Raw genomic sequence first — 114,065 nt, 5'->3', positions numbered from 1 at the left:
GATCTCCTGACCCGACTGGAACATGAACAGGCAGTAGCGGAAGCATTCGGATATTACTTCGACCGAGACGGGAACATCGTGCACCGGGTCAAGACGGTTGGTCTCCAACTGGATGACTTGAAGCAAGTCGAACACGTCATCGTCGTCGCAGGTGGTCATTCGAAGGCAGAAGCGATCAACGCCTATGTCAAACAGTCGCCGGACATCATCCTGATCACGGATGAAGGCGCAGCAGCTTCGATTTTGAAAGGGTAACCCCCTTTTGAATAATAGATAACTCGCTTTACATTAAAAGGAGGAAAATTATCATGGCAGTAAAAGTTGGTATTAACGGATTTGGACGTATCGGACGTTTGGCACTTCGTCAAATTCTTCAATTCGATGGAATCGAAGTAGTCGCGATCAACGACCTTACAGACACTAAAATGCTTGCACACCTTCTCAAATATGATACGACTCAAGGTCGTTTCGACGGCGAAGTTGAAGTACACGACGGTTACTTCCTCGTCAACGGTAAAGAAATCAAAACACTTGCTAACCGCAACCCAGAAGAACTCCCATGGGGCGAGCTCGGTGTTGACATCGTTCTCGAATGTACTGGTTTCTTCACAGACAAAGAAAAAGCTGAGCTTCACTTGAAAGCTGGCGCTAAAAAAGTCGTTATCTCTGCACCTGCAACTGGCGACATGAAAACAGTCGTCTTCAACACGAACCACGAAATCCTTGACGGAACTGAAACAGTTATCTCTGGTGCTTCATGTACTACAAACTGTCTCGCGCCAATGGCTAAAGTTCTCCAAGATCAGTTCGGAATCGTTGAAGGTCTCATGACTACGATCCACGCTTACACTGGTGACCAAAACACACTCGACGCTCCACACCCTAAAGGTGACTTCCGTCGTGCACGTGCGGCAGCAGCTAACATCGTTCCTAACTCAACTGGTGCTGCAAAAGCAATCGGTCTCGTTCTTCCAGAACTTCAAGGTAAACTTGACGGATCTGCACAACGTGTACCAGTCGCTACAGGTTCACTCACTGAGCTCGTAACTGTACTTGACAAAAAAGTTTCTGTAGAAGAAGTCAACGCAGCAATGAAAGCAGCTGCTAACGAGTCTTACGGTTACACTGAAGACGAAATCGTTTCTTCTGACATCGTTGGTATCTCTTACGGATCACTCTTCGATGCAACACAAACTAAAGTCATGACAGTCGGCGACAAACAACTCGTTAAAACAGTTGCTTGGTATGACAACGAAATGTCTTACACTAGCCAACTCGTTCGTACACTCAAACACTTCGCAGAAATCGCTAAGTAATTCGAGCAATTAAATAGCAATTGAATAAGAGCGGAAACGATATCAGTCTCCGCTCTTATTGCGGAAAAAAGCGGGAGGGGCATTCGCCCCTCACTATACGTAAGAGACGGAGGACGAATGTATGAATAAGAAATCGATTCGCGACATCGATGTACAAGGAAAACGCGTATTTACACGCGTGGATTTCAACGTACCGTTGGAAGACGGTAAAATCACGGATGACACACGGATCCGTGCTGCACTCCCAACGATCAAACACTTGATCGACGGCGGAGCAAAAGTCATTCTCGCTAGCCACATGGGTCGTCCAAAAGGCGAAAAGAACCCCGAGTTCTCACTTGCACCAGTCGTAGCACGCCTCAGCGAATTGCTTGGTAAAGACATCAAGCTCGTTGAAGAAGCATACGGTCCAGTTGCAGAAGAAGCAGTCAGCAAACTCGAAAACGGCGATGTCGTCGTCTTAGAGAACGTTCGCTTCTACCCTGGTGAAACGAAAAACGACGAAGAGCTCGCTAAAGGATTCGCGAAACTCGCTGACGTCTTCGTCAACGACGCGTTCGGCGCAGCACACCGTGCACACGCATCGACAGAAGGTATCGCACACCATGTCGACACAGCAGTTGCCGGTCTTCTCATCGAAAAAGAACTTCAAGTTCTCGGTAAAGCTCTTTCTAACCCAGATCGCCCGTTCACGGCAATCATCGGTGGTTCGAAAGTAGCGGACAAAATCGGTGTCATCGATCACTTACTCGACATCGTCGATACGTTGATCATCGGTGGCGGCTTATCGTACACGTTCCTCACAGCTCGTGGTATCGAAGTCGGTACTTCACTTCTTGAGGTCGACAAAATCGACCAAGCGAAGGAATTCATGAAGAAAGCAGAAGAAAAAGGCGTTAAGTTCCTCATGCCAATCGACTGCGTCATCACGAAGGAATTCGGAGAAGAAACATATGTCGGACCACGTGACATCACAGAGATCCCAGCCGATCACATGTCACTTGATATCGGTCCAAAAACGGTTGAACTCTATGCAGAGGCAATCAAGAACTCGAAACTCGTCGTCTGGAACGGACCGATGGGCGTATTCGAACTCGATAAATACGCAAACGGTACAAAAGGTGTCGCGCAAGCTCTTGCGGACAGCGATGCGTACTCAATCATCGGCGGTGGCGACTCAGCTGCTGCGGCAGAGAAATTCGGTCTTGCTGACAAAATGAGTCACATCTCTACAGGTGGTGGAGCAAGTCTCGAATTCATGGAAGGGAAAGCTCTTCCTGGTGTCGAAGCGCTAAACGACAAGTAATCTAAGTTCACAAGGGAGTGTTTCTCAATGCGTAAACCAATTATCGCAGGTAACTGGAAGATGAATCTGACGCTCAAGGATGCAGTCGCATTCGTTGAGGAAGTCAAAGGAGCTGTACCTGCTTCGACGACAGTCGACGCAGCCGTCTGTGCGCCAGCAGTATTCTTGGCACACTTGACAGAAGCAGCAGCTGGTACGGATCTTAAGATCGGTGCTCAAAACATGTACGACAAAGAGAGCGGTGCGTTCACTGGTGAAATCAGCCCGCTCATGCTCAAAGAACTCGACGTGACTTACGTCATCCTCGGTCACTCTGAGCGTCGTGAGTACTTCGGCGAAACAGATGCGTTCATCAACAGCAAAGCGAAAAAAGCGTTCGAGCACGGTCTCGTTCCAATCGTTTGTGTAGGTGAAACACTGGAAGAGCGTGAAGGCGGCAAGTTCGAAGACGTCATCCGCGAACAGACAGCAAACAGCCTTAAAGGTCTTACTGTCGACCAAGTGAAAAATCTCGTCGTCGCTTACGAGCCTGTCTGGGCAATCGGAACAGGTAAATCAGCGACAGAACAAGATGCACAAGATTCTTGTAAATTCGTCCGTGACGTCGTTGCAGCTGAATTCGGTGCTGAAGCAGCAGAAGCTGTCCGCATCCAATACGGTGGTAGCGTCAAACCGGAAAACATCAAAGAATATATGGCTCAACCAGACATCGACGGCGCGCTCGTCGGTGGTGCAAGTCTTGAGACAGGATCGTTCCTCAAACTGTTGGAGGCGATTTAAATGAAAAAACGTCCAGTCGCACTGATCATCCTTGATGGTTTTGGTATGCGTGACGAGGAGTTCGGAAATGCCGTTACGGCGGCAAACAAACCGAACTTCGACCGTTACTGGGGTCAATACCCGCATACGTTGTTGAATGCGAAAGGCGAATACGTCGGTTTGCCTGAAGGTCAAATGGGGAACTCAGAAGTGGGTCACCTCAACATCGGTGCAGGTCGCGTCGTCTATCAATCGCTATCCCGAATCAACAACGCGGTCAAGGATCGCTCGTTCTTCTCGCGTCAAGCGATGAACGATGCGGCAGGTCACGTGAAGAAATACGGTTCAGCGCTTCATATCTTCGGTTTGGTCTCTGACGGTGGAATCCACAGTCACATCAACCACTTATATGCAGTGCTCGAATTCGCGAAACTTCACGAAATCGAAAAAGTCTACCTCCATGCTTTCACGGACGGTCGTGACTGCGACCCACAATCGGGCGCTGGTTTCCTCCGTGACGCGCAAGCGAAGATGGATGAATTGAATGTTGGACAATTCGCGAGTATCTCTGGTCGCTACTATGCGATGGATCGCGATAACCGTTGGGAACGCGTCAAGAAAGTCTATGACGCCATCACTTTTGGTGAAGGTCCAACGACGAAGGATCCAATCGGCATGGTTGAAGCTTCGTACAAACAAGACGTAACGGATGAGTTCATCGAACCAACTGTTGTCGTGCAGGAAGACGGTACGCCAGTCGCACCGATCCACGATAACGATGCGATCGTGTTCTTCAACTATCGTCCTGACCGTGCGATTCAGCTTTCGAAAGTCTACAAAGAAAAGGGTGGCTTCGACGGATTCGAGATTCCAGACAACGCACCGAAGAACCTGCTACTCGTCTCGATGACGAAGTACTCGGATGCGATTGATACGGACATCGTCTTCCCGCCTGAAGACATCAAGAACACGCTTGGGGAGACATTGTCAAAACAAGGTCTCAAACAGCTACGCATCGCGGAAACGGAAAAGTATCCGCACGTCACGTTCTTCTTCAACGGACAACGTGAAGAACCATACGAAGGGGAAGATCGGATCTTGATCCCTTCACCAAAAGTCGCGACATACGACTTGAAACCGGAGATGAGCGTCTATGAAGTCACAGATGCCCTCGTCGACGCAATCAACTCGGACAAACACGACGCTATCATCCTCAACTTCGCAAACCCGGATATGGTCGGTCACTCGGGTATGCTCGAGCCGACGAAAAAGGCGATCGAAGCTGTCGATGAGTGTCTTGGGAAAGTCGTTGACTTGATTCTCAGCAAAGGCGGCGCGGCAGTCATCACGGCTGACCACGGGAACGCGGATAAAGTCCTCAATGCGGACGGCAGTAAGATGACGGCGCATACGACAGAACCAGTTCCATGTATCGTGACGGTCGAGGACGTTGAACTCCTTGAACCACTCACAGGTGCACTCGCTGACCTCGCACCAACGGTCCTTGATCTTCTCGGAGCGGACCAACCAGCAGAGATGACTGGTAAATCGATCGTATTGAAGAAATAATCCCGTCGATCGAAAGAATTACAGCACATATTTCTTACACACAAAAGGAGCGAATTTAAATGTCAATGATTACAGAGATTTACGCACGCGAGATTCTTGATTCACGCGGTAACCCAACAGTAGAAGTAGAAGTTTATACAGAAGATGGCGGTTTCGGTCGCGCACTCGTACCATCAGGTGCATCAACTGGTGAGCACGAAGCAGTTGAACTCCGTGATGGCGACAAAGCACGTTACCTCGGAAAAGGTGTTTTGAAAGCTGTTGACAACGTCAACGAAAAAATCGCACCAGAAATCATCGGTTACGATGTCTTCGACCAAGCTGGAATCGACAAAAAGATGATCGATCTCGACGGTACGAAAAACAAAGGTAACTTCGGCGCTAACGCAATCCTTGGTGTTTCTATGGCTGCTGCACGTGCTGCTGCTGATGAGCTTGGTCTTCCACTTTACACATACCTCGGTGGATTCAACGCGAAAACATTACCAACACCAATGATGAACATCATCAACGGTGGATCACACGCAGACAACAACGTGGACTTCCAAGAGTTCATGATCATGCCTGTCGGTGCTCCAACATTCAAAGAAGCACTTCGTATGGGTGCTGAAATCTTCCACGCGTTGAAATCAGTTCTTAGCGGAATGGGTCTTAACACAGCAGTTGGTGACGAGGGTGGCTTCGCTCCAAACTTGAAATCAAACGAAGAAGCAATCACAGTTATCCTTGAAGCAATAGAAAAAGCTGGCTACAAAGCAGGCGAAGATGTTTACCTTGCAATGGACGTCGCTTCTTCTGAGTTCTACGATAAAGCAGCTGGAACATACAACCTCGCTGGCGAAGGCAAAGTCCTCTCAACAGAAGAGCTTGTTGAATTCTACGCACAACTCGTTGACAAATACCCAATCATCTCAATCGAAGATGGCTGTGACGAAAACGACTGGGATGGTCACAAACTTCTTACAGATCGTATCGGACACAAAGTCCAACTCGTTGGGGATGACTTGTTCGTAACGAACACTGAGAAACTTGCTGAAGGTATCGAAAAAGGCATCGCTAACTCGATCCTCATCAAAGTTAACCAAATCGGTACGTTGACTGAAACATTCGACGCAATCGAAATGGCTAAAAAAGCTGGTTACACAGCTGTCGTTTCTCACCGTTCTGGTGAAACTGAAGATTCAACGATCGCTGACATCGCTGTTGCGACAAACGCTGGTCAAATCAAAACTGGTTCACTTTCACGTACAGACCGTATCGCGAAATACAACCAACTTCTCCGCATCGAAGACATGCTTTCAGACGTTGCTGTCTACGACGGAATCAAATCATTCTACAACCTCAAGAAGTAATTTCAGGTTGATCGTTTGAACAAGCTATAAGGAAAACCTCCTATTCGTGTGATACGTACACGCGGATAGGAGGTTTTTTGCGTTTTTTATTGATGTTTTAAACGAGTCTAAATTAGATCTAAAAAAAATAGAAAGTAAAAACCCTTTTTTTATTTACAATTATTATATTATTCAGCCTGTGAATTTATTTGAAATATCAATCTCAAACAACTGATATTAAAGATACTTCTTATTTGCAAAAAATGAGCGACATTATTAAATATAGACGAAACAAAGTACGAAATATTAATACGTTTTATAAGAAAAATATCTGTGATACATGCTTTTTATTAAGGAAATAGATTAATTAATTTAAAGAAGAAAAATAAAAAATGGGAATGAAATATTAAAAAAATGAATAAAATTAATGTTGCAACTAAAATAGACCATATTTAAAGAATATTTCTAGAAGTGAGAATTATCGTTTATTTAATTAAACGCATTAATTTTTTGGAACAAATTTTGTATGTGAGTTTCCTATCCAGACACTTGCATGATCGATTGTCTATTTTAGAAAGTATGTAATTTAGTTCTGTAAAGTTAATTATTTTGAAGTTCGTTCCCTATGGAAAGAACTCACAGAGAGACGTTTAGTATTTTTATTATTTCCCTAATTGGAAACTAGAGAATGTTAGGGTACCAAGTTCCATCGGTGAGAAGAACAATTATTACGGTGTAACATCGATTTTTTAATTCGATGAAGATTGTGGCACGTGATTTCGCCTTTCCTCGACCTGATAGGACAGAATCCAACAATTCCTAGTTTTCGAAAGTCTCTCTACCCTGGACGTTCAACGAACGTTTACAGAACGGAAGACGTACGCAGAAGCGCCATCTTATCTCAAATATTTTTTGTTGCAAACCGTCTAAACCGCTATTGATGAATTCTTTACATATTCATCAATAAATTATACTATACTATGGTCATTTTTCATGAAAGAGTCGTTCAGCGATTTGTTCAGGAGAGCATGTGATCATGTCTTCATAGTTTCGCAAGTATGCGTAATCCAAGCGAAACGCTAAAACGCGCGTACATAACAGTTTTTGATTGCATCTCACGCCATCTGGTGTTGATTGCATTGTAAGAAGAATTCCATTTTAGTTCACGTGAAATCACAGACGGTTTTCGTTCTAGGTGCTAAGCAATCTTTCGTATTGAAAACCAAAGCTCTAGAGAAGTTTTTATTTTAACTCTTTCCGATGTGGTAAATCTTTTCTACACGGAATTATTATGGTGTTTTTGTATTTTCATCTAAATGTTTCGCTTAATATTAAAATTGTCGAATAATAAACATCCTAGAAAAATACAGTAATCAAAAAAAATAAGTTCTATCAAATTTTGCAGGATAAATCCAAGATACTCCCTTAAGATTTATACTATATAAAATTTCATTGTTACTTTTTCCATCTTGGCTGATGAGAATGTGTTGTTCATTCATATTCTCTACATCGTAAACATATCGAATTTTTTCACCTTTTATAGTACGATAACTAATATTAACTTCTTTTGGATGTATAAAAGTAAAATCTTTATTTGTTATAGGGATAAAAATTTCTATATTTTTTTCAATCACACCCAAGTGAGATTGAATTAAATAGGATGACATCTGAGTGCTATCATCTTTTCCTCCTGTTAAGCATATTTCTATTTCACAATCTAAAATGATTTCAGGTAACCCATTATGATGTACTTTAAAAAAAGGAATTTGTTTTCTTTCTTTAATGTAGTCCTCTTTAATAGCTTCATAAAATTCATTGCTTAGAATTTTGCTATTAAAATTAGTATTTATATTCTTTAAATCAATAGAAGCCATAATTTCTTCTAAAATTATGTAAGAACGACTATTTTCTATTTCATTCTTATTATTCTCATCATTTTGAGCTTTAATTTGTCTAGATGCTATTATAAATGCTACAAAACCACCAATTATACCCCCAGAGTAATTACTGAAAAAGCCAAGCCAACCTTCTGTGTTGACTGCAGCTAAACCAAAAGATGGAATAAACATTAATAAATTTATAAATATTGGAGCAAAAAATGTAATGAAAAGTATAATGATGGTTGTTTTTATATCTAGCTTCATATGTTCTCCTCTAATCTTGAAAATATATATTTAATTAAGTTATACATATACAATTACTTAATGAAAAGTTCAGACTAAAAAAATCAAAAAATACGGAAAGTGAGAATAAAATATGTATAAAACTAAAATTAATATTTTATTAAACTTGATAGGGTGTGTTTTTTTTGCTCTAACGGCTAGTGTAATCTATATTTTTATAAATTCGGAAACAAAACTATTTGAACGTATTATATTATTATTTTTTATATACTTGTTTACTTTGTGCAGTTTAAATTATTTAAATAAAGTTTTTAACTCTGAAATAATGTATAAATTTATTGATATTTTGTATATTCCTTTATATATTATCTTCTCAATAAACGAATTATTATCTTTTATTTTACCTATACTAGTATTTTTAGCTATATATTTTTTACCTACTATGATTTTTGGGATAATAGGTGAACATAATGATTTAAATTCTTCTAATTATGCTGGTTTTTTATATTTAATTAACATAGTAACTGTTCTATTTTACGCTTATTTTGGAGACTCCATAATGAATAAGTTATTTATACTTTTACATGTTAGGTCTTTTAAAAATAAAATAGTAAATGAATTTATGACAAAAAAAATGATAAGAGTCTATACTTATTTAATAATGATAACAATTTATATTATTTACAACGTCAATGTTTTTAATGATCTAAAAAATATTTTTGGGTTTTCGATAAATGGTTTCAATATTGTAAAAGAAGTATTCGTAACATTTGTAGCAATAGATACGGTTATTCAAATTATTAAAACTAATAAATAACATGAGAGTTAAAGTAAAAATGATGAACAATGATATATTCCCTAAAAAGTAATCGGTTTTGGTCATTTCAACTGTATACTTTTTAGGGAGAGCATATCAATATCGTCGTGTCTTCTCTTGATAAATTCATGAATAAATTTTGTTTATAGATAGTTCAATGTGAACTTTTCTCAAAATTATGCGGGAGATAATAAGATGGAAAATAAGATTATTAAACTAACAGAATTACAAGAATTACAAGGGGATTTTACTCAAAATAGAATAGAAATAATTAATCAAGAACAGGATGATCTAAGCCTATCTAATGTAAAATTGTTTAAAAGCAAATTGTACAACTTAGGCCTGAAAAATCTTTTTCTATCAGCTTGTGTAATTACACAGACTGAAATTGAAAAGTGTTATTTAAGATATGCTATATTTAAAAATGTCGATTTTACAGGTTCTAATTTTATTGGTTGCAATTTAGAAAATGCTAAGTTTAATTCATGTAATTTACGTTATGTAACATTTAAAGACTGTAGATTGAATCTAAAGGAAATCTTAGGTTGTTTACCGTCGGAACCAAATTTAAAGATAGCTTTACTTAAAGAATTAAGAATAAATCAACTAGGATTAAACGATAAAAAATCAGCAGATGAATTGTTAATTAGAATACATGATACAGAAAAAGAATTACTATTAGAAAGAGTAAAGTGTAGTACCAGCTACCATAAAGAAAAAGAAGACTTAATATCGCGTGCTGTGGCTTTATATGATTATGTTATATTGCAATTAAATGACTTCATTTGGGGATACGGATTAAAACTAACGCGACTGTTTAGAACAGCACTATTAATACTACTTGTATTTGGTTTTTTAATTTATTATTTTACAGACGAAGAATACATATCTACTACAATAAATGGTAACAGAATGATTAAATTAAATTTATGGCAATCTATATATGCTAGTTATACCAATTTTACAACTGTTGGCTATGGTCATTATACACCTACTCAAATTACAAGTACGTTACTTTTTGTAACAGAGAATTTCTTAGGTTTAATATTTATAGGTTTTCTAGTTTCAGGTGTTTATAGGAGGATAGCAAAATGACAGTGGTAGATTTTAGCGAAGTGAAGGATCTGTTGAGTGTAGTACTTTTTGGATCTGCAGCTAGAGAAGATTCAGATGAATTTTCAGATGTTGATATTTTCCTATTGTTAGAGGATACGGACGAATCTAGAATAACTGAAATTATTAATATTGTAAAAAGTCAGTTGGATTATAAAGAAATTGGTATCTCAATTTATACACAAACTCTTTATAATCAGTTACTACAAGATGGATCTATGTTCTTATGGCATTTAAAACTTGAGGGGAAAATTATTTATTCTAAAGCGAATGTGCTTTTATTTAAAGACTTACAACCCTTTACTAATTTCCATAAAAATTTGACAACGTATGAAAACCTGTTCAAACAAATAAATATCAGTCTTAAATTGAATGGTGTAAACGCCTTTGATCTTTCTCAGTTATTCTTTATTTGTAGGAATATTTGTTTATTAACCTGCTTTAAATTAGGCTTCCCAACATTCGGGAGATTATCTGTATTTACAAAATTAGTTGAATGTATTAATTTTTCTCCACTAGAATGGAATCATTATATTTATTTGTCTAAATGGAGATTAAATTATACTCGTGGAGTTGGATATGAAATTGATTATCCAACGGAAGAGAGATTATTGAACATACTAAATCAAATAGATAGCTTAATATATGTTAGTAGAAAAATTATCAAAACTGGAGGTATCTATGAATAGATTAATAGAATTAGAGAAATTTTTAGAAGAAACAAAGAAAGATACATCTATTTTTTTTGATTTTGAAAAAATAAGTATTTTTGAAAGATCGTTATTCTTATCGATTCGCGGTATTCTTTATGAGAATTATAATTACGATTTAGGTGGATTAACGGAAATCCATTTAACAAAACTTAAGGACAATCTAAACAAAAGATTTGTTGTTTTAGATAATAATACTAGTAATTTATTGAATTTAGGGTTTCTTTTATACGAAATTTTAAGTAATAGAAATATAATTTTAGGTTATGTTGCTCTTGAATCTGGAATTAAATTTGAAAATGAGAACACAAATAAATTTATTGAAATTCTAGAATCTTATATTTTAAATTATAAAAAAATATTATCAGAATAAAGAGTAATTCTTATTTGAATAAAGACTTCTATATTTAAGAAATATGAACTGAACCCTGAATGGTGGACACTTGACAAAAGACCCATTCAGTTTTTTTGTGTTTAAAGATATCGATATACTGTACCTTTGCAATTTAGACAGGAGAACTATTCATCAATAGACGCATTCTCAATCCAGATCAAATCAGACAACTTGAAGCGAATCTTCAAGTAGCCTCGTATCAAATCGTACGAATTAATATTCACGCTGTACGTGAGAATTTAGCAGGTAAGCGACCGATACGAATCTTTAAGAAAAGTGGCTTTGAATTAGGTATGATTGGTAATTAAACGTCGAACGAAACGTTAAAACGGTGGTGGAAGACATATCGCATTTATGGAGAAGAAAGACTCTTGAATGAGAAACGTGGAAAATCAAATCTTGGAGGTTGATTGAAAAAGATGATTCTGTCAAACGATGTCTTGCGAAAGCTGAAGTAAGCCGCAGTAGGTATTACGCCTGGCTCGTACGTACGGATAGTATTTCTCTTCGGGAAGAACGCGACTGTGCGGACTACTTACTTCTGAAACATGTTCATGATTGTCATAACGGAAAAATCGGCTATCGTACTCTTTACATGGAGATGCTTGATCTTATTAGAGAACCGATGAATCATAAACATATTTTGCGTATCATGAGAAAGTTTGGAATCGTTCTTTGGGCACTTGAAAGATTATATTGATTATAAATTAGCATCTGACCTCGATGAGGTCTGTATTATGGTCGATGCTTACATTGATTATTACAACAGCGAACGAAGACAATGGAAACTATAAAAGATGACTCCGGTACAATATCACAGTCATCTCATAGCAGCTTAAAACCTTAAGGGTGCTTTTATTAAACTGTCCAAACTGTAGGGCGCAGTTCAATACTTACACGCGGATAGGAGGTTTTTTTGTCTATCAAGCAATGTCAAACATGAAAACCATTTTTGTCATTAAAACTATACTGAACTGTCAAAAAATTGATTCATCCTAGTAGATGACTAAAATGTTATACTCATAAATAAGTGCAAATTAAATAGTTATAGGCATTAATTACATCTTGCTCGATGAAGATGACAAATACGTCTAAAGGAGATACGATCATGTTAAATTCAGATTTAGATATCCGTTTAGAACCACGCATTCAAGAGTTATATCGACTTCACAAGGAGCGTTCAGCCAACATCGACTGGAGCTACCACGAGTTCATTCCGTGGGATAAGGCGATGTCGTTCAAACGCGTTCCTTGGGACGAAAGCCAAGTCACGCTTCCGGAAGGTGTCATCGTCGCAATCGAGACGGCATTACTGACAGAAGTCAACCTACCGTGGTACACGTCGCACTTAGACTATACATTCAAGAACTCGATGGAAGTCATCAATGACTTCGTCCGGACATGGACAGCAGAAGAAGATCAGCACTCGAACTTACTCGAGACGTATTTACTCGTCACGCGAAACGTCAATCCAACGCGACTTCATCAATTAAGAAGACGCGTCGTTGAAAACGGCTGGTTCCCGGACTTCACGAACCCGTTAGCGACAATGGCATATACGTCATTGCAAGAATTAGCGACACTCGTCTTTTATAACAACGTTGCGAAAATCGCAGGGGCACACGATAAGGACTTGGCAACGCTACTCCGTCGTCTAGCGAAGGACGAAGCACTGCATTATGCGTTCTATCGTGACACGGTCAAAGCACACCTAGAGCTTGACCCGAACTTCATCGTCTTCTTCGAAGACGTCATCATCAACTTCTCGATGCCAGGTGCTGTCATGCCTGACTTCACGGAACGGATGAAGACGATTGCTGTTGATACGAACTATGGACCACTCCAATACTTCGACCAAGTATTAGACGTCGTCGTCAAATTCTGGGGCATCGCTGATTTAGAACCGACAACTGACGAAGCAAAACAATCTCAAGCGAACATCATGAAGTATCATGGACGTTTGAAGCGTATCAAGGAACGTCAAGAACGCCAAGCTGAAAAAGCGAAGATTGACGCGTAAGGGGGAATGAAGATGAAGTGTGAAATCTGTGGAACTGAAACGAACAACCAAGTCAGTTACTTGGAACTCGACACGTGGGAATTCAATTCTCTGAACAAAGAAGCCAAAGACTTCTATCCGATCTGCTTTGATTGCTTCGATAAGCATACGAATCAGTTCATCGATCAGGAGATGGATCTCGAATTACGTAAAAAACGTTCGCAAATGGTCAACAAAGAAGTAGAAGCTGAAATCGAAGCGATTCTTGAGGTTGAGAATTAAGTCGTCTATGATTTCTTCAGACATGAAGAGATTCGTACCGATAGTGCAATGGCACTATCGGTTTTTTGTTGTCCATAAAAAAGCAGCTATTTCTTCTTTCACGCAAACACGTGATGGAAGAGATAGCTGCTTTTACCATGAAGTCAGTCTTCGATGAATGTAACGAGATAATGATGGGGAGAATGAAGCGGTGCACGGGTCACGAAAAAGTCCGGGAGATCCACATCGATTCCTAATTCGCGCAGTGTATCGGGATCCAAACATTCCTGAATCAAACGTTTGATGTCTTGTAACAGTTCATCGTGCAAATTCGCTTCCTTCGGAAAAGCGCGCTTCGCGTCATCGCGCAATAAAAGCACGATCGGTGGCAGACCTCGTAAGAGATCGACCTGAAGGGGCTGCTGATGACGTTCGAAATAATCATTCAGACAACTGACGACCTTCATCGAGTGTTCTTCCTTCATACCATCCCAACTCTCTGTGTGTGACTGTAACTCTCTAGCTATTCCCTAATTAAAGCGAGGATATGCAGGGAAACTGGAAATGAAGCATTACGAGGACGCTGTTCGGGGTAGAACTAGAGGGAAGGGGGAATCGACATGCTATTTCGTTTTTTGTTTTTAGGGCTTGATACGTCGATTGGTGACATCCCGTTGCGCCTCATCTATTTTACGGAACTCATACTATTCATCGGTTTGTATCAAATCACGAGCCGGTTTTCGCGTCAGAGTCTGATTTTTGGAACAGCACTCGGAATTGGTGGACTGATTGCCATCTTACCCGGTGCGCTCTATATCATCCGTTATAATCCGGAGGATGCCGTCATCGATGTCACGTTCCTATTGATTTATTTGTTTGAGCCGCTGGCAATCGTTGCGTTCGTTGTTGCTTTGATTCGACGTTTGTTCGTGGGACGAAAAAGAGACGGGAAAGCAAAGAGATGAAAGTCTTGGCAGCTAGACTTCGATTATTCGTTGATTTCCGTCCAGGACGTCGCTTTACGCGGGCGGAAGACAAGCCCCCTCGTCGCGTGTGCTCCTGCGGGGTCTTACCTATTCGGCTCTTCCCACAGGAGTCTCCGTCTTTTCTGAAAATCAATCGTCTAGTGCTATCTAATCTGACAATCAATACACCGTAAGCTGGCGTGACGCTGTCTTACGGTGTATTTGCGTATACCTCCAAATACTTTCTTTCAATAGTGTAAGGAAGAGTAACTGGAAGAATATTCTATAATAGAGGGAGAGCGAAATCAGATCTTAGTTGGTTTCGTAAGATCCTGGTGATTATAGGAGTGACTTGTATGCAGAAAGTATTATTTGGTTTGTCCATTTTGAATAGTGTCTATATTACGAATAACTTATTTACGTATTCCGATAGTTTTTTGAATGCACCACTCGGCGTAACGACCGTCATTGCCGTGACATTGATGTTCCTGAATGACAGCGTCAAAAAAGATAAACCGTCACTATACACGAAAGCGACGGACTGGTTAGGGTTCATTAATATTTTGATGGGTCTTTCACTGATTGTCTTTATTTAAGACATGATTCGTGCATGATCATATGGAATGATCGTAAGTCTGACGCCGCGTCAGGCTTCTTTTTTATGGTCCAATCCAAGAACTCGAAAAAAATAAAATATATTTTAAAGAAAAAAGATTGATGTGTAACCGGTTACACAATATGATGATTCTTGTAAGCGTTATCAAAAGAAAGAGGTGGCGAAACATGTCGACCATCCGGGAAGTAGCGAAAGCGGCACATGTCTCCGTCGCGACGGTCTCACGCGTCATGAACGAAAAGGGTTATGTTAGTGAGAAATCGCGTAAGGCGGTGCTTCAGGCAATCAAACAGTTGGATTATCGACCGAACCGGGTCGCGCGATCGTTGTTCCAAAAACGATCCGGATTGATCGGTTTGATCGTTCCAGACATCACGAACCCATTCTTCCCACAACTCGCACGGGCTGTGGAAGATATGGCACATCAACATGGTTTTCAAGTCATTTTGTGTAACACAGACGAACAGTTTCAGAAAGAACGCGAATATATCAAGTCACTCGAGGCGATGCATGTCGACGGATTGATCATTACGACGAACTACTCGAACAATCCGAACTATGAAGAACTCGAAGTGCCGGTCGTAGCATTAGACCGTGTGTTACAAGGCGCGATTCCGACGGTGACGTCAAACGGATACGAAGGCGGGAAGAAGGCAGCCTCGTTCTTACTTGCTTCTGGTGCGACCGAACTGGCTGTCATCAGCGGTCCCTCGAAACTCCCGACAATTAAGAAACGACGGGACGGCTTCGAGGAAGTCGCCGGAACGCATCTCGTCGCAAGCATTGAGTCACCGTTTCACTTTCAAGGAGCGCTTGATGCCGCAAACTATCTCTTTGATCACTATCATTGCAACGGGATCTTTGCCGCGAGTGATGTCATTGCCGCAGCTACGGTGCAAGTCGCTGCGGAACGCGGGATTACGATTCCGGACGAGCTACAAGTGATTGGCTATGACGGGATTGAACTCGGACAAATGATTTCACCACCGTTGACGACGATCGCGCAGCCAATCTATCAAATGGGAGAACTAGCCGCGAAACTTCTGATTCAACGGATTGAAGGCACACCGATTGCCGCCGTCCATCATGAGTTGACGGTTGAGATCATCGAACGGGAAACGACGAAACGGAAGGATGAGGAAGCATGAAACAAATCAGTGTCATCGGCAGTATCTCGATGGATCTCGTCGTCGAAAGTAAACGCCGTCCAGGCGCAGGCGAAACGGTCATCGGGGATGCCTTTCATACCGTACCGGGCGGAAAGGGTGCGAACCAAGCAGTGGCGGTCGCGCGTCTCGGCAGTACCGTTGAAATGATCGGTTGCGTCGGTAGTGATGCGAACGGTGAAGCAATCCGCGAAAACTTTAAAACACAAGGGGTGCAAACGACACACTTGCAAACGATTGAAGGCGAACGGACGGGAACGGCACATATCACGCTCGCTGAAGGCGACAACTCGATCGTCGTCGTTCAGTCTGCCAATCAGCATGTTCAGTTTGCGGATGATACACTCGCGCCGATTCTCGCAGACAGTGAAATCATCTTACTCCAGCTCGAGATTCCGATCGAAACGGTCGAGACCGTTGCTCGCGAAGCACATGCAGTCGGCATTCCAGTCGTCTTGAATCCAGCACCAGCGATGTCACTCAGTCCGGAATTGATTGAACACGTCACGTACTTAACACCAAACGAACATGAATGTGGCTTAATCTTCGGACAAGACCAGCCAATCGAACATTGGCTGATGGAATATCCGAATAAATTGATCGTGACGGAAGGCAGTCGCGGGGCACGCTTCTACGACGGAGAGTCGATCGTGACGATTCCAGCAATCGAGACGACCGTCGTTGATACGACAGGAGCAGGGGATACGTTCAACGGTGCCTTAGCCGTTGCGTTAACGGAAGGACAACCGCTCGTCGAGGCAATTCGTTTTGCGAACCGGGCAGCCGGCTTATCCATCCGCGCGCTCGGCGCTCAAGGCGGCATGCCGACACGGGAACAGATGGAGGGAGACGCATGAAAAAGCACGGTATCTTAAACAGTCATATCAGCAAAGTCCTGACCGATCTCGGTCATACCGATACGATCGTCATCGCCGATTGCGGCTTACCGATTCCAGACGGAGTCGCCCGAATCGATTTAGCACTGGAACTCGGCACACCATCATTCCTCGACGTCGTCCGTGTCGTCGCCGGTGACATGGCGATTGAACAATTGACACTGGCAACGGAGATTAAGGAAGCGAATCCAGACGTCCTCGAGCAACTGGAAGCCATGCAGATTGAGACGACGTTCGTCTCGCACGAGGAATTCAAGAAACAGACACAGCAGGCGAAGGTCATCATCCGGACCGGAGAAGCGACACCGTACGCGAATGTCATCTTCCATTCCGGCGTAATCTTTTAAGGGGGTCATGCGATGCGTATCGAGATGACAGGTATCAAAAAAGCATTCGGTCCCGTCCCTGTCCTCAAAGGGGTCGACTTCGAACTCGCTGCGGGTGAGATCCACGCTTTGATGGGAGAGAACGGTGCCGGGAAATCGACGCTGATGAAGATTTTAACCGGTGTCCATAAAGCGGACGCGGGTACGATCCGCGTCGACGGACAGAACGTCGAATATAAGAATCCGAAGCTTGCTGAAGAAGCGGGAATCGCCTTCATCCACCAGGAACTGAACATCCTCCCAGATTTGACGGTGACGGAGAACTTGTTCCTCGGACGGGAGTTAAAGTCACGCTTCGGGATTCTCAAGCAAGGGGAGATGAAGCGGCAGGCAGAACGTGAACTCGCGGAATTGAACGTCTTCATGGACGTTGATCAACTCGCTCGGACGTTATCGGTCGGTCAGCAACAGATGATTGAGATTGCAAAAGCTTTGATGACGGACGCGAAGGTCATCATCATGGACGAACCGACAGCCGCACTGACAGAACGGGAAATTCGTGCCTTGTTCAGCGTCGCAACAGCACTGCGCAACCAAGGTGTCTCGATCGTCTATATCTCGCACCGGATGGAGGAAATCTTCGAGCTTTGCGACCGGATCACGGTCTTACGGGACGGGATTTCCGTCTCGACGCACGCGATTCCCGAGACATCGTTCGAACAGATCGTCCGAGAGATGGTTGGTCGTGAGATGGGCGAACGGTATCCGGATCGTGATGTGTCGATCGGCGCGACCGTCCTTGAGGTCAAACAGGCAAGCGGAAAACGGTTCGACGATGTCTCGTTCTCCGTCAAGGCGGGCGAAATCATCGGCTTCTCGGGTTTGATGGGTGCCGGGCGGACGGAAGTCATGCGGGGATTGTTCGGGGTCGATCGCCTGAAGGATGGGACGATCGAACTGAACGGACAGTCACTGAAGATCAAGACACCGTATGATGCGATTCGCCAGGGCATCGGCTTTTTGACCGAAGACCGCAAAGGCGAAGGCTTGTTCCTCGACTTTTCACTGCGTGAGAACATCTCGCTACCGACGATCCGTTCGTTATCCCGCTCTGGCGTCATCAAGGATCAGGCAGAACGCGATTTCGCAGAAGGGTACTTGAAGTCGCTTTCGGTCCGCCACAGTTCGATGGACCAGCCGGCGAAGTCACTGTCCGGGGGGAACCAACAGAAGGTCGTCCTCGCGAAGTGGCTCGGGACACAACCGAAAGTCTTGATCCTCGACGAACCGACACGTGGTGTCGACGTCGGGGCGAAGAAAGAGATTTACCTCATCATGAATGAACTCGCTGCGGCGGGTGTCGCGATCATCATGGTCAGCTCGGACCTCCCGGAGATTCTCGGGATGAGCGACCGGGTCTACGTCATGCGCGAAGGCAAGATGAGCGGCATGTTGACACGACAGGAAGCGACGCAAGAAAGCATCATGACACTTGCGACAGGAGGACAATGATATGGAATTGATGCAAGGCAAGGTAACGGAAGCAAAACCGAGACGTCTTGGGATCGGACAAAAGCTCGGACCACTCGCAGGATTGTTCGCGATCGTCCTCGTCGTCTCGATCATGGAACCGGATTTTTTAACATTGAATAATTTATTTAACATCTTACGGCAAGTCTCGATCAATGCCTTGATTGCCTTCGGGATGACGTTCGTCATTCTGACAGGTGGGATTGATTTATCAGTCGGCTCGATTCTCGCCCTCTCGTCCGCCTTCGTCGCGGGTCTGATGACGGACGGAACGTCAGCGCTGATCGCCGTTCTGGCTGGATTGATCGTCGGAGCCGTCATGGGTGCCTTGAACGGGATGGTCATCTCGCTCGGGAAAGTCGCACCGTTCATCGCGACACTTGCGACGATGACGATCTTCCGCGGATTGACGCTCGTCTATACGGACGGGAAACCAATCACTGGTCTGAGCCAAGGTGGCTGGTTCGAATTGTTTGGACGCGGTTACTTCTGGATCTTCCCAGTACCGGTCCTAACGATGTTGCTTGCCTTCGCGGTCCTCTACTTCATCTTGAAGAAGACGACGTTCGGTCGCTATACGTATGCGATCGGTGGGAACGAAGAAGCAGCGAAGTTGATGGGGATTCAAGTCAATAAAGTCAAAATCATGATCTACTCACTCTCAGGCTTGATGGCAGCACTCGCCGGCATCATCCTGACGTCCCGTCTGAACTCGGCACAGCCGACGGCGGGGACATCGTACGAACTCGACGCCATCGCAGCGGTCGTCCTCGGTGGGACGAGCTTGTCAGGTGGTCGTGGCTGGATTGTCGGTACCTTAATTGGTGCCTTGATCATCGGAACACTGAACAATGGTCTCAACTTGCTAGGTGTCTCCTCGTTCTTCCAACTCGTCGTCAAAGGTTTAGTCATTTTGTTCGCGGTACTCGCGGACCGGAAACAAGCAGCGTAACCCACATTCCAAAAGGAGGAATTACAGATGAAAAAACTACTTGCAGTCGTCATGATGGCATTAATGGTCTTCGCAGCCGCCTGTTCGACGGAACAGCCAGGCAGCAGCAACGGTGATACGAAGAAGAAGACGAAGGACTTCAAGATCGGTCTTTCGATTTCAACCCTCAATAACCCATTCTTCGTCTCGTTAAAAGAAGGGGCAGAACAAGAAGCAAAAGCACAAGGCGCAACACTTCAAGTCGCAGATGCACAAGATGATGCAGCAAAACAAGCAAGCGATATCGAAGACATGGTCCAAAAGAAGGTCGATCTCATCTTGATCAACCCAACGGATTCAGCAGCAGTCGGTGCAGCCGTCCAAACAGCAAACGATGCGAACATTCCCGTCATCACAGTTGACCGGAACGCAGAAGCAGGCGACGTCGTCGCACACATCGCGTCGGATAACGTCGCGGGTGGGAAACAAGCAGGTGAGTACATGATCGAACTCGTCGGCGACAAAGCTAAAGTCGTGGAGCTCGAAGGGATTCCAGGAGCATCCGCAACTCGCGACCGTGGTAAAGGGTTCCATGAAGCAGTCGACGGTAAACTCGACGTCGTCGCAAAACAAGCAGCAAACTTCGACCGGGCAAAAGGATTGTCGGTCATGGAGAACATTCTCCAAAACAACAAAGACATCAAAGCCGTCTTCGCGCACAATGACGAAATGGCACTTGGTGCGGTTGAAGCATTAAAAGCAGCGGGTCTGAACGATGTCAAAGTCATCGGCTTCGATGCAACAGATGATGCCGTCAAAGCCGTCAAAGACGGAAAAATGGCAGGAACGATTGCTCAAAAACCGACTGAGATCGGGAAAATGGGTGTCGAGACAGCCATCAAACACCTCAAAGGTGAAACAGTCGAGAAGAACATCCCAGTCGATCTCGAATTGATCAAACAATAAGGAGACGAGACACCTGAGTCGACGATTCAGGTGTCTCTTTTCGTCAGGCAGGAAAAAGTTCCTAAATCTATTCCTTGTTCCCGTACTTGTTTTTCTCTATAATGAAAGAAGCGTATATTACTGAAGGAGGATCATCGATGATCATTCATAACGTGGCTCTTGTCGGCCTCATCGTCGTTTCCGTTCTTCTCATCATCGTCGTTCTATTGATGTCGGGTCGTACGACCGGACTCGGAGCATTGACGGGTGGAGCAGAACAATTATTTGGTCGCCAAAAAGCTCGTGGCTTGGATGCGGTCCTAAATCGTGTGGCGTCTATCTTAGGAGCATTACTCTTCATCTTGGCGTTACTCGTCGCTTTTTATAAGTGAGCATTGAAACGACAGCCGTATGATCGCGCTGTCGTTTTTTGTATTTCTCGATATTCATTTTTTCCGGATATGGGGTATAGAGTTAGAGGGGGAATCATTTTATGAAAATCACTTTACCAAAACCATTCTTTTTCGAAGCCGGCCCACGTGCCGTTTTACTATTACACGGATTCACGGGATCGAGCGCGGATGTCCGCATCCTCGGTCGCTATTTGCAAAAGCAGGGCTATACGTCCCTCGCACCACAATATAAAGGGCACGCTGCCCCACCCGAAGAGCTGACGAAGACCGGGCCAGCCGACTGGTGGCAGGATGTCCTTGCCGGATATCAGGAACTCGTCGATAAAGGCTATGATGAAATCGCCGTTTGCGGACTGTCGCTCGGTGGTGTCATGTCGCTGAAGTTATCGATGAACCGTCCGGTCAAAGCGGTCATCCCGATGTGTGCACCCGCCTACATCAAAAGTGAAGAAGTCATGTATGCAGGAGTCACCGAGTACGCACGAGAATTCAAGAAACGAGAAGGCAAATCGCAAGAAGAGATCGACCACGAGATGGCGTCTTTCGAACCGATGCCGACCTTGAAGGACTTGCAGGAACTGCTGCGCGAGACACGCGATTCGCTTGAAGACGTCTACGCACCGACGCTCGTCGTCCAAGCGCGCAACGATCACATGATCAACACCGACTCTGCGAACATCATCCATGATGGAGTCAGTGCCTTCCAAAAAGAGCTGATCTGGTATGAGAACTCAGGTCACGTCATTACGCTCGACAAAGAAAAAGACCAGCTCCACTCTGACATCTTGGACTTCCTGGAGTCATTGAACTGGAGCAAGTAACTGGAGGTGTCACGTTGGAATTACGTGAACGAATACTAACGGTCATCACGACGGAAGAACGTCCGTTGTCGATTGATCAATTAACGAAAAAACTAGAACTAGCGGATACGGAAGCATTCAAGGAATTGATCCGGACGCTGAACGCGATGGAAGACGAAGCGTTGATTGCTCGGACACGCTCGAACAAGTACGGAACGCTCGCGCAAATCGGTCAAGTCGCAGGGAAGATTTCCGTCCACCAGCGCGGGTTCGGTTTCGTCTCACCGGAAGACGGCTCAGAAGGTGACATCTTCTTACCGGCACCGGAACTGAAGAACGTCTATAACGGCGACCGTGTCCTCGTCAAAGTGTTTGCCGAGTCAAACGGCGGCGACCGTCGTGAAGGGAAACTGCTCAAGATTCTCTCACGCGGACCAGCTGATTTCGTCGGGACGTTCGTCAGTCCAAAAGGACGGATCGAATCGATCGCTTATATCGAACCGGATGATACGAAGCTGACGTTCTTACCGGTCGTCGCGAACGACGATACACTCGGTGCCGTCGATGGCCATAAAGTCCTCGCCCGGATCACGAAGTATCCGGACGGTCGCTACGCCGGAACGGCAAAAGTCTTGAAAATCATCGGTCACAAAAATGATCCAGGCGTCGACATTTTGTCGATCGTCCATAAGCACGGCATCAACGTCGACTTCTCACCGGAAGCGATCGCGGAGGCGAATGCTGTACCGGATCAAATCGATGAGAAGGATTTAGTTGGACGCGTCGATCTGCGGAACGAATTGACGGTGACGATTGACGGAGCGGACGCAAAAGACCTCGATGATGCGGTTCACGTTAAGAAATTAGCGAACGGCAACTTCGAGCTTGGTGTCCACATCGCCGACGTTTCGCATTACGTCAAAGAAGATTCGGCACTCGACGAAGAAGCGCGTGAGCGCGGAACGAGTGTTTATCTCGTCGACCGTGTCATCCCGATGATTCCGCACCGTCTATCGAACGGGATCTGTTCGCTCAATCCGCACGTTGATCGTCTGACGCTCAGCTGTATCATGGAAATCGATGCGAACGGGGCTGTCGTCAACCACGAAATATTCCAGAGTGTCATCAAGACGACGGAACGGATGACGTATACGGACGTCCGGAAAATCATCGAACGCGAAGACGAAGAAGTGATTGCGAAGTACCAAGACCTCGTCGAGTACTTCGACAAGATGGCAGAACTCGCAGCAATCCTGCGCGAACGCCGCTCACGTCGTGGGGCGATCAACTTCGACTTCCCAGAAGCGAAGGTTCTCGTCAACGAAGAAGGCAAGACGAGCGAGATCATCCTCCGGGAACGGTCAGTCGCCGAGAAGCTGATCGAAGAGTTCATGCTCGCAGCGAACGAAACGGTCGCGGAGCACATCCAGCGTCAAAAACTGCCGTTCATGTACCGGATTCACGATGAGCCAAAAGCTGAACGTCTCGATACGTTCTTCAAGTTCATCGGTAACTTCGGCATCAACGTCGAACGTAAAGGTGAGTCAGTCGCACCGAAGACGTTGCAATCGATCCTGAATGCGGTCGAAGGGGAGCCGGAAGAAGCGGTCGTCAGTACGGTCATGCTCCGTTCGCTCCAACAAGCGAAATACGACATCGAACCGATCGGTCACTTCGGTCTGTCGACGGACTACTACACGCACTTTACGTCGCCGATCCGCCGGTACCCGGACTTGATGGTTCACCGTCTGCTACGTGAATATGTCATCTACAACGACAAGTCACAAAAGACGCAAGACCGTTATTCGGAGATCCTCCCGGAAATCGCTGATCACTCGTCGAAACGCGAGCGTCGCGCGGTTGATGCGGAGCGGGAAACGAACGCCTTGAAAAAGGCCGAGTATATGGAGCAACACATTGGCGAGACGTTCGAAGGTGTCGTCAGTGGTGTCACGAACTTCGGGATGTTCGTCGAATTGCCGAACACGATCGAGGGACTCGTCCACATCCAAGCGATGACGGATGACTTCTACCGTTACGATGAAGCGAACTATCAGCTGATCGGCGAGCGGACGAAGCAACAGTTCCGGATCGGTGATGTCGTTGAGATCAAGGTCACGAACGTCAACATCGATGAACGGACGATCGACTTCAGCGTCGTCGGGATGCCAGAACGACAACCGAAGAAACGGTTCGAGTCGAAGACGATCCGCTCAAGCGGTGGACGTCCGGGACAAAAACGCGACGACAAGAAGAAAGACGATCGTCGTGGCAAGAAACGGTCGGGTAAGAGCGACCAAAGTAAGGGAAAAGGATTCTCGTTAAAGAATAAGAAAGATAAACCGCCGTTCCATAAGGCGGTCTCGAATAAGAAACGGAAGCGCAAATAAGCGCTTCCGCATCGGAAATGTGGTGAACGAACATGCCAAAGGGAACAGATTCGAAAGTCTTAGCGAACAACAAACGGGCCTCGTTCGATTATGCGATCGAGGATACGATTGAAGCCGGTCTCGTCTTGACGGGAACGGAAATTAAGTCGGTCCGTAAAGGAAAGATCAGTATCGGGGACGCGTTCGTCCGGTTCGACGGGGGAGAAGCGATTCTTTGGAACTCGAATATCGCCCACTTCGAACAGGGGAACCGCTACAACCATGAGCAGCTCCGTCCGCGGAAGCTGTTGCTGCACAAGAAACAGATCGCGAACTTAATCGGGGCGGTCTCACGGGACGGTTATACGATCGTGCCGCTGAAGGTCTACATCAAGAACGGTTACGCGAAATGCTTGATCGGACTCGGACGCGGGAAGAAGAAATTCGATAAACGCGACGACTTGAAGAAGAAGGATGCGAAGCGTGATATCGAGCGGGCACTACGCGATAAGCAAAAGTATTGAACCCGTAACACTTTTCTGCTAGAATATTAGTATTCGGAAAGCCCCAATTTATTATCTTGGGGACGTTACGGATTCGACGGGGGTAGTTCGGTCTTCTGTGGCGTGTCGAGGGGTCGGCCTCGTTAAAACGCACCAGCCATAACTGGCAAAACTAACACACAACTCGCAGCAGCGTAATAGCAACTGCGGATCCTAGCAGCTGTCGCCTGGTCGGCTGATTTCTAGGGTCTCACTTTAAACAGGCTACGCTTGGACCCTTCCGTCTGGAGGGAAAGAGAAGAGATGGAATCAGACTGGTCGGACGGACGCCTGTCAATTGGCAGCCTGACGACGAGATCCCAATAAATTGACTACACACGTAGAAGCTTAAGTATACGATGCCTTCGGACGTGGGTTCGACTCCCACCGTCTCCATACCCTGAAATCAAACGATTTCAAAGAGTTTTAAATCCCTTGATATTCAAGGGATTTTTTAATTTAGTTATTCATATAAACTCAATGAGTTTCAAATAGACGTAGTCAAATCTGTATTCAAAAACTTAAGTAGTCTATTAAGTCTGATATATGAATTTATGCACTTAAATAAAAAGACACAGGAGTGTTTACTCCTCGTCTCTATGATCTGAAACTACGTATATGCACGTAGTTTTTTTATTGTAAAATTGAAGTAACTTACTCAAGGAGGTTAATTATGAGCATTGATGATGATTTAATACAAATAAGAAAAATGTTAGATGACTACAATGAATACTCTAAACCGCTAAGAGAAGCAATGGTTAAAACAACGGAGCAATTGAAAAGAGTATTTTCAGATCAAAGATTGAGAGAATACCAAAGAGTTAGCGAATCTTTTTCACGAAAATACAATGATGCAGTGCGTGTATTGGCGTCCATTGATTGGAAGGCAATTTACGAAGGGATGTCCCAGATTGAAAAAGATATCCTTGCGTTTTCAGATAAACTAAATAAAGAGAGAATCTATCTAAATTTTTATTATTTCGATTCAATTTCATTCGATAAAATCCACACACTCCTTGATCGAGATGTGGCTATAACATGGATGAATGATAATATTGAAAATGCTGTTAAAAATCTATCAGAAAAAGAATTTTTAGTACGACATAAGAAATTAATAGAGCAATCATATGAAGCACATAAAAATGGTGACTACGAATTAGCAATTCTAGGTATAATTCCACCGTTAGAATTCTTTATGGGAAACTGGATGATCAGCGACAAACACAATGGAGAGTTTGATTTAGAGAATCCATCAAGAAGTCAAATGAATAAGAAAGAGTTAGGTAAGATTTTAAAAGCACATCCTGATAGAGATAAAAAAAGCTTAACGATAAATCATTATTTTGAGATGAAAGCTATGGATGGAGTAATAGAGTTCTATAATGGTTCTCAAGAAAATAGAGTCTCTCGTAATTCTATAGTCCACGGCAGCCATGATTATAGTAAGTTGGAAAGTTTCGATTATGTAAAATTGATATACCTCTTCAATTCATTGCTTTCTTTATATGGAGTAGATCTTAAAAGAAATGAAAAGTAAAAGCCCTCACAATGAAGCTTTTCTACAATCTGAGACGAGAAGTGTATTCACTCCTCGTCTTTTTAGTTATCGTCAGTAAGATATTGTTCGAATTTCTCGATTGCTCCTGTTCTAGCTTGTTCACTGACATGAGCATATATATCCATAGTAGTTTTTACATCTGAATGTCCAAGTCGATCTTGTACTTCTTTAATACTAGCTCCCGCTTCGAATAATAGAGAGCAGTGTGTATGACGTAGTCCATGCGTCGTCACTTTCTTTAATCTGTATTTTTCTTGAACAAATAAAATCCACTGTCTAGTTTTAGTTGGTTGAAGATGTTCATTTTTTGAATTACTGAAGATCAGTTGATGTAATTGGTTAGTATCGAAGCCCAAAGATAAAAACTTGAGTCGCTGCTTTTCTTTCCAATTAATCAAGATATCTAATGTTTTACTATCAATGGTAATCGTTCGTGAAGTATCTGTTTTAGTCGATTTTACATACAACTGATTATTTTTGCCTCGTGTTATGGCTTTATTAATAGAAATTTTTTGTTGATCAAAAGAGATGTCCTTCCAAGTAAGTGCTAAAGCTTCTCCTTTACGCATACCTGTATAGGAAAGTAATCGAAACAAAGTATAAGATTGATAATTACTTTCTCTTTCCAAGCAAGATAAAAATTCAATTAATTCGTCTTTTGTATAAAAGTTTTCAATTTTTTCTTGAACACCTTGAACACGTTTTTTAGGAATTTCTACAAATGAAAAAGGATTTGATTTCGCATATTCTCTTTTGATAGCAAATTCTAAGACCTTGGCAGCATATGCTTTGACCATTTTAAAGTTTTTCAGACGGTCACTCCAAGTGTTAACTGCTTTTTGGCAAAGCTCTACATTTAATTTATCGATTTTATACTCTCCAAGTTCAGGTAAAATATGATTTTTAAAGATACGACTAGTCTTAAGAAAAGTACTTTCTTCAACGGTTTTTTCATACTGAACTATCCAAAGCATGTAAATATCTTGATAGGTCTCAACTATTGTTTTGTTGAAGGTACCATTATGAATTTCAAGTTTAAGACGTGCTAATTCTAGCTTAGCAGCTTTAAGAGTTTTGAATCCTCTTCTAGTTGTTCTTTTTTGTTTACCTGTTAAAGAATCAACTCCTACATAAAGTTGAAACTGATATCTTGTTTGCCCATTTTTAAGTCTATAGCCTTCTATATTAGAACCTGACCTGTTCGACAAGTTATTCCCTCCTTGTAATAAGTGATAGATAAGAGAATTCTCTTGTAGCTATAATATATATTTCAACTACAAGAGAATTCTATTTGATCACTTAAGAACTATGCTTTTCCAAGAAGGAATCGATTTCTTTTTTAGATACACGTTTGATACCATCTATTTCACAAATTTTTAATCCCATTAGTCTAAACTTGCTGAAAGTGTTATAAGAAACACCAACATATTTCGAAGCTTCAGAAATGCTCATCCAGTCTTTAAAATCAATTTTCTTTTTGATCATGTCTTTCAATATGCTCTCAAAATTGTAATCTAGCGTTGTTTCATATTCAGGATGTAAATTCATTATCGATTCCCCCATGTTGTTTTAATCCAATGCCAATATAACCATATTTGTTTTCGGTGTTCTTACGGAACCTCTTATGACTTAAACTAATATCCATTTTTAAGTATGCATGTAGTTCTTTTAATGCGACTGGAGTTAGTCCTTTATCGTTACAGTACTCATGATAGTATGATTCCAATTCGTATCGAAAAACTTTAGCAGACGAATCATAAAAACACCAATCATTAAGGAAATTTTCAATGGAATTATTTTGCACGGCATAGTTTTTAGATAGCTCTTCAATTAGTTCACAAGAAGTAAACTCATAGTTGTTATCTATCCATCTTTGTAATCCATAGATAGCCCATCGAACAATATAACTTGATTCATCTTTTAGTTTTTCGAATAAAAAGATATCTTGATTCTCTTTTTCTACAGGATGCATGAATGGAAAAATTAATAATCGATTACTAAATGCATTGGCTTTATCTAGTCCGTTGATTATAGGTAGATGATTTCCAGCAAAGACCAATGCAGCTGAGTTTTTAAAACTGACAGGTTTTTCGTATATGGGTTTTGCCAATAGACTGTCTCCACCAGAAAGTTTTTTGAATACATCTAATCGATTGAACTTGAATTCTCCTAATTCACCACATGTATTTAACTTTTTTCCTATTAATTCCGCTAAAAAAACTGGAGTATTGAGTTGATCGAAACTAAGGTTTGTAAATGAATTTTCACCAATCAAATATTCTAATAACCGTAGTACAATTGATTTACCTGTATCTTTAGCACCGACTAAAAAGGGGATACATTTGATATTTCGAATATTTGAAAGGACGTAACCAAACAGTTCTTGAATACGATCATAAAGTTGCGTGTCATCATGCGTAATATCAGACATGAAGTGTTCAAAGTGTTCACCAGATACATAGAAAAGATTATTTTCTGGATAATCAGTTTGAATGACATTGAGAGAATAAAAACGTGGATTGTGTTCTAGTAATTGATCTTCAGTAATATCGTAGACTCCATTTTGAAAAGCAATATATCTCTGTGAATTAATGATTGAGTCTTTATCTATATTTTTGCTGACTTTCATCCATTGAATGATCTCACTTATACTCCGTTGATTAATTTTCTTTTTGTACAAATCAGGAGTACGTGAACGAATGAACTGATCGATTTTTTCACCAATTAATGGGGTATAATGATTGTGAAAATCAGACCAATAGTATAGAACCCCATCTAGTTCAACAACTATATTTTGTTCTATTAATAATTCAGCTAAATCATTATCGCTTAGACTTTTTAATGATTCTTTTGTTCTTTTATCGTGTTTTTTTTCATTACTATCCATTTTGGAAATAAATAGATTGTTGGAATCAAAATCACATGTGTAAAATGAGTGATCAGATTCTACTCTTTTTTGAAATGATTCGTTTTTATTGAGATTTTTTGATGTATTTGAATGATTAAAGGATACGTCTTCTGAGTCGAAATCAGGACTTGAAAAACTCTCTAAGAAAGGATTAATTTCCTTCATAGCTATTTTCCTTAGAGAGGCTTTCTTCAGATGGGAAAAGCAATAATTCTATTTCAGTTTGTTTATTATGAGGTAATACATTTAAAAATGAATGTTTGAAAAACTGTGTACTAGATAGCTTGTGTTGATTAAAAATTTTCATACCAATCTTCGATTCCATTGTATTAAAAATATAAAAGAAGAAACTATATTGTTCAAACTCACAGAAAATCACAAGTATGTCATCTAGATTCTCTCCCAGCTGTTCTCTATTTTGATTATTTTCAAAATAGATATTAGGATAATTCTCATCTTCTAAATCTAAGAGAATATTTATCGATTCGTCTTCGTTAATGGAATTACTATTGATAAAACCTGTTAATGATTCTATACCTGCATTTCTTTTATATACTAATAATGTTTCTAAAGATGTATCTTCATGCAACCCTGACATAACTGCTTTATTAGAATCGGCTACTATTAAGAATACATTTTTTCCTTTCTTTCTTTTCTTTTCAAACTTTTTGACGATTTTAGTGAATGAATTTTCCATTTTTTAAATCCCTCTCTTTTGATTGGTATATTTAAAGCTATCTTTATTGTAAGAAGGATAATTTAATTATTATTTGTGATTATTCCGCTAATTTTATTTTCAAAAACCGACTGAAGTATCTTGTAAATGATATTTTGTTATGATATGCAAGAAGAAAAGAGAAGGAGATTATTATGGACTCATTTGATAGATATAGTAAGCAAAATTTAAAATTACAAAAAAAAATCAATAGATTAGATAAAGATCTAAAAAAGTCTATAGATATTTTTTTTGAGTTTCTTTTGAACGAAGATGTCTTAACTACATGGAGCTTTCAAGATAAAGAATTAATATGTAATATCAATGAGGACTTAAAAACATACTTTGAAAATTTCTCAGCCTTTTTATACAAAGAAGATGGGTTGCCTGAATATCTTATAGATTTATTTATTAGTGATATAAAATTGTCTGTTTTAAAAGATGAAGCAATATTGATAAGTAAAAAAGTTAGTAAAAAAGAAAATAATGAAAAATTTAGGTTGTTGTTCGATACATTAAGTAATAAAAATTTTTTTTCGGAAAATGTAGAAAACTTAGAAACAAAGCTGTATTTAAAATCTCTTAAGCCTTTTGTTGAATTAACATTTCGTTACTCTAAAAAAAGATCTGCTACTTTGTTAGAAAGATTTAACGGTTTTAAATTAATCAATGCAGAAATCTCTAAGAAGGCTGAAAACGAAATTTATGGGAATACAATTAATATGTTAAAGGAATTTATTTTTTCGTTTGAAAGTCATATAGATAGTGCCTTATGTATAGTATTTTTTGATGAAAATACGGAGTTTCTCAACATTCATCATTTAGCTAGAAAAAAATATGAAAAAGAACATTTTTACAACGCTAAAGATTACGAACTTTACTTAGAAATATTAACTAAAGTACAATCTCCGTTGATGAAAAGAATATTGATGGATTACTATATAAATTTAAAAGAAGATAGGTTAGTAGACTTTTTAAGAAAAAGTGTAGAAGCTTATGATTCTTTATTTGAAAAATGTAAGCAAGAATTAAAGTGTTTTTTAAAGAAAAGTTTAGAGGACGACTCAAGTAGAGAAACCATTTATACCAAAGTAAAGCGATATGAAATCATTTATGATCTACTTGGAAAAGATCTGAACTACTTAGATTTTGTGAAAGATTTAAAAGATGAATTGGAAGGTTTAATAGAGGTATTAATTCCTGAACCTGTTGCAGATGAATTCATATCTAAAGAATGGTTTATTCAAAATGTATTAAAAAGAACTGTTACTTATGATATTGAAAAATTCGGTGAAGCATATATGATGATTTACAATAAAAAAAAGCAAAAGTAATATTAATGAGTACTTTTGCTTTAAATCATATGCTTATTTACTTATTTTCTTTTTTAATAATTTCATTGATAACAGTAATAACGATTTTTACAATAATTTTTCCAGACATATCTCCACTCCTTCAGACTAGTAATCCTTCTTCTTTCAATGAAGAGTATCCTTTTGAGGATATAACAAGATGATCTAGTAATGATATTCCTAAGATATGACCTGCTGTTTCTAAACGTTTCGTAACTTCAATATCTTCAGTACTGGGTTGAGTTATCTCAGAAGGATGATTATGAGCTACTATAATGGATGCTGAATTACTTAAGATTGCTGATTTTAAAATTTCACGTGGATGAACGATACTGGAATTTAAACTTCCAATGTGAACTGTCTGGATACAAGTCGGTTGGTTTTTAACATCTAAACAAAGAACAACAAAATGTTCACGATCAACGTCTCCTAAGAAGTCGAAAATTAACTCATAAGCATCTTGTGAGGAGCGGATTTGATGTTCTTTATACATAATACTTCTCTCACGAACTAGCTTTACTTGAACAACATTAATCCGTTTAGATACAGGTGCTTTGCTCATTTTATACACTCCTATTAGATTGAATTTGAATATCAGATATTCATGACTATAATATGTATCTGAAAAAATGAATAATACTCCTGGATTCGACCTAAAACATAAAGAAATGCAAACTGTAATTTTTTCATCACAGTTTGCATTTCTTTATGTTTTTTTAAAGTCTATAATTGATATTTAAGGATACGAAAGTAGGATGATTATTTATGGGTATTGAATTAGAAAGTTCAAAAAGTTTTATTTCTTTAGTCAGAGAAATAGATGAAGCATATAGAACAGATAAACAAAGAGATCGTGGAACAAGATTTGAATTGTTAGCACGCGCATACTTTGAGGCAGAACCAATGTACCAAAGGTTATTTGATAATGTATGGATGCTTCATGAAGTTCCTGAAGAATATCAAGTACCAAAAAAAGATTTAGGGGTTGACTTAGTAGCAAGAGAAAGAGATACAGGAAAGCTTGTAGCAATTCAAGCAAAGTACTATTCGGAAGATACAAAAATTCAAAAAAAACATATTGATTCCTTCTTAAATGAAGTTGGTAAAAAATTCTATGATAAAGGAATTATTATCACAACAACAGATACCTGGGGATCAAATGCTGAAGCTGCGTTATTAGAAAGAGATAAAGAAATTACCCGTATTTCACTTACTCAATTAAAGGACAGTAGAGTAGATTGGTCAGGGTTCACATTTACTTCTCCCGAAAACGTTGAGTTACAACCTAAAAAAACACCACTTAAGCATCAAATTCCTGCTATTGAAGCGGTCATTCAAGGCTTGGAAACAGCTGATCGTGGAAAACTAATTATGGCTCCAGGGACTGGTAAAACCTATACATCGATGGCAATTGCAGAAGAAATGGCTCAAAAGAAAAATGGTGTATTTCGAGTACTGTATCTAGTACCAAGTATCCAACTTCTGTCCCAAACTCTACGCAGTTGGACTGCTGATACAACTTATCAAATGGATGCTATTGCTGTATGTTCAGATAAGAAGGTTACTAAAAAAGAAACTAAAAATGAGCTTGAAGACATAATAGTAGCTGATCTTGGTTTTCCAGCTACAACTAACAAAGAGAAACTATTAGAATATCATGAAACGATTAATGCAAATTCTACAGGGAATTTCTTGACTGTTTTTTCAACTTATCAATCAATTGACGTAATAATAGCTGCGCAAAAAGAGGGGTTTTACGAGTTTGATTTAGTTATTTGTGACGAGGCTCATCGTACAACAGGGGCTACAGAATTAGGGAAAGAAGATAGTAGCTTTACAAAAATTCATTATGAAGACAATATCAAAACTTCAAAGCGTCTATATCAAACGGCTACTCCGCGCGTGTACGGTGATGCTGCTAAGAAAAAAGCAGACGAATTATCTGTAGTAATTGCTGATATGGATAATAAAGAACTCTACGGGGAAGAACTCTACCGTATTGGTTTTGGTGATGCCATTCGTCAAGGAATACTAACAGACTATAAAGTTATGGTATTAGCAGTCGATGAAGAAATGATTGCTCGTCGCTTCCAGCAAATGTTATCAAATAAAGATTCAGAATTAGAGTTTGATGATGTTACTAAAATTATAGGGTGTTGGAATGGTTTGGTACGTAGAAGTAGTAATTCAGATATCGCATTGGGAGCTCCAATGAAGCGGGCGATTGCATTTACTGGGACTATTCGAGAATCTAAATTGATTACAGACATGTTTACACACGTAGTCGATCAGTATTTATATCAAGATCTTGAAGAACAAGATCCTCAATACAAAATTGAAATTGATCATGCAGATGGATCTATGAATGCTCTAGAAAAAAACAAGAAAATTTCTTGGTTAAAAGATGAAGTACCAGATGACACATGCCGTATTCTTTCAAATGCTCGTTTCTTAACTGAAGGAGTCGACATTCCTGATTTAGATTCAATTATGTTTTTAAAACCGCGAAAGTCTAAAATTGATATTGCTCAGGCTGTAGGACGCGTAATGCGTAAAGCTCCAGGTAAAGATTACGGATATGTCATTTTACCTATTGGTGTGCCAGCAGGATCAGATGAACACAGCGTTCTAGACAACAATGAAAAGTACCGCGTGGTGTGGGAGGTACTTAATGCATTACGTTCCCTAGATGAACGTTTTGATGCAACAATTAATAAGCTTGAATTAAATCAAAAAAAACCAGATCAAATCCAAATTATCGGAGTAAAAGATGCTCCTAAAGGTGGAGAACTAGTACAACGCAATGAACAGTTGTCTATGTTATTGACCGAAGAAGACATGTCAGACTTAGAACGCGCTATTTATGGAAAGATTGTACGCAAAGTTGGAAATGTCCGCTATTGGGAAGATTGGTCTAAAGATGTGGCGGAAATTGCACAGCAACACATGTTGAGAATACGGGTAATGTTAGAGGATAAAGATAGCAAAGTATATAAAGAATTTACGAGATTTGTGAAAAGTTTACGATATAACGTCAATGATTCTATTAGTGAAATTCAAGCGATTGAAATGTTAGCTCAACACTTAATTACAAAGCCAGTATTTGAAGCACTCTTTGATTCGTACAGCTTTGTTAATAATAATCCTGTATCGAAATCAATAGAAAAGATTTTGATGATTCTTGATGATCATGGACTTACTAGAGAACAAGATAAATTAGAAAAATTTTATGAAAGTGTAAGAATGCGCGCACAGGGTATTGATAATTTAAAAGCAAAACAAGATATTATTATTCAACTGTACGATAGATTTTTCAAGGTAGGATTTAAGGAAACTACAGAACGTTTAGGAATTGTCTTTACACCTGTAGAAATAGTAGATTTCATTATTCGATCTGTGAATGAACTCTTAAAAAAACATTTTGATAAGTCTTTAGGAAGTAAGGGTGTCCATGTACTTGATCCATTTACAGGGACAGGAACATTTATAACACGTCTACTCCAAAGCAATTTAATACCTAAGGAAGACTTATTAAGAAAGTATACTCAAGAAATTCATGCAAATGAAATAGTCCTTCTTAGTTATTATATCGCAGCTATTAACATCGAAGAAACATTCCATAGCATGAATGAAGAAGATGAGTATGTTCCTTACGAAGGAATAGTATTAACAGATACCTTTGAAAGTACAGAGAATAAAGGTTCTATGGTAGACGAATTATTCAATGAGAATAATGAGAGATTGAAACGTCAACAAAATGAACCAATATTCGCTATTATAGGAAATCCACCATATTCAGTAGGACAAACCAGTGAAAATGATAATAACCAGAATCAAAAATATCCAAAATTAGATGACTCTATTAGAAACACATATGCTAAGCATACACAAGCTACTAATAAAAATTCATTGTATGACTCATATATAAAAGCATATAGATGGGCTAGTGATCGTTTAATGGATAGTGGTGTTGGAGTTATAGGTTTTGTTACAAATAGTGGTTTTATTGATAGTAGAAGTATGGATGGATTAAGAAAGTGTTGGTTTAATGAATTCAACTATATTTATGTTTTCAATTTGAGAGGCGACCAAAGAACACAAGGTGAACTTTCTAGAAAAGAAGGTGGAAAAATATTTGGTTCAGGTAGTCGTGCTGGAATAGCTATAACTTTGTTAGTAAATGATGGAAGTAATGAACACAAAGTTTTTTATAACGATATAGGCGATTACTTAACTAGAGAAAAGAAACTAGAAACTATACAAAATTTAAATTCTATAGAAAACGTAAATTGGTTAGAGATTGAACCAGATAAGAACAATGATTGGATTAATCAGCGAGATGTATCGTATGAAAAATTCATTCCATTAGATGGTACTGGTGAAAAAGGCTTTATAAAGAAAACTTCAGGTGTCAAAACACAAAGAGACTCATGGGCATATAATTTTTCTAAAGAAAGATTGCAATTAATAACAAAAACATTTATTTATAATTTTAACTCTGAAGTAGATAGACTAAACCATCTATCTAGTGATGAGGTAATAAATCATATTAAAAATGAAGATAGTTTTTTAAAGTGGAGTAGAGAACTAAAAACATTCTTTAAAAAGAAAAACAAACTCGATTATCAACCTGAAGAATTTGTAGAAACAATGTACAGACCATTTGTGAAAAAGAATTTGTACTACGCAAAAGATTACGTCGATTACAGAAGACATTATTATAATGATTTAACAAGAAAAGATGATATTTTATTATGTTTACACGGAGCCGGTTCTAAAAAAGAGTTTTCAGCATTAGTTACACGCTATATTCCAGATCTAGGTATGATGGATGGTGGAACTCAAGTTTTCATTAAAAATATTAAGCAAGATGAAACTGAATTATTTGAGAATACTTCATACAATAATATTACTGACAGTTTCAGTGAGGCTTTAAGTTTAAACAAAGATGATTCTTTTTATTATATTTATGCTGTACTACATTCTCCTGAATACAAAGAACGTTTTTCTAACGATTTAAAAAAATCATTACCTAGAATACCAATTTTGAAGCATAAAGAAAAATTTGTAGATATAGGGAAAAAACTCGTTCATTTACATTTAAATTATGAGAATCTAGAGGAGTATCAAGGAGTTGAGTTAGTCTTTAATTCATCTAACCCGTCTTTCGAAGTTGAAAAATTAAGGTACAATAAAAAATCTTTGGAAGAGATAGTTTATAATAAAAATATTATTGTGAAAAACATCCCTTTGGAAGCTTACGAATACAAAGTAAATGGGAGAGCTCCAATAGAATGGTTAATGGATCAGTACCAAGTTAAAGTAGATAAAAAGACAGGCATCAAAGATGATCCGAATGAATTTTCTGACAACCCTGAATATATTTTATCTCTTTTACTCAAGCTAATTAATCTGTCACTCACAACAATTGAATTAACCAATCAGCTGCCTAGTTTAGATTTAAAGAAGTAATTTTATTGAAACGTATTCAAAAACAAAGTCAAAAGTCAAAAAAAAACTTAAAGTGTTTAAATACGAACGATTCAAGATACGATAGTTCGACTCCCACCGTCTCCATACCCTGAAATCATAAAGATTTCAAAATGAAAGTGCCACATTCTAACCAGGAATTGTGGCACTTTTTATATGAAGTTAATACTAAGATTTATTATTTTATGTTTGAGTCAACTTTTATTTGGGAGGAATATGTATGGTTAATCGGAAAGATTATAATCAAATTGATTTAAAATCTGAAGTAAATAAAAAAATCAATTCCTTAGACATTACTAGAAATAACCGAATTAACATGGCTACTAGATATACAAATTATTCAGAAAAATGGAAATTTGTGTTTTTGTGTCTGAATATTGAGGCTATATTTTTTATTGTTTTATCTTTAACGAATAACAGTGGAATATTTGAAAAAACTCATTTCACAATTTATTCAAGTGCATTTTCAATATATGTTATATTATTACAATACCATATCAATGAACTTAATTATAGCGGAAGAGCTTTGAAAGCCGATTACCATCAATTAGAGTTAGAAGACCAAATACTTAAGCTAAAAAACATAATGCTTAGTTTAAATAATAAAGATACGAATTTAGAATTACTTCATGAAAAGTACAATTTTATTATGAATAATTATCAAACTACATTAAAAAATAATGAAAACCATTCTGCAATTGATAGAAAAAGAAATGAATTTTTGATAATAAAAGATGAAATAATAAATAATAAAAGTATTGGTTTTACTAAAAAACAATTTTTGAAAATATATTATAATTGTGATTTTTCTATTCATAAAATCACAATTTATATAAATTACTTTGTTATTTTATTGGTACTAATAATTTTAATTGGTGGTGTGCTATAGTTATGGACATAAATCAAATGACATTAAATTACGTAAAAGCAGTCAGCGAAAAGAAAAAGTATAATCTTCAATCCAAAGCTTTGAATATACTTTTTAATAACTCTTCGGATATAGAAAACATAAAAAAAATAAACGTTAGTGCAAAGGAATTCTTTGAAGAAAATAAGAATTTTCAGCTAACAAGAGACTTTTACTTTAAAAAAGATTCATTTACTCCTCGTAATGTACTATTGGTAAGTCCATTATTATATATATATTATACGAATATAGTTTTTAAATTATTTCATAATACATACCTCGTAAAAAATAATGAATTGAATTTTTCTCTTCCGAATATTAATTCATTTTATTCTGGAAATTTAAAATATAGTGTTAATGAAGATGAAAATTTTGAAAATGCTGACTACGGAAAGAGTTTCAATAAATTTCAAAATTTAAAACAGAGTATTTTCGGTAAGTATGTAATAAAGTTTGATATAAAAGATTTTTTTAATTCAATATCAACTCATAATTTAATTAATAAATTAAAAATATACTTTGGTGAAAGTAATACCCATGTACTAGATTTGGAATATTTCTTTAATGAAACTAGATTGAATTATTTGCCTCAATTTCATTACTCCATAGCTTCGTCAATTCTTTCACAATTTTACTTAAGGGATTTTGATAATCAATTTATGAAAACTATTGGATTTAAAGACTTAAACTTGATTCGATTTGTTGATGATATGTTTCTGTATCAAGATAACCCGTTTACACTTAAAGATTTTAACACTATAACTGATAAAGTTAACTCGTTGCTATGGAAAGAAGAGCTAACTTTAAACTTGAATAAAACAAAATTATACGATGATGCTTCAGAGTTTGAGAGAACTTCTAAATTGATTGATTTTGAAGAATATGATTTAGATGGAGATGAAGATTACATTGTAGAGGAATTTATAAGACAGAAAGCTAAAGAAATAATTTTCAACAAAAAATTTTTTAATTTCTTAATGGAATTGAATACCTTATATCAATCAGATGGAATGAACATTCAAAGATATAAAGAGCTACTTAAAACAATAGCAGATGAAGATCACTCTAAAATTTTCAATAATATAATGCATTCAGGGCTTTGGAGAAGGTTGCCCGTCTATGAGATGAAAGAATTGTTAAATAATTGGAATTATATTTACTTCAACCCTTCACAATTTACAATCCTCTTTTTTAAAATCGAAAAATTTTTAAATAGAAAACTAAAAGTAATAGAAAGTGATTATGCTAAAAATTTCGCAACTACTATTTTAAATTTAAATAATCCTACTTTCAGAGAAGTCATATCTATTAATATTTACTTAAGCCAAGGTAGATCACAGAATTATAATTATAATCAACTTTCAAAAGTAGTTTCAAAAGTTGATTATAATTATTTTAAATACATAGACATGTATGTAATTTGATACATTCTACTTTATTTACTAAAGGTAAGAAAGGGATGAACACCTATGATACGACGCGCCACGTTGATGGACGGAAAAGCCTTATCGGACTTGATGCGACGCATTGATCGGGAAACGAAATATATGTTGTATGAGCCGGAGGAACGCGTCTTGTCAACGGAACAGGCGGAGGCGTTCATCGAGAAATTCGGTCAGGCTACGAACTCGGACATCTTCGTCGTGGACGTCGACGAGCAACTCGTCGGGTATGTGCTCGTCGTTGGTGGTGAGCCGAGTCGGATCCGTCACCGCGCGAATCTCGTCATTGGCTTGCTCGATGCCTATACGGGTCGTGGACTCGGTGCGGGGCTACTTGAAGCGGTTGATGCCTTTGCGATTGAAGCGGGACTCATCCGACTCGAATTGACGGTTCGCAAAGATAATCTGCGGGCAATCGAGCTCTATCATAAGTTTGGCTTCAACATCGAAGGAACTCGCGTCGCGTCACTCTTCATCGATGGGGAATACGTTGATGAATTGGCGATGTCGAAGATTTATACAGTGGAAGAACCATAAAAAAGATGCTCAGTGGACTTATCTCTGAAAAGAGACGAGCCCATGAGCATCTTTTTCATTGCGATATTTTATGTTGTTCGAAATCAATCTCCAGGACGTTTTTCGCATAATCCTTACCCCAATCGTACATCGCATCTAAAATCGGCATTAAGCTATGACCGTGCGGTGTCAACGAGTATTCGACCTTCGGTGGTACGACCGGATAGACTTCCCGGTGAATGATGTGGTGGTCTTCAAGTTCACGCAGTTGATTGACGAGCATTCGTTGCGTGATGCCGGGCATCAGACTTTTCAGTTCCCCAAAGCGTTTCGTCCCTTCCTTGCCTAAGTGCCAAAGAATGAGCATCTTCCATTTCCCCCCGATGATCGAGAGGGTTAATTCCTTCTCACAGTTAAACTGACGATCTTCAAAATGTGGCATCAATCCACCTCCTGCTCCAGTATAGTCTTTCTTCCGGTCGACAGTATACTTTTCCACACTATGTATGAAAAACCGCACTATGTAAATTAAAAGTGCGTACTTCTCAAGAATGCTCCTGCGGATTATATTTAGTCCTGTTCCTTCATGAAAGTCCGAAGGAAGTGTCAGGTACGACAATACAGAGAAGAATGGGAGAGGTACAAAATGAAATTACAACTCGCAATTGATTTAGTCGATACAGCAGGTGCGATCGCTTTAGTCAAAGAAATCGGGGAAGACAATTTAGATATCGTCGAGATCGGCACACCGGTCGTCATTAACGAAGGGCTCCGCGCCGTCAAAGAAATGAAAGCTGCATTCCCGAATTTAACTGTCCTCGCTGACTTGAAGATCATGGATGCTGCCGGGTACGAAGTCAGCCAAGCTGTCGCACACGGTGCTGACATCGTCACGATCCTTGGTGCAGCGGAAGACATGTCAATCAAAGGGGCAGTCGAAGAAGCGAAAAAATCAGGCAAACAGATTCTCGTCGACATGATTGCTGTGAAAGATATCGCAACACGGGCGAAAGAACTTGATGCGTTAGGTGTCGACTACATCTGTGTCCACACAGGTTACGATCTCCAAGCAGTCGGTCAAAACTCATTCGAAGATCTCGCGACAATCAAATCGGTTGTGACAAACGCAAAAACAGCTGTTGCGGGTGGCATCAAGATGGAGACGTTACCGGAAGTCATCGCTGCACGTCCTGACCTGATCATCGTCGGTGGCGGGATCACGGGACAAGATGATAAACAAGAGACAGCGTCAACGATGCATCGGATGCTGCAAGAGGCGTAAATGACACATATCCAAACGATTATCAAAGAACTGACCTCGACGGTCGAAGCGATCGATGAGACGGAGACGAAAGAACTGGCAGACGCTGTGCTTCAAGCGAACCGAATCTTTCTCGCAGGAGCCGGTCGCTCCGGCTTGATGGGGAAAGCGTTCGTCATGCGGCTGATGCACATGGGACTCGATGCTTATGTCGTTGGTGAGACGGTCACGGCGAATTTACGCGAGGGTGACGTGTTAATCGTCGGTTCCGGATCGGGTGAGACGAAAACATTGATTCCAATCGTCGAGAAAGCACAGCAACTCGGTGGAACGGTTGCCGTTGTCACGATTAATCCGACGTCGACGTTAGCACTACTCGCAGACTTAGTCGTCAAACTGCCTGGAGTTCCGAAAGAACAAACGGCATCAGCGGATGAGACGGTGCAACCAATGGGCTCGTTGTTTGAACAGACGATGTTGTTGTTCTATGATGCCTTGATTCTACAGATCATGGAAGATAAGCAGCTTGATTCGCAAACGATGTACGGGAAACACGCCAACTTAGAGTGATGCATATGAAACAGATTAGTTCTCTTCAATAGAAGAGAACTAATCTGTTTTTGTCTGTAGATCTTTCGTGTATGAATGCGTATTAATCAGAAATTCTCCTTTACCTCTTTTCGTAATCTTCTTGAAGACTTACTCGCGAAGCATGCGATACTCAAAGAAAGGAAAAAAGAGGAAAAGGAGATTGTCATGCGATTTCAACGGATTGGTGTAATCAGTGCATTATTAGCTGCAAGTATTTTGACCGGTTGTACGGAACCAGACCAAAGTCCACCAGTGAATCAGCTTAGATCACACTGGATCGAGGATAACACTGCTGAAGATGTAAATAATCCCGATGCCATCGTGCAACGCATTAAAGCGAAGGACTTTTCAGAAAAGGATTCGTTTGAAGCGGATTTCCGTCGTCACGTGACGTTTTACTTTAAAGATGGAACAAAAGCGTACCCGACTGAACGCGATATCTGGAGCAGTATCGTTGTCGGAAATCATGCTTACGTGACGCTGCATTATCCAAAAGGAGCAGATCGTCTTGCTGTACTAGAGTATACCAAGCAAGAGAAGAACTGGATGTTAGGAGGCGTCTCATATGACGACGTTCAAAACATTAAGAAGAGTAGTTCTGCTCGCGGCTTGAATTTACCGTTCTCGACATTCCAAGTGATTATGAGTAGTTCGACTCCTAATGGGGACGATAGTGTCTGGTTCTTCCACACGAAGTCCCAAACGATTCTGCTAACCGTCGTTCCGGAGCAAGACGTTCAAAGCAAAAACTGGAAGGAAACAACACTTGCAAACGGACAGACAGCTTATTTCCAGCAGAAACAAAAGAGAACGAACCTCTATTACGTCGAGGACAATCAAATCGTCCTCCTGTCCGGTAACGTGTCGCTAGCACAATTAAAAAAATTAGCACGATCGATTGCTCCTGTCGACGCAGCTGATTTCCCGTATTCTTAAACAGAAAAATCCGGACGCTGCGGCATCCGGATTTTTGTTTACCATTTGAAATCAAAATCAGCACCGACATCTTTTGCGAGGTGTGCATCTGATCCATAGACGAGCGGAATCGATAACGACTGCGTGACTTGCAGGAGTTCTGGGTAAGGATAGGAAAGACCACATAACGGCTTCCGGAGTCCTGCCGTGTTGACGTCGAGTGCGAAGTTCGCCTGACGGATCTTTCGTAACGTGTCGTCGAGGTTGGTTGGATTCGACTCAAGCGGATAAGCTTGGATGAACTTCGTCGGTAACGTCAAGTGACCGAGTCGCTTCGGTTGGTGTGCACCGAGATCCGTCATGACGAGGGCTTGGATGCCTTCATAATAGCGTTCATGGACCGCCGTGACGCTTCCGAGTTTCGTGACGATCTCACCGAAGCTTTCCTTGCTGAAGTCGACGCCGTAATACTGATCATCGATGTATAAGTAATGCAGTGAGAGAATGCCGTCGGTCAAGACGTCAGCATAGCGGGCGATAATGTCACGCGTACCGTCGACATGCCCTTCCCAGTAGTCGAACTCCATCCCGATCCGGATATCAATCTGATTCTTGTATGTCTCGCGGAGTTGTGTCAATTCCTTTAGATAGGCATCGGCTGTCGCAAACGACATTCCGGAATCGTTATCTGGCGCAGGATCCGTCACACCTTCAGGTAAAGGGGCATGTTCCGTGAAGCTGATCCGTTCTAAGCCTTGCTCTAAGGCGCGCTCGATGTAGGCTTCGAGTGGATCCTTCGTACCGTGTGGACAATATGGACTGTGGACGTGACCGTCCCATTTCAATAATTGCATGATGAACCCTCCGATTTTTTAGAATTGGCAAGCAAAGCGATTGACAATGTGCCCGAAACGCGGTATCTTATCGTTAAATAATTTAGCGTGGTACAGTGATAATAAGATAAAGGAGTGGGAGTATGCAATCATTTTCTACGATTCGACTCAAGGATGGAGCGACAGATTACGTTGGTGCCTCGGCAACGCGGCTCCAACAGGTCATCCGTCAGCTCGAAGATGGACTCGAACAATCTAACTATACCCGATTAATCACCCCTTTAATTGAGGAAATCGGTGGACGGGAACAGATTCGAATGGATTTTACGACGAGTGTCGCGCGTGCACTCAGCGAACGTGGTCGCGAACAATATAAACGTGTTTTTTACAGTGGCTCGGTCTTTCAACCGGAAGAGAAGTTCCAGGTCGGGTTCGAGGAACGGGGACAAATCGCAGAAGTCGAAGCAATTCAACTTGCGGTCCGACTCGTCGAGGAACTGACAGGAAAAGAAGTCACACTCTCGATCGGTGATGCCGGTCTAATCGAGCATTTGATCGAGACACGTGTCGGTGATCACCACTTACGCGACCAAGTGACGCAGATGCTGCGTTTACGTAACGTCATCGAACTGAAGCGAATTGCAGGTCAACTCGATGATGCTTTACTCGCGAAACTTCCTTTATTATTCGGACGTGAAGGGGCAGAGACGATCTTACCGTACGTTGACGAAACACGACTCAATGCCGTGCTTGATCTCGCGGAAGCCGTCAATGCCGACCTCGACTTCGGTCAAATGGGCTTACAGACGTACTACGACGGGATCACGATTCACGGTTTCATCGAAGGTGTGACGGAACCCGTCCTCGTCGGTGGACGCTACGACCGGCTTTATGAACAATTCGGACAAGAACAACAGGCGTTCGGCATCGGATTCTCGGTCGAACGGTTGGCGGAGGTGCTCTAAATGCGAATCGGAATTACGAAAGGACGGCTGTCGAAAGCGACAGAACGTTATCTAAAAGAAGCTGGCGTCGAGATATGGGGAGCCATTGAACGCGAACTGATCGTCAAACGGGGCGAGCACGAATTCGTCTTCATGAAAGGATCGGACTTGATTCCGTACGTTGCTCAAGGTGTTCTTGATGTCGCGATCACCGGCAGTGATATCTTACTCGAATCGGATCAAGAACTATCAGAACTCGCGGAATTACCGTTTGGTGTCTGCCGGATGTCGGTCTGCGCGAAGGAGCCTTTGCAATTCGAAGGTGGACGCCGCGTCCGGATTGCGACGAAGTATCCGGTCATCGCGAAACGCTACTTCAGCGAACTCGGTGTCGACGTCGACATCGTACCGTTAAACGGTTCGGTCGAACTAGCACCGTTACTCGGTCTTGCTGACGCAATCGTCGATATCGTCGAGACAGGTGAGACGTTACGGGCAAACGGACTAAACGAATACGAAAAAATCATCGATATTAGCGCTCGATTCTTTACGAGCGAATGGACGTTAAAACGGAAGCGGGTGGAAGTCATCCGCTTGCTCGAGCAATTGACAGAAGGAGTGACACGATCATGACACCGACAAAACCTTTCAGCATCGATCGCGACACGGAGCTCGCGGTCCGCGCGATTCTCGAACGCGTCGCAACAGACGGTGACGCTGCTGTCCGCGATTACACGAACCAGTTCGATCAGGTCGATCTTGAGGATTTCCGTCTCAGTGAAACACGGATCACACAAGCCTTTGAACAGGCAGACGCTAACTTGATCGACTCGTTGAAGTTAATGGCGACACGACTCGTCGAATGGCACGAACAAGAACTGCCGTCTGACATCGAACTCGTCGAAGCAGACGTGACACGACGTCAACGGTTCGTTCCTGTTGATTCGGTCGGGATTTACGTTCCAGGTGGTGCAGCAAGTTATCCATCGACCGTCTTGATGAACGCCATTCCAGCGAAAGTCGCTGGGGTTGAACGCGTCGTCATGGTGACGCCGATGACGAACTTAAGTGACGAGGTGCTCGTTGCAGCACGCATCGCCGGTGTGACAGAAATCTATACGATTGGTGGAGCGCAAGCCGTTGCCGCGCTGACATTCGGAACAGAAAGTATCCAAGCCGTCGATTTAATCGTTGGACCTGGGAACCGCTTCGTCGCCGAAGCGAAACGCCAAGTCTACGGCATCGTTGGCATTGACTCGGTCGCTGGTCCATCGGAAGTTGTCGTCATCGCGGATGAAACAGCGCATCCGGACCGGATCGCAGCGGACTTACTTGCGCAAGCCGAACACGACCGTGACGCTGTCGCGATCGCCTTCGTGCCGACTGAAGAGATGAAACAAGCGGTGGATGCGGAAATCGAACGACGCTTACAACAATTGCCGCGTCAAGAGATTGCCCGTCGTGCGATGGAAAACGGTGGCGTCTTCGTCGCTCCACTCGAAACAGCGATCGAAGAAGCGAATCGCCTCGCAGCGGAACACTTGGAACTTGCCGTTGCCAATCCGCAAGAGGTCGTCAAATCGATCCGTCATGCCGGGATGATTTTCCTCGGTCATGAGACACCGGAAACGCTCGGCGATTATGTCGCCGGAACGAACCACGTCTTACCGACATCCGGCACAGCTCGTTTTGCGTCTGGATTATCAGCGCGGACGTTCCTGCGTCACCAGACGATGCTCGAAGCCACACGCGCAGGCGTACAACGTCTCGCGAACGCAGCGAAGACCGTTGCCCGGGTCGAAGGACTCGAAGCACACGCACAAGCCATCGAAGTGAGGGAAGACTAATGCGATTACACCAAAACGAACGATTCACGACCCACAGTCCAGTCGGGATCGAAGCGATCCAGGAATTGATCGCGACGTTCCCATTAAACGAATATCCAGTCGAGATCATCGATCAAGTCAAGGCGTCGTACGCGACGTACGCCGGTGTCCGTCCGACGCAACTCGTCGCCGGGAACGGCTCGGACGAGTTGATCGGCTACTTATGTGCCCGCTACGGCGGACCCGGCATGCCGGTCATCGCCTCAGAACCAGATTTCGTCATGTACCAGTTCTACGCTGACCGGGCACGGGCACCGTTCGGACGTGTGCCACTACTCGACGAGATGGCGCTTGACGTCGAGGGATTGATCGCAGCTCCTGGTGAGATCATCTTCTTGAGTCACCCGCACAATCCGTCCGGTGTCCTCCGCAAGGAAGCGGACATCCGTCGCTTGCTCGACAGTGGCAAATACGTCGTCATCGATGAGGCGTACATCGACTTCGCGCTCGAACAGTCGATGCTTCACTTACTCGAGCAATATCCGAAAGCGATCATCTTACGGACGCTCTCGAAAGCGTTCGGACTCGCATCGCTCCGACTTGGTTTTGTCATCGCGAGCGAACAAATCATTGAAGAAATCGAACAGATTAAATCACCGTATAACGTCTCTGGTCTATCGGCAGCTGTCGGCATCGCCATCATGGCAGAACCGGAACTCGATCGGGTCTTAGAAGAAACGTACGCGAGCCGTGAAGCAATTGAACGGATTCTCGCGCCAATCGGCAAGACATATCCGAGTTCGGCGAACTTTGTCTACGTCGAGTATCCGGAAGCCGAACGCTTTACGCAGCGTTGTGCTGACGCCGGATTACGGATCCGCTTGTTTGACCAAGCCTTCCGAGTCAGTTGTGGATCACCAGAAGCAATGCAAGTATTAGAAACGTGTGTAGAGGAGGAATTACGATGCGGCGTGGCGCAAGCGAACGAGTAAGTGCAGAGTCAGACATCAAGGTCGAGGTCGATCTCGCAGGAGGTCCGGTTGAGATTAAGACCGGTGTCGGGTTCTTTGATCATATGTTGACGTTATTCGCCTTCCAGGCCCGGATTGGTCTGAAGGTAACAGCAAAAGGTGATACGTGGATCGATGCCCATCACACAGTCGAAGATACAGCAATCGTTCTCGGGGCAGCATTGACGGAAGCGCTCGGTGATAAAGCCGGGATCGAACGTTATGGTGAATCGCGTGTACCGATGGATGAGACACTTGCGTCGGTCGTCCTTGATTTCAGCGGTCGTCCGTTCACCGTTTTCCGTGCTAGTTTCAAGAATCCGAAGCTCGGTGACTTTGATACAGAACTCGCAGAAGAGTTCTTCCAAGGCTTATCACGGAGTGCCCGGATGACGATTCATGCCGAAGTCTTATATGGTTCGAACACCCACCACATGATCGAAGGCTTATTCAAAGCACTCGGTCGGGCCGTCCGTCAGGCAGTCGCCGTGACGAGCGAAGGCGTACCGTCTACGAAAGGGTTGATTGATCAATGATAGCAATCGTCGATTATGGCGTCGGAAATATCGCGAACGTCGAGCGGGCGTTAAAGGAGCTCGGCGAAGCAGTCATCGTCACGAGTGACACGGAGTTGCTCGACCAAGCGGAAGCACTTGTCTTACCGGGTGTCGGTGCTTATGCCCCAGCAATGGAGCGCTTGAAAGAAACGGGACTGGTCGACTTCTTAAAAGCACAAGCCGAAAAGAAGCCGTTCCTCGGGATTTGTCTCGGGATGCAACTGCTGTTTGAATCGAGTGACGAAGATGGACTGACGGAAGGTCTCGGCATCTTACCGGGAACAATCGAAAAATTACCGAGCGACGTCCGCTTGCCACACATGGGCTGGCACCAACTGACGAACCACGGCGAAGCCGTCTATTTCGTCCACTCGTACGGTGCTGTCTGTGATCCAGAATGGATCGTCGATTCGGTCGAATACGGACGTCTCGTCCCAGCAATCGTCCAAAAAGGACAAGTCACCGGAATGCAGTTCCACCCGGAAAAGAGTGGCGAAGTCGGATTGAAACTACTGAAGGAATGGAGAGAGACGACATGCAACTCTACCCAGCAATCGATTTAATGAGCGGACAGGCGGTGCGCCTGAAGCAAGGAGATTTTGACCAACAGACATTCTTCGGTGATGCACTGACGATCGCGAAGCGCTTCAAGGAAGATGGTGCGACAGCGATCCACCTGATCGATCTTGACGGCGCGAAAGCCGGCGAACCGTTACACTTGAATTTGATCGCCGACATTAAAAAGGAAACCGGTTTGTTTGTCGAAGCTGGTGGTGGTGTCCGTAACATCGAGACGGTCGAAGCATACGTTGGTGCCGGAATCGACCGGATTCTCGTCGGCACGGTCGCCCTAGAAGACGAAGCGTTACTCGAGCAGATGATTGCTCTCGCTGGTGATAAACTGGCTGTTGCCTTGGATGCAAAAGAAGGCATCGTCCAGACACGAGGTTGGCTTGAAGCGAGCGGTTGGACGCTCGAAGAGGCAATGACGCACTTGATTGGTAAAGGCATCAAGACGTTCCTGTATACGGACATTTCGCGTGACGGAATGATGATGGGACCAGATGTTGATGGACTCGATCGGTTGAAACGGGAAGGGGTCGAATTGATTGCTTCCGGTGGTGTGACGACAGTTGACGACGTCGCGCGTCTCAAAGAAATTGGGATGGATGGAGCTGTCGTCGGTCGGGCATTGCTCGACGGATCACTCGCCTTAAAAGAGGTGCTACGCGTATGTTGATGAAACGAATCATTCCCTGTCTTGACGTCAAGGAAGGTCGTGTCGTCAAAGGCGTTAAATTTCAGAACTTACGTGATCTTGGTGACCCGGTCGCCGTCGCAAAATACTATTACGAGCAAGGAGCAGACGAACTCGTCCTGCTCGATATCTCAGCAACGCAAGAAGGGCGCGAGACGATGCTTGATATCGTCGAACGCGTCGCAGAAGTCATCTACATGCCGTTTACGGTTGGTGGCGGAATCAAGACGATTGAAGACGCCAAACGGTTGATTCGTGCCGGTGCTGACAAAGTTTCGCTCAACTCGTCGGCACTCCAAAACCCACAACTGATTCAAGAAGTCAGCCGCCTGTTCGGTGTCCAAGCGACGGTCGTCGCGATCGATGCCAAGCAGACCGGCGACTCATGGGGTGTCTTCTCACATGGTGGCACACAACCGGTCGGACGTGACGCGATCGAGTGGGCACAGGAAGCCGTTGCGCTTGGTGCCGGTGAGTTGCTCGTCACGTCGATGGACGCTGACGGCACGAAGGACGGCTATGACCTCGCCTTGATCCGTCGTCTGCGTGAAGTCGTCAACGTACCGATCATCGCTTCCGGCGGTGTCGGGACACTCGATCACTTGGCGGAAGGGTTGGAAGCAGGAGCTGACGCAGCCTTAGCTGCTTCGATCTTCCATGAAGCGACGTACACGATGCCGGAAACGAAAGCCTACCTCAAAGAACGGGGAGTCGAAGTCCGATGACGACATTGAATTTTTCAAAAGGACTCGTCGCTGCTGTCGTCGTCGACGAGCAGACGAACGATGTCTTGATGGTCGGCTTCATGGACCAAGCCGCTTATGATAAGACGCTTGCGACCGGTCTCGTCACCTTCTTCTCGCGGACGAAGAATCGTCTCTGGACGAAAGGCGAGACGAGCGGGAACACGCTTGAACTCAAACGGATGTGGATCGATTGTGATCAAGATAGTCTCTTGATCACGGTCAAAGCGAACGGTCCAACATGCCATACCGGAAATCGCAGTTGTTTCTATACGGAAGTGGAGGTGCCCGATGTTATACGAACTGGAACAGACCGTCAAAGCGAAGATTGAGGCGAAGGAAGCAGAATCCTATACGAACTATTTGATTGCTTCCGGGTACGAGAAGATCGCGAAGAAATTCGGCGAAGAGGCGTTTGAAGTCGTCCTCGCCGGGAACGATACGTTAGCAGAAGAGACAGCAGACTTGCTGTATCACTTAACGGTCTTGCTTGCTGACCGCGGTGTCTCATTCAAAGAAGTCGAAGCGGTTCTCAATGAACGTCATGGAACAAAATCGACGTTTAAGGATCGCCCAGATATTGAACAGTGGTAAGGCATATCCACATCGCTTAGGCGGTGTGGATTTTTGTATGAGCGGGAAAAGACAATCAGATGACGGTTGTCATCAAATCGACAGAATGTTTCGATAGGCATGCTGTCGCATGAGGGCGTATAATCAAAAGCATAGTCCTTTGTTTTTAGAAAGTAGGTGTTCGATTGGTTACGAAAAAAGAAATCAAGCAAACGATCAAACAACAATCCAAGGAAACGATCGAAGAGCTGCTCGCAAAAGGGGATTCCTTGAAAGAGGAAATCGCCAGTGCCATCACTCATGGTCTCGGTGTCATCTTCAGTATCGTCGCGCTCGTGCTGTTAATTCTGCAGGCGACGAAATCCGGGAGCGCTTGGAACATCACCGCTGTCAGTATCTTTGGGGCAACGATGATTCTGCTTTATCTGTTCTCGACCTTGATGCACTCGCTGATGCACACGAAAGCGAACAAGGTCTTGCAAATTTTAGATCACGCCGGTATCTACCTCTTGATTGCCGGGAGTTATACACCGTTCGCTTTGATCACACTCCGTGGTCCGCTCGGTTGGACATTGCTTGGCATCGTCTGGGGTGTCGGGACGCTCGGCATCATCTGGAAGCTCTATTCGACTGGTAAATACGTCTGGATTTCGAATGCGTCTTATCTGATTCTTGGCTGGTGTTGTTTATTTGCAATCAAGCCAATCTATGAAGCGCTCGGGTTCCAAGGATTCTTACTCCTGCTCGGTGGTGGACTTGCGTACTCTCTCGGCGTCATCTTCTACGTTTGGGCACGTTTGCCGTATAACCACGCGATTTGGCATCTGTTCGTCCTTGCGGGCAGTGTCCTGATTTTCCTCTCGATTTTCTACTACGTTGCTCCGGCGACGATGTCATGAAAAAACTACGACTCCGGGACTGGCTCCCGCTTACGTTGTATTTTATGTTTGGTCTTGGATTGCTCCTGTACTTCCGAATATCTGGAATGCTGGAGCAATTCGACATTCAAGCGTTGTCTGATTGGGTACGGGATCAAGGTCTGACCGGGATGTTGCTTTACGTCCTCGCCTACACCATTCGACCACTTGTCTTTTTCCCGGCTAGTTTACTGACGTTGTTTGGCGGCTATACGTACGGTCCGTGGCTCGGGACAGTACTTGATGTCATTGGCGCCGGTACTGGTGGCTTGCTCAGCTTTTGGATCGCCCGTTTGCTCGGTCGCCGTGGGGTTGAGAAGTTGATCGGAAAAGGGAAGATACAGGGGCTCGACGAACGGATCGCGACGAATGGATTTCTCGTTGTCTTAGTCGTCCGGTTGATTCCGTTGTTTCCGTTTGACGCAATCAGCTATGCGTCCGGATTATCGAAAATCCGCTTCAAACAGTTCGCGATCGCCAACTATCTCGGGATCATTCCCGGTGCGTTCGTTTACAACAATATCGGCTCAAGTCTTCGTGATCCATTCTCCTGGCAATTTTTCGTTGCGATTGGACTGTATGTCTTATTCTTTGCTGTAGGACTTGTTGCCCAACGGATTCTCAAAAATAAACGAAATAAAGAGCGTATGTAAGCGCTTTATGGCATAATATGAATGCAGAGATGTGAACCGATACGGTAAAACAGCCTAGCATTTATTTAGGGGGAATCATGAGTGATGGAAAAAGTACTACGGGATGGTTTTATCTTCTTATCGCAAAACAAGACATTGAACGGTCTCGCCAAGCGATACGGGCTTAAATTCGGAGCAAGTCGCTTCGTGGCAGGGGATTCATTGGAAGCATCGAAACGGGCGATCCAGGAATTGAACGCAAAAGGGTTATGCGTCACGATGGACCATTTAGGGGAGTTCATCTCGACGGTGGCTGAAGCAGAGATGATGACACAAGAATGTATTCGTGCGGTTGAGATGATTGCGGAAGAAAAATTAGACTCGCAACTCTCGTTGAAACTGACATCACTCGGACTCGATATCTCGGACGACTTGATCCGTTCGAACATGGAACGGATCTTAACACGAGCGAAAGAACTTGGTGTCTTCGTCACAATCGACATGGAAGATGAGCCACGTTGTGAAAAGACGATTCAATTGTTTGAAGAATTGCGCCAATCTTTCGATAACATCGGAACGGTCATCCAGTCGTACCTCTATCGGTCGGAAGATGATATCAAACGCGTCGGACGCTTCGAGACGAATCTCCGGATCGTCAAAGGGGCATACAAAGAGCCGGCAACGGTGGCGTTCCCAGAGAAAGAAGACGTTGACTACAACTACATCAAGCTCGTGAAGTTACAATTATCACTCGGAAACTATGCTGCCGTCGCAACGCATGACGATGCGATGATCGAGCAAGTTATCCGTTACGCTAAAGAAAACGGGATTGAAAAAGACCAGTTCGAATTCCAGATGTTATTCGGTATCCGTGTCGAGCGTCAACTCGAACTCGTCAAACAAGGCTATAAAGTCCGTGTCTACGTCCCTTATGGACGTGACTGGTACGGTTACTTCATGCGCCGCTTAGCAGAACGACCGGCAAACGTTGCCTTCGTTCTTAAAGGGATGGTTAAAGGATAAGAAAAGAAGGCGATGCAATGTTGCATCGTCTTTTTGTATGCAGAATGCATAGTATACCGGACGTTCCTGGCATCTTCGCTTTCCTCAGGCGGGAAGTAAGCCGCGGCATCTCACATTCCATGTGATTTGCCGGGTCTTCCTCTTCCCTGACGGAAGCATGGTTCATGCTTCCTTTTCCTGTAGGAGTCGAATATGCCCGGTTCGTCCTAAATAAACTAAACTCAAAAGCGATCGATTCCATTGACGGAAATCGATCGCTTTTGAGTTCTTTGGATAACAAATGAGTGCATTCTCCTCACATGTCTTCACCCGACTCCTACAGGAAAAAGCGCGACGTTTTATCGCGCTGTCAGAGACAAACAAGACCCGGATTCGTCATCCGAGGGATGAGGAAGACTGGCTTGTGTCTCGCCTGGGGAAAGCGGGTGAGAAGACAGTGAGGTGAATAGTGCGTTACATCGATCATTTCGCATCATGGCCAAATGATATTACCTAGAAACACCATCCCAGCAAATAAACCAATCATTAAGAAGACAGTAGTTTGTGGTTGGAAACGTTTCTCCCGATAACGCCGAAATAAACGGTCCCCCAATGCCTGTATACAGAATAAGAGACCAATAAAGAGTAGGAAGAATTGCCATCTTTCTAGAACATCGAGAGCATCAATGTAAAATAAAAAAACAATACATAAAGCTATTAATATAGACGTATAAAAGGTACTGTGTGACATATTTATCTCTCCCTCACAGCCGTCGTCTGAAAAGCAAACAAACACGAGAAGGCATGGGCTTGATCAAGTAACCGATGTCCCGTCATGACGGCACCTTCTTTTTGAATGACCGCTTCATCAAGTAGCGTCCAGCCACGTTCTTTTGCTAGTTGCAACAGTTCCCACGGCATCATCGTATTCCCCATCGCGACTTCCTCACCGTAGAGACGACGATAAGCAAGTTGCCGTGGTGCAGCTGTCGGACCAAGTAGACTGATGATGACAAGCGGGGCGACGCGTTCGATTTCTTGCAGCACTTGAACGGGACGTGTCGACCATTCGAGTGAGTTGACGGCGAGGACGACATCAAACGCATGATCGGCGAACGGTAACGCTTCACCCGTCCCGACGATAAACGTCTGCTCGGGTGACTTCTCACGGGCAATCCGGATCATCTCGTCTGAGACATCAAGTCCGACTGTCTGAAAGTCCGGTGTCAGTAAGCGACAAGCTGCACCATCACCGCAACCGAGATCAAGCAAACGACCACCGGTGATCGTTTTTCGTAAGAAGGGTAAAATCGTTTTGCGGCTGCCGTTCGTCCACATATCGTCAGCGCGATCCGCCCAGTCAGCAGCTTTTTGATTCCATACATGCTCGGTTTGACTCATTTGCATCCACTCCTTTTTATCAGTCTAACAGGAAAATTTGTCCATTGACTGATTTTTTATTGCTACTGAATCATTATTCATTTATGATGAAGATGTAGAAGAAGCACACGAAAGTCGTTCGGCTTCTTTTTTTGTCAGTATAATGAATGGTTGTTCATTCAATTTAAACTCAGGGGGTATATCATGGCGAGTCAAATCGGTCAGCCGACCACAATCCAGTTGACGAAACACATCCAATTCGCCGTCATCATCGGTTCAGGGGTGATGGGTGCGGGCATCGCGGCACATCTTGCGAATGCTGGCATACGGACATTGATGCTTGATATCGTACCAAAAGAACTTACGGCACAAGAAGAGAAGCAGGGCTTGACGCTGAGTGATCCGCGCGTCCGTTCCCGCATCGCACGCGATAATCGCGAAAAACTCTTGAAACAAAATCCAGCACCACTCGCGTCGAAGAAATTGATTGACTTCATCGAGGTCGGAAACTTAGAAGACGATTTAGAGCGTCTAAAGGAAGCGGACTGGATCGTTGAAGTCGTCGTCGAACGACTCGATGTTAAACAGCAATTGTTTAAAACGATCGAACCGTTCATTCGGGAAGACGCGATCGTCAGCTCGAATACATCGGGCATCTCGATCGAAGCGATGCGTGAAGGACGCTCGGAATCGTTCAACCGTCGTTTCCTCGGGACACACTTCTTTAATCCACCACGTTATCTGAAGTTGCTTGAGTTGATTCCAACGTCAGACACGGATCCGAGTGTCGTCGACTTTATGAAACAATTCGCAGAGGAACGACTCGGGAAAGGTGTCGTCATTGCGAAGGACACACCGAACTTCATCGGTAACCGAATCGGGACATATGGTCTCCTCGTGACGATGGATGAGATGAAAAAAGGTGGCTATTCGATCGGGGAGGTCGATTCGGTCACAGGTCCACTCCTTGGTCGCCCAGGGTCAGCGACATTCCGGACACTTGACGTCGTCGGCATCGACACATTCGTCCATGTCGCAAACAACGTCTATGACTTGTTGCCTGAAGGCGAAGAGAAGGAGACGTTCGCGGTTCCGGCTGAGATGCGTCGCCTTGTTGAACAAGGATCACTCGGTGCGAAGACGGGTCAAGGGTTCTACAAGAAAGTCGGAAAACAGATCCTGGAACTTGATCTCGAGACATTTGAGTACGTTGAAAAGAAAGCGCTTACTGAACCGTCAATCGGACAAGCCAAAGCACTTCCGGGCGCAAAAAACAAGCTGAAAGCCGTCGTCTTCGCGCAAGATCGTGTCGGTGCTTTACTCTGGCCGATCCATGCGAAAACATTGCTCTACTCGGCTCAGCTGACGGGAGAGATCGCAGACGACATCAAAGCGATCGATGAAGCAATGAAATGGGGCTTCGGCTGGAAGATGGGACCGTTCGAGACATGGGACGCACTCGGCGTCGAGAAAACGGTCGCGAAAATGAAACAAGACGGTTACACGGTACCGGCATGGGTCGATGAGATGCTCGCAGCAGGAAAAACGAGTTTCTATGATGCGTCGGGTCGTCATTATGACGCAACGACACAAGACTACGTCGGAGCAACGGTCAATCCGAAGGAAATCCGCCTCCGTGATGTCCGGAAGTCAAACGGTGTTTTACTAGAGAACAACGGAGCGCGCTTGCTTGATATCGGCGACGATGTCGCAGTCCTCGAGTTCACATCGAAGAGCAATGCAATCGGTGTCGACATCATGCAGATGATCGAACAGTCAGTCGATCTCGTTGAGAAAAACCACCGTGGTCTCGTCATCGCGAACGATGGCAAGAACTTCTGTGTCGGTGCGAACCTAGCGATGATGCTGATGGAAGCGGAAGATGAGAACTGGTTCGAACTCGACTGGATCATCAACAAGTTCCAACAATCGATTCAAAAGATTCGCTATGCATCGCGTCCAATCGTCGCTGCACCGCAAGGAATGACGCTTGGTGGCGGTACGGAGATCTCGCTACCGGCAGCTCGTCTGCAAGCGGGACTTGAAACGTACATGGGTCTCGTCGAAGTCGGTGTCGGTCTGATTCCAGGAGGAGGCGGAAACGTCAACACGTACCGTCGACTGTTAGAGAACACACCGGACGGACTCGTTAATATCGAAAAAGCAGCGCAAAAGACGTTCGAAAACGTCGCGATGGCAAAAGTCTCAAAATCAGCCTTTGAAGCACGCGAACTCGGATATGTCCGCTCCGTTGATCAGATCTCGATGAATCGGGATCACTTGACGTATGATGCGAAACAACTTGTCCTTGAACTGGACCGGACTGGTTACACGGCACCAGCGAAAGCGAAGATTCCAGTCGTCGGTCGTGCGGGGAAAGCGACGCTTGAACTCGCAACACGCGAAATGTTCTACGGTGGTTATATCTCGGAACACGATTTAAAAATCGCAAGTAAACTGGCACACGTCATCGCAGGCGGAAATGTCGCCTTCGGTAGCCATGTCGATGAACAGTATATGCTCGACATCGAACGGGAAGCATTCTTGAGCCTGATCGGTGAGTTGAAGACACAACAACGGATGCAGCACATGCTCGTAAAAGGCAAGCCGCTTCGTAACTGAGGACTGGGGGGATTCGGATGAAGGAAGCAGTAATCGTCGCCGGTGCACGGACACCGGTCGGAAAAGCAAAAAAAGGCGCATTCAAGTCGATGCGCTCGGATGAATTAGCAGGCATCGCCATCCAGGAAACGTTGAAACGGTCCGGTTATACGGGAGCGGTTGATGACGTCATCCTCGGATGTGCCTTACCGGAAGCAGAGCAAGGGATGAACATCGCCCGCTACGCTTCAGTCCTCGGTGGATTATCACATGAGGTACCGGCGATCACGATCAACCGGTATTGCTCAAGTGGACTACAATCGATCGCTGATGCAGCGATGAAGATCATGACGGGGCAAGCAACTGCGGTCGTTGCTGGTGGACTCGAATCGATGAGTCAAGTTCCGATGCCGGGTCACGTCGTCCGACCTAATCCGTCGATCGTCGACACGGCACCAGAGTACTACATGAGCATGGGGCATACAGCGGAGCAAGTCGCTGCGACCTATAATGTCTCACGGGAAGATCAAGATGCCTTTGCCTTGAAGAGTCACCAAAAAGCGGCAGCAGCAATCGCGGCCGGTAAGTTCGTCGAAGAGATCGTCCCGGTAACGGTGACGGAACAATTCGTCAACGATGAACTGAAAATCGAAGAGAAGACATTCGTCGTCGAGCACGATGAAGGCGTTCGTCCGGATTCGTCACCGGAAGGTCTCGCGAAACTTCGCCCAGCGTTCCGTCTTGGCGGTAGCGTTACGGCAGGGAACTCTTCGCAGACGTCAGACGGTGCCGCTGCCGTCCTCGTCATGGAACGAGAAGAAGCAGAACGCCGAGGATTACCGATTCTCGGTAAGTTCAAATCGTTTGCGGTCGGTGGTGTCCGTCCAGAAGTGATGGGAATCGGACCAGTCGTCGCGATTCCGAAGGCACTTGACCTTGCAGGCATCACGCTTGAGGACGTCGGTCTGATTGAGTTGAACGAAGCGTTCGCTTCGCAGTCACTCGGTGTCATCCGTGAGCTTGGATTAAACGAAGACATCGTCAACGTCAACGGTGGAGCGATCGCCCTCGGTCATCCACTCGGTTGTACAGGAACAAAACTCACATTGACACTCTTGCATGAAATGAAACGCCGGAATGTCCAGTATGGTGTCGTCTCGATGTGTATCGGTGGCGGAATGGGCGCAGCAGGTGTATTCGAACTAGTTGAAGGAGGAACAGGACAATGAGCCAAACGACAAACGAATTAATCAAAGGTGGCAGTTTCGTATTAGATGAGTTAGCACCAGAACGTCTCTTCACACCAGAGGATTTCTCGGAAGAACACAAAATGGTCGGTGACATGACAGCGAAGTTCGTCGAAGATCGTGTCGTTCCAGTTCTAGACCGGATCGAAAAACATGAGTTCGAATTGTCGGTCGGTCTCCTCCGCGAAGCAGGCGAGCTTGGTCTACTCGGCGCAGACGTTCCGGAAGCATACGGCGGCTATCAGATGGATAAGATTTCGTCTTCAATCATCACGGAGAAGTTCGCACGTGGCCGTTCATTCGCCCTCAGCTACGGCGCACACGTCGGAATCGGTTCATTGCCGATCGTCTTCTTCGGTAACGAAGAGCAAAAGCAGAAATACTTGCCGAAACTCGCTTCAGGAGAATGGATTGCTTCGTACGCATTGACAGAGCCAGGCTCTGGTTCGGATGCTCTCGGTGCTAAAACGACGGCTGTCTTGAATGAAGCTGGTACGCACTACATCCTAAACGGTGAAAAACAATGGATCACAAACGCTGGTTTTGCAAGCTTGTTCGTCGTCTACGCAAAAATCGACGGTGACAAGTTCACAGCCTTCCTCGTCGAAGGATCGTATCCAGGCGTCTCGACAGGCGTCGAGGAGCAGAAGATGGGAATCAAAGGGTCATCGACACGGACGTTGATCTTACAAGATGCAGAAGTACCAGTCGATAACGTCCTTGGTGAGATCGGACGCGGTCACGTCATCGCCTTCAACATCTTGAACGTCGGTCGTTACAAATTAGCTGTCGGTGCTGTCGGTTCGTCAAAACGGGCGATCGATCTCGCAGTCCAGTACTCGAACGAACGGAAACAGTTCAAGACACCAATCAGCTCGTTCCCATTGATTCAAGAAAAACTCGCGACGATGGCAGCACAGACGTATGCGATGGAGAGTTCGGTCTACCGGACGGGTGGTCTGTTCCAAGACAGTCTCGATCAGTTGTCTGAAGAAGAGAGCAAGGACGGTAAGAAAATCGCCGATGCAATCGCGGAGTACGCGATTGAATGCTCGATGAACAAAGTCTTTGCTTCGGAAACATTTGATTATGTCATCGATGAAGCGGTTCAAATTCACGGTGGCTATGGCTTCATGGCAGAATATGAAGTCGAGAACATGTACCGTGATTCGCGGATCAACCGAATCTTCGAAGGAACGAACGAGATCAACCGTCTCCTCGTCCCAGGAACATTGCTGAAGAAAGCGATGAAAGGCGAGTTGCCGTTGCTTGCGGAAGCACAGCGTCTGCAACAAGAAGTGATGAGCTTCATGCCGACCGAAATCGGAACGGCACCACTTGATCGCGAACGCCACTTACTCGCGATGATGAAGAAAATCTTCTTGTTGACTGCCGGAACAGCGGTCCAGAAATACCAGGACAAACTCCAAGGGGAGCAAGAAATCTTAGCGAACACAGCCGACATCATGAGTGCGATTTATGCGCTGGAGTCAGCAATCGTTCGGACGGACAAAGCGATTGCCGACAAAGGGATCGAGAAGAGCGAACTGAAAGTCCGTTACACGGAAGTCTTCGCGCAACAAGCATTCGAAGCTGTCGAACGTGACGCGAAAGAGACACTCTACGCGGCAGCAAGCGGCGACGAACTCCGGATGTTGCTCTCAGCGCTGAAAAAATTCAGTCGTTATCAGCCAATCAACGTCATCGGTACGAAACGCGATATTGCAAAACGTCTCATCGAGTCAAACAAATATACGGTCTAAGTCAGGTTTACCGCTTCGCCTTTGCAGGGAAAATCTCTGTAAAGGCGAAGTTTTTGGTTGGAGGAGGAAAACGAGATGCGCCAAGAATTGGTTGAACTGCAATTTGCGATTGCCTACTATCAATCCCTTGAACGTTTGACGCCGGAAGAGTGGGATCTGCCTCTCGCCCTTAACAAGTGGACCGTCCTTGAGTGCGTCAGTCATCTGTATTTATGGGACCGGTTTTATTACGATCATGCCATTTCGAAATTACCGGACGAACCGTTGACACTCGTCGAGACGGATTTTGATCAGTTCAATCGACTGGCGGTCGAATATGCGCATCATATCGATCCGCTTGCTTTGTTGAAAAAAGCGATCAGTGTCCGGCGTGACATCGTCAATCACCTTGATCGTCTGTCTGACGAGCAGTTTGAAGCAACCTATGAGGATTTCCGACCACTTACATTCGTCGAGTCGTTCGTTGCCCATGACGCCCATCACCAAGATCAGATTGACGGGGCGCTCGCACGCTTGAAGCAGAAGTGATCCATCTGCTACTCTTGAAGGTGAGGTGAGGAACATGACAAAAACAGTCACGATGTACGGCTATCCGAAATGTAGTACGTGCGTCAAAGCGAAAAAAGCACTCGAACAGCACGGTGTCGAAGTGGACTACAAGCATATCGTCGAGGAAACGCCATCTGCAACGACGATCCAAGAACTTCATCAAAAGAGTGGAGAGCCGTTGAAGAAATTCTTCAACACGAGCGGTCAATCGTATCGTTCACAAGGGATTAAGGACAAACTGCCAGGGTTATCGGAAGACGAGCAATACAAGTTGCTCGCAAGTGACGGCATGTTGCTGAAGCGTCCGATCGTCACAGACGGGAAAGACGTCACGATCGGCTTCAAGGAAGAAATGTATCAAGGAAAATGGTATTAAGTTCAGAGTCGATTTTGGTATACTGAACACGTTAGTCCAAATTAGTCCACAGGGGGAATCGGAAATGAGTCAAGTAAAAGACAACTTACGCTATTCGGAAGAACATGAATGGGTCGAAGTATCAGGAAACAAGGCGCGCATCGGAATCACGGATTTCGCGCAACACGAACTCGGGGATATCGTCTTCGTCGAATTGCCTGAAGTCGGGGATACAATCTCAGCAAACGAGCCATTCGGTTCAGTCGAGTCGGTCAAGACAGTCTCGGAATTATATGCACCGATTTCTGGTAAAGTCGTTGCCATCAACGAAAACCTTTCGGATTCCCCAGAACTCGTTAACGAGTCACCATTCGAAGGTGCTTGGATGGTCGACATCGAAATCGAAGATGCTTCACAAGTCGAAGCATTGATGGATGCTGCAGCATACAAATCGATGATCAACGAGTAATACTTAACGAAAAGAGAGTGAACGAGGCGCTTGCGTTTCGTCCGCTCTCTTTTTTTTGTATACTGACGACAGATACCACGAAGAAAGGAGCGACCGCCATGCAAGAGGTCACGACCGTCCCAGAAAACGGGCTATTGTATGTCTATGCACCGATGTGCGGGACATGCGCCATCGCGGAGCGCATGCTAGATATCGTCGAAGCGACGGAATCAGGTCAATCGATTCAGAAGGCGAACGGGAATTTCATTCCGGATTTCTTAGAAGAAGCCCGCGTCATGAGTGTTCCTGCGTTGCTGCGAATTGAAGAAAATCAAGTCGTAGAGCGACTTTATGCCTTCCAGTCTGTCCAAAATGTCTTTGCTTTTTGTCAAGAACGGTAAGAAAAGTCCGACTGGATTTTTCTTTTTGTTAAATTGTCGGAATATTTACAATAATCCGTTGACAACGCAGAAATATGAATGGTATATTCATAACAACTTCTAGAAATGCATTATAGGAAGTCTAGCAGAGATGACCGTTCAATACGATTCAAGTCCTGAACCCTTTCTCCCATCCTAAGCCGGTGTATTGTTTCCCCTTAAGTCGTCCCCCAAAGACGAAGCGGTGCAATGAACGGGTGGTGGATCGAAAGGACCGATCAGGAAGTGAACGTAAGCTGGCGATCATGTCGAACAGGCGCCGTCCTCCACGCGGAAGAGCGAACAATTCCGAATGGAGCTGGGTTTTCCTTCGTAGCATTTCTAACCACATTATTCGTGTTGTCGGTTCGCCGGCAACGCCTTTTTTTTGTTTTCTGGAAGTTTTTCGAGCCGGTCGCTTGCCAGGATAGCATCTCCTTGCTACAATGCGAATAAGGAAAATTACTTTAATTCATATCCGATTACTCGGAATTAACTGGTGAGATGGAGGACGACAAGGCATGACAGTACGTTTTATGGATGTTTTCACAGAATGGGCATCGACGTATGACGAGACAGTAACTGGACATGATCCAGAGTATAAAGAGGTCTTTCGTCGATACGATGAGATTTTGGATACAGTAGCGGATAAAGCGCAGTCGCCGGTCATTGAATTCGGAGCAGGCACAGGGAACCTGACACAACGTCTTCTGGCACGTCACGACGCCGTACTCGCCGTCGAACCAAGTCCGGAGATGCGGGCAATCCTGACGGAAAAGATTCCAACGCTTGCTGTGCAAGACGGTCACTTCCTCTCGTTCGAAGCGAACGAAGTAAGCAGTTTCGTTTCGACGTATGCGTTTCATCATCTAACGGATGAGGAAAAGGGAGAAGCAATCGAGCTGATGGCGTCACATTTACCGGCAGACGGAAAAATCGTCTATGCGGATACGATGTTCGTCTCAGAAGAGGCACGCCTGCAAACGATCCGCGAAGCACGTGCTCAAGGGTTTGATGCATTAGCAGACGATCTCGAACGCGAGTTTTATCCGTTGATTCCAGTCATGGAAGAATTGTTTACAGCACGGGGATTCACTGTTAACTTCACACAATACAATCACTTCGTCTGGCTCGTAGAAGCCAAGAAAATGGGGGAATAAATCATGGCACTTCAAAAAATGAACGTCGAAAGCTTTAACCTGGATCATACGAAAGTCAAAGCACCTTATATCCGCGTCGCGGGTTATAAAGAAGGTAAAGTCGACCAAGTCGTCAAATACGATATCCGTTTCACGCAACCAAACGTTGAACAAATGCCGATGCGTGCGATGCACACACTCGAGCACTTACTTGCTGAAAACATCCGCAACTACTCGGATGATGTCATCGATGTCTCGCCGATGGGATGCCAAACAGGTTTCTACATGGCGATGATGAATTTCGACTCGGTCGAAAAAATGAGCGAACTCGTTGAGAAGACATTGAATGACGTCCTTGCAGCAGAAGAGATTCCAGCGCAAAACGAAGTCCAATGTGGATTTGCGAGCGCACATGACCTCAAAGGAGCGAAGCACTATGCCGAGAAAATGCTTGCCGGTCGTGATGAATGGGACATCGTCTTCGGATGATCGCGAACAACGTCCGCGACCTCGTCGGAAACACACCACTCTACGAGATCACTTCATTCGATTTGCCTGCTGGTACGCGCATTTTGGCGAAGCTCGAATGGATGAACCCTGGGGGCAGCGTCAAAGACCGCCTTGGCATTCAACTCGTTGATGCAGCAATCGAAAACGGACATGTGACACCAGGCGGTACGATCATCGAGCCGACAGCCGGGAATACCGGCATCGGCTTGGCGCTCGCCGCTAAAAAATATGATCTTCAAGTCATCTGTGTCGTTCCGGAAAAATTCAGTCAAGAAAAACAGACGTTGATGCGGGCACTCGGCGCAACCGTCGTCAACACGCCGACTGAACTCGATATGCAAGGGGCTATCGACCGGGCTAAAGAACTCGGTCAGGAAATTCCGAACAGTTACGTTCCGTTACAATTCGAAAACGAAGAGAATCCAGTCACGTATCAGCGGACACTCGGTCCTGAGCTGATTGCGGACTTGTCGCACATCGACTGGTTCGTTGCCGGTTGTGGTTCAGGTGGTACGTTCGCCGGAACAGCGGACTTCTTAAAACAACGTCTCGGTACAAAAGCAGCGATCGTCGAACCGGAAGGCTCCGTCTTAAATGGTGGTCCAGCCGGTCCGCATAAGACAGAAGGCATTGGAACAGCAAAATGGCCAAGTCTCGTGCCACGTGAGCTCGTTGACGAGATTCATACGATTTCTGACCGCGATGCGTTTAATGCGGTCCATACACTTGCCGCTCGTGAAGGATTACTCGTTGGTAGTTCAGCAGGTGCAGCGCTCGTTGCTGCGCTTGATATCGCAAAGCGTCACCCCGGCAGTACGATCGTCACCGTCTTCGCAGACAGTGCCGAACGCTATTTAAGCCAACAAATCTTTGAAAAGGTGGACGAAACTCATGCGTAAGAAGACAGCATTGATTCATGGAGGAACAGGTGTCGACCGGGCAACAGGAGCCGTCACACCACCAATCTATCAAACAAGCACATACAAGCAGGATAAAATCGGTCAACTCAAGGACGGATATGAATACTCACGGACAGCGAACCCGACACGGACGAGCATCGAACGATTGATTGCAGATCTTGAAGGCGGCGCACGTGGTTTTGCCTTCGGTTCTGGGATGGCAGCAATCCATGCCGTCTTCCACTTGCTTGAGTCTGGCGACCACATCGTCATGACAGATGACGTCTACGGTGGTACGTTCCGCTTGATGCAACGCGTCTTACCGAAGTTCAATATCCAAGTGACATTCGTCGATACGACGGACCTTGCGGCAACGGAAGCAGCGATCCAAGACAACACGAAGATCGTCTACGTCGAAACACCGACGAACCCGTTGTTGAAAGTAACGGACATTGAAGCAATCGCAACGATCGCCAAACGTCACGATCTTAAACTTGTCGTCGACAACACGTTCGCGACACCTTATCATCAACAACCACTCGCACTCGGTGCAGACATCGTCTTGCACAGTGCGACGAAATACATCGGCGGACATTCGGACGTCGTCGCTGGACTTGTCGTCGTTAAAGATGATGAGCTCGGCGAAGAGTTGCACTTCATCCAAAACTCGACAGGCGGCGTGCTTGGACCGCAAGACAGCTTCTTGCTCGTCCGTGGTCTTCGTACGCTCGGTATCCGGATGGATGCAATCGAAGAGACAGCACATGATCTCGTCGCGTTCTTACAAGCGCAAGACATTGTCTCGAACATCTTCTACCCAGGACTTGCATCGCATCCTGGTCACGACATCCAAGCGAAACAAGCGACTGGATTTGGTGGGATGATCAGCTTTGATGTCGGTTCAGCAGCGAACGCAGAAAAACTTGTCGAGGCGACACATTTCTTCACACTTGCTGAGAGTCTTGGTGCCGTTGAGAGTCTGATTTCGGTTCCGGCACGGATGACGCACGCGTCGATCCCAGCAGAACGTCGGGCAGAACTCGGTATCACGGACGGTCTCGTCCGGATTTCAGTTGGACTTGAGGATGCGGAAGATTTGAAAGAAGACTTAACACGTGCTTTCACGTTCCTCGAAAAAGTTTCTGAAAAAACTGTTTGACAACAAAAATAACCCCTGCTAATATTCAGAATATATTCTACAAACTTAATACCGAAACTCTTATCGAGAGTGGTGGAGGGACTGGCCCGATGAAACCCGGCAACCGCGGATCTAATCCGAAGTGGTGCTAATTCCAGCAGACAAAAGTCTGGGAGATGAGAGCAAATGGTTTTGTGTACTGAAAAGTGCGCGCGTTTGCTCTAAAACGCGCGCACTTTTTTATTTAGGAGGGACAGTTGTGATTCGTTTACAAGACGTAGGAAAGATTTATCGCTCAAAGCGCGGAGCGGTCGAAGCCGTTGCGAATGTTGATTTGACAATCGAGCGCGGTGAAATTTTTGGAATAATCGGTTATTCCGGAGCAGGGAAATCGACCTTGATCCGATTGCTGAATATGCTCGAGGCACCAACGAGTGGTTCGATCCAAATCGATGGTGTCGAAATGACATCACTCAAACCAAAAGAATTACGAGGCGTCCGCAAGAATGTCTCGATGGTTTTCCAGCACTTCAACTTACTTTGGTCACGGACGGTTGAAGAGAACATCATGTTCCCACTCGAGCTCGGTGGCTTCCCGAAAGCACACCGCAAGGAACGGGTAGCGGAACTGATCCAACTCGTTGGTTTGGACGGACGCGAAAAAGCCTATCCGTCACAATTATCGGGTGGTCAAAAACAACGTGTCGGTATCGCTCGGGCACTGGCATCGAACCCGGACGTTCTCTTATGTGACGAGGCAACCAGTGCACTCGATCCGAAGACGACGGATTCAATCCTTGAGTTACTCGTCGACATCAATGAAAAACTGAAACTGACGATCGTCTTGATCACACACGAGATGCACGTCATTCAAAAAATCTGTCACCGGGTCGCCGTCATGGAAGCCGGTAAAATCGTCGAGCAAGGACCGGTCGCAGAAGTCTTCCGTCATCCGAAGCAAGCGATGACGAAGGAGTTCGTCAAACAATTGACGTCGCCGTCTGAAAACGAGTTGACGTTCGCGAAACTACGCGAACGGTACCCAACCGGAAAGATCGTTCAGTTGACGTTCGTCGGATCGACGGCGGAAAGCCCGATCCTCGCGGAAGTCATGAAGGATTCGCCGGTCCTGTTCAACATCATCGGCGGAAACGTCGGTCAATCACAGGAAGGGGCACTCGGTACACTGTTCATTCAGTTGATTGGGGAAACAGAAGCAACACAAGCGGTCATCACGAAGCTTCAAGCCAGTGATGTTGAAGTGGAGGTGGATCACCGATGATTTCATTCTTTGACAACCTAGACTGGGACATGGTGTGGGAAGCGACAGGCAGTACCGTCTATATGACGGCAATCGCTGGGGTTTCGACATTCGTTCTCGGTTTGATCATTGGTCTATTATTGTATGCAACAAACGAAGAGTTATTATTCAAGAATCGGGCGTTTTATTCAATCTTGAGCTTGGTCGTCAACGTTTTCCGTTCGATTCCGTTCATCATCTTACTGATCTTATTGATTCCATTCACGACAGCAATCGTCGGTTCGTTCCTCGGACCAACGGCAGCACTACCAGCACTGATCTTCGGTGCTGCACCGTTCTACGGTCGGATGGTTGAACTCGCGTTACGCGAAGTCGATAAAGGTGTCATCGAGGCAGCTGAATCGATGGGTGCGACGAAGTTCCAGATCATCTATAAAGTCTTAATCCCGGAAGCGTTGCCTGCCATCGTTTCGGGAATCACGGTCACACTCGTCTCACTTGTCGGTTATACGGCAATGGCCGGAGTAGTCGGCGGAGGTGGACTTGGGGACATGGCCTTCATCGAAGGATTCCAGCGTTCTCAAAACGATGTCATCGTCATTGCGACACTCTTAATCTTAGCGATCGTCTTCGTCATCCAAATCATTGGTGACTTGCTGATCCGTGCAATCGATAAACGTTAATTCAAATCTTATTCATATTGGAGGAATCATTCATGAAAGTTTGGAAAAAATTCGTAGGTACTGCCGCTGTATCTGTTTTAGCAATCAGCCTTGCTGCATGTGGTGAAAAATCATCAGGATCAGGTAGCGACGACAAAACACTCGTCGTTGGTGCATCAAACGTACCGCACGCTGAGATTCTTGAGCACGTCAAAAAAGAATACGAAGCAAAAGGTTATAAGCTTGAAATCCAGAAGTTCCAAGATTACGTACTTCCGAACAAAGCACTCGCTTCAAAAGAAATCGATGCGAACTACTTCCAGCACGTACCGTATCTTGAGCAACAAGAGAAAGAAAACAAATCATATAAGTTCGCGAACGCAGGTGGCGTCCACGTTGAACCACTCGGGATTTACTCGAAGAAATACAAGTCACTCGATAAGTTACCAAACGGTGCAACGATCTTAACGAGCTCAAACGTCGCGGAACGCGGTCGTGTCTTGACGTTCCTTCAAAATGAAGGATTGATCAAGCTTAAAGACGGTAAAACGACAGATGCACAACTCGGTGATATCGCAGAGAACCCGAAGAAACTCAAGTTCAAAACGAACATCGAAGCATCACTTCTTCCGCAAGCTTACAAAAACAATGAAGGCGACGCGGTCCTTATCAACACGAACTATGCGATCGATAACGGTCTGAACCCATTGAAAGACGCAATTGCATCAGAAGATGAGTCTTCACCATACGTCAACATCATCGTCACACGTGACGGTGATGAGAAAGACAAGCGTGTCACAGCACTTCTTGACGTTCTGCACGAGAAGAAAAACCAAGATTGGATCCTCGACAAGTACAAAGGTGCGGTCGTTCCAGTCAGCAAATAAGTTCACCGAAACCGGCATCCTTCCTATATAATGGAAGGATGCTTTTCATTTGTCTGAAACAGGGGTTAGGGGGAATCATATGCAACGCATACGTCAACTGCATCCGTTGACACTCGGGGTCTTGTTCGGGACGTTTTTCTCGCGTCTCGGAACGTTCATCACGATGCCGTTCTTCGCCATCTACATGACGACCGTCCTGAAGTTTGATCCGGTCGATGTCGGCTGGGTGCTCAGTATTTCGGCGATCGCCAGTCTCGTCATGAGCTTCATCGGTGGTACTTTGTCAGACCGTTATGGACGGCGGACGATGATGCTTGCCGGAACGATTGGGTTCGCGGTCGTCTTCATCGCGCTGGCACAAGTCGAGACATTCTGGGCATTCTTTACGCTCCGTGCCTTGAACGGGGTCTGTCGCTCGATTTTTGAACCGTCCGCCCGTGCCCTGATCAGTGATACGACGGACGAAGCGAACCGATTGTTCGTCTTCAATATCCGTTACGCGATGATCAACATCGCAGCAGCGATCGGACCGGGAATCGCCTTGCTGCTGAGTGCAGGGAACACGTCCGCGACGTTTTACATCACGGCGTTCGTCTATATCGTGTACGGGGTGATGATCGGTATCTTATTCAAACGCTATCCAATCACCGAGACGCATGGTGGGAAAAAGGTGTCATTCGGAGCAACGGTTCGTCTGTTGCGGACGGATATCGCCTTTACGCTGGCACTTGCCGGCATCATCTTCGGGGTCTTTGGCTACAGCCAGTTCAACTCGACCTTGCCACAGTTCTTGACGGAAACGTCACTCCTTGAAGGCGGGAAGACACTCTATGCGATCTTAATCACGATCAATGCAATCACCGTCTTGATCGTCCAGTATCCAATCATGAAGTTTGGTGTCAAGACGTCACCACTCGTCTCGATCACGACCGGGATTGCGACTGTTGCGATCGGATTGTTCATCATGGGAAATGCGAACGCGATCTGGTTGATGATCGTCGCGATGTTCATCTTCACGTGCGGGGAAGTCATGATGTTCACGATGACTGATATCTTAACCGATCGGTTCGCGAAGCCAGAATTACGGGGCAGTTACTTCGGGGCGATGGGCTTGACGTCGATCGGACAATCAATCGGTCCGATCGCCGGAGGACATTTGTTAAGTTTATATGGAGCGGACCGTCCGTTACCGATTTTCGGGATATTAGCGGGCTTGACATTATTCGGAATACCACTGCTCTTACTGTCACAACGGATTCATCGGGCTTCGACGATCGATGAACTGGAGGAACCGGTGAAACTTTCGAATGATTCTCAACAAAACGCATGATTTTGAGAAAAATCAGCGAGCGATGACGCTTGAATAATACGCGATGTTTCTTTAAGATTAGAATGATACTAAATTAGTAACGCTCGTGTTCTGAATCGTCAGTCACGAAATGAATAGATGGAGGGATTCTAACATGAAGGCTTCACACTTGAAGATTGAAGATCTACACGTCGCGATCGACGGCAAGGAAATCTTGAAAGGCGTCAACTTGGAAATCAAAGGCGGGGAAATCCACGCGGTCATGGGACCAAACGGGACAGGTAAATCAACACTCGCATCAGCATTGATGGGGCACCCATCGTACGAAGTGACATCTGGTTCAGTCACACTCGACGGCGAAGACGTCCTCGACATGGAAGTCGATGAGCGCGCACAAGCGGGAATGTTCCTCGCAATGCAGTACCCAAGCGAAATCAGTGGTGTCACGAACTCAGACTTCCTTCGTTCAGCGATCAATTCGCGTCGTGAAGAAGGCGATGAAATCTCACTCATGAAGTTCATCCGTGAGCTCGATTCACAAATGGGTCTTCTCGAGATGCCTTCAGAAATGGCACACCGTTACCTCAACGAAGGTTTCTCAGGTGGAGAAAAGAAACGTAACGAAATTCTTCAGATGATGATGCTTAAACCAGCGATCGCGATTCTTGATGAAATCGATTCAGGTCTTGATATCGATGCACTGAAAGTCGTCGCAAAAGGTGTCAACGAAATGCGTTCACCTGAATTCGGCTGCTTGATCATCACGCACTACCAACGTCTCTTGAACTATATCGAGCCAGACTTCATCCACATCATGATGGGCGGAAAAATCGTCATGTCTGGTGGTAAAGAACTCGCACACCGTCTCGAAGCAGAAGGTTATGACTGGGTTAAAAAAGAACTCGGCATCGAAGACGTCGAAATCGAAACAAAAGCGTAAGACGAGGGAGGAAGCATGATGACTGTAGAACTGAATCTTGCAGTAAATCGCGAGGCAGTGGCAGAACGTGCGACTCGCTTAGGGGAACCATCTTGGATGGTCGCAAAGCGTCAAGACGCGCTTGATCTTGCCCCAACGCTCGCATTGCCAAAAGTAGAAAAAATCAAGATCGAAGGCTGGAACTTCACAGAAGGTACGACGGAACTCGAAACCGTCACTGGTCTTTCTTCAGATATCGAAGCATTGATTGGCGAAAACCGTGATCACATGCTCGTCACGCGTAACGGACAACTCGTCCACGCGCAAAACAGTGAAGCGGCGAACGGCGTCATCTTCACGACGCTCGAAGACGCATTAAAACAACACCCGGAACTCGTCGAGAAGTACTTCATGACGGAAGGTGTTCAAGTTAACGAAGATCGTCTTGCGGCATTAAACGCGGCACTTCGTAACGGTGGTACGTTCCTTTATGTACCAAAAGGCGTTAAGCTTTCTGTACCGATGCAAGCGATCTACACGCTTGAGCAATCAGGCGCAGCGCTTTACCATCACGCGATCATCGTCGCAGACGCCGACAGCGAATTAACGTATATCGAAAACTTCGTTTCTTACGGTGACGAAGCGCATAACGTCAACGTCGTCACAGAAGTCTTCGTTGAAGACAACGCAAAAGTCCTCTTCGGTGGTGTCGATACGTTATCTAAAGGTGCCATCACATATATGAACCGTCGTGGTGTCGTCAAACAAGGCGCGAAGCTCGAATGGGCACTCGGTCACATGAATGACGGTCACACGGTTACAGAAACAAAAACACACCTCGTCGGAAACGATTCGTTCTCAGATACGAAAGCCGTTACGGTCGGTCGTGGAGAGCAAAAACAAAACTTCAACGTCCGGACGGATCACTTCGGTAAAGGATCAGAAGGTTTCATCTTGATCCACGGTGTCCAAAAAGATTCAGCAACATCTATCTTCAACGGAACGTCGATGATCCATCACGGCGCTTCGAAATCAAACGGCGTTCAAACGGAACGTGTCCTCATGTTGTCTGAAAAGGCACGTGGTGATGCGAACCCGATCCTCTTGATCGATGAGGATGACGTCATGGCAGGACACGCGGCATCTGTCGGTCGTGTCGATGAACTACAACTCTACTACTTGATGAGCCGTGGCCTTTCACGGAAGGAAGCAGAACGCCTCGTCGTTCACGGATTCCTCCAGCCAGTCGTCTCGGAACTTGCGATTGACTCGGTGAAAGAACGTCTCGTTCAAGTCATCGAAGGGAAAGTAAACTAATATGGGAATCGATGCATCCATCCGCAATCAGTTTCCGATCCTCGACCAACAGGTCAACGACCGGAAACTCGTCTATCTCGATAGTGCGGCCTCGTCACAGAAGCCGCTCGTCGTCATCAACGCGATTGACGACTACTATAAGACGATTCATTCGAATGTGCACCGTGGCGTCCATACGCTCGGAACACGAGCGACGGATGCGTACGAAGGTGCGCGTGAGAACGTTCGTCGTTTCATCCAGGCGCAACACCATGAAGAAATTATCTTTACCCGCGGCACGACGACGGCGATCAACATCGTCGCGTCTAGCTACGGCATGGAGCATGTCGAAGAAGGCGACGAGATCGTCGTCACGTACCTCGAACACCATGCGAATCTCATTCCGTGGCAACAAGTCGCTAAACGCAAAAAAGCGAAGTTGAAATACGTTGATTTGACAGCGGATGGTCGCGTGACGGTCGAAGCAGTCGAAGCACAACTGTCCGACCGGACGAAGATCGTCGCGATGGCACATGTCTCGAACGTTCTTGGTACAATCAATCCGATCAAAGAAGTCGCTCGTCTTGCACACGCTCGTGGTGCCGTCATGGTCGTTGATGCAGCGCAAAGTGCGCCGCACCAACGGATTAATGTCACGGATCTCGACTGTGACTTCCTCGCTTTCTCCGCACACAAGATGTGTGGTCCGACAGGCGTTGGTGTCCTTTACGGGAAAAAGGCATTACTCAATGCGATGGAACCGGTCGAATTCGGTGGAGAGATGATTGATTACGTTGGTCTTGAAGAGTCGACGTTCAAACCGTCTCCATATCGTTTCGAAGCGGGTACACCGATCATCGCAGGTGCCGTTGGTTTATCGGCAGCGATTGATTTCTTAGAAGAGATTGGTTTAGAGAACGTCGAAGCACACGAACGTGAACTCGCGCAGTACGCGATGGCACAAATGCGTGACATCGACGGACTCACGATTTACGGTCCGGAAGAACGCGTTGGACTCGTCACGTTCAATCTCGGTGATGTCCATGCACATGACGTCGCAACCGTCCTTGATATGCAGGGAATCGCGGTTCGCGCCGGTCATCACTGTGCACAGCCCTTGATGCGTTGGCTGGGAGCGAGCTCGACGGCTCGCGCTAGCTTCTATCTCTACAACACGAAAGAAGAGGTTGACGCACTCGTGACAGGACTTCGCCAAACGAAGGAGTATTTCAGTCATGGATTTTAACAATCTCGATCACTTGTATCGTCAAGTGATCATGGATCACTATAAAACTCCCCGAAATCGCGGTGCGATCGAGGGGGGCGTCACGATCGACATGAACAATCCGACGTGCGGCGATACGATTCGTCTCCAGCTCGCGATTGAAGACGATGTCGTCCGTGATGCGAAATTTGACGGGGAGGGCTGCTCGATCAGCATGGCGTCTGCTTCAATGATGACGCAACTCGTCAAAGGTAAGACTATCGAAGAAGCCTTACGACTCGCGGATATCTTTTCGGACATGGTCCAAGGAAAAGACTATGACGACGAATCGTTCGACCTCGGGGACGTCGAGGCACTCTCGGGTGTCACGAAATTCCCGGCACGGATCAAATGTGCGACACTTGCCTGGAAGGCGCTCGAACGCGGCGTAGAAGAAGGGAAGTAAACTTCGGTCACAAGCAAGTAAGAGGAGGAAATGAACATGGCAAAGAACATGCCGGAAATTGGCGATTATAAATATGGTTTCCACGATCGCGATATCTCGATCTTCCGTTCTGGACGTGGCTTGACGACTGAAGTCGTCGAAACGATCTCGAAAATGAAGGAAGAACCACAATGGATGCTTGATTTCCGTTTGAAATCACTTAAGATCTTCAACGAACAAGCGATGCCAGCGTGGGGTGGCGATCTCTCAGAATTGAACTTCGACGACATCACGTACTACGTCAAACCGTCTGAACGTGCAGAGAAATCATGGGATGAAGTACCAGAAGAAATCAAACGTACGTTTGACAAACTCGGTATCCCAGAAGCAGAGCAAAAATACTTGGCAGGTGTCTCGGCTCAGTACGAGTCAGAGGTTGTCTACCACAACATGAAAGAAGACCTCGAAGAAATCGGTGTCGTCTTCAAAGATACAGATACAGCGTTAAAAGAGAACGAAGATATCTTCCGTGAGTACTTCGGAAAATTAATCCCGCCAACAGACAACAAGTTCGCAGCTTTGAACACAGCGGTCTGGTCAGGTGGATCGTTCATCTACGTACCAAAAGGTGTTAAAGTCGACACGCCGCTTCAAGCCTACTTCCGGATCAACTCGGAAAACATGGGTCAATTCGAGCGGACGTTGATCATCGTTGATGACGAAGCATCGGTTCACTACGTCGAAGGATGTACAGCACCGGTCTACACAACGAACTCGCTTCACTCAGCGGTCGTTGAGATTTTCATCAACAAAAACGCTTACTGCCGTTACACGACGATCCAAAACTGGGCGAACAACGTCTACAACCTCGTTACGAAGCGTGCGATCTGTGAAGCTGGCGCAACGATGGAATGGGTCGATGGTAACATCGGTTCGAAACTGACGATGAAATACCCAGCCGTCATCCTCAAAGGTGAAGGTTCACGTGGTATGACATTGTCAATCGCAATCGCTGGTAAAGGGCAACACCAAGATGCGGGTGCGAAGATGATTCACTTAGCACCAAACACGTCGTCGACGATCGTCTCGAAGTCGATCTCAAAACATGGTGGTAAAGTCACGTATCGCGGTATCGTTCACTTCGGACGTAAAGCGACAGGTGCACGTTCGAACATCGAATGTGATACGCTCATCATGGATAACCAATCGACGTCGGATACGATTCCGTACAACGAAATCCTCAACGATAACATTTCGCTCGAGCACGAAGCGAAAGTCTCGAAGGTCTCGGAAGAGCAATTGTTCTACCTCATGAGCCGCGGGATCTCACAAGAGGAAGCAACGGAAATGATCGTCATGGGCTTCATCGAGCCATTCACAAAAGAACTTCCAATGGAATATGCGGTCGAAATGAACCGTCTCATCAAGTTCGAGATGGAAGGTTCAATCGGATAATTCGTCTTACTCTCTCATCTACGGATGGGGGAGTTTTTTTCATGAAATGGTTATTCGGGTAAAGAGTGAAAAAGGAGGGGTTACTATGCGTGACATCGTCTATTCCTTTCAAGTCTCACTCGACGGTTATATCGAGGATGCGTCAGGCAGTATCGATTTCGCTTCACCGGACGCAGAATTACATCAATATTTCAATGACTACGAGAAAGCGTTTGATACCCATGTCTACGGACGTCGTTTGTACGAGATGATGCAATACTGGGAGACAGCGGATCAGGAAGACGAGCCGATTATCGTTGAGTATGCAAAAACGTGGCAGGCGCTTGAGAAGGTCGTCTTCTCGCGGACGCTTGATTCCGTCACAGGAAAGGCGCGTCTAGCGACTACGTCGCTTGCCGAGGAACTTCAAGCATTAAAAGCATTGTCTGGAAAACAGATTGCGATCGGTGGGGCGACGCTTGCTTCTGAAGCAATTGAGCTTGGACTCGTCGATTGCTATCATGTTGTGATCTACCCCGTTCTACTCGGTAGTGGAAAACGGATGTTTCCGGTGTTCAATCAACCACAGACGCTACGGTTAGTCGAAACACGCGTCTTTGCTTCCGGATGTATCGCATTATCTTACGAAAAAATCTAGTCTTTACAAAAAGAGTCTCTTATTTCAAAAGGGATTCTTTTTCGTTACATCCGATAAAATTTGGATATTATCATTTAATTTGGACGAAAATAGATTATAATAACTTTTGTGAAAAAATATATAAACATGATTAAGGTGTGAAAAAATGAAATTTTATCAAGAAATTCCTGTCATTCGATCGATTGCGGCAATCATGGTCGTCGCTGTCCATGTCATCGCCGGTTTGTATCATTCGAAAGGGGAATTCGAAAATGAAGCGATTGGTTACATCGATCAATTTTCTCGGATTGGTACGCCGATCTTTGCCATCATCAGTGCGTTTCTGTTGATGTCGATGGTCCAGCGCAAAGGATTCGATTTCGGAACATTCGTCAAGTCACGTTTCTCTAAAATCTTTATTCCTTACCTGATTTGGAGCACGATCTACCTCGTGTATCGTTATCATGTAGAAGATAGTTTAAAACCAGGTATGCCGCTATCGGATTACTTCCTTTATGGAACAGCAAACTTCCATCTGTACTTCATTTTGACGGTACTTCAGTTTTATGTTGTATTTCCGGTACTTGCACGACTTAAGAAAGGAACATTGCTGCTTGTCGCGACAGTGGCGGCGATGGGCGTCAACTACTTCTGGCTGACTTCAGGAAGCTTAACGACAGACATCGAGTTTCTGGATCGACTCGTCAATAGCCGATCTTTCTTACTCAATTGGATTGCCTATTTCATGATGGGGATTACATATGCCGTCTATTATGAAGAGATTCAACAGATTCTAAAGCGTCATCGGACCATCTTGTTACTGATCAGTGGATTGATCATCCTTGATATTTGGGTCAGCATCGACCTAGAACGGACGTACACGTCGACGAACATTTCGAACCTTGTGTACATCCCGTTCGTCCTCGTTGTCTTGAACTACGTCTTCCGCCGTGTCCAGACGGATGCGACAGCGATGCGCATCTTCCAGACGATCGGAACGCATTCGATGGGGATTTACCTGATTCATCCGCTCGTCATTCGCGGAATCGGTCGAACGGATCTCTTCGCTTACTTCGACTCTGCGAGTATGTTCATTTGTGCGATGATCGTCACGCTTGCGGCTTCGATTTCTGTCTCTTATGTGATCAGTCTATTACCGTACGGAAACTATATCGTTCCAGTTCCAAAACGAAGAGCTCCTGCTCCGAAAATCGTCGAGGCACAGTCTACTGCTTCATGATGAGAACGGTGACTAGACATCCTTTTCCTTCCTGCATGAGTAGGGAGGAGAGGGATGTCTTTTTTCTTAAAAAAGAGTGTTTGCTTAGGAAGCATCGAAGAAGAAATCCCGGATTCTGCTATGCTATGATGAATAGGTAGAATAGAACACACGAGGGGGAAGAGAGCATGATATATATCGGTGTCACGGGCTGGGGGGATCATGATAGTCTCTACTTGACCCCGCAAGATCGTAAAGAGAAACTGGCTGCCTATGCCGGTCATTTTCCAGCGGTCGAGGTCGACTCGACATTCTATGCGATTCAACCGGAACGAAACTATGAGAAATGGACATCCGAGACGCCGGACGGGTTTCGCTTCATCGTCAAGGTTCACCGGGCGATGAGTGGGCACGACCGGGAGAATAAAGATCCGCTCGGACCGATTTTTGAACAATATATCGCGTCGATCGAACCGATGCGAAAGAGTGGAAAGATTGCGGCGATCCTCGTGCAGTTGCCGCCCTGGTTCGATGTCAGCAAAATGCACTTGGAATATTTGCAAACGATCCGAAAATCACTTGCCGGACTGCCGGTCGCGATCGAGTTCCGAAATCCCTCGTGGTATTCGGAAGCTTATCGTGAGCGAACGCTCCGTTTTTTGAAGGAACATCAGTTCATTCATACGATTTGTGACGAACCGCAGACGGAAGATGGTTCCGTACCATTCGTACCGGTCGTGACGCAGGAGACGGCATTCATCCGCCTCCATGGACGAAATAAAGCCGGTTGGTTAAAGAAACCCGGTCAAAGCAGTGAAGACTGGCGAAAAGTCCGCTGTCTCTATCGGTATTCGGAAGACGAGCTACAAGAACTTGCAAGTCATGTACGCGACGTTGCAGCGGAAGCAAAAGATGTCTATGTCTTTTTTAATAACAACTCAGCAGGAGATGCTGCCCCGAATGCGAAACGATTAATCGAAATTCTCGATCTCGACTATGAACTCGCGCCGCGACAAATCTCTTTGTTCTAAATCATCAAGGGGGGCTTCTGCATGAAGTTACACATCATTCACTATAATGATTTGCACTCACACTTCGATATGTGGCCTCGCTACATGTCCTTCGTCAAGGAACATCGGACGTACGATTCGCTCGTTTTTGATCTCGGCGATCATGCTGACCGTGTGGATCCAGCGACGGAAGCAACAAAAGGAAAGATCAATACGCATCTACTGAATGCGTTGATGCCAACCGCCGTGACGATCGGGAACAATGAAGGCATTACGTTTCCACATGACTGGTTAGCGAATCTCTACACGGAAGCGGACTTTCCGGTCCTCGTCTCGAATTTAGAAGCACCGTTTGCCAAACAAGGGGTCATTCACGAATTACCGACCGGCAAAGTCGGCGTCTTTGGTCTGACGGCACCGTATATTGAACTATACGGTTTACTTGGTTGGACGATCGAAGAACCGTTTGACGTCGCAGCGCGTGAAATCGAGCGGTTGCGTCAAGAAGTCGACGTCTTGATTTGCTTAAGTCACCTTGGTTTCTATCAAGACGAAGAACTGGCGATGCGTTTTCCGGAACTTGATTTGATCATCGGTGCGCATACGCACCATGTCCTTGATGACGGTGTCGTCAAGAACGGTGTCTTGATCACGCAAGCGGGAAAACATGGACAATATGCAGGTGAGATCTACATGAATACGGATACGGGTGAGAAGGAAGCGGTCCTTCACTCCTTGCACGATTACGCCGAGGATGAAGCGACGGCAAAATTGCTCGACCGGGAACAATATCTCGCGGAACAACAGATGAAGGAGCCGATTGGCGAGACAGCGGGTCTAGCCAATGACTGGTTCAGCGAGTCGCCATTCTCACAATTGCTTGTCGAGACGATGCGCGACTGGTGTGATGCGGATATCGCTTGTGTCCCGGCAGGCATTCTGCTTGGGTCACTTCCACCAGGTCCTGTCTCTGCCTTTGATTTACATCGACTCTGCCCGCACCCGATCAATCCCTGTAAGGTGACGATGACCGGTGTGGAAGTCCAAACTTTCCTCGACGAAGTCAAAACAGATCAGTTCGAACAACTAAAGGTTCGTGGTCTCGGTTTCCGTGGTAAGTTGATGGGGCGGATGCATTATGCTAGTTTGGCGGAACATCAACCGCTTGAGCCAACGCGAAACTATACGGTCGTCTTGCCGGATATGTTCACATTCGGTCCACTCTTCCCGGCGATCAAAGAAATGCCAAAAGAATATTTCATGCCGGAATTGTTACGGGATTTGTTGTTCAAACGCTTATCGGAGAAGTCGGAATATAATGAATTGCCTGTTCGCAAACCCTGATTGTTTGTTATACTAAAGCAGACATTAATTGACTTTTTGGGGATGAAGGGGGAAGCGAAACCATGGGACGCGGAGAAATCCAACGTAAACCGGAATGGTTGAAAATCAAGCTGAATACGAATGAAACCTACACAGAATTAAAAAGTATGATGCGCGAGAAAAAGCTACATACTGTCTGTGAGGAAGCAAAGTGTCCAAATATCCACGAGTGTTGGGCGGTACGCCGGACGGCGACGTTCATGATTCTCGGAAGTATCTGTACACGTGCGTGCCGTTTTTGCGCCGTGACGACAGGACGTCCAAACGAACTCGATCTCGAAGAACCAAAACGTGTCGCGGAATCCGTTCGTTTGATGAACCTGAAGCACGCGGTCATCACAGCGGTTGCTCGTGACGATCTGAATGATTTCGGAGCAGGCGTTTATGCGGAGACGGTTCGTGAAGTCCGTCGGATGAATCCAGAGACATCAATCGAAGTCTTGCCTTCAGATATGGGCGGGAACTTCGAAGCATTAAAAACGCTGATTGATGCACAGCCAGACATCATGAACCACAACATCGAGACGGTCCGCCGTCTGACACCGACCGTTCGTGCGAAAGCCACTTACGACCGGACGCTTGAATTCCTTCGTCGTTCGAAGGAACTCGCACCTGAAATTCCAACGAAGTCGAGCTTGATGCTTGGTCTTGGTGAGACATGGGAAGAGATTCTTGAAACGATGGATGATCTCCGTGCAAATAACGTCGATATCATGACGATCGGTCAGTATCTCCAACCGACGAAAAAACACCTCGACGTCATCAAATACTATACACCACAAGAGTTTGCTGAACTGAAGCAGATTGCCCTCAGCAAAGGGTTCTCGCACTGTGAGGCAGGTCCACTCGTTCGTTCGTCGTACCACGCGGATGAGCAAGTCAACGCAGCGAAAAAGAATAAAACAGCACTTCCGATCGACTAATGATCAAAAACCGTTCGAGCAGTTGCTCGGACGGTTTTTCGTCTGCCAGGCGAAATGGAATATGCTATGATAAGAACAGCAGGAGGTGGGAATAATGATACAAGTCAATCGGGAACGTTATGAGGTCGTCGAAGAGAAGCGCGAAGGTTTTAATGAGGAAGCCTTCATCGGTCGTTTTAGCGATGTCCTTGAGAAATATGATTATATCGTGGGGGACTGGGGGCACGGTCAATTACGGCTACGTGGCTTCTATGAGGATCAACACGAGAAAGCAACATTTGATACGAAGATTTCGCATGTGGCGGATTATCTCTACGAATACTGTAACTTCGGATGTGCCTACTTCATCGTCAAGAAGATCGGATTGGTAGAAGGAGAAGAAGCACCACCTCGCTTCGACGGTTCTTCATCCAATACGTTGAAGTTGAAACGGAAGTTCGCACCTGCACCAGAGAAGACGGAAGGCGAGTAATCAAACTGTCATACAGAAAAGCGTTTCTAGTGGATGGAATTCGGCTATTACTATAAGTATCACGTACCTATAGGGGGAACTATCCATGCGAATCGTTGGAATTTACTCATCCGTACCAGAAGTTGTTAGTGCCGTGCACGATCTCCGTGTTGCCGGTGTCGTCTCGACTGATTTAAAAGTTTTAGCACACGACAAATACGATCTCGAACAAATCGAGGAATTGGCGGATCTAAACAACCAACAGACGTCAACACGTTTGTCGCAGGAAGATCATCGTAATCTCTGGCAGGAAATCAAGAGCATCTTCAAAAAAGATGACACAGCTTCTCATGGAGACGCGATTCAGGGAAGTGGCTTGACGAAGGAAGACGTCGATCGTGCGAATCACGCGGTCGAAAGTGGTCAATTCGTATTGCTCGTTGGTGATGAAGCGGATCAGCATTCAGAACGCCGTGCCCATGACGAGTCAGACAATACGAATGTCTTTAGCGGACCAAACACACTAAATGAACGAAACGATCGTCTCTTATAAGACAAACAGCCTTCGTCCGCGGACGAAGGCTGTTTTCATAGACCGATATAAGCGCGCAGATACATCTCGAGTTCCGTTGCCGCATCGTCTTCGACGTCGAACGCCGTCGCGATGTAGCCCGGTTCATCGAAATCATCTGCACCAATGATCGCAAACCGATTCGATAAGAGATTCAAGACGAGAATCTTACCGTAAAAATGTTCCGAATGCGTGATGGCGAGATCAAACCGGCTTGCTTCTCCAATCCAACTGACGAAGCGTGTCTTCGTTTGTTCGACATCATCATATAAAAAATCACGTTCTTCCATCATCAAGCTTCCCTCATTTCCCTAACGTCTGTTTCAGATTAAAGGGTTTGGGGGACTTTTTGCAAGTACGGTTTGCGTGACAAGCTATGCTCGGCGATAACTTTTCGGATTGTCCGTGTTTTCGAACGCATGACGAGGGATGTCGTTTCAACGATATCATCCGTCAAGAACTTCACGCCATCGAGCATTTCGCCTGTCGTGACGCCTGTTGCAGCAAAAATGCAGTCGTCACTTTTGATCAGGTCGTCGAGTGATAAGAGTTGAAGCGGATCTTCAAGTCCCATCCGGATGACACGAGCGGTTTCTTCTTCGTTCATCGGGTGTAAGCGGGCTTGCATGTCGCCACCCATTGCTTTAACGGCAGCAGCCGTGATGACACCTTCAGGCGCACCGCCTGTGCCGATGAAGATATCGATTCCTGTCGCAGGAGAGAGTGGTGCGATTCCAGCTGAGACATCACCGTCTTCAAACAGACGAACCCGTGCGCCCATCCGCATTGCAGCTTCGCGGAAGTGATCGTGACGCGGGCGATCCTGCATGATGACCGTAACGTCCTCAATCCGTTTATTGTTGTATTGAGCTGCTTTTTCAATAATGACTTCAAGTGGATCGTCGAGCGAGACGTGCCCTTTTAAGTTTGGTCCAACTGTTAATTTATCCATATACATATCGGGTGCGTGGAGCAGGGCACCTTGATCGGCGACGGCGATGACGACCATCGCATTACCGAGACCTTTGGCAACGATGTTCGTACCTTCGAGTGGGTCGACCGCGATATCAACGATTGGACCGTTTGCTGTTCCGACACGTTCGCCGATGAAGAGCATCGGTGCTTCGTCGAGTTCGCCTTCACCGATGACGACCGTTCCGTTCATGTTGACCGTGTTCAAGACTTCGCGCATTGCAGTCGTTGCTGCATCATCCGCTTCATTTTTCTTACCGCGACCAATCCATTGAGCAGAAGCTAGTGCTGCTGCTTCCGTAGCGCGTACGATTTCCAGTGCGAGTTCCCGTTCCATGTATATAACCTCCACGTCACCAATGTGACATACTATTTTCAGCAAAAATCTAAATTGAGGATAACACATTGGGGAATGTGATGCAAATGACCTTTCTGCTTTTCAGGATTGCCGGATAACGATAAAATGGAGGATGTGAGGGGGAATGAAGATGTATTTCGTCAATCGTCAAAAAATCGAAGAGACAGTCGTCTGTTATGAGACGGCACTTCGACAAAGTAAGGAAGTTACGGGGGATCCGGTGACGACAGCACTGGCTATGGAGCGAATCGGTTTTTTAGTCATCGAGAGTGTCATCGACATCGGAAACAGTATGATTGATGGATTCATCATGCGGGATCCGGGAAGTTATGAAGATATCATCCTCATCTTAGAAGATGAGAAGGTGATCGATGGACCGCTCGCGACGAGTCTGAAGAAGCTCGTTGCATTACGTACGTTGATCGTCCGGTCATTCACACAATCGAGTATGGCGGAGATTCGGGCGGTACTAGAGACAGAGGAAGCAGAACTACGTCGTTTCCCGGAAGCGATTCGCCGGTACATCGAGACAGAACTCGGACCGGTGTCTGCATTTTTACCAAACGAGGAGTGAGTCAGGATGAAGGCAAAAGGCTATTTATTTGATTTAGATGGAACGATGTACAACGGAACGGAACCGGTAAAAGAAGCGGTCGATTTCGTCAATCGTCTGCAAGCAGAAGGCATTCCGTATTTGTTCGTGACGAATAATGCGTCGATGACGGCAGAAGCCGTGGCGGAGAAATTACGCGGGATGGGTGTTCATTCTGATGCGAAGCATGTCTTGACGAGTGCGATGGCGACTGGTCGTTATATCGCTGATCTGTCACCGAAAGCGCGTGTCTATGCCATCGGAGAAACAGGACTGATTGATGCGCTTGAACGGGAAGGGTTAGACGTCGTCGCAACCGAAGCGGCAGACTACGTGGTCATCGGACTCGACCGTCAGATCACCTATGAAAAACTCGCTGTTGGTGCCCTTGCGATCCGCGCTGGTGCCCGCTTCATCTCGACGAATGGTGATATCGCGATTCCGACAGAACGTGGTTTCTTGCCAGGTAACGGTGCCTTGACGTCCGTCCTGCGCGTGACGACGGAGAAGGAACCGTTCTTCATCGGTAAACCCGAACCGGTCATGGTCGATATCGCAACGGAGATGATCGGTCTGTCGAAAGAAGACGTCATCATGGTCGGGGATAACTACCATACGGACATTCTGTTCGGAATCAATGGAGGCATCCGGACGATGCACGTCAATTCTGGCGTCCATACACCCGTCTTCATTCAAGGTCAAAATCGTCAACCGACATATATGGTCGATACGTTAGCCGAATGGATTCTATGAATCAAAAAATCCCGAACGAGAATTCGTTCGGGATTTCATGTATTAGAAGACTTGTTCGACTTCAACGACGCCAGCGACTTCTTCAAGAAGGGCACGTTCGATACCGGCCTTCAATGTGATTGTTGAACTTGGGCAGCTACCACAAGCTCCCATCAAACGGAGTTTTACGATTCCGTCTTCTACATCTACGAGTTCAACGTCTCCTCCATCACGAAGAAGGAACGGACGCAATTTTTCAAGAACTTCATTCACTTGATCAAACATTTCCATGCGTAAACACATCCTTTCGTATAGTTTCATTGTAACAGGGTTGAAAAATGTTCTCAATCTGGAAAACTTGTATACTAAAGAGGAGAGAATTGAAAAGGGGGACTTCAAGATGGAAATCACGGTTTATGGAACAGCGGTCACTTGTCCGAGTTGTGTCGGGGCACCAAGCTCGGAAGAGACGTTTAGTTGGCTACAAGCCGTCCTCGAGCGGAAATATGAGCAAGAAATGACGCTACGCTATGTCGATTTCGAGACAGCGACAGCGGATCAATGGACGGAAGCGCTAAAAGAGGATGTCTATTTTTATCCACTGATCGTGCTTGATGATGAGATGATTGACGAGGGGTACGTCAAACTGAAGACGATCACGGAAGCGATTGATGCAAAGTTAAGTCAGACGGGGTGAACGAAGAAGAGGTATCCCAAAGCTCGGGACACCTCTTTTGCTCATTTAATCTTTTTGTGTTTCCATAAGACACCGGACTTTAAGAGACGTGGGACTTTCCCCGTCAGCGCTTGCTTGCCCATGACGATCCCAAAACCGTCTGATTTCCCGAGCGATCCGAGCATCCCGCGCAGTTTGATTTCTGGCAGTTTCGGCAATTTTTTCCCTTGCCACTTCGCTTGCAAGACGTCGACGACTTGTTCTGCCTGATGTTCTGCGAGTTGACCGCTTGGCGCATACGGCAAGCTGGCACAATCGCCGATGACGAAGACGTTATCGTATTCTGGTACATGGTGATGTTCCGTCAATTTGATCCGACCACCACTGTCTGCAGCAAAGCCGAGATCACGAACGACCTTGACCGGCTGCGTACCTGCCGTCCAAATCGTCAAGTCCGACGGGTACGTATCGTCGCCGTTACGCACGTCGTCCGCTGTGACGAGCGTGACGTTCGAATTGTTGATGACTTCCACGTCATGCTCCTCGAACCATTCCTGGACGTAAGATGAGACTTTGTCGGATAAGAATGACAAGACGGATGGACCGCGGTCGAACAGACGAATCGTTAAATCCTTCCGGCTTTCATGCAGTTCACTGGCAAGTTCAACACCAGATAGACCAGCACCGACGATCGAGACGACGGACCCCGGTGACAGACCACAGATCGCTTGCTGTGTCTTGCGCGATTCTTCAAGTGTCTGGATGCTGTATGTAAACTCTTGAGCACCCGGAATGTTGTGGTATTTATCCTCGCAACCGAGGGCGATGATCAAGTCATCATAGAATAATTCTGATCCGTCCTGCAGGTGGACCGTATTCGTCTCTGGTGAGATTTTAATGACATGTCCATATTTATAAGTAAGATGTTTCCCCTCCGGAAATTCAATCCGGACATCTCGATCTGATAATGTACCTGCTGCGAGTGCGTAATATTCCGTTTTGAGTGCGTGGTACGGTAGACGGTCGACGAGCGTGACGGCAACTTCCTCGTCCTTGAATCGCTCACAAATCCGCATTCCACCATATCCTCCGCCGAGTACGACCAATTGCTTCATAACGTAAAATCCCCCTTAGTTCCCCTAAATCAGTCTGACCTTGTATAATACGACATGAGGCAGGTCGTTTCCTGCTTGAAGGAGGAAAAAAAGTGAATCCGATTATTGAATTTTGTATCAGTAACTTAGCGGCTGGTACACAGGTCGTCATGGAGCAACTCGAACGTGATCCGAACGTCGACGTCGTCGAATACGGTTGCCTCGGCTATTGCGGCATTTGTTCGCTTGATCATTTTTGTCTCGTCGATGGTGAGACCGTCGTAGGCGAGACGCCGGAAGAGTTGCTTGAAAAGATTTACCTAAAAATCGAAGAGAATGAGCTGTGAGCACGGACAGCCAAAAAATCCCCTCGTTCGTCTGAACGAAGGGATTCGTGTCCGTCAGCGGGCGCAGCTTTTCGGATCAGGCAGATTGTTGACGGCGCATCATCCATGGTCGTAGTTTCAAGAACAACGGAATGAAGAGTGCCGAGATGAACAACGCCTTGATGACGTTAAACGGTAAGATACCGGCTGTGATCGCTGTCCATTTGACAGCTGGATCCGCCATGTAGTCCATACCGAGGAACCATGCGTACGCTGGAAGGATCAAGATATAGTTGAGAATCGCAAGACCGAGTGCCATCGTGATCGTACCAGCGACGAGACCAGTTGCGAGACCTTGTGTTGATTTCTTTTTATGGTAGAACCAGCTGACAGGAAGCACGAATGCGATGCCAGCAGCGAAGTTCGCGAATTCTCCGACCGGAACACCACTTCCGCGGAAGATGTAGTATAGCACGTTCTTCAGTGCTTCGACGATGACACCTGCGACCGGTGAGAACATGATCGCTGCGACGAGAGCAGGAACATCACTGAAGTCGATCTTCAGATAGTTCGGTAAGAACGGCAGTGGAAAATTGATAAGCATAAGAACAAATGAGATTGAACCTAACATTGACAGAGTGACCATTTTTTGTGTGCGTTTCATACGAGTATTGTCTCCTTTTGCTCGTTCCTCTCGATGAAGTATTGGCATGACTGCGTCCATAAAGAAACCCCTATTGATGAGATCAACAGGGGAGAAGTCCGCATTAAATAAACCTAATCGATTGTTGCAAAAATCGATCAAATTCAAACTCATGCCGCCATCTTCTCCCATCCAGACTATACTGTCGGCTCCTGAATTACACAGAATCAGCAAATAGCGCCCTATTCGCTCGCGGGCTTCAACTCAAGAAGAGTTGTTTACCGCCGGTCGGGAATTTCACCCTGCCCTGAAGATGGAACGATTATTTTGTTGTACATACCATTTATACAACGAATTCAAGATAGTTTCAAGCAACTAGGTTTCGATTCGCTCAGAAGTTGCGTATACTAAAGAAAAGGAAGGTGATGACATGATCCATTTAACGGAGGCAGCAGCGCTACAAGTCCAGGACATGATGGCGCAGGCACCAGCAGATGAACGGAATCTTCGGATGCTCGTCCAAGGTGGTGGATGTAGTGGTCTGTCGTACGGAATGGGATTCGACCAACAGAAAGAAACGGATCTCGTTTTCGAACAGCACGGCGTGACCGTCATCGTGGACGAAAAAGATTACCCGGTCGTCAAAGGACTGGAAATCGATTATAAGCAGTCGATGCTCGGCGGCGGATTCACGATCACGAATCCGAATGCCATCGCAACATGCGGTTGCGGGACATCGTTCCGAACAGCAACAAATGCTGGGACACCGGGTGGCTGTTAATGAATCCAATCGTGGACATCGTCCACGATTTTTTTTATTGCCTTCTACAGGAGACCTGTTCCGTTGACTCGAAATATTAAGAGAGTGAATGCTACTACGAACAGGGAGGGCTTCAAGATGAGAAAAGTATTGATCTTCGGGGGAACACGCTATTTTGGACGACGCTTAGCGATTCGGTTAGCCGATTCAGGGGATGATGTGACGATCGTCACACGCGGCGAGCATACTCCACCGGTCGCGAAGGGCTTGACATTCTTCAAAGGGGACCGGACATCAAGCAGTACGATGAAGGACTTGAGCCAACAGCACTGGGATGTCATCTATGACAATATCTGTTTCACACCGTATCAAGCGAAGCTCGCGGTCGACGCGTTTGAAGGAAAAGTCGGACGCTACGTGTTGACGTCGACGATGTCTGTCTATGAAGACGGTGGTGCGAATATCACCGAGCGTGCCTATAACCCGTTTCCCGGGAAATATGATCTTGAGAAGGAACATGGATATGGCGAAGGGAAGCGCCAAGCGGAGAGTTATTTCTTCCAAAGGGCGACGTTCCCAGTCGTTGCCGTCCGTTTCCCGGTCGTTCTCGGACCCGATGACTATACGGAGCGACTTGTTTTTCATATCAAGCGGGCGCTTGACGGGCGTCCGATCGTTGCTGAAAACACATACGCAAAGATGGGTTATATCTCAAGTTACGAAGCCGCTGCCTTTCTTGAGTGGTGTGGTCGCTCGGAACTGACGGGACCGATCAATGCTGCAAGTGACGGTGTCTTATCGATTCAAGACCTATTGGATAAAATCGACCGCGTTGCGGGAACGACAAGTCAACTCGTCGCAAAAGGAGAGGATGAATCACCGCTTGCGCCAGAACGCGATTTCTATATGGATACAACAGCTGCGAAACAAGCGGGCTATCTGTTCCAACATGTCGATGACTGGCTCGATCGTTTGATTGAAGAGGAGGTGCGCAATCACCAATGATGCAGTTGATGAAACCAACTCTTGCGTGGGAGACGGAGTACCGCGCCTTTTTAGAAGACTGGCGAGAGTCGGGCGAAGCGATCGTGCCGGAAGCAGTCGGAGACACATATGAACCACTCGGCGCTTATTTTGCGGAACTCAAGGAGATGGAGACGACGGTCAGACCGGGTCTTGTCACCCATTCGACGTACTGGATGGTCGACGGGCAACGAATCGTCGGTGCGCTGAACTTCCGGCATGATTTGACGGAGAACTTGAAGTTATACGGCGGACACATCGGATACGGGATCCGACCATCTGAGCGTCAGAAAGGGTATGCGACGACTGGTCTTCGATTGGCGCTTGAAGAAGCACGACAACGTGGACTGGATCAAGTACTACTGACGTGTGGCGTTGATAATCTAGCATCACGTCGTGTCATCTTAGCGAACGGCGGACGAGAAATCGAGCCGACTGTTCGTAATGGACGCGAAACACGTCGCTTCATCATTGCGTTATGAGTATCCGTAAAGCACGTCTTGAAGATGCGTCAGCCATCGCGCACGTTCATATCGATGCCTGGCGTGAGACGTATCAAGGGATCATCCCGGCTTCGTATTTAGCACAGTTGTCGCATGCGAAACGGACGAAACAATGGGAGCAGACGTTAGTCGATGAGCACGTGTATGTTGTGGAATCAGAAGACGAAATCGTCGGATTTGCGCAAGGTGGACCGAATCGAAGTGATGCGCGTGAAGGGGAGCTCTATGCGATTTATGTCTTACAAGCGTCTCAAGGGCAGGGATTCGGGAAAGCGTTGTTTCACCAGATTGCTGATGATTTAGCGGAGTATGAGACAATGCAGGTTTCTGTCTTGCGAGATAATCCTGCGTGTCGGTTTTACGAACGATTTGGTGGTCAGGTCTTCGAAGAATCGACGATTGAGCGTGGTGGAGTGGAACTCGTACAACGGGTTTACCGGATACCTGTTAAAAGATCATCCGTATGAAATCGGACGTTTTCAACATCTTAAGTGTGATTCCATCAAAATGAGAGGTCGGGCTCCGGTATGTCATCCGGAATCCGACCTCTCATCATTTGCAGTCATTCACATATATCTCAAGAATGATTCGTTACTTTTTCGAATAGACTCGTCGAGTGTTGCGGGTGACGAGCAGATGGATCAACGAGAAGCTTCGCTTGGTTAACGGCGATCGGTGCTTCACCGAATCCTGTTGCGATCAGTTTAACGCGTCCTTCGTAAGTCGCGATATCACCACAAGCGAAGACACCTGGAATCGCTGTCTCCATCTTCGAGTTGACGCGAATCGAATTGCGTTCGAATTCAACTTCCCATTCTTTAAGCGGTCCGAGTGACGAGACGAAGCCGAAGTTACAGACGACATCGTCCGCAGCGACGACGACGACTTCACCACTTTCAGCATGTTTGAACGTCAGCGTCTCGATGTGCGTCTCACCTGTAACTGATTCAAGTGTATACGGCGTCATGACGTTGACGGACGAATCGTGTAACAATTCGACCGAATGTTCATGGGCACGGAACTTATCACGACGGTGGACGAGCGTGACGGATTTTGCGATCGGCTCAAGCATCAATGACCAGTCAACTGCTGAGTCACCGCCACCCAGTAAGACGACTTGGCGATCCTTGAAACGTTCCATGTCGTTGACGAAATAGTGTAAGTTCGTTTCTTCGAAGCGTTCTGCATCCGCTACTCCGAGTGGACGCGCCGCGAACGAGCCGTTTCCTGCCGTCAAGATGACGGTCTTTGTATAATGCTCGCCTTTATTCGTGACGAGGCGGATGATTCCGTCATCCATCCGTTCGTAAGCGATGACTGTCTCACCGAGCACGTATGTCGGATCGAATTCATTTGCTTGTTCAAGCAACCGATCGACCAGTTCCTGTGCTTTTACTTTCGGAAAACCGGCAATATCGTATATATATTTTTCAGGATAAAGCGTAGCGAGTTGACCACCTAATTGAGGTAGACTCTCGATGACCTTCGTCTTCATCTGGCGCATTCCTGAATAAAACGCGGTGAACAGTCCGACCGGACCGCCGCCGATGATCGTGACATCATATGGTTGGTGCATCTGATTCCCTCCTAGCGTTGGATAGGTCCATTATATAGGAAGTAGGGGGTGAAGGTGCAAGTACGGAACATCTCACATTTTTTTAAGGGAAATTACATTTTTCTTTTGCAATCATTCCTGAAAAGTGTTTCAATAGGCTTATAGACATGTGAACATTATTTGAACAAAATTTTTGAGCATTCGTCTGTAATTGAATGTGAAGAAAATCACAACAAAACTACGATTCGTAAGGAGTATCAGAACATGAACACACCTAACATTGTTATTCTTGGAGCGGGCTACGGTGGATTGATCACAGCAGTCAACCTTCAAAAGAAACTCGGCGTCGATCAAGCGAACATCACGTTGATTAACAAACACGACTATCATTACCAAACAACTTGGTTGCATGAACCAGCTGCAGGTACGATGTCTGCGGAGCAAGCGCGCATCTACATCAATGATGTCATCAACCCGTCACGCGTCAAACTTGTCAAAGGTATCGTTGAGAAAGTCGACACGGCTGCTAAAACGGTTCTCTTACAAGATGGCGGAACAGTTCCTTACGATTACGTCGTCGTTGCTCTCGGTGGCGTTCCTGAAACATTCGGTATCAAAGGATTGAAGGAACACGCGCTGACGATCAGCTCGTTGAACAGCGTCCGTAAAATCAAGGAACATATCGATTACTCATTCGCACAGTACAAAACAACAGGATCACAAGATCGTTCACTCTTGACGATCGTTGTTGGTGGTGCTGGATTCACAGGAATCGAGTTCATGGGTGAGCTCGTCAACCGTATTCCAGAACTGTGCAAACAATATGACATTCCACGCGAACTCGTTCGTGTCGTCAACATCGAGGCAGCACCGACAGTCCTTCCAGGATTCGATGCAGATCTCGTCAACTATGCACACAAATGGCTTGAGCGCCAAGGCATCGAGTTCAAACTCGGTAACGGCATCAAGGAATGTGGACCAGGAAGCGTCACATTCGGTCCGCTTCAAGGCGACACGACTGAGACGATCGAAGCGAACACGATCATCTGGACTGGTGGCGTCAGCGGTAACCCTGTCGTTGCAGCATCTGGTTTCGAAGCGATGCGTAACCGTGTCGTCGTTGAAGAAGATCTCCGTGTTCCAGGACACGACAATGTCTTCATGATCGGTGACTGTTCAGCAGTCATGGACCCAAGTTCGAACCGTCCGTACCCACCGACTGCACAAATCGCGACACAACAAGCACACAAAGTCGCTGAGAACATCGCAGCACTCATCGCGGGTCGTCAAACATCGACGTTCACGTACGAGAACAAAGGAACGGTCGCTTCACTTGGTCACAAAGACGGTATCGGCATGGTCTTCGGTAAGAAGATTTACGGTCGTAACGCATCGTTCATGAAAAAAGTCATCGACAACAAACACTTCTTCGAACTGAAAAAACTTGGTCTTGCGATCAAAAAAGGGAAGTTCTAAGTTCACGTTTTAGGCAAATGTACACTCGTGCATTTGCCTTTTTTGTCGGTTATACTAAAAGAGATTCAAAGGGGGAACAGTATGCATATCATTCAAGCCGTGATCGGGAGTGTCCTTTATCTCGTCATGTTCTTTAGTATCGGATTCATCTTAAACATGTTGTTGCGGAGTACATGGGTGATGCTCGTACTCTATCCGGTCATCATCATCATGATGATCGACAACCAATCGACGCTCGAATACTTCACGAATGCTCGTGAAGCGATTCCGAATCTTGGGGACCGGATTGCTGGTCTACAGACAGCGGATATCACGATGTTCGCGGCTGGTCTTGCCGGAATCATCATCGCCGGTCTATCGATTCGCTTCTTGCGTAAGAGCGGTTACCAAATGTTTTAAAGTCTACTTGAGTAAGTAGGCTTTTTTCGTGTCTGAAAAACCGTTATAATAAAAACAATGTCTTTAAATAAATGTGTAAGAGCAGATTGGGTTGAGAGCGAATGGATAAACAAATGTACCACGTTATCAAGGTATTGAATAATAATGTCGTCATTTGTTCGACTGGTGCGAATCAGGAAGTCATTATCCTCGCGAAAGGGATTGGCTTCGGTCGGAAGCCAGGCGATCAACTGACAGATCTCGACAAGTTGGAAAAAGTCTACACGTTGAAGGATAAAGAAGAACAGGATCAATATAAGGCGCTCGTCGGTCATCTCGATGAGAATTTCATCGCGTTGATGAACGAGATTGTCTCGATGATCGAGACACGCTTCGGAAAAAAGGTCGACGAACATATCCATATTGGATTGACGGATCATTTGACGTTTACGTTCAAGCGACTCGAACAAGGAATGGAAGTCACGAATCCGTTTCTTGCTGAAACGGAAGCCTTGTATCCGGAAGAGTACGCCCTTGCAGAAGAAATCGTCGAGTTCATCAGTGCCGAGATGAATTTTTACCTGCCTCCAGCGGAGACAGGATTCATCGCACTTCATATTCATTCGGCGACGAACTTCAAAGACGTACTCGAAGTCAACCGCCATCATCAACTCGTCGGTTTAATTGCTAGTCATATCGAACAGCGACTGGAGATTAAAATCGATCGAAAATCGCTTGATTACAAGCGTCTGATTCGGCATCTTCGTTCAGCGATTGAAAGGGTTTCCAATGGGGAGTATCTAGAGGCTCCAGAAAAAGTAGAAAAGCTATTGCGTGAAGAATATCCGCTATGCTATGATACTGCTTGGGAGCTGATGTCCATCATGGAACGTCAGTTGAAGAAAGCGGTACCGCGCGGTGAGGCGACGTATCTTACGATGCATCTGCAACGCTTAGTGCAGTACGATTCAGGTAAATGACCGCACGGACTACGTGTTACTGATACGATCAGGCATGAGTGGGATGTCGGGCAAGAAGCTTTATTTCCGTTATTCAACGGGATAAGTCTATTGTCTACAATCCGCTCGTGCCTGATTTTTTTCTGTAAAAAATCGGTCAGATGTCTGACTTTTTTCGTCTCAATCATTGGCATTATTCATCATACTTCGCTCTTAACAGGAAAAGGAGGAAACACACATGTTCAAACAGATTTTTGCTGTTCTTCAACGTGTCGGTAAAGCGTTGATGCTTCCTGTAGCGATTTTGCCAGCTGCCGGTATCCTACTCGGATTCGGTAACGCGATGCAAAATCCGAACTTGACGTCAAAACTCGAGTTCTTGAAAAATGATGCAATCATCAAGGTTGCAAAATTGATGGAAGCAGCTGGGGATATCATCTTCGGTAACTTAGCACTCTTATTCGCGGTCGGTGTCGCGATTGGTCTTGCAGGGGACGGCGCAGCCGGACTTGCGGCAATCGTCGGATTCTTGATCATGAACAAAACAATGAGCGTTTGGCTCGGCGTTACACCAGAAATGGTTGCTAACGGTCAAGGATATGCAAACGTACTCGGTATCCCAACACTTCAAACTGGGGTATTCGGTGGTATCATCATCGGTCTGATCGCAGCTTGGGCGTACGGGAAGTACCATAATCTCGAATTGCCACAGTTCCTTGGATTCTTTGCTGGTAAACGTTTCGTTCCAATCGTCACTGCTGTCGTTTCATTGTTCGCAGGTCTTGTACTTGTATTCGTTTGGCCGTTCGCACAGGACGGATTGAACACATTCTCCCACTTCATGATGGAGAAAAACCCAACACTCGCAGCATTCGTCTTCGGTCTCATCGAACGTTCGTTGATTCCATTCGGTCTTCACCACATCTTCTATGCACCATTCTGGTTCGAATTCGGTTCGTACACGAATGCAGCAGGTGATGTCGTTCGTGGTGACCAAGCGATCTTCTTCGCTCAATTGAAAGATAACGTTGAATTGACTGCTGGTACATTCATGACTGGTAAATTCCCGTTCATGATGTTCGGTCTTCCAGCAGCAGCTCTTGCTATGTACCACGAAGCTCGTCCTGAGCGCCGTGCAGTCGTTGGTGGTCTTCTTGGATCAGCAGCACTTACAGCATTCTTGACAGGTATCACAGAGCCAATCGAATTCGCATTCTTGTTCGTTGCTCCAATCTTGTTCGCAGTTCACGCAGTCTTCGCAGGTCTCTCGTTCATGACGATGCAATTGTTGAACGTTAAGATCGGTATGACATTCTCTGGTGGTTTGATTGACTTCCTTCTCTTCGGTGTTCTTCCAGGACGCACGCAGTGGTGGCTCGTCATCGTCGTCGGTCTTGCACTCTCTGTCATCTACTATGTTGGATTCCGTTTCGCAATCCGCAAGTTCAACCTGAAAACTCCAGGTCGTGAAGATGCAGCGCAAGAGACTTCATCTGCTCAAGGTTCTGAACTCGCTGAAGGTATCCTTGATGCACTCGGTTCAGAGTCGAACATCAAACACTTGGATGCATGTATCACACGTCTTCGTGTCGAAGTTCTCGACAAATCGAAAGTCAACAAAGATGAGTTGAAAAAATTAGGTGCTGCTGGTGTCCTTGAAGTTGGTAACAACGTTCAAGCGATCTACGGACCGAAATCAGACAACATCAAGTCTGAAATCCAAGCCGTCATCGCATCACGTAAACAAGAAAAAACAGTCTAAAGTTTTTAGAGTGAGTCCTTCTGCGGAAGGGCTCATTTTTTTTGGAAAAATCTTTTAGAATCGTTTTGCGCTAGAATATTTTAGGGTATGAATTAAGTAGTTTGTTTAAAAAAGGAGGGAATATACGCATGTGGAAAAACGTGTTTGGTGTCTTACAGCGGATCGGTAAGGCCTTGATGTTACCGGTAGCGATTTTGCCGGCAGCGGGGCTATTGCTCGCGTTCGGGACAGCGTTTCAAAACCCGAACTTGACGCAATATTTACCGTTTCTCGAGAACGATTCGCTAGTCGTCATCTGGCGGGTCATGCAGGATGCGGGTGATATCATCTTTGCGAACCTCGGGTTACTGTTTGCCGTCGGGGTCGCGATTGGTCTTGCGAATGGGGAAGGGGTCGCCGGTCTAGCAGCGATCGTCGGTTTCTTGATCATGAACAAGGTCATCAGTTCTTTCTTACAGATCACACCAGAAAAAATCACGGAAGCACAGAAAGCGAGTGACTTGTCGTATGCGACGGTCCTCGGGATACCGACCTTGCAAATGGGGGTATTCGGAGGGATCATTGCCGGTTTGATAGCAGCGTACAGTTATAATAAATTCTTTAAAATCAAACTGCCTGATTTCCTCGGATTCTTCGCAGGGAAACGTTTTGTTCCGATTGCAACCGCCTTATTCAGTCTTGTCGCCGGGTTTGCCTTATCGTATATTTGGCCACCGATCGGCAGTGGAATCAACACATTCTCGAAAACAATTATCGAAGCGAACGAACCGTTGTCTGCCTTTATCTTTGGACTCGTCGAACGTTCGTTGATTCCGTTTGGTCTTCACCATATCTGGTACTCAAGCTTCTGGTTCCAGTTCGGTGAATATACGGATAAAGCCGGAACGATCATCAACGGGGATCAGCGGATCTTCTTCGCACAGTTGAAGGACGGTGTACCATTTACGGCAGGGACATATATGACTGGGAAATATCCATTCATGATGTTCGGTCTGCCAGCAGCCTGTCTTGCGATGTACCACACGGTCGCAAAGGATCGTCGTAAAGCCGTCGAAGGTCTCTATTTCTCAGCTGCGTTGACTTCTTTCCTGACTGGGATCACGGAGCCAGTCGAGTTCTCCTTCGTATTCGTTGCACCACTTTTGTTTGCCGTTCACGCTGTCTTTGCAGGTCTTTCATTCATGATCATGGATTTACTGAACGTCAAGATCGGGATGACGTTCTCCGGTGGATTGATTGACTACACGTTGTTTGGGATTCTACCGAACCGAACCTCGTGGTGGCTCGTCATTCCAGTCGGTCTTGTCTTCGCCGTCATCTACTACTTCGGATTCCGCTTCGTCATCACGAAGTTTGATCTGAAAATTCCAGGACGCGAAGCGATTAAAGAGGGTGCCGCTACCTCAACGGCACAAGCAGGCGATCTACCGTATGAAATTCTACAAGCATTCGGTGGTCCATCAAACATTAAACACTTAGATGCTTGTATCACGCGTCTGCGGATTACGGTCAATGATAAATCAGGCGTCAACAAGGATCGCTTGAAAGAACTAGGTGCTGCTGGTGTTCTTGAAGTCGGAGATAACGTCCAAGCCATCTTTGGACCGAAATCCGATGGGATCAAGTCAGAAATGGCAGATATCATGAAAGATCCAAATTATAAACCGAAAGAGACACCAGAAGCAGATCCAATTCCACAAGTACCAACGGGAGACGAAGCACGGACTTCTGGAACTACAGCAGATGCCGGTCCACTCGCTGGAGATCGTGGTGGGGCTTACGTGCCTGAAGATGGATATGTCGCACCGCTGAGCGGTATCATTCGTTCTCTCGATGATGTGCCGGACCAAGTCTTCTCCGGTCGCATGATGGGTGACGGATATGCGATCGAGCCAACGGAAGGATATGTCGTCTCTCCAGTCTCTGGTGAGATTACGACGTTCTTCCCGACGAAACACGCGATCGGTATTCTTGCGGATAATGGAGATGAAATCTTGATTCACATCGGTATTGATACGGTATCACTCGAAGGAAAAGGATTCGAGGCGTTGGCGAAAGCCGGCGATCGTGTCGAACCGGGGACACCACTCCTCAATGTAGATCTTGAACAAGTACGACCGCTCGTACCATCATTACTGACACCAATCATCGTCACGAACAGCGGCGATCGAAAAGTCGACGTTGATGTCGGACGGACGGTCGAAGCCGGAGAAGCGATTTCGTATCGTGTAGAGTAAAGAAGAAAAGCGACGGATCGCCCTGAGCGATCCGTCTTTTTTGTGTGAAACGATCGTAGAGCACATTTTATAATGAGATTTTGCACATATGATGATACAATGAGTTAGCTATTATAAGAGTTAGCTAATTTTTTGAGAAATGAGGTGCGTCGATGTCTTCGACTACAACAAAAACGAATACGACACCTGTCGTCATCGGATTATTGATTGGAATTTTAGTCGCAGCAATGGATAACACGATCGTTGCGACAGCGATGCCGACGATCGTCAGTGAACTGAATGGGTTTGATCAGTATGCATGGGTCACGTCGGCTTACATGATCGCAACCGTTGCTGGGATGCCGATCTTCGGTAAACTGAGTGACATGTATGGAAGAAAACGCTTCTTCCTCTTTGGGATGCTCCTCTTCATGGTAGGGAGTATCTTGTGTGGAATGGCAGACTCGATCATTGAATTGTCTGCCTATCGTGCCTTGCAAGGGCTTGGTGGTGGGGCGTTGATGCCGATTGCCTTTACGATCATCTTTGATATCTTCCCACCGGAAAAACGGGGGAAAGTCAGTGGGTTGTTCGGAGCAGTTTTCGGTATTTCGAGTATCTTCGGACCATTGCTTGGTGCCGTATTGACGGATTCCCTCGACTGGCGCTGGGTGTTTTACATTAATATTCCACTTGGTTTGATTGCCCTTGGTCTCGTGACGGTCTTCTATCAGGAATCACCGGTGCACCGGACACAGAAAATCGACTATGTCGGTGCCTTTACGCTTGTCGCCGGATTGGTGTTATTCTTACTCGCACTTGAAATGGGTGGAAAAGAATATGCGTGGTCTTCGCCACAAATTCTTGGTCTGTTCGGAGCAGCGTTCGTCGCGTTCGTTGCCTTCGCATTTGCTGAACGACGTGCTGCGGATCCCGTCATTACGTTCAGTCTATTCCGTCGTCGCTTATTTGCGGCAACACAGGGCGTGGCGTTCTTTTATGGATTCGTCTTCATCTCGGCGAGTGTATTCATTCCAATCTTCGTGCAAGGTGTCTTTGGTGGAAGCGCGACGAATTCCGGTCTGATCCTGATGCCGATGTTGATTGCCTCGGTCATCTCGGCGCAACTCGGTGGACAGTTGCCGAACAAGTTTGGATTCCGGAACGTCATGATCGTCTCAGCGGTCTTCTTCCTACTCGGTGTCTATCTCCTTAGTACGATGACGCTTGAGACATCGCGGACAGCGGTAACGATCTATATGATCATTCTTGGCTTCGGTGTTGGCTTTAGTTTCTCTCTGTTGAATCTAGCGAGTATCAATGGCATCGAGATGCAACGTCGTGGCGCAGCGACCTCGATGGGCTCGACATTCCGGACAATCGGGATGACGCTTGGTGTCACAGTCCTCGGAATCATTCAATCACGGACGTTCGCGTCAGCTGTAACGGATCGGTTGCCGCAAGGTGGAGCGCCGTCCGGTGGACAGTTCCCAACGGCTGCTGCGTTTGCGAAGATGCCACCCGAAGTTGCGACAGCAATCAAGACATCGCTTGCAGAATCGATCTCAACCGTCTATTTCTGGGCGTTGATTCCAGCAGTACTCGGTGTCATCTTTATCTTCTTGATGGGGAATGAGCGTCCGATTCTGTCGGAACAAGCAACGCCAGCGAAGAAGAAACAAGCTCAATAACCACCGTTTCAACAACGTCTTCTTTCTTATTAGAAAGAGGCGTTGTTTTTTTGTTGAATTAGACAAAAAAAGACGAACCTGGATTACTCCAGATTCGTCTGACAGAACTTATTTTTTGATGTCGAATGTCGTGCTGAGGAAGTCAACGACTTCTTCTGCCGTATCCATATCGAGCACTTGTTCAACGATTGCTTCACATTCCGACTTGTTGAGGCGTGTCATCAAGCTACGTGCGCGAAGGACAGATGATGCTGACATCGAGAACTCATCAAGACCAAGACCAAGAAGGATTGGGAGTGCCAATTCTTCTCCTGCCATCTCACCACACATGCCGACCCATTTGCCTGCTTTGTGTGCTTCAGTGATGACGTTGTTCAAAAGGTTCAAGATCGCTGGGTTGAACGGTTGGTACAGGTATGATACTTTTTCGTTCATCCGGTCTGCTGCCATCGTGTATTGAATCAAATCGTTCGTTCCGACTGAGAAGAAATCGACTTCTTTTGCGAACTGACGAGCCATGACCGCTGTTGCTGGGATTTCGACCATCATACCGACTTCGATGTCTTCCGATACCGTGACGCCTTCAGCTTGGAGGTTTGCTTTTTCTTCAAGGAGAAGTGCTTTTGCAGCACGGAACTCTTCGATCGTTGCGATCATCGGGAACATGACAGCAAGTTTACCGTATGCGCTCGCACGAAGAAGTGCGCGTAATTGCGTACGGAACAAGTCTGTTTGATCGAGACAGAGACGGATCGCACGGTAACCGAGGAACGGGTTCATCTCGTGTGGGAGATCAAGGTACGACAATTCTTTATCGCCACCGATATCGAGTGTCCGGATGACGACTTTTTTATCGCCCATTGATTCGAGAACTGTTTTGTAAGCTGTGAACTGCTCGTCTTCCGTTGGAAATGTCTCTGCATCCATGTAGAGGAATTCCGTACGGTAGAGACCGACTGCTTCTGCACCGTTCTCAAGAACGCCTTTGACATCGTTTGGTGTACCGATGTTTGCAGCGAGCTCGACGTGATGACCGTCAGCCGTCATTGTTTTTTCGTTCTTGAGTTTTTTCCACTCTTCTTTTTGTGCGATGTATGCTGCGCGTTTTGCTTCATACTCAGCCACTTGCTCTTCGCTTGGGTTGACGATGACGTCACCTTCAGCACCATCAAGGATGAGAAGATCGCCGTGTTTAACGTCCGTCAAGACGACTTTTGTTCCGACGACTGCTGGGATTTCGAGTGAACGTGACATGATGGCAGAGTGCGATGTCCGGCCACCAATGTTCGTTGCGAAACCTTTAGCATATTTACGGTTCAATTGAGCTGTATCTGAAGGAGTCAAGTCTTCTGCGATGATGATGACTTCTTCGTTGATTTGAGCTGGAGTGACGAACGTGATACCGAGAAGGTGAGCCATCGTCCGTTTCGTGACGTCACGAACGTCTGCTGCACGTTCGCGCATGTATTCGTTATCCATTGATTCGAAAATCATGACCATCATGTTTGCGACTTCATCGAGTGCTTTTGCAGCATTTGCTTGCTCATCCTCGATTTTTGCGTTCACCTGACTGACGATTTCCGGATCTTCTAAGATGAGAAGGTGAGCCGAGAAGATCTCCGCTTTATCTGGACCTAATTCTTGTAAGGTATTTTCACGAATGACTTCGAGTTCCGTCTTCGATTTTGCGATCGCTGCTTGGAAACGTTCTTTTTCCGCAGCTGCATCCTCGATTTTGTGCGATGGAATCTCAAAGACCGGTGTTTCCATCACGAATGCTTTTGCAATCGCGATCCCTGCAGAAGCGCCAATTCCCTTGATATGTTGTGCCATGTGCATTACCCTCTTTTCAGTAAGTTTTTTTAACGCGACGACTTCGTTTCTTAGCTATCTATAGATACCCATAAACGCCTCTCTCTTAACGAGCCTTCTGCGCACTCTCCCTTGAATGAAAACGTAGACATTTCTCGGAACAGCAAACGCATCGTTTCTTGAAGTGTCTCAACATTTCACCCGTTTAATCCTATCATATTGTGAAACGGGCAACAATTGTTTGAAACCAAGCATTTCGACAAATTGTCGAACAGAAGTAGTGAAAGCGTTTGCGGTCGGTTGAGAGGCTATCAGTTGGAAAATGACTGAAAACACTTCATACTAATAGATACTAGTCAAAGGGGGAGTTTTATATGCAAACGAATCAATCCGTAGATGTACTCGTTGTCGGGATTTCAGGAAATCAACCGCTCGATGAACGGTTACAGGCACTGTATGGTGACAAATTAGAAGAGTGGGTCCGTCAAGGTGATATCTCAACGAAACGTGGAGAACTTCGACTGTTGCCGACATTATCGGGAGACGTGGCACGTGTCTTGTTCGTCGGGCTCGGGAAAGTCGATCAGCTTTCGCAAGATGATTTGCGTCGCTTACTCGGAAAAGCAGCACAACATGTTAAAGCACGTCGCTTAGAACATGTCACAGTTGATGCGACGACATTCCCAGGACAACCGGTCGAACTGATTGCCGAGACATTTACCCTCGCTACATATGAGGTCAAGCATTATAAGACGTCGCCTTCTAAAGCATATACGTTACAACTGACGATCTTACCTGAAGAGGAAGAAGCAGTACGCCGCGGGACAGTCTTGGCTGAAGCGACGAACTTAGCGCGTCGTCTCGTAACGATGCCAGGGAATCTCTTGACAGCGCCAGCACTTGCGGACGAAGCCCGTTTCATCGCGGAGCGTCATGGGCATGATCTTCGGATCATCGATAAGGAAGAGATGGAAGCACTCGGCATGGGTGCCTTGCTTGCCGTCAACCAAGGATCCGTCATTCCACCGAAATTGATCGTCCTTGAATATAAAGGTTCAGCAGAAGCACCAATCGCGGTCGTCGGAAAAGGCGTCACGTTCGATACAGGTGGTTATTCCATCAAACCGAAAGACGGGATTGTCGGAATGAAGGGCGACATGGGAGGCGCGGCAGCCGTTCTTGGTCTGTTCGAAGCACTCGGTCAGCTCAAGCCAGATGTTCACGTCATCGGTGTCATTCCGGCAACCGACAATATGATTTCCGGGGATGCCTTCAAGCCGGACGACGTCATTACATCGATGGCAGGAAAAACGATTGAAGTCTTGAACACGGATGCGGAAGGGCGGCTTGTTCTCGCTGACGCAGTCACGTACGTCAAAGAGTATCAGCCAAAAGCGATCATTGATCTTGCGACGTTGACAGGTGGTGTCCTTGTTGCCCTTGGAACAGAGATCACGGGTGCGTTGACGAATGATGCGTCACTTTACGAACGTTTTGAACAGGTGACGAAAGAGACGAATGAGATGATTTGGCAAATGCCGTATGTCGATGCCTTCATTAAACAAGTCCGCCGTTCGGAAGTTGCAGACTTGAACAACTCACCGGGACGTATGGGACATATGATCTTCGGTGGTGCGTTCGTCGGGGAATTCGTTGGTGACACACCATGGTTGCACCTCGATATCGCAGGAACTTCGGAACAAAATCAAGCGTCTGAGATTGGTCCAAAAGGAGCAACGGGCGTCATGGTTCGTAGTCTGTATCGATTCGTCGAGCAAGAAAAATGAGACGCTGGAATTTACTCGGTGTCTTGTTGACGATTCTTGCCGTCGTCTGGTACTTGGATGCGCGCGATCGTCTATCGCTCGGTCTCGCGACGTTCATCGGTATCTTCACCGTCTTATCACTACTGCGTTCTTTCCGGGAGAAGACGAATGCACGTCATCGGAATTGATGCGGCAAAGGCGGGGTGGGTCGTCGTTATGTACGAAAACGATCGTTATAGGGGATTTGTCGAACCGACGCTTGCACAGATTCCGATCGCCGACCGGATTTGGATCGATATGCCGATTGGTTTAACGGAAGGACGACGCGAAACGGATCAGTTGTTACGACAGGAATTACGCCCTGGGCGGACGAGTAGTGTCTTTAATGCACCGTTTCTCAGTGCGCTGACAGCTTCAACGTATATGGAAGCAAATGATTTAGCGAAACAACATGTGGGGATCGGGCTTTCAAAACAAGCATGGTATCTCTTACCGAAAATCAAAGAAGTTCGTCAGGTATATCGAACGGAGATGATTGAAGCTCATCCAGAAGTCTGTTTCGCGCGACTCGCCGGTCATCCGGCACGCTTTTCAAAGAAAACGACGGAAGGCATTGCGGAACGAATCGAATTGCTGGAGCGCTTTGATTGTCCGCCGTTATGGGAACAGCGTCAGTCGCATGTTGCGATCGATGATTGGCTCGACGCTTGTCTGCTTGCGACCGGCGCCCGTTTTCCGTGTGATTACTTACCGGCGAGTCGACCGGTGGATCCGGAAGGGTATCCGTTATATGCAGCTCTACCGAAAAAATCACCCTCACCGAAATGGTGTGGGTGATCCTTTGACGAAGTCCCAGATATAATGAAAAATCTGGGCGTTGTAGAGTGCTTTTAAGATGACAGCGATCAATGGTCCGAGAATCAGTCCGAAGACACCGAAAAATTGAATTCCGACGAACAGTGCGATCAATGCTGTAATCGGTTGAATGCCGATATTATCGCCGACAATCTTCGGTTCCATGATGTTACGTTGAAGAATGACGAGGGCGTACAAAATACCAAGTCCGATTGCAAGAGTCGTATCTCCGGTAATCAAGGAGTAGGCGATCCAAGGCAAGAAAACGGAACCGGTACCGAGATACGGCAAGATATCGAAAAAGGCAGCGATAAACGCAACTGCAAACGGATGCTCGACACCAATGATGAACAAACCAATCAAGACGATAAAGAACGTGATCGTGATCAAGGTGAACTGTGCTTTGAGATAGCCGAACAAGGCAGACCGTAAGCTCAGGAAGACCGACTCGAAACGGGCAAACCAAGGGAGCATCTCATAGCGTTTCAATCGCATCTCGTACTGGTGCCAATCTTTTGCGATGAAGAACCAAGCGAGTAACACGATGACGAAAATCAATGCAATCGATGGTAATGTCGCAAGAACCGTCTGTAGCATCATGGCGATACTTTTTGAACCTTCGCCGATTGCACTCGCAAGCGAACTACCGAGTGATTGGATACTGTTTTGAACCGTATTTTGTTGTGATGGTTCCAGTGAACGTAAGGCTTCAGAAGCATCGTTCCAAATCGGTGCCAGTTTTTCATTGTACAGCTTTTGAAAATACAGGCTCAACTCTTGGATTTGCGCCGGTAATTGATTGGCGACGAATACAAGACCACGAATCAACTGCATGATGATCAAGGCGAGCGAGCCAACCAATAAGCCACTGATCAAAATGATCGACAACAACGCACCCCATCCACGATTGATCCGTAACCGCTTTTGGAAGAAATCGACGAGCGGTCGGCTGAATAGGGCAAGTAGAAACGCAAAGACGAATGGATACAAGATGGACGAGAGGCGGATGAGTAACCATCCACCAATTAAGAAGGCGAAGATCACCGTCAGGAACCGGGCCATTTGCCAAAGACGTTCAGTCGACACAAGCAACACCTCTTACTGGATTATGTAGAATTTATTGATATCATCATATCATGTTTAGGTAGATTACGAGTCATTCAAAAGGAGGAGATCTCGATGCGTAAAAGAGAAATTGGACTATTTGCTGCGTTGATTGCTGCGACATCTGTCGGAATCCGGGAATGGAAGAAAAATCAGGCGTATGCACAACGCGTCAAGCAAGAGACAGAAGCGCACGTACGCCAAGCAATCGTGGAGGGTCAGACAGATGGAACAGATGAAGACACTGCAACAAAAGGTTGATGCGACGATTCGCTCACTCGGCGGTTATTTTCGACCGTTATCTGGTCTCGCACGCCTGACGGAGGAAGTCGGAGAAGTCGGTGAAGCACTAGAACAAAATGATGTAGAAGTCCTGCGTTCGGAACTTGTCGACGTCTTGATGATCTCAACCTGTCTTGCGAATCAATACGTGACGAATCTTGCAAAACAGCATGAGACACTCGGTACGGAAAACGACGATCAGGACGGTTCGTTTTATCGACTTGTACATGAAGCAGGGCAAGTTGCACGTGTCATGAACGGGTATGAAGGCGATAAACCACCGAAAGTGAAAGATACGATTGTGCCAATCGGTCATTCCCTAGCACGTCTGCAACGCGAACTGTTTCGTTTAGCACGACCGCTTCAACTTGATTTACTGACAGAAATCGACCGGACGAATGAGAAGAATCTGAAGCGGGATAAAACACGCTTCGCGTTGACGCGTGATCCCATCACGGAAGAGACGATTGATCATTTCCGGAGTGCGACAGGAAGTGAGGTGCGCCTCTGGGGAGCCCCTGTGTACGAGGAAAACCAAACGATCGAGGACAACATGGAGGCAGCATTACCGTCACTCCGACGTTTCCTCCGATGTGCGCCGATTGAAGGAATCGAGGCGTTCGTCTTCGAGGCACCGATGGAACGCTCACGTAGTTTGATTGAAGTGAAAGAACTCGCGGACGAAATGGGACGGTTGATCAAAGAGCGGACACCGCTTGACTTCAAGGATTCACCGTATCGGTTGGAAGTCTTTGCGCCGCAACTCGGTCCGATCTCGCCGTACCACGCAGAAGACGATCATCGGATGTTTCTTGTTCTCTATATCGATTAAATAAATAAGGGACTGACTAAAAAAAAGAATGACGCGTCTTTTCACGCCCTTTCCTCAGGCGAGACACAAGCCAGTTTTCCTGCTTCATTCCAGCAGGAAAACGGGTCTTGATTGTCTCTGACAGCGCAAATGCGCTTTTTCCTCTAGGAGTGGCGTGTGACGGGTCATTCTTTTTGTTACGAAATAAGGGTGGCAGATTATCATTCTGCCACCCTTATCTTGTGGAGATTGACTTTTGAGTCAACCTTTTATTTTTAATGTGAACGAGACGATGCTGCCTCATCTTGAGTCTGCCATTTTTTCATGAAGCGCTGAATCCGAGCGATCGCTTCTTGTAGTTGTTCAATCGAACTCGCGTAACTTGCTCGGACATACCCCTCACCACTTGCTCCGAAGACGGATCCTGGAACGACGGCGACGCGTTCAGCGAGTAACAATTGCTCCGCGAACTCTTCACTCGTTAGTCCAGTATGACCGATGTACGGGAAGGCATAGAAGGCGCCACCCGGTAAGTGTGTCGGAAGACCGGCATCGTTTAACGCCTTGACGAAATAGTTCCGGCGTTGCCGATAACTCGTCACCATGTCAGGAACCGTCTTATGACGTGAACGGAGTGCTTCAATGCCCGCGAATTGAACGAGTGTCGGGGCACACATCATCCCGTATTGATGCACCTTCAGCATCGATTGCGTGATTGCAGGTGGTGCACAAGTGAAGCCAAGCCGCCAGCCTGTCATCGCGAAGGCTTTCGAGAAGCCGTTGATGATGATCGTCCGCTCTCGCATACCGGGAAGGGTCGCGAAACAGACCGCTTCCGTTTCGTAAGACAGTTCCGCATAGATTTCGTCGCTGATGACGTATAGATCATGTTTTTGGACGAGTAACGCTAGGTCCGCTAATTGATCGCGTGTCATTGTCGAGCCCGTCGGATTCGATGGGAAACAGAAAATGATTGCTTTCGTCTTGTCCGTTAGCAATTGTTCGATCGTTTCCGGTTGAATCGCAAAACCATCTTCTGCATGACACGCAGCGGCGACAGGAATGCCTCCAGCGAGTTCAATTAAAGGGGCATACGAGACGAACGCCGGTTCAACGACGATGACTTCATCTCCTGGATTGATCAAACTACGAAACGCAAGGTCAAGTCCTTCTGAGGCTCCGGTCGTGACGATGATCTCTTCCGTCGTTGAATAGGAGATAGCGAACTTTTCTTGCATATAGAGTGCGATTTCCTGACGTAACTCGAGCAAACCGGCGTTCGCACTATACGCTGTATAGCCTTGTTCGAGTGCTGCGAAGCTCGCTTCGCGCACATTCCATGGCGTGACAAAATCAGGTTCACCGACACCAAGGGAGATGACGTCTTCCATCGATCCTGCTAAATCAAAGAAACGACGGATACCGGATGGGGCTAGCTGTTCGACACGTTCAGATAGAGACTTCATGGAGACACCTTCAATCGTTTGTCGTCATCATCCTGACTGAAGAGAACACCATCGTGTTTGTAGGTCTTCAAGCGGAAATGGGTCGTCGTCGAGATGACGGAGTCGAGCGTCGATAATTTTTCCGAGACGAATTGAGAGACTTCTTGTAGCGATTTGCCATCAAGTACGACTTGTAAGTCATATGCGCCCGACATCAGATAAAGAGACGTCACTTCCGGGAAGCGATGAATCCGCTCCGCTACCTCGTCAAAACCGCGTCCACGTTTCGGTGTGACTTTGACATCGATGAAAGCTGTCACACCATGGTGGGCATGAATCTTTTGCCAGTCGATGACAGCGGTGTAACCAAGTAGGACACCGTCGCGTTTGAATGTCTCGATGGAAGCTGCTACTTCTGCCGCTTCCCAGTCGAGCATTTGCGCAAGTAAGTCCACGTCCATCGGACCATTTTGTGTTAATAATGCTAATAATTCGAGTTGTTTTTCGGTGTACATGGAATCACTCACTTTCTGTCAATTGACCATTGAAGGTACGGCGGGTCTGGCGCAATCGTGCGCGTCGCTCAGCCTGGACGATATGAAAGTTCTTCATTTCAGTTGTCGGAAGTTGGTGTTTTTCAACGAGGCGTTCAAAAAAGACGCGTCGCGCCGCATCCTGACGCGCGGATTCATGATTACCCGCCGGATTGAAAGCATATAAGACGGTCGCGCGCGCCGGGTGCAGTATTAAATGATCCTTGCCGACGCGTAAGATCCAATCCCAGTCCCAGTAGTTGAAGACGTCCTCGTCAAACGGACCGAGTTGGTCGTGGAGCGATTTACGGTAGAGTGACCCGGACGGAATATACGTCGAGTCTTCTCGAATCGTCTCTGAATCGTACGGATACGCGAATGGCTCAGAATCGATTGCAATCCGGTGATCCTCTTCCCAGCGATACGTAAAGAGTTCCGCGTCTGTATAGGTGAGATCGGCACCAGCTTCGAGATCGCCGACCGCTTCTTCGAGGTGACTCGGTAATAAGAGGTCATCGTCATCATGAAGTAAGATATACCGACCGGAAGCGAGCGTGACACCATGATTTCGAGCACGAACATGATGGTTTTCAGGTAACTCGACATAGGTCAGTTGAAGACGGTCCTGATATGCAGTCGTCACTGCTGAGACATCGTCTCCATTATTGTTTAAGACGATGACTTCGAAGTCTTGATAGTGTTGACGTGTCAACGCTTCTAGCGCTTCTGCTAATTCACGAGGACGATTGTACGTCGGAATGATGATGGATACGGTTGGCATCAGTGATCGCTCCTTGAACAAAGACACCTGTCCAGGAACAGGTGTCTTCTTGTTTTTTACATGTTTGCTTCAATACGTGGTAGCAGTTCGTTCCATTCTGCTTCTGGTTCTTTCGTAACCGTCACGAAGTCGCCGTAAGCGAACAGATTGTCGATGCCATCGAGGGCGATCAATGATGCGAGCAACGCATCTTCAGGTGTATCTTCTTTTTTGACACTCGTACTTTTAGCACCGAAGCGCTGTTCTTCGAGCGTAATTTTGACGGAATTCGGATTTGGTGTGTAATCGACTTGCATGAGGTAAGCTCCTTTCAACGTACATACGTATATGCCGTCTTTTCGTGATAGATGGATTGAATCCTTCTTCCTGATAGACGGAAGATCGATACGTTCAGTATATCAGAAAATTCGAAGAGAATATTTTTCTTCTAGTAGGAGAAATGGACCATCTTTATTTTAACGGTTCACTTGACCTTATAATGCATTTTACTCGCTATCTCAATATATCTCAAAAGGCGTCATGATGCCTTTTTCAAATTGTTTGACCTGAATTTCAAAGCAAGGGGTTATTTTTTTGAATTTCAGTGATAACCTATATCTTGTACATTAACAGGTTTAAAAACGGCTAAAACGTCTATATATAGAGTGATACTTGTAGAGTCCTTTCTATATGTAGGACGTCTTTTTTTAGTTTAGCGTATTTCATCGTGTAATGCGAACCTGTTTAACGATAGAGAATGGGAGTGGTTCATAGTGGCATCTCCACTGAATACAGCACGCATCTTTAAGGGTGCAATGACAATAGAAGACGTATATGTCGTGATTAGACAAGCAACGGAAACGTATTCGGAACTTGATATCGACCGCTATACTGAACGTGCCATCCGAGCGCTTGAAGGAAAATCCCTACAAGCCGATCAAGTCTATGAACTGTTAACAATGCACGCACTCGATATGTTGAAGGCAGAAGAGCCGAACTGGACATTCGTAGCGACAGCGACTTACTTAAATCGGTTATACCTTGAAGCAGGTGAAAATCGCGGATATGCAGCGGAAGAACGATATGGTTCGCTGTATACGCTGATTGAAAAACTGACAGAAATCGGCATCTTCACGAAACATTTACTAGATGCGTATTCGAAGGAAGACATCAACGAACTGTCGGCAACGATCGATCCGTCCCGCGACCACTTGTTCACATACATTGGTCTTCGAACTCTGGCAGACCGGTACCTCGCACGCGATCACGTCAAAAACCTGTACGAGCTACCACAAGAACGGTTCATGGTCATCGCGATGACACTGATGCAGAACGAACCGAAGGAACGTCGTTTAGAACTCGTCAAAGAATCTTACTGGGCATTGTCGAACCTCTACATGACAGTTGCGACTCCGACGCTTTCGAACGCTGGTAAGTCTTACGGTCAACTTTCTTCATGTTTCATCGATACAGTCGATGATTCGCTACGTGGCATCTACGACTCGAACACGGACGTGGCGACACTTTCTAAAGGTGGCGGCGGAATCGGCGTCTACATGGGTAAGATTCGCTCACGCGGATCAGACATCAAAGGATTCAAAGGTGTCTCAAGCGGTGTCATCCCGTGGATGAAACAGTTGAACAACACGGCAGTCAGCGTCGACCAGCTCGGTATGCGTCAAGGATCAATCGCTGTGTATCTCGACATCTGGCATAAAGACATTCTCGAGTTCCTGGACGCGAAGCTCAACAATGGGGATGAGCGACTTCGGACACATGACTTATTCACAGGTGTTAACTTACCGGACCGTTTCATGCGTGCCGTCGAAGCACGAGAAGACTGGCATTTGTTTGACCCACATGAAATTCGGACGGTCATGGGCTTCAGCCTCGAAGATTACTTCGATGAGACGGAACAAGGTGGCAGCTTCACGGAACGATACGAAGCATGTGTCAACGAGCCACGCCTCAGCAAAAAAACAGTTCCGGCAATCGATCTCGTCAAACGTTACATGCGTTCGCAACTTGAGACAGGAACGCCATACATGTTCTTCCGTGACGCCGTTAACCGTGCGAACCCGAATAAACATGCAGGCATGATCTATTCATCAAACCTTTGCTCGGAAATCATGCAGAACATGAGCCCGACGACCGTGACAGAAGAATACACGGAAGACGGTAAAATCATCGTCACGAAGACACCAGGGGACTTCGTCGTCTGTAACTTGTCATCGATCGCACTTGCACGTGCAGTTCGTTCTGACGTCCTAGAGCGATTAATTCCGATTCAAATGCGGATGCTTGATAACGTCATCGACTTGAATACGATCGATGTTCCGCAAGCACAATTGACGAATCAAAAATACCGTGCCGTTGGTCTTGGCACGTTCGGTTGGCACCATCTGCTCGCACTCGAAGGCATCCGTTGGGAATCGGTCGAAGCGGTACAATACGCAGACCGTCTCTACGAGAAGATTGCTTACTTGACGATCGATGCGTCGATGCAACTTGCGAAAGAGAAGGGCGCGTACCGTCTCTTCGAAGGTTCAGAATGGCAAACAGGAGAGTACATCAAACGTCGCCACTACAAAACGACGGATGAACTTGATTGGGATCGTCTCCAAGCCGACATCACGGCGTACGGAATGCGTAACGCATACTTGATGGCGGTCGCACCGAACTCATCGACGGCGATCATTGCGGGTAGTACGGCATCGATTGATCCAATCTACAAAAAAGTCTACTCGGAAGAGAAGAAAAACTATAAGATCCCAGTCACTGTTCCGGATTTAACACCGGAAACGAACTGGTTCTATAAATCAGCGTTTGAGATCGATCAGTTATGGAGCATTCGTCAAAATGCTTCACGTCAGCGTCACATCGACCAAGCGATCAGTTTCAATCTGTATGTGAAAAACAACGTCAAGGCGAAAGAGTTACTCGAGATGCACATGGAAGCGTGGCAACTCGGGATGAAGACGATCTACTACACGCGTTCGACGACGGTTGAGATCGACGAATGTGAATCGTGTTCATCATAAGATAAGGAGGACGATATCATGAAGGCAGCAATCGTATATGCGTCATTGAGTGGAAACACAGAGGAGGTGGCAGAACTCGTCGCGAAGACGTGTTCTGAGATGGGAATCGAGCCGACGATGTTGTTTGCGGACGAAGTGACGACGTATCAGTTAATGCCTTATGATATCGTCTATTTTGGTTCGTATACGTGGGGAGATGGGCAACTGCCCGACGATATGCGCGACTGTCTTAGAACCGTTCTGAAGGAGAGTTCGCATGCGATTCCGCAGGCAGCTGTTTTTGGAACAGGGGACAAGATGTTCGTCAAGTATTGTCGCGCCGTTGATGAGATGGCTTATCATCTCTCAAAATTCGGGGTACCGCTTGCTGGAGAACTGTTGAAAATCGAACAGTCACCACGCAATCGCCCGCATCTCGTCAAGGAATGGACGAAACGGACCATTCTTCAATTACAGCAAGAAGGAGTCGAAGCACATGGAACAGCTACAAAAAATCAAACTGCTTGATGCACGTCATCCAAATCGCGCGACAGCGATCATCGGTGGCGAAACGAGTGCCATCGTCAACTGGAACGACATTGCGTATCCACAGTTTTATTCGATTTACAAACAATTGTTATCGAACTTCTGGATTCCAGATGAGATCTCAATGTCGAAGGACATGCAACAGTGGAATCAACTGAGCGAACGGGAACAGGATGCCTTCAAACGAATCATCGGGCTACTCTCGATCCTTGACTCGGTTCAGACACGTTATATCTTGGAATCGGCAATGTTCACATCGGATTCATCTGTTCATGCGATTCTCGCCATCATCGCGCAACAGGAAGTCGTTCATAATCAATCGTACAGCTACGTCTTATCCAGCTTAGTTCCATTGGCTGAACAAAACCGGATTTTCGATATCGCGAAAGACGATGACATGGTCATGAAGCGTAATGCATTCATTCTTGATTTATACGAAGATTTCCAAAATGACCGGACTCCAGAAAACTTCGCGAAATCGCTCGTTGCTTCGATCGTTCTTGAAGGAATCAACTTCTATTCAGGCTTTGCTTTCTTCTATAACTTAGCGCGTCACCAAAAGATGGTCGGAACATCGACGATGATCAGCTACATTCAACGGGATGAATTACAACACTCGTACTTCATCAGCCAATTGTTACGTGCTGTCTTGTCAGAGCATCCGGAAATTGATGCCGATGGCTCATTCACACAATTCGTCTATGATACGTTCAAGCGTGCCGTTGATCTTGAAATCGAGTGGAGCGAATATGTCTTGCGTGATTTAGATGGACTTGACGTCAGCGAAATGCGTGACTACGTCAAATATCTCGCGAACAAACGTCTTCGCGTCATTGGTTTATCGGATCTTTATGAAGGGCACGACGAAGACGTCATGCCATGGATTCGTGCGTATTCGGATGATTCGATGAATGCGACGAAATCGGACTTCTTCGAACAAAAATCACGTTCGTATGCAAAAGTAACGGATGCGAATGGATTCGACGATCTGTAAGTAATAAATAGATAATTGATGATTGCTTCTACTCTATATTTCCTTTACGCTAGGACAGGTGAGGTTCTGCTCGACTCCTGCGGAAAAACAAGTCATCATGACCCTCGAAGATGCGACGCATCTGAAGCGGCATGATGGCTTATCCGCGGAAAACGAGCAGACCGAGACTGTCCGTTTTTTTGATAGTCTTATCTGTCTTTTGTCTTTATCGTTTCAAGCATTACTTTTCTTTGTCACTTAGGTCAATTGAGTAAAAGAACAAAAAAAGGGCCGAACTCGGAAAGTTCGGCAGAATCAGGGGGAATACTTGAAGTCTTGCTACTAAAATGTTCCCTTGTGAAATAAAAAATAAACAAATTCCAAAAATATTTTTTACGATACAAGAAAAGTGTGTTATTATAAGTTGATGAATTTAGTTAGGGAGTGTATACATTATGGCAAACTTTGAAAAAGACCAAGTCGTTACTGGTAAAGTAACTGGTATTCAAAACTTCGGTGCTTTCGTAGCACTTGACGAGCAAACACAAGGTCTCGTCCACATCTCAGAAATCTCACACGATTACGTAAAAGACATCAACGATTACGTAAAAGTTGGCGATGAAGTAACTGTTAAAGTTCTCGACATCGACGAAGCTAACAAAAAAATGAAGCTTTCGATCAAAGCAACTCAGGAAGCTCCAAAACGTGAAGCACGCGCGAAAGGTCCACGCAAAAACGCTGGACGTCGCGATGCAGGTCCTGCTTTCAAACAAGAAGAAGCACCTGGATTCAACGTTCTTAAAGGTAAATTGGAAGAATGGATTGAAAAATCAAACTTCCAAAAATAAGCCACATGAGAGAATCGACATCGGTCGGTTCTCTTTTTTTATGCGATTTTTACATAGAATAAGCATTAAATTAGATGCGAAAGGGGAATGTGTGGATAATGTAAGGTGTTCATTACTTATTGAGGAGGCAACACAGATGGAAAACTTTGAATATCGCAATCCTACGAAACTTATTTTTGGTGACGGTCAAGTCAGCCAACTGAAACCACAACTCGAAGCACTCGGTGCAAAGAAAGTCATGCTCGTCTTTGGTGGCGGCAGTATTAAACGTAACGGTGTCTATGACGATGTCACACGTGAACTCAATGCGGCAGGAATCGAGTACGTCGAATGCGACGGTGTCGAACCAAACCCACGTATCGAAACTGCGGAACGCGGCATTAAGATC

The 114,065-nt window shown here is 45.6% G+C and carries 118 protein-coding genes, 1 other RNA gene, 2 pseudogenes and 2 riboswitches (2 of these 123 running past the window's edge); of the genes and pseudogenes, 99 read left to right on the top strand and 22 right to left on the bottom strand.

Translation table 11 applies throughout. The annotated features are described in order from the left end of the window. The 6 genes from ACZGCQ_RS09745 to eno form a co-directional block, all read left to right on the top strand. On the top strand, positions 1-255 hold the 3' end of the coding sequence (locus tag ACZGCQ_RS09745) for a sugar-binding transcriptional regulator (RefSeq protein WP_238240119.1). The gene continues 771 nt to the left of window position 1, outside the view; 255 of the gene's 1,026 nt are visible here — the last part of the coding sequence; its start codon lies off the left edge, out of view; its stop codon occupies positions 253-255. Positions 256-308: 53 nt separating this feature from the next. Further along, positions 309-1,316 carry a type I glyceraldehyde-3-phosphate dehydrogenase gene (gap, locus tag ACZGCQ_RS09740; RefSeq protein ID WP_023469217.1) on the top strand — a complete coding sequence of 336 codons (1,008 nt, stop codon included), beginning with the start codon at positions 309-311 and terminating at the stop codon, positions 1,314-1,316. A 121-nt stretch (positions 1,317-1,437) separates the two neighbouring features. Then, positions 1,438-2,622 (top strand): phosphoglycerate kinase, encoded by a 1,185-nt coding sequence (locus ACZGCQ_RS09735; RefSeq protein WP_035396304.1) that lies wholly within the window; start codon positions 1,438-1,440, stop codon positions 2,620-2,622. A 27-nt stretch (positions 2,623-2,649) separates the two neighbouring features. Next, a complete protein-coding gene (tpiA, locus tag ACZGCQ_RS09730; protein ID WP_023469215.1) occupies positions 2,650-3,402 on the top strand; it encodes a triose-phosphate isomerase in 753 nt (250 codons plus the stop codon). Then, positions 3,403-4,950 carry a 2,3-bisphosphoglycerate-independent phosphoglycerate mutase gene (gene gpmI, locus ACZGCQ_RS09725; RefSeq protein ID WP_195864534.1) on the top strand — a complete coding sequence of 516 codons (1,548 nt, stop codon included), beginning with the start codon at positions 3,403-3,405 and terminating at the stop codon, positions 4,948-4,950. Positions 4,951-5,009: 59 nt separating this feature from the next. Next, positions 5,010-6,302 (top strand): phosphopyruvate hydratase, encoded by a 1,293-nt coding sequence (gene eno / locus ACZGCQ_RS09720; RefSeq protein WP_023469213.1) that lies wholly within the window; start codon positions 5,010-5,012, stop codon positions 6,300-6,302. 1,352 nt (positions 6,303-7,654) lie between these two features. Here the strand turns inward: eno and ACZGCQ_RS09715 are convergent. Continuing rightward, a complete protein-coding gene (locus ACZGCQ_RS09715; RefSeq protein ID WP_481266126.1) occupies positions 7,655-8,425 on the bottom strand; it encodes a hypothetical protein in 771 nt (256 codons plus the stop codon). A 991-nt stretch (positions 8,426-9,416) separates the two neighbouring features. Between ACZGCQ_RS09715 and ACZGCQ_RS09710 the strand changes: the two genes are divergently transcribed. The 8 genes and pseudogenes from ACZGCQ_RS09710 (at position 9,417) to ACZGCQ_RS09675 (ending at position 13,719) form a co-directional block, all read left to right on the top strand. Then, a complete protein-coding gene (locus ACZGCQ_RS09710; RefSeq protein WP_481266125.1) occupies positions 9,417-10,316 on the top strand; it encodes a pentapeptide repeat-containing protein in 900 nt (299 codons plus the stop codon). After that, complete coding sequence (locus tag ACZGCQ_RS09705) at positions 10,313-11,023, top strand: nucleotidyltransferase domain-containing protein (protein WP_481266124.1); 711 nt, start codon at positions 10,313-10,315, stop codon at positions 11,021-11,023. Before ACZGCQ_RS09710 ends, ACZGCQ_RS09705 begins: the two co-directional genes overlap by 4 nt. Further along, positions 11,016-11,417: a hypothetical protein gene (locus tag ACZGCQ_RS09700; RefSeq protein ID WP_481266123.1), complete on the top strand. Its 402-nt coding sequence runs from the start codon at positions 11,016-11,018 to the stop codon at positions 11,415-11,417. The genes ACZGCQ_RS09705 and ACZGCQ_RS09700 overlap by 8 nt, the downstream gene beginning before the upstream one ends. 344 nt (positions 11,418-11,761) lie before the next feature. Beyond that, positions 11,762-11,848: pseudogene (locus ACZGCQ_RS09695) on the top strand (hypothetical protein); the annotation flags it as partial. Further along, positions 11,845-12,138 (top strand): IS3 family transposase, encoded by a 294-nt coding sequence (locus ACZGCQ_RS09690; protein ID WP_481266122.1) that lies wholly within the window; start codon positions 11,845-11,847, stop codon positions 12,136-12,138. The pseudogene ACZGCQ_RS09695 and the gene ACZGCQ_RS09690, both read left to right, overlap by 4 nt. Further along, complete coding sequence (locus ACZGCQ_RS09685) at positions 12,101-12,232, top strand: IS3 family transposase (RefSeq protein ID WP_481266121.1); 132 nt, start codon at positions 12,101-12,103, stop codon at positions 12,230-12,232. The genes ACZGCQ_RS09690 and ACZGCQ_RS09685 overlap by 38 nt, the downstream gene beginning before the upstream one ends. A 314-nt stretch (positions 12,233-12,546) precedes the next feature. Continuing rightward, a complete protein-coding gene (locus ACZGCQ_RS09680) occupies positions 12,547-13,458 on the top strand; it encodes an acyl-ACP desaturase (RefSeq protein ID WP_481266120.1) in 912 nt (303 codons plus the stop codon). A gap of 12 nt (positions 13,459-13,470) precedes the next feature. Next, complete coding sequence (locus ACZGCQ_RS09675; protein WP_230088506.1) at positions 13,471-13,719, top strand: hypothetical protein; 249 nt, start codon at positions 13,471-13,473, stop codon at positions 13,717-13,719. Between the two features lie 143 nt (positions 13,720-13,862). On the opposite strand, the gene ACZGCQ_RS09670 is transcribed toward ACZGCQ_RS09675, so the two are convergent. Then, on the bottom strand, positions 13,863-14,165 hold the full coding sequence (locus tag ACZGCQ_RS09670; protein WP_481266119.1) for a hypothetical protein: 303 nt from the start codon (positions 14,163-14,165) through the stop codon (positions 13,863-13,865). 153 nt (positions 14,166-14,318) lie between these two features. On the opposite strand from ACZGCQ_RS09670, the gene ACZGCQ_RS09665 reads away from it, so the two are divergent. The 14 genes from ACZGCQ_RS09665 (at position 14,319) to ACZGCQ_RS09600 (ending at position 26,734) form a co-directional block, all read left to right on the top strand. Then, complete coding sequence (locus ACZGCQ_RS09665; RefSeq protein ID WP_481266118.1) at positions 14,319-14,663, top strand: hypothetical protein; 345 nt, start codon at positions 14,319-14,321, stop codon at positions 14,661-14,663. 356 nt (positions 14,664-15,019) lie between these two features. Continuing rightward, on the top strand, positions 15,020-15,259 hold the full coding sequence (locus ACZGCQ_RS09660; protein ID WP_481266117.1) for a hypothetical protein: 240 nt from the start codon (positions 15,020-15,022) through the stop codon (positions 15,257-15,259). A 187-nt stretch (positions 15,260-15,446) separates the two neighbouring features. Further along, positions 15,447-16,427 (top strand): LacI family DNA-binding transcriptional regulator, encoded by a 981-nt coding sequence (locus ACZGCQ_RS09655; RefSeq protein WP_050678689.1) that lies wholly within the window; start codon positions 15,447-15,449, stop codon positions 16,425-16,427. Beyond that, positions 16,424-17,302 (top strand): ribokinase, encoded by an 879-nt coding sequence (gene rbsK, locus ACZGCQ_RS09650; RefSeq protein WP_481266116.1) that lies wholly within the window; start codon positions 16,424-16,426, stop codon positions 17,300-17,302. The genes ACZGCQ_RS09655 and rbsK overlap by 4 nt, the downstream gene beginning before the upstream one ends. Next, positions 17,299-17,688, top strand: coding sequence for a D-ribose pyranase (gene rbsD, locus ACZGCQ_RS09645; RefSeq protein ID WP_214807627.1), 390 nt, complete (start codon positions 17,299-17,301; stop codon positions 17,686-17,688). The genes rbsK and rbsD overlap by 4 nt, the downstream gene beginning before the upstream one ends. A 12-nt stretch (positions 17,689-17,700) precedes the next feature. Continuing rightward, positions 17,701-19,179 (top strand): sugar ABC transporter ATP-binding protein, encoded by a 1,479-nt coding sequence (locus ACZGCQ_RS09640; RefSeq protein ID WP_481266115.1) that lies wholly within the window; start codon positions 17,701-17,703, stop codon positions 19,177-19,179. Between the two features lies 1 nt (position 19,180). Then, positions 19,181-20,149, top strand: coding sequence for a ribose ABC transporter permease (rbsC, locus tag ACZGCQ_RS09635; protein WP_052019102.1), 969 nt, complete (start codon positions 19,181-19,183; stop codon positions 20,147-20,149). 27 nt (positions 20,150-20,176) lie between these two features. Then, a complete protein-coding gene (gene rbsB, locus ACZGCQ_RS09630) occupies positions 20,177-21,094 on the top strand; it encodes a ribose ABC transporter substrate-binding protein RbsB (protein ID WP_035396322.1) in 918 nt (305 codons plus the stop codon). A gap of 137 nt (positions 21,095-21,231) precedes the next feature. Further along, positions 21,232-21,465, top strand: a complete 234-nt coding sequence (gene secG / locus ACZGCQ_RS09625) for a preprotein translocase subunit SecG (protein ID WP_023469201.1) — start codon at positions 21,232-21,234, stop codon at positions 21,463-21,465. A gap of 101 nt (positions 21,466-21,566) precedes the next feature. Beyond that, positions 21,567-22,307: an alpha/beta hydrolase gene (locus ACZGCQ_RS09620; protein ID WP_023469200.1), complete on the top strand. Its 741-nt coding sequence runs from the start codon at positions 21,567-21,569 to the stop codon at positions 22,305-22,307. Positions 22,308-22,321: 14 nt separating this feature from the next. Next, positions 22,322-24,676 carry a ribonuclease R gene (rnr, locus tag ACZGCQ_RS09615; RefSeq protein WP_023469199.1) on the top strand — a complete coding sequence of 785 codons (2,355 nt, stop codon included), beginning with the start codon at positions 22,322-22,324 and terminating at the stop codon, positions 24,674-24,676. Positions 24,677-24,708: 32 nt separating this feature from the next. Further along, positions 24,709-25,179, top strand: coding sequence for an SsrA-binding protein SmpB (gene smpB, locus ACZGCQ_RS09610; protein WP_023469198.1), 471 nt, complete (start codon positions 24,709-24,711; stop codon positions 25,177-25,179). A gap of 58 nt (positions 25,180-25,237) precedes the next feature. Beyond that, positions 25,238-25,596: a transfer-messenger RNA gene (ssrA, locus tag ACZGCQ_RS09605) on the top strand. Between the two features lie 274 nt (positions 25,597-25,870). Next, complete coding sequence (locus tag ACZGCQ_RS09600) at positions 25,871-26,734, top strand: hypothetical protein (RefSeq protein WP_481266114.1); 864 nt, start codon at positions 25,871-25,873, stop codon at positions 26,732-26,734. A gap of 62 nt (positions 26,735-26,796) precedes the next feature. Here ACZGCQ_RS09600 and ACZGCQ_RS09595 read toward each other — a convergent pair whose 3' ends face one another. The 4 genes from ACZGCQ_RS09595 to ACZGCQ_RS09580 all read right to left on the bottom strand — a co-directional run bounded on the left by ACZGCQ_RS09595 (position 26,797) and on the right by ACZGCQ_RS09580 (position 30,360). After that, positions 26,797-27,963 (bottom strand): site-specific integrase, encoded by a 1,167-nt coding sequence (locus ACZGCQ_RS09595; protein ID WP_481266113.1) that lies wholly within the window; start codon positions 27,961-27,963, stop codon positions 26,797-26,799. Positions 27,964-28,054: 91 nt separating this feature from the next. Continuing rightward, positions 28,055-28,303 carry a helix-turn-helix domain-containing protein gene (locus ACZGCQ_RS09590; protein ID WP_481266112.1) on the bottom strand — a complete coding sequence of 83 codons (249 nt, stop codon included), beginning with the start codon at positions 28,301-28,303 and terminating at the stop codon, positions 28,055-28,057. Continuing rightward, on the bottom strand, positions 28,287-29,828 hold the full coding sequence (locus tag ACZGCQ_RS09585) for a DNA primase family protein (RefSeq protein WP_481266111.1): 1,542 nt from the start codon (positions 29,826-29,828) through the stop codon (positions 28,287-28,289). The genes ACZGCQ_RS09590 and ACZGCQ_RS09585 overlap by 17 nt, the downstream gene beginning before the upstream one ends. Further along, positions 29,815-30,360 carry a hypothetical protein gene (locus ACZGCQ_RS09580; RefSeq protein ID WP_481266110.1) on the bottom strand — a complete coding sequence of 182 codons (546 nt, stop codon included), beginning with the start codon at positions 30,358-30,360 and terminating at the stop codon, positions 29,815-29,817. Before ACZGCQ_RS09580 ends, ACZGCQ_RS09585 begins: the two co-directional genes overlap by 14 nt. A gap of 173 nt (positions 30,361-30,533) precedes the next feature. Here ACZGCQ_RS09580 and ACZGCQ_RS09575 point away from each other — a divergent pair, with 173 nt between their 5' ends. Next, positions 30,534-31,712 carry a hypothetical protein gene (locus ACZGCQ_RS09575; protein ID WP_481266109.1) on the top strand — a complete coding sequence of 393 codons (1,179 nt, stop codon included), beginning with the start codon at positions 30,534-30,536 and terminating at the stop codon, positions 31,710-31,712. Between the two features lie 121 nt (positions 31,713-31,833). Here the strand turns inward: ACZGCQ_RS09575 and ACZGCQ_RS09570 are convergent, their stop codons facing one another. Beyond that, the gene (locus ACZGCQ_RS09570) at positions 31,834-32,292 is read right to left on the bottom strand and encodes a JAB domain-containing protein (RefSeq protein WP_481266108.1); all 459 of its coding nucleotides are present in this window, start codon (positions 32,290-32,292) and stop codon (positions 31,834-31,836) included. Positions 32,293-32,495: 203 nt separating this feature from the next. Between ACZGCQ_RS09570 and ACZGCQ_RS09565 the strand changes: the two genes are divergently transcribed. The 4 genes from ACZGCQ_RS09565 to ACZGCQ_RS09550 all read left to right on the top strand — a co-directional run bounded on the left by ACZGCQ_RS09565 (position 32,496) and on the right by ACZGCQ_RS09550 (position 40,106). Beyond that, entirely contained in the window at positions 32,496-37,202 is a 4,707-nt protein-coding gene (locus ACZGCQ_RS09565; RefSeq protein ID WP_481266107.1) for a DEAD/DEAH box helicase, read from the top strand. Between the two features lie 238 nt (positions 37,203-37,440). Next, on the top strand, positions 37,441-38,109 hold the full coding sequence (locus tag ACZGCQ_RS09560) for an SLATT domain-containing protein (RefSeq protein ID WP_481266106.1): 669 nt from the start codon (positions 37,441-37,443) through the stop codon (positions 38,107-38,109). Between the two features lie 17 nt (positions 38,110-38,126). Beyond that, a complete protein-coding gene (locus ACZGCQ_RS09555; RefSeq protein ID WP_481266105.1) occupies positions 38,127-39,551 on the top strand; it encodes an RNA-directed DNA polymerase in 1,425 nt (474 codons plus the stop codon). A 45-nt stretch (positions 39,552-39,596) separates the two neighbouring features. Continuing rightward, positions 39,597-40,106, top strand: a complete 510-nt coding sequence (locus tag ACZGCQ_RS09550) for an N-acetyltransferase family protein (RefSeq protein WP_481266104.1) — start codon at positions 39,597-39,599, stop codon at positions 40,104-40,106. Positions 40,107-40,161: 55 nt separating this feature from the next. Here ACZGCQ_RS09550 and hxlR read toward each other — a convergent pair whose 3' ends face one another. After that, a complete protein-coding gene (gene hxlR, locus ACZGCQ_RS09545) occupies positions 40,162-40,527 on the bottom strand; it encodes a transcriptional activator HxlR (RefSeq protein ID WP_047393344.1) in 366 nt (121 codons plus the stop codon). A gap of 204 nt (positions 40,528-40,731) precedes the next feature. Here hxlR and hxlA point away from each other — a divergent pair, with 204 nt between their 5' ends. The 3 genes from hxlA to ACZGCQ_RS09530 all read left to right on the top strand — a co-directional run bounded on the left by hxlA (position 40,732) and on the right by ACZGCQ_RS09530 (position 42,873). Beyond that, positions 40,732-41,367: a 3-hexulose-6-phosphate synthase gene (hxlA, locus tag ACZGCQ_RS09540; RefSeq protein WP_023469194.1), complete on the top strand. Its 636-nt coding sequence runs from the start codon at positions 40,732-40,734 to the stop codon at positions 41,365-41,367. After that, complete coding sequence (hxlB, locus tag ACZGCQ_RS09535) at positions 41,368-41,916, top strand: 6-phospho-3-hexuloisomerase (RefSeq protein WP_481266103.1); 549 nt, start codon at positions 41,368-41,370, stop codon at positions 41,914-41,916. Between the two features lie 186 nt (positions 41,917-42,102). Beyond that, positions 42,103-42,873 (top strand): hypothetical protein, encoded by a 771-nt coding sequence (locus ACZGCQ_RS09530; RefSeq protein WP_481266102.1) that lies wholly within the window; start codon positions 42,103-42,105, stop codon positions 42,871-42,873. Positions 42,874-42,911: 38 nt separating this feature from the next. Here ACZGCQ_RS09530 and hisJ read toward each other — a convergent pair whose 3' ends face one another. After that, complete coding sequence (gene hisJ / locus ACZGCQ_RS09525; protein WP_481266101.1) at positions 42,912-43,706, bottom strand: histidinol-phosphatase HisJ; 795 nt, start codon at positions 43,704-43,706, stop codon at positions 42,912-42,914. A 122-nt stretch (positions 43,707-43,828) separates the two neighbouring features. Here hisJ and ACZGCQ_RS09520 point away from each other — a divergent pair, with 122 nt between their 5' ends. The 12 genes and pseudogenes from ACZGCQ_RS09520 (at position 43,829) to ACZGCQ_RS09465 (ending at position 53,168) form a co-directional block, all read left to right on the top strand. Beyond that, positions 43,829-44,650 carry an ATP phosphoribosyltransferase regulatory subunit gene (locus ACZGCQ_RS09520; RefSeq protein ID WP_035396343.1) on the top strand — a complete coding sequence of 274 codons (822 nt, stop codon included), beginning with the start codon at positions 43,829-43,831 and terminating at the stop codon, positions 44,648-44,650. After that, the gene (gene hisG / locus ACZGCQ_RS09515; RefSeq protein WP_481266100.1) at positions 44,651-45,262 is read left to right on the top strand and encodes an ATP phosphoribosyltransferase; all 612 of its coding nucleotides are present in this window, start codon (positions 44,651-44,653) and stop codon (positions 45,260-45,262) included. Beyond that, positions 45,259-46,476, top strand: a complete 1,218-nt coding sequence (hisD, locus tag ACZGCQ_RS09510; protein WP_035405944.1) for a histidinol dehydrogenase — start codon at positions 45,259-45,261, stop codon at positions 46,474-46,476. Before hisG ends, hisD begins: the two co-directional genes overlap by 4 nt. Continuing rightward, entirely contained in the window at positions 46,476-47,447 is a 972-nt protein-coding gene (locus ACZGCQ_RS09505; protein WP_481266099.1) for a pyridoxal phosphate-dependent aminotransferase, read from the top strand. The genes hisD and ACZGCQ_RS09505 overlap by 1 nt, the downstream gene beginning before the upstream one ends. Further along, positions 47,420-48,001, top strand: coding sequence for an imidazoleglycerol-phosphate dehydratase HisB (gene hisB / locus ACZGCQ_RS09500; RefSeq protein ID WP_035396348.1), 582 nt, complete (start codon positions 47,420-47,422; stop codon positions 47,999-48,001). Before ACZGCQ_RS09505 ends, hisB begins: the two co-directional genes overlap by 28 nt. Continuing rightward, complete coding sequence (gene hisH / locus ACZGCQ_RS09495; protein ID WP_481266098.1) at positions 47,998-48,585, top strand: imidazole glycerol phosphate synthase subunit HisH; 588 nt, start codon at positions 47,998-48,000, stop codon at positions 48,583-48,585. The genes hisB and hisH overlap by 4 nt, the downstream gene beginning before the upstream one ends. Next, positions 48,558-49,262, top strand: coding sequence for a 1-(5-phosphoribosyl)-5-[(5-phosphoribosylamino)methylideneamino]imidazole-4-carboxamide isomerase (hisA, locus tag ACZGCQ_RS09490; RefSeq protein ID WP_029342450.1), 705 nt, complete (start codon positions 48,558-48,560; stop codon positions 49,260-49,262). The genes hisH and hisA overlap by 28 nt, the downstream gene beginning before the upstream one ends. Further along, on the top strand, positions 49,256-50,005 hold the full coding sequence (gene hisF, locus ACZGCQ_RS09485) for an imidazole glycerol phosphate synthase subunit HisF (RefSeq protein ID WP_023469183.1): 750 nt from the start codon (positions 49,256-49,258) through the stop codon (positions 50,003-50,005). The genes hisA and hisF overlap by 7 nt, the downstream gene beginning before the upstream one ends. Then, a pseudogene (gene hisIE, locus ACZGCQ_RS09480) lies at positions 50,002-50,617 on the top strand (bifunctional phosphoribosyl-AMP cyclohydrolase/phosphoribosyl-ATP diphosphatase HisIE). The gene hisF and the pseudogene hisIE overlap by 4 nt, the downstream one beginning before the upstream one ends. A 218-nt stretch (positions 50,618-50,835) precedes the next feature. Then, positions 50,836-51,495 carry a PAQR family membrane homeostasis protein TrhA gene (gene trhA, locus ACZGCQ_RS09475; RefSeq protein WP_481266374.1) on the top strand — a complete coding sequence of 220 codons (660 nt, stop codon included), beginning with the start codon at positions 50,836-50,838 and terminating at the stop codon, positions 51,493-51,495. Continuing rightward, the gene (locus ACZGCQ_RS09470; RefSeq protein WP_481266097.1) at positions 51,492-52,166 is read left to right on the top strand and encodes a TVP38/TMEM64 family protein; all 675 of its coding nucleotides are present in this window, start codon (positions 51,492-51,494) and stop codon (positions 52,164-52,166) included. Before trhA ends, ACZGCQ_RS09470 begins: the two co-directional genes overlap by 4 nt. An 84-nt stretch (positions 52,167-52,250) precedes the next feature. Then, the gene (locus tag ACZGCQ_RS09465; RefSeq protein WP_481266096.1) at positions 52,251-53,168 is read left to right on the top strand and encodes a proline dehydrogenase family protein; all 918 of its coding nucleotides are present in this window, start codon (positions 52,251-52,253) and stop codon (positions 53,166-53,168) included. A 732-nt stretch (positions 53,169-53,900) separates the two neighbouring features. Here ACZGCQ_RS09465 and ACZGCQ_RS09460 read toward each other — a convergent pair. Then, entirely contained in the window at positions 53,901-54,548 is a 648-nt protein-coding gene (locus ACZGCQ_RS09460; protein WP_481266095.1) for a class I SAM-dependent methyltransferase, read from the bottom strand. A gap of 183 nt (positions 54,549-54,731) precedes the next feature. Between ACZGCQ_RS09460 and ACZGCQ_RS09455 the strand changes: the two genes are divergently transcribed. The 27 genes from ACZGCQ_RS09455 to ACZGCQ_RS09325 all read left to right on the top strand — a co-directional run bounded on the left by ACZGCQ_RS09455 (position 54,732) and on the right by ACZGCQ_RS09325 (position 81,188). Beyond that, positions 54,732-57,149 carry a 3-hydroxyacyl-CoA dehydrogenase/enoyl-CoA hydratase family protein gene (locus tag ACZGCQ_RS09455; protein WP_481266094.1) on the top strand — a complete coding sequence of 806 codons (2,418 nt, stop codon included), beginning with the start codon at positions 54,732-54,734 and terminating at the stop codon, positions 57,147-57,149. Positions 57,150-57,166: 17 nt separating this feature from the next. Further along, positions 57,167-58,357 carry an acetyl-CoA C-acetyltransferase gene (locus ACZGCQ_RS09450; protein ID WP_481266093.1) on the top strand — a complete coding sequence of 397 codons (1,191 nt, stop codon included), beginning with the start codon at positions 57,167-57,169 and terminating at the stop codon, positions 58,355-58,357. Further along, positions 58,354-60,138, top strand: coding sequence for an acyl-CoA dehydrogenase family protein (locus tag ACZGCQ_RS09445; protein WP_035396370.1), 1,785 nt, complete (start codon positions 58,354-58,356; stop codon positions 60,136-60,138). Before ACZGCQ_RS09450 ends, ACZGCQ_RS09445 begins: the two co-directional genes overlap by 4 nt. 75 nt (positions 60,139-60,213) lie before the next feature. Continuing rightward, positions 60,214-60,666: a DinB family protein gene (locus ACZGCQ_RS09440; protein ID WP_047393402.1), complete on the top strand. Its 453-nt coding sequence runs from the start codon at positions 60,214-60,216 to the stop codon at positions 60,664-60,666. Positions 60,667-60,700: 34 nt separating this feature from the next. Next, on the top strand, positions 60,701-61,063 hold the full coding sequence (locus tag ACZGCQ_RS09435; protein ID WP_087681305.1) for an arsenate reductase family protein: 363 nt from the start codon (positions 60,701-60,703) through the stop codon (positions 61,061-61,063). Between the two features lie 64 nt (positions 61,064-61,127). Next, entirely contained in the window at positions 61,128-61,511 is a 384-nt protein-coding gene (gene gcvH, locus ACZGCQ_RS09430) for a glycine cleavage system protein GcvH (protein ID WP_029342437.1), read from the top strand. 98 nt (positions 61,512-61,609) lie between these two features. Further along, positions 61,610-61,891 (top strand): thioredoxin family protein, encoded by a 282-nt coding sequence (locus ACZGCQ_RS09425; protein WP_023469167.1) that lies wholly within the window; start codon positions 61,610-61,612, stop codon positions 61,889-61,891. Between the two features lie 539 nt (positions 61,892-62,430). Beyond that, positions 62,431-63,069, top strand: coding sequence for a class I SAM-dependent methyltransferase (locus ACZGCQ_RS09420; protein WP_481266092.1), 639 nt, complete (start codon positions 62,431-62,433; stop codon positions 63,067-63,069). 3 nt (positions 63,070-63,072) lie between these two features. Next, the gene (locus ACZGCQ_RS09415) at positions 63,073-63,537 is read left to right on the top strand and encodes an S-ribosylhomocysteine lyase (RefSeq protein WP_029342435.1); all 465 of its coding nucleotides are present in this window, start codon (positions 63,073-63,075) and stop codon (positions 63,535-63,537) included. Continuing rightward, positions 63,534-64,457 carry a PLP-dependent cysteine synthase family protein gene (locus ACZGCQ_RS09410; RefSeq protein ID WP_481266091.1) on the top strand — a complete coding sequence of 308 codons (924 nt, stop codon included), beginning with the start codon at positions 63,534-63,536 and terminating at the stop codon, positions 64,455-64,457. The genes ACZGCQ_RS09415 and ACZGCQ_RS09410 overlap by 4 nt, the downstream gene beginning before the upstream one ends. After that, positions 64,450-65,616, top strand: a complete 1,167-nt coding sequence (locus ACZGCQ_RS09405) for a bifunctional cystathionine gamma-lyase/homocysteine desulfhydrase (RefSeq protein WP_481266090.1) — start codon at positions 64,450-64,452, stop codon at positions 65,614-65,616. The genes ACZGCQ_RS09410 and ACZGCQ_RS09405 overlap by 8 nt, the downstream gene beginning before the upstream one ends. A 57-nt stretch (positions 65,617-65,673) precedes the next feature. Then, a riboswitch (SAM riboswitch) is annotated at positions 65,674-65,778 on the top strand. Between the two features lie 76 nt (positions 65,779-65,854). Then, a complete protein-coding gene (locus ACZGCQ_RS09400) occupies positions 65,855-66,877 on the top strand; it encodes a methionine ABC transporter ATP-binding protein (RefSeq protein ID WP_023469162.1) in 1,023 nt (340 codons plus the stop codon). Continuing rightward, entirely contained in the window at positions 66,874-67,539 is a 666-nt protein-coding gene (locus ACZGCQ_RS09395) for a methionine ABC transporter permease (RefSeq protein WP_029342432.1), read from the top strand. Before ACZGCQ_RS09400 ends, ACZGCQ_RS09395 begins: the two co-directional genes overlap by 4 nt. 32 nt (positions 67,540-67,571) lie before the next feature. Beyond that, positions 67,572-68,405: a MetQ/NlpA family ABC transporter substrate-binding protein gene (locus ACZGCQ_RS09390; RefSeq protein WP_481266089.1), complete on the top strand. Its 834-nt coding sequence runs from the start codon at positions 67,572-67,574 to the stop codon at positions 68,403-68,405. 79 nt (positions 68,406-68,484) lie between these two features. Continuing rightward, positions 68,485-69,735 (top strand): MDR family MFS transporter, encoded by a 1,251-nt coding sequence (locus ACZGCQ_RS09385; RefSeq protein ID WP_481266088.1) that lies wholly within the window; start codon positions 68,485-68,487, stop codon positions 69,733-69,735. A 133-nt stretch (positions 69,736-69,868) separates the two neighbouring features. After that, on the top strand, positions 69,869-70,654 hold the full coding sequence (sufC, locus tag ACZGCQ_RS09380; RefSeq protein WP_023469158.1) for a Fe-S cluster assembly ATPase SufC: 786 nt from the start codon (positions 69,869-69,871) through the stop codon (positions 70,652-70,654). Positions 70,655-70,672: 18 nt separating this feature from the next. Continuing rightward, entirely contained in the window at positions 70,673-71,950 is a 1,278-nt protein-coding gene (sufD, locus tag ACZGCQ_RS09375) for a Fe-S cluster assembly protein SufD (protein WP_047393415.1), read from the top strand. 1 nt (position 71,951) lies between these two features. Further along, positions 71,952-73,175: a cysteine desulfurase gene (locus ACZGCQ_RS09370; RefSeq protein ID WP_035396382.1), complete on the top strand. Its 1,224-nt coding sequence runs from the start codon at positions 71,952-71,954 to the stop codon at positions 73,173-73,175. Further along, positions 73,165-73,599, top strand: a complete 435-nt coding sequence (sufU, locus tag ACZGCQ_RS09365; protein WP_023469155.1) for a Fe-S cluster assembly sulfur transfer protein SufU — start codon at positions 73,165-73,167, stop codon at positions 73,597-73,599. Before ACZGCQ_RS09370 ends, sufU begins: the two co-directional genes overlap by 11 nt. A gap of 36 nt (positions 73,600-73,635) precedes the next feature. Then, complete coding sequence (gene sufB, locus ACZGCQ_RS09360; protein WP_023469154.1) at positions 73,636-75,033, top strand: Fe-S cluster assembly protein SufB; 1,398 nt, start codon at positions 73,636-73,638, stop codon at positions 75,031-75,033. Between the two features lie 85 nt (positions 75,034-75,118). Further along, a complete protein-coding gene (locus tag ACZGCQ_RS09355) occupies positions 75,119-75,670 on the top strand; it encodes a dihydrofolate reductase family protein (protein WP_481266087.1) in 552 nt (183 codons plus the stop codon). 145 nt (positions 75,671-75,815) lie between these two features. Continuing rightward, positions 75,816-76,889 (top strand): acyltransferase, encoded by a 1,074-nt coding sequence (locus tag ACZGCQ_RS09350; protein ID WP_223040725.1) that lies wholly within the window; start codon positions 75,816-75,818, stop codon positions 76,887-76,889. Between the two features lie 167 nt (positions 76,890-77,056). Further along, the gene (locus ACZGCQ_RS09345) at positions 77,057-77,899 is read left to right on the top strand and encodes a DUF72 domain-containing protein (RefSeq protein ID WP_481266086.1); all 843 of its coding nucleotides are present in this window, start codon (positions 77,057-77,059) and stop codon (positions 77,897-77,899) included. A gap of 21 nt (positions 77,900-77,920) precedes the next feature. Beyond that, positions 77,921-79,222 carry a bifunctional metallophosphatase/5'-nucleotidase gene (locus tag ACZGCQ_RS09340; RefSeq protein ID WP_481266085.1) on the top strand — a complete coding sequence of 434 codons (1,302 nt, stop codon included), beginning with the start codon at positions 77,921-77,923 and terminating at the stop codon, positions 79,220-79,222. A 62-nt stretch (positions 79,223-79,284) separates the two neighbouring features. Continuing rightward, the gene (gene lipA / locus ACZGCQ_RS09335) at positions 79,285-80,184 is read left to right on the top strand and encodes a lipoyl synthase (RefSeq protein ID WP_023469150.1); all 900 of its coding nucleotides are present in this window, start codon (positions 79,285-79,287) and stop codon (positions 80,182-80,184) included. Between the two features lie 94 nt (positions 80,185-80,278). Continuing rightward, positions 80,279-80,656, top strand: a complete 378-nt coding sequence (locus ACZGCQ_RS09330) for a YutD family protein (RefSeq protein WP_029342423.1) — start codon at positions 80,279-80,281, stop codon at positions 80,654-80,656. A gap of 85 nt (positions 80,657-80,741) precedes the next feature. Beyond that, positions 80,742-81,188, top strand: a complete 447-nt coding sequence (locus ACZGCQ_RS09325; protein ID WP_481266084.1) for a general stress protein — start codon at positions 80,742-80,744, stop codon at positions 81,186-81,188. A gap of 35 nt (positions 81,189-81,223) precedes the next feature. On the opposite strand, the gene ACZGCQ_RS09320 is transcribed toward ACZGCQ_RS09325, so the two are convergent. Next, a complete protein-coding gene (locus tag ACZGCQ_RS09320) occupies positions 81,224-81,499 on the bottom strand; it encodes a DUF3055 domain-containing protein (RefSeq protein ID WP_034786088.1) in 276 nt (91 codons plus the stop codon). Between the two features lie 35 nt (positions 81,500-81,534). Further along, a complete protein-coding gene (gene glpX, locus ACZGCQ_RS09315; RefSeq protein WP_481266083.1) occupies positions 81,535-82,515 on the bottom strand; it encodes a class II fructose-bisphosphatase in 981 nt (326 codons plus the stop codon). A gap of 151 nt (positions 82,516-82,666) precedes the next feature. Between glpX and ACZGCQ_RS09310 the strand changes: the two genes are divergently transcribed. Next, entirely contained in the window at positions 82,667-83,110 is a 444-nt protein-coding gene (locus ACZGCQ_RS09310; protein ID WP_023469145.1) for a DUF86 domain-containing protein, read from the top strand. Positions 83,111-83,116: 6 nt separating this feature from the next. Further along, complete coding sequence (locus ACZGCQ_RS09305; RefSeq protein WP_195864573.1) at positions 83,117-83,881, top strand: TIGR01457 family HAD-type hydrolase; 765 nt, start codon at positions 83,117-83,119, stop codon at positions 83,879-83,881. Between the two features lie 42 nt (positions 83,882-83,923). On the opposite strand, the gene ACZGCQ_RS09300 is transcribed toward ACZGCQ_RS09305, so the two are convergent. Further along, positions 83,924-84,151, bottom strand: coding sequence for a NifU family protein (locus ACZGCQ_RS09300; RefSeq protein WP_012371190.1), 228 nt, complete (start codon positions 84,149-84,151; stop codon positions 83,924-83,926). A 109-nt stretch (positions 84,152-84,260) separates the two neighbouring features. Here ACZGCQ_RS09300 and ACZGCQ_RS09295 point away from each other — a divergent pair, with 109 nt between their 5' ends. After that, a complete protein-coding gene (locus ACZGCQ_RS09295) occupies positions 84,261-84,557 on the top strand; it encodes a DUF1462 family protein (RefSeq protein WP_481266082.1) in 297 nt (98 codons plus the stop codon). A gap of 41 nt (positions 84,558-84,598) precedes the next feature. On the opposite strand, the gene ACZGCQ_RS09290 is transcribed toward ACZGCQ_RS09295, so the two are convergent. Further along, positions 84,599-85,651 carry an NAD(P)/FAD-dependent oxidoreductase gene (locus ACZGCQ_RS09290; protein WP_055968842.1) on the bottom strand — a complete coding sequence of 351 codons (1,053 nt, stop codon included), beginning with the start codon at positions 85,649-85,651 and terminating at the stop codon, positions 84,599-84,601. Between the two features lie 92 nt (positions 85,652-85,743). Here ACZGCQ_RS09290 and ACZGCQ_RS09285 point away from each other — a divergent pair, with 92 nt between their 5' ends. Then, positions 85,744-85,977 carry a YuzB family protein gene (locus tag ACZGCQ_RS09285; protein ID WP_023469141.1) on the top strand — a complete coding sequence of 78 codons (234 nt, stop codon included), beginning with the start codon at positions 85,744-85,746 and terminating at the stop codon, positions 85,975-85,977. Positions 85,978-86,053: 76 nt separating this feature from the next. Here the strand turns inward: ACZGCQ_RS09285 and ACZGCQ_RS09280 are convergent, their stop codons facing one another. Continuing rightward, complete coding sequence (locus ACZGCQ_RS09280; protein WP_214858202.1) at positions 86,054-86,620, bottom strand: ECF transporter S component; 567 nt, start codon at positions 86,618-86,620, stop codon at positions 86,054-86,056. Positions 86,621-86,775: 155 nt separating this feature from the next. Then, positions 86,776-86,918: riboswitch (FMN riboswitch) on the bottom strand. Between the two features lie 111 nt (positions 86,919-87,029). Between ACZGCQ_RS09280 and ACZGCQ_RS09275 the strand changes: the two genes are divergently transcribed. From ACZGCQ_RS09275 to ACZGCQ_RS09260, 4 genes are all read left to right on the top strand, one after another. Then, positions 87,030-87,380 carry a HesB/IscA family protein gene (locus ACZGCQ_RS09275; protein ID WP_029342414.1) on the top strand — a complete coding sequence of 117 codons (351 nt, stop codon included), beginning with the start codon at positions 87,030-87,032 and terminating at the stop codon, positions 87,378-87,380. A 117-nt stretch (positions 87,381-87,497) separates the two neighbouring features. Then, positions 87,498-88,364: an NAD-dependent epimerase/dehydratase family protein gene (locus tag ACZGCQ_RS09270; protein WP_481266081.1), complete on the top strand. Its 867-nt coding sequence runs from the start codon at positions 87,498-87,500 to the stop codon at positions 88,362-88,364. Further along, positions 88,361-88,864 (top strand): GNAT family N-acetyltransferase, encoded by a 504-nt coding sequence (locus ACZGCQ_RS09265; protein WP_406747369.1) that lies wholly within the window; start codon positions 88,361-88,363, stop codon positions 88,862-88,864. The genes ACZGCQ_RS09270 and ACZGCQ_RS09265 overlap by 4 nt, the downstream gene beginning before the upstream one ends. Beyond that, positions 88,861-89,352 (top strand): N-acetyltransferase family protein, encoded by a 492-nt coding sequence (locus ACZGCQ_RS09260; protein WP_481266080.1) that lies wholly within the window; start codon positions 88,861-88,863, stop codon positions 89,350-89,352. The genes ACZGCQ_RS09265 and ACZGCQ_RS09260 overlap by 4 nt, the downstream gene beginning before the upstream one ends. 110 nt (positions 89,353-89,462) lie before the next feature. On the opposite strand, the gene ACZGCQ_RS09255 is transcribed toward ACZGCQ_RS09260, so the two are convergent. After that, entirely contained in the window at positions 89,463-90,461 is a 999-nt protein-coding gene (locus tag ACZGCQ_RS09255; protein WP_023469135.1) for an NAD(P)/FAD-dependent oxidoreductase, read from the bottom strand. A 243-nt stretch (positions 90,462-90,704) separates the two neighbouring features. Between ACZGCQ_RS09255 and ACZGCQ_RS09250 the strand changes: the two genes are divergently transcribed. From ACZGCQ_RS09250 to ACZGCQ_RS09225, 6 genes are all read left to right on the top strand, one after another. Next, on the top strand, positions 90,705-91,916 hold the full coding sequence (locus tag ACZGCQ_RS09250; RefSeq protein WP_029342410.1) for an NAD(P)/FAD-dependent oxidoreductase: 1,212 nt from the start codon (positions 90,705-90,707) through the stop codon (positions 91,914-91,916). Between the two features lie 81 nt (positions 91,917-91,997). Then, positions 91,998-92,315, top strand: a complete 318-nt coding sequence (locus ACZGCQ_RS09245; RefSeq protein WP_023469133.1) for a YuiB family protein — start codon at positions 91,998-92,000, stop codon at positions 92,313-92,315. A 101-nt stretch (positions 92,316-92,416) separates the two neighbouring features. After that, positions 92,417-93,274 carry a glucose PTS transporter transcription antiterminator GlcT gene (gene glcT, locus ACZGCQ_RS09240; RefSeq protein WP_023469132.1) on the top strand — a complete coding sequence of 286 codons (858 nt, stop codon included), beginning with the start codon at positions 92,417-92,419 and terminating at the stop codon, positions 93,272-93,274. A 217-nt stretch (positions 93,275-93,491) separates the two neighbouring features. Further along, complete coding sequence (gene ptsG / locus ACZGCQ_RS09235; protein ID WP_029342409.1) at positions 93,492-95,015, top strand: glucose-specific PTS transporter subunit IIBC; 1,524 nt, start codon at positions 93,492-93,494, stop codon at positions 95,013-95,015. Positions 95,016-95,143: 128 nt separating this feature from the next. Continuing rightward, positions 95,144-97,252 (top strand): glucose-specific PTS transporter subunit IIBC, encoded by a 2,109-nt coding sequence (gene ptsG / locus ACZGCQ_RS09230; protein WP_350464357.1) that lies wholly within the window; start codon positions 95,144-95,146, stop codon positions 97,250-97,252. A gap of 152 nt (positions 97,253-97,404) precedes the next feature. Continuing rightward, positions 97,405-98,922 carry an MDR family MFS transporter gene (locus ACZGCQ_RS09225; RefSeq protein ID WP_481266079.1) on the top strand — a complete coding sequence of 506 codons (1,518 nt, stop codon included), beginning with the start codon at positions 97,405-97,407 and terminating at the stop codon, positions 98,920-98,922. Positions 98,923-99,030: 108 nt separating this feature from the next. On the opposite strand, the gene ptsP is transcribed toward ACZGCQ_RS09225, so the two are convergent. Then, on the bottom strand, positions 99,031-100,755 hold the full coding sequence (gene ptsP, locus ACZGCQ_RS09220; protein WP_047393452.1) for a phosphoenolpyruvate--protein phosphotransferase: 1,725 nt from the start codon (positions 100,753-100,755) through the stop codon (positions 99,031-99,033). Positions 100,756-101,108: 353 nt separating this feature from the next. On the opposite strand from ptsP, the gene ACZGCQ_RS09215 reads away from it, so the two are divergent. The 3 genes from ACZGCQ_RS09215 to ACZGCQ_RS09205 are packed head-to-tail and all read left to right on the top strand — an operon-like array spanning position 101,109 to position 103,337. Beyond that, complete coding sequence (locus ACZGCQ_RS09215; RefSeq protein ID WP_481266078.1) at positions 101,109-102,521, top strand: leucyl aminopeptidase; 1,413 nt, start codon at positions 101,109-101,111, stop codon at positions 102,519-102,521. Then, complete coding sequence (locus ACZGCQ_RS09210; protein WP_158513350.1) at positions 102,518-102,688, top strand: hypothetical protein; 171 nt, start codon at positions 102,518-102,520, stop codon at positions 102,686-102,688. The genes ACZGCQ_RS09215 and ACZGCQ_RS09210 overlap by 4 nt, the downstream gene beginning before the upstream one ends. Further along, positions 102,669-103,337: a DUF429 domain-containing protein gene (locus ACZGCQ_RS09205; RefSeq protein WP_481266077.1), complete on the top strand. Its 669-nt coding sequence runs from the start codon at positions 102,669-102,671 to the stop codon at positions 103,335-103,337. The genes ACZGCQ_RS09210 and ACZGCQ_RS09205 overlap by 20 nt, the downstream gene beginning before the upstream one ends. Here the strand turns inward: ACZGCQ_RS09205 and ytvI are convergent. Further along, the gene (gene ytvI, locus ACZGCQ_RS09200; RefSeq protein ID WP_214730053.1) at positions 103,317-104,441 is read right to left on the bottom strand and encodes a sporulation integral membrane protein YtvI; all 1,125 of its coding nucleotides are present in this window, start codon (positions 104,439-104,441) and stop codon (positions 103,317-103,319) included. The two genes, ACZGCQ_RS09205 and ytvI, sit on opposite strands and share 21 nt — an antisense overlap. 93 nt (positions 104,442-104,534) lie before the next feature. On the opposite strand from ytvI, the gene ACZGCQ_RS09195 reads away from it, so the two are divergent. After that, positions 104,535-104,720: a hypothetical protein gene (locus tag ACZGCQ_RS09195; RefSeq protein WP_047393459.1), complete on the top strand. Its 186-nt coding sequence runs from the start codon at positions 104,535-104,537 to the stop codon at positions 104,718-104,720. Further along, positions 104,686-105,573, top strand: coding sequence for a MazG nucleotide pyrophosphohydrolase domain-containing protein (locus tag ACZGCQ_RS09190; RefSeq protein WP_481266076.1), 888 nt, complete (start codon positions 104,686-104,688; stop codon positions 105,571-105,573). The genes ACZGCQ_RS09195 and ACZGCQ_RS09190 overlap by 35 nt, the downstream gene beginning before the upstream one ends. A gap of 254 nt (positions 105,574-105,827) precedes the next feature. On the opposite strand, the gene ACZGCQ_RS09185 is transcribed toward ACZGCQ_RS09190, so the two are convergent. The 4 genes from ACZGCQ_RS09185 to ACZGCQ_RS09170 are packed head-to-tail and all read right to left on the bottom strand — an operon-like array spanning position 105,828 to position 108,607. Next, on the bottom strand, positions 105,828-107,018 hold the full coding sequence (locus tag ACZGCQ_RS09185) for an aminotransferase (RefSeq protein ID WP_481266075.1): 1,191 nt from the start codon (positions 107,016-107,018) through the stop codon (positions 105,828-105,830). Then, positions 107,015-107,512, bottom strand: coding sequence for an Lrp/AsnC family transcriptional regulator (locus ACZGCQ_RS09180; protein ID WP_029342399.1), 498 nt, complete (start codon positions 107,510-107,512; stop codon positions 107,015-107,017). Before ACZGCQ_RS09180 ends, ACZGCQ_RS09185 begins: the two co-directional genes overlap by 4 nt. 4 nt (positions 107,513-107,516) lie before the next feature. After that, positions 107,517-108,311 carry a glycosyltransferase family 2 protein gene (locus tag ACZGCQ_RS09175; protein WP_481266074.1) on the bottom strand — a complete coding sequence of 265 codons (795 nt, stop codon included), beginning with the start codon at positions 108,309-108,311 and terminating at the stop codon, positions 107,517-107,519. Between the two features lie 56 nt (positions 108,312-108,367). Continuing rightward, entirely contained in the window at positions 108,368-108,607 is a 240-nt protein-coding gene (locus ACZGCQ_RS09170) for a NifU N-terminal domain-containing protein (RefSeq protein ID WP_023469118.1), read from the bottom strand. A gap of 456 nt (positions 108,608-109,063) precedes the next feature. On the opposite strand from ACZGCQ_RS09170, the gene ACZGCQ_RS09165 reads away from it, so the two are divergent. The 5 genes from ACZGCQ_RS09165 to ACZGCQ_RS09145 form a co-directional block, all read left to right on the top strand. Continuing rightward, positions 109,064-111,331 carry a ribonucleoside-diphosphate reductase subunit alpha gene (locus ACZGCQ_RS09165; protein ID WP_481266073.1) on the top strand — a complete coding sequence of 756 codons (2,268 nt, stop codon included), beginning with the start codon at positions 109,064-109,066 and terminating at the stop codon, positions 111,329-111,331. 18 nt (positions 111,332-111,349) lie between these two features. Beyond that, positions 111,350-111,838, top strand: coding sequence for a flavodoxin domain-containing protein (locus tag ACZGCQ_RS09160; RefSeq protein ID WP_023469116.1), 489 nt, complete (start codon positions 111,350-111,352; stop codon positions 111,836-111,838). Further along, positions 111,807-112,850, top strand: a complete 1,044-nt coding sequence (locus ACZGCQ_RS09155; protein WP_035406099.1) for a ribonucleotide-diphosphate reductase subunit beta — start codon at positions 111,807-111,809, stop codon at positions 112,848-112,850. The genes ACZGCQ_RS09160 and ACZGCQ_RS09155 overlap by 32 nt, the downstream gene beginning before the upstream one ends. A gap of 434 nt (positions 112,851-113,284) precedes the next feature. Continuing rightward, positions 113,285-113,677 (top strand): S1 domain-containing post-transcriptional regulator GSP13, encoded by a 393-nt coding sequence (gene yugI, locus ACZGCQ_RS09150; protein WP_012371159.1) that lies wholly within the window; start codon positions 113,285-113,287, stop codon positions 113,675-113,677. A 136-nt stretch (positions 113,678-113,813) separates the two neighbouring features. Next, on the top strand, positions 113,814-114,065 hold the 5' portion of the coding sequence (locus ACZGCQ_RS09145) for an iron-containing alcohol dehydrogenase (RefSeq protein WP_410501699.1). The gene runs 915 nt beyond the window's last position; 252 of the gene's 1,167 nt are visible here — the first part of the coding sequence; it begins with the start codon at positions 113,814-113,816; its stop codon lies off the right edge, out of view.

This window comes from Exiguobacterium sp. HSB13 (assembly GCF_056764755.1).
Note: the sequence above shows the minus strand (reverse complement) of the source record. Positions and strands in the feature narration are given on the sequence as shown.

Excerpts from the sequence above, each read along its gene's own strand:
- smpB (WP_023469198.1), top strand. The coding sequence starts at position 24,709 with ATGCCAAAGGGAACAGATTCGAAAGTCTTAGCGAACAACAAACGGGCC.
- secG (WP_023469201.1), top strand. The coding sequence starts at position 21,232 with ATGATCATTCATAACGTGGCTCTTGTCGGCCTCATCGTCGTTTCCGTT.
- ACZGCQ_RS09340 (WP_481266085.1), top strand. The coding sequence starts at position 77,921 with ATGAAGTTACACATCATTCACTATAATGATTTGCACTCACACTTCGAT.
- ACZGCQ_RS09295 (WP_481266082.1), top strand. The coding sequence starts at position 84,261 with ATGGAAATCACGGTTTATGGAACAGCGGTCACTTGTCCGAGTTGTGTC.
- gap (WP_023469217.1), top strand. The coding sequence starts at position 309 with ATGGCAGTAAAAGTTGGTATTAACGGATTTGGACGTATCGGACGTTTG.
- ACZGCQ_RS09275 (WP_029342414.1), top strand. The coding sequence starts at position 87,030 with ATGATCCATTTAACGGAGGCAGCAGCGCTACAAGTCCAGGACATGATG.
- ACZGCQ_RS09225 (WP_481266079.1), top strand. The coding sequence starts at position 97,405 with ATGTCTTCGACTACAACAAAAACGAATACGACACCTGTCGTCATCGGA.
- ACZGCQ_RS09355 (WP_481266087.1), top strand. The coding sequence starts at position 75,119 with ATGCGTGACATCGTCTATTCCTTTCAAGTCTCACTCGACGGTTATATC.
- ACZGCQ_RS09705 (WP_481266124.1), top strand. The coding sequence starts at position 10,313 with ATGACAGTGGTAGATTTTAGCGAAGTGAAGGATCTGTTGAGTGTAGTA.
- ACZGCQ_RS09420 (WP_481266092.1), top strand. The coding sequence starts at position 62,431 with ATGACAGTACGTTTTATGGATGTTTTCACAGAATGGGCATCGACGTAT.
- ACZGCQ_RS09205 (WP_481266077.1), top strand. The coding sequence starts at position 102,669 with ATGCACGTCATCGGAATTGATGCGGCAAAGGCGGGGTGGGTCGTCGTT.
- glpX (WP_481266083.1), bottom strand. The coding sequence starts at position 82,515 with ATGGAACGGGAACTCGCACTGGAAATCGTACGCGCTACGGAAGCAGCA.
- ACZGCQ_RS09245 (WP_023469133.1), top strand. The coding sequence starts at position 91,998 with ATGCATATCATTCAAGCCGTGATCGGGAGTGTCCTTTATCTCGTCATG.
- ACZGCQ_RS09190 (WP_481266076.1), top strand. The coding sequence starts at position 104,686 with ATGGAACAGATGAAGACACTGCAACAAAAGGTTGATGCGACGATTCGC.
- gpmI (WP_195864534.1), top strand. The coding sequence starts at position 3,403 with ATGAAAAAACGTCCAGTCGCACTGATCATCCTTGATGGTTTTGGTATG.
- ACZGCQ_RS09565 (WP_481266107.1), top strand. The coding sequence starts at position 32,496 with ATGGGTATTGAATTAGAAAGTTCAAAAAGTTTTATTTCTTTAGTCAGA.
- ACZGCQ_RS09180 (WP_029342399.1), bottom strand. The coding sequence starts at position 107,512 with ATGTACACCGAAAAACAACTCGAATTATTAGCATTATTAACACAAAAT.
- ACZGCQ_RS09570 (WP_481266108.1), bottom strand. The coding sequence starts at position 32,292 with ATGAGCAAAGCACCTGTATCTAAACGGATTAATGTTGTTCAAGTAAAG.
- rbsK (WP_481266116.1), top strand. The coding sequence starts at position 16,424 with ATGAAACAAATCAGTGTCATCGGCAGTATCTCGATGGATCTCGTCGTC.
- hisD (WP_035405944.1), top strand. The coding sequence starts at position 45,259 with ATGACACCGACAAAACCTTTCAGCATCGATCGCGACACGGAGCTCGCG.
- ptsG (WP_350464357.1), top strand. The coding sequence starts at position 95,144 with ATGTGGAAAAACGTGTTTGGTGTCTTACAGCGGATCGGTAAGGCCTTG.
- ACZGCQ_RS09250 (WP_029342410.1), top strand. The coding sequence starts at position 90,705 with ATGAACACACCTAACATTGTTATTCTTGGAGCGGGCTACGGTGGATTG.
- ptsG (WP_029342409.1), top strand. The coding sequence starts at position 93,492 with ATGTTCAAACAGATTTTTGCTGTTCTTCAACGTGTCGGTAAAGCGTTG.
- ACZGCQ_RS09680 (WP_481266120.1), top strand. The coding sequence starts at position 12,547 with ATGTTAAATTCAGATTTAGATATCCGTTTAGAACCACGCATTCAAGAG.
- ACZGCQ_RS09280 (WP_214858202.1), bottom strand. The coding sequence starts at position 86,620 with ATGAAACGCACACAAAAAATGGTCACTCTGTCAATGTTAGGTTCAATC.
- ACZGCQ_RS09660 (WP_481266117.1), top strand. The coding sequence starts at position 15,020 with ATGCAGAAAGTATTATTTGGTTTGTCCATTTTGAATAGTGTCTATATT.
- rbsC (WP_052019102.1), top strand. The coding sequence starts at position 19,181 with ATGGAATTGATGCAAGGCAAGGTAACGGAAGCAAAACCGAGACGTCTT.
- ACZGCQ_RS09715 (WP_481266126.1), bottom strand. The coding sequence starts at position 8,425 with ATGAAGCTAGATATAAAAACAACCATCATTATACTTTTCATTACATTT.
- ACZGCQ_RS09300 (WP_012371190.1), bottom strand. The coding sequence starts at position 84,151 with ATGGAAATGTTTGATCAAGTGAATGAAGTTCTTGAAAAATTGCGTCCG.
- ACZGCQ_RS09175 (WP_481266074.1), bottom strand. The coding sequence starts at position 108,311 with ATGCCAACCGTATCCATCATCATTCCGACGTACAATCGTCCTCGTGAA.
- ACZGCQ_RS09320 (WP_034786088.1), bottom strand. The coding sequence starts at position 81,499 with ATGATGGAAGAACGTGATTTTTTATATGATGATGTCGAACAAACGAAG.
- ACZGCQ_RS09460 (WP_481266095.1), bottom strand. The coding sequence starts at position 54,548 with ATGAGTCAAACCGAGCATGTATGGAATCAAAAAGCTGCTGACTGGGCG.
- ACZGCQ_RS09405 (WP_481266090.1), top strand. The coding sequence starts at position 64,450 with ATGCGTAAGAAGACAGCATTGATTCATGGAGGAACAGGTGTCGACCGG.
- hisH (WP_481266098.1), top strand. The coding sequence starts at position 47,998 with ATGATAGCAATCGTCGATTATGGCGTCGGAAATATCGCGAACGTCGAG.
- yugI (WP_012371159.1), top strand. The coding sequence starts at position 113,285 with ATGGCAAACTTTGAAAAAGACCAAGTCGTTACTGGTAAAGTAACTGGT.
- ACZGCQ_RS09410 (WP_481266091.1), top strand. The coding sequence starts at position 63,534 with ATGATCGCGAACAACGTCCGCGACCTCGTCGGAAACACACCACTCTAC.
- ACZGCQ_RS09325 (WP_481266084.1), top strand. The coding sequence starts at position 80,742 with ATGCGAATCGTTGGAATTTACTCATCCGTACCAGAAGTTGTTAGTGCC.
- ACZGCQ_RS09395 (WP_029342432.1), top strand. The coding sequence starts at position 66,874 with ATGATTTCATTCTTTGACAACCTAGACTGGGACATGGTGTGGGAAGCG.
- ACZGCQ_RS09425 (WP_023469167.1), top strand. The coding sequence starts at position 61,610 with ATGCAAGAGGTCACGACCGTCCCAGAAAACGGGCTATTGTATGTCTAT.
- ACZGCQ_RS09435 (WP_087681305.1), top strand. The coding sequence starts at position 60,701 with ATGACAAAAACAGTCACGATGTACGGCTATCCGAAATGTAGTACGTGC.
- ACZGCQ_RS09195 (WP_047393459.1), top strand. The coding sequence starts at position 104,535 with ATGCGTAAAAGAGAAATTGGACTATTTGCTGCGTTGATTGCTGCGACA.
- ACZGCQ_RS09735 (WP_035396304.1), top strand. The coding sequence starts at position 1,438 with ATGAATAAGAAATCGATTCGCGACATCGATGTACAAGGAAAACGCGTA.
- ACZGCQ_RS09260 (WP_481266080.1), top strand. The coding sequence starts at position 88,861 with ATGAGTATCCGTAAAGCACGTCTTGAAGATGCGTCAGCCATCGCGCAC.
- ACZGCQ_RS09415 (WP_029342435.1), top strand. The coding sequence starts at position 63,073 with ATGGCACTTCAAAAAATGAACGTCGAAAGCTTTAACCTGGATCATACG.
- hisG (WP_481266100.1), top strand. The coding sequence starts at position 44,651 with ATGCGAATCGGAATTACGAAAGGACGGCTGTCGAAAGCGACAGAACGT.
- hxlA (WP_023469194.1), top strand. The coding sequence starts at position 40,732 with ATGAAATTACAACTCGCAATTGATTTAGTCGATACAGCAGGTGCGATC.
- ACZGCQ_RS09560 (WP_481266106.1), top strand. The coding sequence starts at position 37,441 with ATGGTTAATCGGAAAGATTATAATCAAATTGATTTAAAATCTGAAGTA.
- ACZGCQ_RS09470 (WP_481266097.1), top strand. The coding sequence starts at position 51,492 with ATGAAAAAACTACGACTCCGGGACTGGCTCCCGCTTACGTTGTATTTT.
- ACZGCQ_RS09465 (WP_481266096.1), top strand. The coding sequence starts at position 52,251 with ATGGAAAAAGTACTACGGGATGGTTTTATCTTCTTATCGCAAAACAAG.
- ACZGCQ_RS09455 (WP_481266094.1), top strand. The coding sequence starts at position 54,732 with ATGGCGAGTCAAATCGGTCAGCCGACCACAATCCAGTTGACGAAACAC.
- sufB (WP_023469154.1), top strand. The coding sequence starts at position 73,636 with ATGGCAAAGAACATGCCGGAAATTGGCGATTATAAATATGGTTTCCAC.
- ptsP (WP_047393452.1), bottom strand. The coding sequence starts at position 100,755 with ATGGCACAACATATCAAGGGAATTGGCGCTTCTGCAGGGATCGCGATT.
- ACZGCQ_RS09700 (WP_481266123.1), top strand. The coding sequence starts at position 11,016 with ATGAATAGATTAATAGAATTAGAGAAATTTTTAGAAGAAACAAAGAAA.
- ACZGCQ_RS09265 (WP_406747369.1), top strand. The coding sequence starts at position 88,361 with ATGATGCAGTTGATGAAACCAACTCTTGCGTGGGAGACGGAGTACCGC.
- ACZGCQ_RS09655 (WP_050678689.1), top strand. The coding sequence starts at position 15,447 with ATGTCGACCATCCGGGAAGTAGCGAAAGCGGCACATGTCTCCGTCGCG.
- hxlR (WP_047393344.1), bottom strand. The coding sequence starts at position 40,527 with ATGCCACATTTTGAAGATCGTCAGTTTAACTGTGAGAAGGAATTAACC.
- ACZGCQ_RS09590 (WP_481266112.1), bottom strand. The coding sequence starts at position 28,303 with ATGAATTTACATCCTGAATATGAAACAACGCTAGATTACAATTTTGAG.
- hxlB (WP_481266103.1), top strand. The coding sequence starts at position 41,368 with ATGACACATATCCAAACGATTATCAAAGAACTGACCTCGACGGTCGAA.
- glcT (WP_023469132.1), top strand. The coding sequence starts at position 92,417 with ATGGATAAACAAATGTACCACGTTATCAAGGTATTGAATAATAATGTC.
- ACZGCQ_RS09585 (WP_481266111.1), bottom strand. The coding sequence starts at position 29,828 with ATGAAGGAAATTAATCCTTTCTTAGAGAGTTTTTCAAGTCCTGATTTC.
- ACZGCQ_RS09385 (WP_481266088.1), top strand. The coding sequence starts at position 68,485 with ATGCAACGCATACGTCAACTGCATCCGTTGACACTCGGGGTCTTGTTC.
- ACZGCQ_RS09185 (WP_481266075.1), bottom strand. The coding sequence starts at position 107,018 with ATGAAGTCTCTATCTGAACGTGTCGAACAGCTAGCCCCATCCGGTATC.
- ACZGCQ_RS09350 (WP_223040725.1), top strand. The coding sequence starts at position 75,816 with ATGAAATTTTATCAAGAAATTCCTGTCATTCGATCGATTGCGGCAATC.
- sufC (WP_023469158.1), top strand. The coding sequence starts at position 69,869 with ATGAAGGCTTCACACTTGAAGATTGAAGATCTACACGTCGCGATCGAC.
- ACZGCQ_RS09445 (WP_035396370.1), top strand. The coding sequence starts at position 58,354 with ATGAGCCAAACGACAAACGAATTAATCAAAGGTGGCAGTTTCGTATTA.
- hisB (WP_035396348.1), top strand. The coding sequence starts at position 47,420 with ATGCGGCGTGGCGCAAGCGAACGAGTAAGTGCAGAGTCAGACATCAAG.
- ACZGCQ_RS09310 (WP_023469145.1), top strand. The coding sequence starts at position 82,667 with ATGTATTTCGTCAATCGTCAAAAAATCGAAGAGACAGTCGTCTGTTAT.
- ACZGCQ_RS09665 (WP_481266118.1), top strand. The coding sequence starts at position 14,319 with ATGCTATTTCGTTTTTTGTTTTTAGGGCTTGATACGTCGATTGGTGAC.
- ACZGCQ_RS09370 (WP_035396382.1), top strand. The coding sequence starts at position 71,952 with ATGGGAATCGATGCATCCATCCGCAATCAGTTTCCGATCCTCGACCAA.
- sufD (WP_047393415.1), top strand. The coding sequence starts at position 70,673 with ATGACTGTAGAACTGAATCTTGCAGTAAATCGCGAGGCAGTGGCAGAA.
- ACZGCQ_RS09450 (WP_481266093.1), top strand. The coding sequence starts at position 57,167 with ATGAAGGAAGCAGTAATCGTCGCCGGTGCACGGACACCGGTCGGAAAA.
- ACZGCQ_RS09255 (WP_023469135.1), bottom strand. The coding sequence starts at position 90,461 with ATGCACCAACCATATGATGTCACGATCATCGGCGGCGGTCCGGTCGGA.
- ACZGCQ_RS09505 (WP_481266099.1), top strand. The coding sequence starts at position 46,476 with ATGCGATTACACCAAAACGAACGATTCACGACCCACAGTCCAGTCGGG.
- rbsD (WP_214807627.1), top strand. The coding sequence starts at position 17,299 with ATGAAAAAGCACGGTATCTTAAACAGTCATATCAGCAAAGTCCTGACC.
- ACZGCQ_RS09710 (WP_481266125.1), top strand. The coding sequence starts at position 9,417 with ATGGAAAATAAGATTATTAAACTAACAGAATTACAAGAATTACAAGGG.
- ACZGCQ_RS09155 (WP_035406099.1), top strand. The coding sequence starts at position 111,807 with ATGGAACAGCTACAAAAAATCAAACTGCTTGATGCACGTCATCCAAAT.
- ACZGCQ_RS09345 (WP_481266086.1), top strand. The coding sequence starts at position 77,057 with ATGATATATATCGGTGTCACGGGCTGGGGGGATCATGATAGTCTCTAC.
- ACZGCQ_RS09390 (WP_481266089.1), top strand. The coding sequence starts at position 67,572 with ATGAAAGTTTGGAAAAAATTCGTAGGTACTGCCGCTGTATCTGTTTTA.
- rbsB (WP_035396322.1), top strand. The coding sequence starts at position 20,177 with ATGAAAAAACTACTTGCAGTCGTCATGATGGCATTAATGGTCTTCGCA.
- ACZGCQ_RS09530 (WP_481266102.1), top strand. The coding sequence starts at position 42,103 with ATGCGATTTCAACGGATTGGTGTAATCAGTGCATTATTAGCTGCAAGT.
- ACZGCQ_RS09290 (WP_055968842.1), bottom strand. The coding sequence starts at position 85,651 with ATGAAGCAATTGGTCGTACTCGGCGGAGGATATGGTGGAATGCGGATT.
- ACZGCQ_RS09580 (WP_481266110.1), bottom strand. The coding sequence starts at position 30,360 with ATGGAAAATTCATTCACTAAAATCGTCAAAAAGTTTGAAAAGAAAAGA.
- ACZGCQ_RS09575 (WP_481266109.1), top strand. The coding sequence starts at position 30,534 with ATGGACTCATTTGATAGATATAGTAAGCAAAATTTAAAATTACAAAAA.
- ACZGCQ_RS09520 (WP_035396343.1), top strand. The coding sequence starts at position 43,829 with ATGCAATCATTTTCTACGATTCGACTCAAGGATGGAGCGACAGATTAC.
- ACZGCQ_RS09440 (WP_047393402.1), top strand. The coding sequence starts at position 60,214 with ATGCGCCAAGAATTGGTTGAACTGCAATTTGCGATTGCCTACTATCAA.
- hisJ (WP_481266101.1), bottom strand. The coding sequence starts at position 43,706 with ATGCAATTATTGAAATGGGACGGTCACGTCCACAGTCCATATTGTCCA.
- lipA (WP_023469150.1), top strand. The coding sequence starts at position 79,285 with ATGGGACGCGGAGAAATCCAACGTAAACCGGAATGGTTGAAAATCAAG.
- tpiA (WP_023469215.1), top strand. The coding sequence starts at position 2,650 with ATGCGTAAACCAATTATCGCAGGTAACTGGAAGATGAATCTGACGCTC.
- hisA (WP_029342450.1), top strand. The coding sequence starts at position 48,558 with ATGCAACTCTACCCAGCAATCGATTTAATGAGCGGACAGGCGGTGCGC.
- ACZGCQ_RS09270 (WP_481266081.1), top strand. The coding sequence starts at position 87,498 with ATGAGAAAAGTATTGATCTTCGGGGGAACACGCTATTTTGGACGACGC.
- ACZGCQ_RS09160 (WP_023469116.1), top strand. The coding sequence starts at position 111,350 with ATGAAGGCAGCAATCGTATATGCGTCATTGAGTGGAAACACAGAGGAG.
- hisF (WP_023469183.1), top strand. The coding sequence starts at position 49,256 with ATGTTGATGAAACGAATCATTCCCTGTCTTGACGTCAAGGAAGGTCGT.
- sufU (WP_023469155.1), top strand. The coding sequence starts at position 73,165 with ATGGATTTTAACAATCTCGATCACTTGTATCGTCAAGTGATCATGGAT.
- eno (WP_023469213.1), top strand. The coding sequence starts at position 5,010 with ATGTCAATGATTACAGAGATTTACGCACGCGAGATTCTTGATTCACGC.
- ACZGCQ_RS09620 (WP_023469200.1), top strand. The coding sequence starts at position 21,567 with ATGAAAATCACTTTACCAAAACCATTCTTTTTCGAAGCCGGCCCACGT.
- ACZGCQ_RS09330 (WP_029342423.1), top strand. The coding sequence starts at position 80,279 with ATGATACAAGTCAATCGGGAACGTTATGAGGTCGTCGAAGAGAAGCGC.
- gcvH (WP_029342437.1), top strand. The coding sequence starts at position 61,128 with ATGAGTCAAGTAAAAGACAACTTACGCTATTCGGAAGAACATGAATGG.
- ACZGCQ_RS09670 (WP_481266119.1), bottom strand. The coding sequence starts at position 14,165 with ATGAAGGTCGTCAGTTGTCTGAATGATTATTTCGAACGTCATCAGCAG.
- ACZGCQ_RS09305 (WP_195864573.1), top strand. The coding sequence starts at position 83,117 with ATGAAGGCAAAAGGCTATTTATTTGATTTAGATGGAACGATGTACAAC.
- ACZGCQ_RS09550 (WP_481266104.1), top strand. The coding sequence starts at position 39,597 with ATGATACGACGCGCCACGTTGATGGACGGAAAAGCCTTATCGGACTTG.
- ACZGCQ_RS09170 (WP_023469118.1), bottom strand. The coding sequence starts at position 108,607 with ATGCAAGTCGATTACACACCAAATCCGAATTCCGTCAAAATTACGCTC.
- ACZGCQ_RS09675 (WP_230088506.1), top strand. The coding sequence starts at position 13,471 with ATGAAGTGTGAAATCTGTGGAACTGAAACGAACAACCAAGTCAGTTAC.
- ACZGCQ_RS09210 (WP_158513350.1), top strand. The coding sequence starts at position 102,518 with ATGAGACGCTGGAATTTACTCGGTGTCTTGTTGACGATTCTTGCCGTC.
- ACZGCQ_RS09215 (WP_481266078.1), top strand. The coding sequence starts at position 101,109 with ATGCAAACGAATCAATCCGTAGATGTACTCGTTGTCGGGATTTCAGGA.
- ACZGCQ_RS09555 (WP_481266105.1), top strand. The coding sequence starts at position 38,127 with ATGACATTAAATTACGTAAAAGCAGTCAGCGAAAAGAAAAAGTATAAT.
- ACZGCQ_RS09640 (WP_481266115.1), top strand. The coding sequence starts at position 17,701 with ATGCGTATCGAGATGACAGGTATCAAAAAAGCATTCGGTCCCGTCCCT.
- ACZGCQ_RS09600 (WP_481266114.1), top strand. The coding sequence starts at position 25,871 with ATGAGCATTGATGATGATTTAATACAAATAAGAAAAATGTTAGATGAC.